Origin of the sequence: Faecalibacterium sp. AF28-13AC, from assembly GCF_003478405.1 — a bacterium.
GTDB classification, from domain to species: Bacteria; Bacillota; Clostridia; order Oscillospirales; family Ruminococcaceae; genus Faecalibacterium; species Faecalibacterium prausnitzii_E.
The window spans coordinates 1-112,459 of record NZ_QUFG01000005.1 but is presented as its reverse complement, the minus strand read 5'-3'; the positions used below and the strand labels follow the sequence as shown (position 1 = coordinate 112,459).

The 112,459-nt window shown below is 53.6% G+C and carries 126 protein-coding genes and 7 tRNA genes (1 of these 133 cut by a window edge); 121 read left to right on the top strand and 12 right to left on the bottom strand.

The annotated features are described in order from the left end of the window. From DWY95_RS08505 to DWY95_RS08090, 85 genes are all read left to right on the top strand, one after another. Positions 1-3, top strand: the end of a protein-coding gene (locus DWY95_RS08505) for a hypothetical protein (protein WP_118553167.1). Its footprint begins 177 nt before the window's first position; 3 of the gene's 180 nt are visible here — the last part of the coding sequence; its start codon lies beyond the left edge, outside the window; it ends in the stop codon at positions 1-3. Between the two features lie 75 nt (positions 4-78). Beyond that, positions 79-645, top strand: coding sequence for a hypothetical protein (locus DWY95_RS08500; RefSeq protein WP_147365947.1), 567 nt, complete (start codon positions 79-81; stop codon positions 643-645). A 125-nt stretch (positions 646-770) separates the two neighbouring features. Continuing rightward, positions 771-1,100 (top strand): hypothetical protein, encoded by a 330-nt coding sequence (locus tag DWY95_RS08495; RefSeq protein ID WP_118553165.1) that lies wholly within the window; start codon positions 771-773, stop codon positions 1,098-1,100. Positions 1,101-1,191: 91 nt separating this feature from the next. Then, the gene (locus DWY95_RS08490; RefSeq protein ID WP_158577544.1) at positions 1,192-1,611 is read left to right on the top strand and encodes a type II toxin-antitoxin system PemK/MazF family toxin; all 420 of its coding nucleotides are present in this window, start codon (positions 1,192-1,194) and stop codon (positions 1,609-1,611) included. 51 nt (positions 1,612-1,662) lie between these two features. After that, positions 1,663-2,589 carry a hypothetical protein gene (locus DWY95_RS08485; protein WP_118553163.1) on the top strand — a complete coding sequence of 309 codons (927 nt, stop codon included), beginning with the start codon at positions 1,663-1,665 and terminating at the stop codon, positions 2,587-2,589. A 77-nt stretch (positions 2,590-2,666) separates the two neighbouring features. Then, complete coding sequence (locus DWY95_RS08480; RefSeq protein ID WP_118553162.1) at positions 2,667-4,877, top strand: RNA ligase; 2,211 nt, start codon at positions 2,667-2,669, stop codon at positions 4,875-4,877. Between the two features lie 155 nt (positions 4,878-5,032). After that, positions 5,033-5,116: transfer RNA gene (locus DWY95_RS08475), tRNA-Leu, on the top strand. A 7-nt stretch (positions 5,117-5,123) separates the two neighbouring features. Continuing rightward, a tRNA-Pro gene (locus DWY95_RS08470) sits at positions 5,124-5,199 on the top strand. A gap of 88 nt (positions 5,200-5,287) precedes the next feature. After that, a tRNA-Gln gene (locus tag DWY95_RS08465) sits at positions 5,288-5,358 on the top strand. A gap of 5 nt (positions 5,359-5,363) precedes the next feature. Further along, positions 5,364-5,445: transfer RNA gene (locus DWY95_RS08460), tRNA-Leu, on the top strand. Between the two features lie 101 nt (positions 5,446-5,546). Beyond that, positions 5,547-5,621 (top strand) — tRNA-Gly (locus tag DWY95_RS08455). A 189-nt stretch (positions 5,622-5,810) separates the two neighbouring features. Next, positions 5,811-5,887 (top strand) — tRNA-Ile (locus tag DWY95_RS08450). Positions 5,888-6,029: 142 nt separating this feature from the next. Continuing rightward, entirely contained in the window at positions 6,030-7,574 is a 1,545-nt protein-coding gene (locus tag DWY95_RS17385) for a DNA cytosine methyltransferase (RefSeq protein ID WP_347562023.1), read from the top strand. Positions 7,575-7,586: 12 nt separating this feature from the next. Then, complete coding sequence (locus tag DWY95_RS08430) at positions 7,587-8,129, top strand: tRNA (adenine-N(6)-)-methyltransferase (protein WP_118553161.1); 543 nt, start codon at positions 7,587-7,589, stop codon at positions 8,127-8,129. Between the two features lie 28 nt (positions 8,130-8,157). After that, positions 8,158-8,364: a hypothetical protein gene (locus DWY95_RS08425; RefSeq protein WP_118553160.1), complete on the top strand. Its 207-nt coding sequence runs from the start codon at positions 8,158-8,160 to the stop codon at positions 8,362-8,364. Further along, complete coding sequence (locus DWY95_RS08420; protein ID WP_118553159.1) at positions 8,361-8,639, top strand: hypothetical protein; 279 nt, start codon at positions 8,361-8,363, stop codon at positions 8,637-8,639. The genes DWY95_RS08425 and DWY95_RS08420 overlap by 4 nt, the downstream gene beginning before the upstream one ends. Before the next feature lie 374 nt (positions 8,640-9,013). After that, the gene (locus tag DWY95_RS08410) at positions 9,014-10,117 is read left to right on the top strand and encodes a hypothetical protein (RefSeq protein ID WP_118553157.1); all 1,104 of its coding nucleotides are present in this window, start codon (positions 9,014-9,016) and stop codon (positions 10,115-10,117) included. 67 nt (positions 10,118-10,184) lie between these two features. Beyond that, on the top strand, positions 10,185-11,333 hold the full coding sequence (locus DWY95_RS08405) for an AAA family ATPase (RefSeq protein WP_118553156.1): 1,149 nt from the start codon (positions 10,185-10,187) through the stop codon (positions 11,331-11,333). Continuing rightward, positions 11,333-12,025, top strand: coding sequence for a hypothetical protein (locus tag DWY95_RS08400; RefSeq protein ID WP_118553155.1), 693 nt, complete (start codon positions 11,333-11,335; stop codon positions 12,023-12,025). The genes DWY95_RS08405 and DWY95_RS08400 overlap by 1 nt, the downstream gene beginning before the upstream one ends. A 21-nt stretch (positions 12,026-12,046) precedes the next feature. Beyond that, on the top strand, positions 12,047-13,570 hold the full coding sequence (locus tag DWY95_RS08395; protein ID WP_118553154.1) for a hypothetical protein: 1,524 nt from the start codon (positions 12,047-12,049) through the stop codon (positions 13,568-13,570). A 9-nt stretch (positions 13,571-13,579) separates the two neighbouring features. Then, positions 13,580-14,602, top strand: coding sequence for a DNA primase (locus tag DWY95_RS08390; RefSeq protein WP_118553153.1), 1,023 nt, complete (start codon positions 13,580-13,582; stop codon positions 14,600-14,602). Continuing rightward, positions 14,599-16,323, top strand: a complete 1,725-nt coding sequence (locus DWY95_RS08385) for a DHH family phosphoesterase (RefSeq protein WP_118553152.1) — start codon at positions 14,599-14,601, stop codon at positions 16,321-16,323. The genes DWY95_RS08390 and DWY95_RS08385 overlap by 4 nt, the downstream gene beginning before the upstream one ends. Position 16,324: 1 nt before the next feature. Then, positions 16,325-16,666 (top strand): hypothetical protein, encoded by a 342-nt coding sequence (locus tag DWY95_RS08380; protein WP_118553151.1) that lies wholly within the window; start codon positions 16,325-16,327, stop codon positions 16,664-16,666. Beyond that, positions 16,659-16,964, top strand: coding sequence for a hypothetical protein (locus DWY95_RS08375; RefSeq protein ID WP_118553150.1), 306 nt, complete (start codon positions 16,659-16,661; stop codon positions 16,962-16,964). Before DWY95_RS08380 ends, DWY95_RS08375 begins: the two co-directional genes overlap by 8 nt. A 3-nt stretch (positions 16,965-16,967) precedes the next feature. Beyond that, positions 16,968-17,216, top strand: a complete 249-nt coding sequence (locus DWY95_RS08370) for a hypothetical protein (RefSeq protein ID WP_118553149.1) — start codon at positions 16,968-16,970, stop codon at positions 17,214-17,216. 9 nt (positions 17,217-17,225) lie between these two features. Next, complete coding sequence (locus DWY95_RS08365) at positions 17,226-17,987, top strand: metallophosphoesterase family protein (protein ID WP_118553148.1); 762 nt, start codon at positions 17,226-17,228, stop codon at positions 17,985-17,987. Then, the gene (locus DWY95_RS08360) at positions 17,980-18,222 is read left to right on the top strand and encodes a hypothetical protein (RefSeq protein WP_118553147.1); all 243 of its coding nucleotides are present in this window, start codon (positions 17,980-17,982) and stop codon (positions 18,220-18,222) included. The genes DWY95_RS08365 and DWY95_RS08360 overlap by 8 nt, the downstream gene beginning before the upstream one ends. Beyond that, complete coding sequence (locus tag DWY95_RS08355; RefSeq protein ID WP_118553146.1) at positions 18,219-18,542, top strand: hypothetical protein; 324 nt, start codon at positions 18,219-18,221, stop codon at positions 18,540-18,542. The genes DWY95_RS08360 and DWY95_RS08355 overlap by 4 nt, the downstream gene beginning before the upstream one ends. A 17-nt stretch (positions 18,543-18,559) precedes the next feature. Beyond that, complete coding sequence (locus DWY95_RS08350; protein WP_118553145.1) at positions 18,560-21,904, top strand: DNA polymerase III subunit alpha; 3,345 nt, start codon at positions 18,560-18,562, stop codon at positions 21,902-21,904. A gap of 12 nt (positions 21,905-21,916) precedes the next feature. Further along, positions 21,917-24,247, top strand: a complete 2,331-nt coding sequence (locus DWY95_RS08345) for an AAA family ATPase (RefSeq protein WP_118553144.1) — start codon at positions 21,917-21,919, stop codon at positions 24,245-24,247. 173 nt (positions 24,248-24,420) lie between these two features. Beyond that, the gene (locus tag DWY95_RS08340; protein ID WP_118553143.1) at positions 24,421-25,734 is read left to right on the top strand and encodes a hypothetical protein; all 1,314 of its coding nucleotides are present in this window, start codon (positions 24,421-24,423) and stop codon (positions 25,732-25,734) included. Positions 25,735-25,743: 9 nt separating this feature from the next. Beyond that, positions 25,744-26,016, top strand: coding sequence for a hypothetical protein (locus tag DWY95_RS16835; protein WP_147365946.1), 273 nt, complete (start codon positions 25,744-25,746; stop codon positions 26,014-26,016). Positions 26,017-26,026: 10 nt separating this feature from the next. Beyond that, positions 26,027-26,242, top strand: a complete 216-nt coding sequence (locus DWY95_RS16830) for a hypothetical protein (protein WP_147365945.1) — start codon at positions 26,027-26,029, stop codon at positions 26,240-26,242. Then, positions 26,243-26,482 carry a hypothetical protein gene (locus DWY95_RS08330; protein ID WP_118553141.1) on the top strand — a complete coding sequence of 80 codons (240 nt, stop codon included), beginning with the start codon at positions 26,243-26,245 and terminating at the stop codon, positions 26,480-26,482. After that, positions 26,475-26,822: a hypothetical protein gene (locus DWY95_RS08325; RefSeq protein ID WP_118553140.1), complete on the top strand. Its 348-nt coding sequence runs from the start codon at positions 26,475-26,477 to the stop codon at positions 26,820-26,822. Before DWY95_RS08330 ends, DWY95_RS08325 begins: the two co-directional genes overlap by 8 nt. A gap of 5 nt (positions 26,823-26,827) precedes the next feature. Beyond that, positions 26,828-27,067, top strand: a complete 240-nt coding sequence (locus tag DWY95_RS08320; protein WP_147365944.1) for a hypothetical protein — start codon at positions 26,828-26,830, stop codon at positions 27,065-27,067. Then, positions 27,064-27,267: a hypothetical protein gene (locus DWY95_RS08315; RefSeq protein WP_118553138.1), complete on the top strand. Its 204-nt coding sequence runs from the start codon at positions 27,064-27,066 to the stop codon at positions 27,265-27,267. The genes DWY95_RS08320 and DWY95_RS08315 overlap by 4 nt, the downstream gene beginning before the upstream one ends. 159 nt (positions 27,268-27,426) lie before the next feature. After that, positions 27,427-27,651, top strand: coding sequence for a hypothetical protein (locus DWY95_RS08310; RefSeq protein ID WP_118553137.1), 225 nt, complete (start codon positions 27,427-27,429; stop codon positions 27,649-27,651). A gap of 10 nt (positions 27,652-27,661) precedes the next feature. Next, positions 27,662-28,378 (top strand): FAD-dependent thymidylate synthase, encoded by a 717-nt coding sequence (gene thyX, locus DWY95_RS08305; RefSeq protein WP_118553136.1) that lies wholly within the window; start codon positions 27,662-27,664, stop codon positions 28,376-28,378. Beyond that, entirely contained in the window at positions 28,365-28,919 is a 555-nt protein-coding gene (locus DWY95_RS08300; RefSeq protein ID WP_158577543.1) for a DUF3310 domain-containing protein, read from the top strand. The genes thyX and DWY95_RS08300 overlap by 14 nt, the downstream gene beginning before the upstream one ends. A 13-nt stretch (positions 28,920-28,932) precedes the next feature. After that, the gene (locus DWY95_RS08295) at positions 28,933-29,490 is read left to right on the top strand and encodes a LemA family protein (protein WP_118553134.1); all 558 of its coding nucleotides are present in this window, start codon (positions 28,933-28,935) and stop codon (positions 29,488-29,490) included. Then, positions 29,423-30,214 (top strand): hypothetical protein, encoded by a 792-nt coding sequence (locus tag DWY95_RS08290; protein WP_158577542.1) that lies wholly within the window; start codon positions 29,423-29,425, stop codon positions 30,212-30,214. The genes DWY95_RS08295 and DWY95_RS08290 overlap by 68 nt, the downstream gene beginning before the upstream one ends. Positions 30,215-30,225: 11 nt before the next feature. Further along, complete coding sequence (gene nrdD, locus DWY95_RS08285; RefSeq protein WP_118553132.1) at positions 30,226-32,421, top strand: anaerobic ribonucleoside-triphosphate reductase; 2,196 nt, start codon at positions 30,226-30,228, stop codon at positions 32,419-32,421. 38 nt (positions 32,422-32,459) lie between these two features. Next, on the top strand, positions 32,460-32,939 hold the full coding sequence (locus tag DWY95_RS08280) for a hypothetical protein (RefSeq protein ID WP_118553131.1): 480 nt from the start codon (positions 32,460-32,462) through the stop codon (positions 32,937-32,939). A gap of 730 nt (positions 32,940-33,669) precedes the next feature. Continuing rightward, positions 33,670-33,801: a hypothetical protein gene (locus tag DWY95_RS17535; protein ID WP_279220019.1), complete on the top strand. Its 132-nt coding sequence runs from the start codon at positions 33,670-33,672 to the stop codon at positions 33,799-33,801. A 13-nt stretch (positions 33,802-33,814) separates the two neighbouring features. Next, a complete protein-coding gene (locus DWY95_RS17025; RefSeq protein WP_158577541.1) occupies positions 33,815-33,991 on the top strand; it encodes a hypothetical protein in 177 nt (58 codons plus the stop codon). Position 33,992: 1 nt separating this feature from the next. Next, positions 33,993-34,334 carry a hypothetical protein gene (locus DWY95_RS08260; RefSeq protein WP_118553127.1) on the top strand — a complete coding sequence of 114 codons (342 nt, stop codon included), beginning with the start codon at positions 33,993-33,995 and terminating at the stop codon, positions 34,332-34,334. A gap of 151 nt (positions 34,335-34,485) precedes the next feature. Beyond that, positions 34,486-34,755 (top strand): hypothetical protein, encoded by a 270-nt coding sequence (locus DWY95_RS08255; RefSeq protein ID WP_118553126.1) that lies wholly within the window; start codon positions 34,486-34,488, stop codon positions 34,753-34,755. A gap of 246 nt (positions 34,756-35,001) precedes the next feature. Then, positions 35,002-35,439 (top strand): hypothetical protein, encoded by a 438-nt coding sequence (locus DWY95_RS08250; RefSeq protein WP_118553125.1) that lies wholly within the window; start codon positions 35,002-35,004, stop codon positions 35,437-35,439. Continuing rightward, a complete protein-coding gene (locus DWY95_RS08245; RefSeq protein WP_118553124.1) occupies positions 35,429-35,767 on the top strand; it encodes a hypothetical protein in 339 nt (112 codons plus the stop codon). Before DWY95_RS08250 ends, DWY95_RS08245 begins: the two co-directional genes overlap by 11 nt. Positions 35,768-36,093: 326 nt before the next feature. After that, a complete protein-coding gene (locus tag DWY95_RS08235) occupies positions 36,094-36,294 on the top strand; it encodes a hypothetical protein (RefSeq protein WP_118553122.1) in 201 nt (66 codons plus the stop codon). 1 nt (position 36,295) lies between these two features. After that, positions 36,296-36,823 carry an anaerobic ribonucleoside-triphosphate reductase activating protein gene (nrdG, locus tag DWY95_RS08230; RefSeq protein WP_118553121.1) on the top strand — a complete coding sequence of 176 codons (528 nt, stop codon included), beginning with the start codon at positions 36,296-36,298 and terminating at the stop codon, positions 36,821-36,823. Between the two features lies 1 nt (position 36,824). After that, positions 36,825-37,358, top strand: a complete 534-nt coding sequence (gene dut, locus DWY95_RS08225) for a dUTP diphosphatase (RefSeq protein ID WP_243082677.1) — start codon at positions 36,825-36,827, stop codon at positions 37,356-37,358. Between the two features lie 11 nt (positions 37,359-37,369). Beyond that, positions 37,370-37,831: a hypothetical protein gene (locus DWY95_RS08220; RefSeq protein ID WP_147365942.1), complete on the top strand. Its 462-nt coding sequence runs from the start codon at positions 37,370-37,372 to the stop codon at positions 37,829-37,831. Positions 37,832-37,834: 3 nt separating this feature from the next. Beyond that, entirely contained in the window at positions 37,835-38,140 is a 306-nt protein-coding gene (locus tag DWY95_RS08215; RefSeq protein ID WP_118553119.1) for a hypothetical protein, read from the top strand. A gap of 12 nt (positions 38,141-38,152) precedes the next feature. Further along, complete coding sequence (locus DWY95_RS08210) at positions 38,153-38,485, top strand: hypothetical protein (RefSeq protein WP_118553118.1); 333 nt, start codon at positions 38,153-38,155, stop codon at positions 38,483-38,485. A gap of 23 nt (positions 38,486-38,508) precedes the next feature. After that, positions 38,509-38,712 carry a hypothetical protein gene (locus DWY95_RS08205; protein WP_118553117.1) on the top strand — a complete coding sequence of 68 codons (204 nt, stop codon included), beginning with the start codon at positions 38,509-38,511 and terminating at the stop codon, positions 38,710-38,712. Positions 38,713-38,747: 35 nt separating this feature from the next. Further along, positions 38,748-38,993 (top strand): hypothetical protein, encoded by a 246-nt coding sequence (locus DWY95_RS16825; protein WP_147365941.1) that lies wholly within the window; start codon positions 38,748-38,750, stop codon positions 38,991-38,993. Positions 38,994-39,006: 13 nt separating this feature from the next. Further along, positions 39,007-39,243, top strand: a complete 237-nt coding sequence (locus tag DWY95_RS08200; protein ID WP_118553116.1) for a hypothetical protein — start codon at positions 39,007-39,009, stop codon at positions 39,241-39,243. Between the two features lie 11 nt (positions 39,244-39,254). Then, a complete protein-coding gene (locus DWY95_RS16820) occupies positions 39,255-39,488 on the top strand; it encodes a hypothetical protein (RefSeq protein WP_147365940.1) in 234 nt (77 codons plus the stop codon). A 9-nt stretch (positions 39,489-39,497) separates the two neighbouring features. Next, complete coding sequence (locus DWY95_RS16815; protein WP_147365939.1) at positions 39,498-39,728, top strand: hypothetical protein; 231 nt, start codon at positions 39,498-39,500, stop codon at positions 39,726-39,728. After that, entirely contained in the window at positions 39,718-39,936 is a 219-nt protein-coding gene (locus DWY95_RS16810; RefSeq protein ID WP_147365938.1) for a hypothetical protein, read from the top strand. The genes DWY95_RS16815 and DWY95_RS16810 overlap by 11 nt, the downstream gene beginning before the upstream one ends. A gap of 17 nt (positions 39,937-39,953) precedes the next feature. Continuing rightward, entirely contained in the window at positions 39,954-40,466 is a 513-nt protein-coding gene (locus DWY95_RS08195; RefSeq protein ID WP_118553115.1) for a hypothetical protein, read from the top strand. 234 nt (positions 40,467-40,700) lie between these two features. Further along, the gene (locus DWY95_RS08190) at positions 40,701-41,162 is read left to right on the top strand and encodes a hypothetical protein (protein ID WP_118553114.1); all 462 of its coding nucleotides are present in this window, start codon (positions 40,701-40,703) and stop codon (positions 41,160-41,162) included. Then, complete coding sequence (locus tag DWY95_RS16805; protein WP_147365937.1) at positions 41,155-41,646, top strand: hypothetical protein; 492 nt, start codon at positions 41,155-41,157, stop codon at positions 41,644-41,646. The genes DWY95_RS08190 and DWY95_RS16805 overlap by 8 nt, the downstream gene beginning before the upstream one ends. Next, complete coding sequence (locus DWY95_RS08180; protein WP_147365936.1) at positions 41,636-42,043, top strand: hypothetical protein; 408 nt, start codon at positions 41,636-41,638, stop codon at positions 42,041-42,043. The genes DWY95_RS16805 and DWY95_RS08180 overlap by 11 nt, the downstream gene beginning before the upstream one ends. 5 nt (positions 42,044-42,048) lie before the next feature. After that, positions 42,049-42,246 (top strand): hypothetical protein, encoded by a 198-nt coding sequence (locus tag DWY95_RS16800; RefSeq protein WP_147365935.1) that lies wholly within the window; start codon positions 42,049-42,051, stop codon positions 42,244-42,246. Then, positions 42,243-43,070, top strand: a complete 828-nt coding sequence (locus DWY95_RS08175) for a bifunctional 5,10-methylenetetrahydrofolate dehydrogenase/5,10-methenyltetrahydrofolate cyclohydrolase (protein WP_118553111.1) — start codon at positions 42,243-42,245, stop codon at positions 43,068-43,070. Before DWY95_RS16800 ends, DWY95_RS08175 begins: the two co-directional genes overlap by 4 nt. Next, complete coding sequence (locus DWY95_RS08170; RefSeq protein WP_118553110.1) at positions 43,067-43,261, top strand: excisionase; 195 nt, start codon at positions 43,067-43,069, stop codon at positions 43,259-43,261. The genes DWY95_RS08175 and DWY95_RS08170 overlap by 4 nt, the downstream gene beginning before the upstream one ends. Before the next feature lie 81 nt (positions 43,262-43,342). Beyond that, positions 43,343-44,503: a site-specific integrase gene (locus DWY95_RS08165; RefSeq protein WP_118553109.1), complete on the top strand. Its 1,161-nt coding sequence runs from the start codon at positions 43,343-43,345 to the stop codon at positions 44,501-44,503. 218 nt (positions 44,504-44,721) lie between these two features. Next, complete coding sequence (locus tag DWY95_RS08160; protein ID WP_097792098.1) at positions 44,722-46,041, top strand: carboxyl transferase domain-containing protein; 1,320 nt, start codon at positions 44,722-44,724, stop codon at positions 46,039-46,041. A 56-nt stretch (positions 46,042-46,097) separates the two neighbouring features. Next, positions 46,098-46,475: a biotin/lipoyl-containing protein gene (locus DWY95_RS08155; RefSeq protein WP_118553108.1), complete on the top strand. Its 378-nt coding sequence runs from the start codon at positions 46,098-46,100 to the stop codon at positions 46,473-46,475. Between the two features lie 23 nt (positions 46,476-46,498). Continuing rightward, positions 46,499-47,902, top strand: a complete 1,404-nt coding sequence (locus DWY95_RS08150; RefSeq protein WP_118553107.1) for an oxaloacetate decarboxylase subunit alpha — start codon at positions 46,499-46,501, stop codon at positions 47,900-47,902. A gap of 241 nt (positions 47,903-48,143) precedes the next feature. After that, a complete protein-coding gene (locus DWY95_RS08145; protein WP_097792101.1) occupies positions 48,144-49,022 on the top strand; it encodes a YicC/YloC family endoribonuclease in 879 nt (292 codons plus the stop codon). 30 nt (positions 49,023-49,052) lie between these two features. Continuing rightward, positions 49,053-49,322 carry a DUF370 domain-containing protein gene (locus tag DWY95_RS08140; RefSeq protein ID WP_055187832.1) on the top strand — a complete coding sequence of 90 codons (270 nt, stop codon included), beginning with the start codon at positions 49,053-49,055 and terminating at the stop codon, positions 49,320-49,322. A gap of 2 nt (positions 49,323-49,324) precedes the next feature. Continuing rightward, a complete protein-coding gene (gene gmk / locus DWY95_RS08135) occupies positions 49,325-49,897 on the top strand; it encodes a guanylate kinase (protein WP_118553106.1) in 573 nt (190 codons plus the stop codon). A 22-nt stretch (positions 49,898-49,919) separates the two neighbouring features. Beyond that, entirely contained in the window at positions 49,920-52,181 is a 2,262-nt protein-coding gene (priA, locus tag DWY95_RS08130; protein WP_118553105.1) for a primosomal protein N', read from the top strand. A 29-nt stretch (positions 52,182-52,210) separates the two neighbouring features. Then, entirely contained in the window at positions 52,211-52,747 is a 537-nt protein-coding gene (gene def, locus DWY95_RS08125) for a peptide deformylase (RefSeq protein ID WP_097792104.1), read from the top strand. Further along, positions 52,747-53,667: a methionyl-tRNA formyltransferase gene (gene fmt, locus DWY95_RS08120; RefSeq protein WP_118553104.1), complete on the top strand. Its 921-nt coding sequence runs from the start codon at positions 52,747-52,749 to the stop codon at positions 53,665-53,667. The genes def and fmt overlap by 1 nt, the downstream gene beginning before the upstream one ends. After that, positions 53,664-54,986 (top strand): 16S rRNA (cytosine(967)-C(5))-methyltransferase RsmB, encoded by a 1,323-nt coding sequence (rsmB, locus tag DWY95_RS08115; protein ID WP_118553103.1) that lies wholly within the window; start codon positions 53,664-53,666, stop codon positions 54,984-54,986. Before fmt ends, rsmB begins: the two co-directional genes overlap by 4 nt. A 35-nt stretch (positions 54,987-55,021) precedes the next feature. Beyond that, positions 55,022-56,062, top strand: a complete 1,041-nt coding sequence (rlmN, locus tag DWY95_RS08110; RefSeq protein ID WP_118553102.1) for a 23S rRNA (adenine(2503)-C(2))-methyltransferase RlmN — start codon at positions 55,022-55,024, stop codon at positions 56,060-56,062. A gap of 15 nt (positions 56,063-56,077) precedes the next feature. Beyond that, complete coding sequence (locus tag DWY95_RS08105; protein WP_118553101.1) at positions 56,078-56,827, top strand: Stp1/IreP family PP2C-type Ser/Thr phosphatase; 750 nt, start codon at positions 56,078-56,080, stop codon at positions 56,825-56,827. Continuing rightward, positions 56,820-58,703: a Stk1 family PASTA domain-containing Ser/Thr kinase gene (gene pknB / locus DWY95_RS08100; protein WP_118553100.1), complete on the top strand. Its 1,884-nt coding sequence runs from the start codon at positions 56,820-56,822 to the stop codon at positions 58,701-58,703. The genes DWY95_RS08105 and pknB overlap by 8 nt, the downstream gene beginning before the upstream one ends. A 10-nt stretch (positions 58,704-58,713) precedes the next feature. Beyond that, on the top strand, positions 58,714-59,592 hold the full coding sequence (gene rsgA / locus DWY95_RS08095) for a ribosome small subunit-dependent GTPase A (protein WP_118553099.1): 879 nt from the start codon (positions 58,714-58,716) through the stop codon (positions 59,590-59,592). Positions 59,593-59,662: 70 nt separating this feature from the next. After that, positions 59,663-60,310, top strand: a complete 648-nt coding sequence (locus DWY95_RS08090; RefSeq protein ID WP_118553098.1) for a thiamine diphosphokinase — start codon at positions 59,663-59,665, stop codon at positions 60,308-60,310. Positions 60,311-60,498: 188 nt separating this feature from the next. Here DWY95_RS08090 and DWY95_RS08085 read toward each other — a convergent pair whose 3' ends face one another. After that, complete coding sequence (locus DWY95_RS08085) at positions 60,499-62,058, bottom strand: peptide ABC transporter substrate-binding protein (RefSeq protein ID WP_243082674.1); 1,560 nt, start codon at positions 62,056-62,058, stop codon at positions 60,499-60,501. Between the two features lie 210 nt (positions 62,059-62,268). On the opposite strand from DWY95_RS08085, the gene murD reads away from it, so the two are divergent. The 4 genes from murD (at position 62,269) to DWY95_RS08065 (ending at position 67,142) form a co-directional block, all read left to right on the top strand. Beyond that, positions 62,269-63,666, top strand: coding sequence for a UDP-N-acetylmuramoyl-L-alanine--D-glutamate ligase (murD, locus tag DWY95_RS08080; protein WP_118553096.1), 1,398 nt, complete (start codon positions 62,269-62,271; stop codon positions 63,664-63,666). Then, positions 63,663-64,427: a GNAT family N-acetyltransferase gene (locus DWY95_RS08075; RefSeq protein ID WP_118553095.1), complete on the top strand. Its 765-nt coding sequence runs from the start codon at positions 63,663-63,665 to the stop codon at positions 64,425-64,427. Before murD ends, DWY95_RS08075 begins: the two co-directional genes overlap by 4 nt. A 60-nt stretch (positions 64,428-64,487) precedes the next feature. Then, complete coding sequence (locus DWY95_RS08070) at positions 64,488-65,753, top strand: methionine gamma-lyase family protein (protein WP_118553094.1); 1,266 nt, start codon at positions 64,488-64,490, stop codon at positions 65,751-65,753. A gap of 72 nt (positions 65,754-65,825) precedes the next feature. Beyond that, positions 65,826-67,142 carry a C1 family peptidase gene (locus DWY95_RS08065; protein ID WP_158577540.1) on the top strand — a complete coding sequence of 439 codons (1,317 nt, stop codon included), beginning with the start codon at positions 65,826-65,828 and terminating at the stop codon, positions 67,140-67,142. A gap of 55 nt (positions 67,143-67,197) precedes the next feature. Here DWY95_RS08065 and DWY95_RS08060 read toward each other — a convergent pair whose 3' ends face one another. Further along, positions 67,198-68,739, bottom strand: coding sequence for a HAMP domain-containing sensor histidine kinase (locus DWY95_RS08060; RefSeq protein WP_118553092.1), 1,542 nt, complete (start codon positions 68,737-68,739; stop codon positions 67,198-67,200). Between the two features lie 117 nt (positions 68,740-68,856). Between DWY95_RS08060 and DWY95_RS08055 the strand changes: the two genes are divergently transcribed. Together DWY95_RS08055 and DWY95_RS08050 are read left to right on the top strand one after the other, a co-directional pair. Beyond that, positions 68,857-69,558 (top strand): response regulator transcription factor, encoded by a 702-nt coding sequence (locus DWY95_RS08055; RefSeq protein ID WP_097792118.1) that lies wholly within the window; start codon positions 68,857-68,859, stop codon positions 69,556-69,558. 295 nt (positions 69,559-69,853) lie between these two features. Beyond that, positions 69,854-71,884 carry an FAD-binding protein gene (locus DWY95_RS08050; protein ID WP_118553091.1) on the top strand — a complete coding sequence of 677 codons (2,031 nt, stop codon included), beginning with the start codon at positions 69,854-69,856 and terminating at the stop codon, positions 71,882-71,884. A gap of 109 nt (positions 71,885-71,993) precedes the next feature. Here the strand turns inward: DWY95_RS08050 and DWY95_RS08045 are convergent, their stop codons facing one another. The 4 genes from DWY95_RS08045 to proC form a co-directional block, all read right to left on the bottom strand. Further along, a complete protein-coding gene (locus DWY95_RS08045; RefSeq protein ID WP_097792120.1) occupies positions 71,994-72,434 on the bottom strand; it encodes a methylglyoxal synthase in 441 nt (146 codons plus the stop codon). 666 nt (positions 72,435-73,100) lie between these two features. Further along, positions 73,101-74,363 (bottom strand): glutamate-5-semialdehyde dehydrogenase, encoded by a 1,263-nt coding sequence (locus tag DWY95_RS08040; protein WP_118553090.1) that lies wholly within the window; start codon positions 74,361-74,363, stop codon positions 73,101-73,103. A gap of 3 nt (positions 74,364-74,366) precedes the next feature. Beyond that, on the bottom strand, positions 74,367-75,143 hold the full coding sequence (proB, locus tag DWY95_RS08035; protein WP_118553089.1) for a glutamate 5-kinase: 777 nt from the start codon (positions 75,141-75,143) through the stop codon (positions 74,367-74,369). 4 nt (positions 75,144-75,147) lie between these two features. Next, positions 75,148-75,954 (bottom strand): pyrroline-5-carboxylate reductase, encoded by an 807-nt coding sequence (proC, locus tag DWY95_RS08030; protein WP_118553088.1) that lies wholly within the window; start codon positions 75,952-75,954, stop codon positions 75,148-75,150. A gap of 356 nt (positions 75,955-76,310) precedes the next feature. Here proC and DWY95_RS08025 point away from each other — a divergent pair, with 356 nt between their 5' ends. From DWY95_RS08025 to DWY95_RS08015, 3 genes are all read left to right on the top strand, one after another. Continuing rightward, positions 76,311-76,892: a TetR-like C-terminal domain-containing protein gene (locus tag DWY95_RS08025; RefSeq protein WP_118553344.1), complete on the top strand. Its 582-nt coding sequence runs from the start codon at positions 76,311-76,313 to the stop codon at positions 76,890-76,892. Positions 76,893-77,036: 144 nt separating this feature from the next. After that, entirely contained in the window at positions 77,037-78,812 is a 1,776-nt protein-coding gene (locus DWY95_RS08020) for an oleate hydratase (protein WP_118553087.1), read from the top strand. Positions 78,813-78,880: 68 nt separating this feature from the next. Further along, positions 78,881-80,305 (top strand): radical SAM protein, encoded by a 1,425-nt coding sequence (locus DWY95_RS08015; protein ID WP_118553086.1) that lies wholly within the window; start codon positions 78,881-78,883, stop codon positions 80,303-80,305. Between the two features lie 167 nt (positions 80,306-80,472). On the opposite strand, the gene DWY95_RS08010 is transcribed toward DWY95_RS08015, so the two are convergent. Continuing rightward, entirely contained in the window at positions 80,473-81,684 is a 1,212-nt protein-coding gene (locus DWY95_RS08010; protein WP_118553085.1) for an AI-2E family transporter, read from the bottom strand. A 53-nt stretch (positions 81,685-81,737) separates the two neighbouring features. Continuing rightward, entirely contained in the window at positions 81,738-83,084 is a 1,347-nt protein-coding gene (locus DWY95_RS08005; RefSeq protein ID WP_118553084.1) for a butyryl-CoA:acetate CoA-transferase, read from the bottom strand. Positions 83,085-83,480: 396 nt separating this feature from the next. Between DWY95_RS08005 and coaD the strand changes: the two genes are divergently transcribed. From coaD to DWY95_RS07960, 9 genes are all read left to right on the top strand, one after another. After that, entirely contained in the window at positions 83,481-83,984 is a 504-nt protein-coding gene (coaD, locus tag DWY95_RS08000) for a pantetheine-phosphate adenylyltransferase (RefSeq protein ID WP_097792128.1), read from the top strand. A 91-nt stretch (positions 83,985-84,075) separates the two neighbouring features. Continuing rightward, positions 84,076-85,293 carry an acetyl-CoA C-acetyltransferase gene (locus DWY95_RS07995; RefSeq protein ID WP_097792129.1) on the top strand — a complete coding sequence of 406 codons (1,218 nt, stop codon included), beginning with the start codon at positions 84,076-84,078 and terminating at the stop codon, positions 85,291-85,293. Positions 85,294-85,397: 104 nt separating this feature from the next. Further along, positions 85,398-86,183 carry an enoyl-CoA hydratase-related protein gene (locus DWY95_RS07990; RefSeq protein WP_118553083.1) on the top strand — a complete coding sequence of 262 codons (786 nt, stop codon included), beginning with the start codon at positions 85,398-85,400 and terminating at the stop codon, positions 86,181-86,183. Positions 86,184-86,283: 100 nt separating this feature from the next. Next, the gene (locus DWY95_RS07985; protein WP_118553082.1) at positions 86,284-87,156 is read left to right on the top strand and encodes a 3-hydroxyacyl-CoA dehydrogenase NAD-binding domain-containing protein; all 873 of its coding nucleotides are present in this window, start codon (positions 86,284-86,286) and stop codon (positions 87,154-87,156) included. Positions 87,157-87,277: 121 nt separating this feature from the next. Then, the gene (locus DWY95_RS07980) at positions 87,278-88,447 is read left to right on the top strand and encodes an acyl-CoA dehydrogenase (protein WP_097792132.1); all 1,170 of its coding nucleotides are present in this window, start codon (positions 87,278-87,280) and stop codon (positions 88,445-88,447) included. Positions 88,448-88,464: 17 nt separating this feature from the next. Then, positions 88,465-89,259, top strand: coding sequence for an acryloyl-CoA reductase electron transfer subunit gamma (gene acrB / locus DWY95_RS07975; protein ID WP_097792133.1), 795 nt, complete (start codon positions 88,465-88,467; stop codon positions 89,257-89,259). Between the two features lie 21 nt (positions 89,260-89,280). Then, the gene (gene acrA, locus DWY95_RS07970; RefSeq protein ID WP_118553081.1) at positions 89,281-90,375 is read left to right on the top strand and encodes an acryloyl-CoA reductase electron transfer subunit beta; all 1,095 of its coding nucleotides are present in this window, start codon (positions 89,281-89,283) and stop codon (positions 90,373-90,375) included. Between the two features lie 144 nt (positions 90,376-90,519). Then, the gene (locus tag DWY95_RS07965; protein WP_118553080.1) at positions 90,520-92,040 is read left to right on the top strand and encodes an SPOCS domain-containing protein; all 1,521 of its coding nucleotides are present in this window, start codon (positions 90,520-90,522) and stop codon (positions 92,038-92,040) included. 169 nt (positions 92,041-92,209) lie between these two features. After that, on the top strand, positions 92,210-93,610 hold the full coding sequence (locus DWY95_RS07960) for a nucleobase:cation symporter-2 family protein (RefSeq protein WP_118553079.1): 1,401 nt from the start codon (positions 92,210-92,212) through the stop codon (positions 93,608-93,610). A 9-nt stretch (positions 93,611-93,619) separates the two neighbouring features. Here the strand turns inward: DWY95_RS07960 and DWY95_RS07955 are convergent, their stop codons facing one another. Further along, the gene (locus DWY95_RS07955; protein WP_243082672.1) at positions 93,620-94,261 is read right to left on the bottom strand and encodes a nucleotidyltransferase family protein; all 642 of its coding nucleotides are present in this window, start codon (positions 94,259-94,261) and stop codon (positions 93,620-93,622) included. 144 nt (positions 94,262-94,405) lie between these two features. On the opposite strand from DWY95_RS07955, the gene DWY95_RS07950 reads away from it, so the two are divergent. The 10 genes from DWY95_RS07950 to yqeB are packed head-to-tail and all read left to right on the top strand — an operon-like array spanning position 94,406 to position 103,550. Then, entirely contained in the window at positions 94,406-95,185 is a 780-nt protein-coding gene (locus DWY95_RS07950) for an FAD binding domain-containing protein (protein ID WP_118553078.1), read from the top strand. A 16-nt stretch (positions 95,186-95,201) separates the two neighbouring features. Then, positions 95,202-95,672, top strand: a complete 471-nt coding sequence (locus DWY95_RS07945; protein ID WP_097792138.1) for a (2Fe-2S)-binding protein — start codon at positions 95,202-95,204, stop codon at positions 95,670-95,672. Next, positions 95,669-97,957, top strand: a complete 2,289-nt coding sequence (locus DWY95_RS07940) for a molybdopterin cofactor-binding domain-containing protein (protein WP_118553077.1) — start codon at positions 95,669-95,671, stop codon at positions 97,955-97,957. Before DWY95_RS07945 ends, DWY95_RS07940 begins: the two co-directional genes overlap by 4 nt. Next, positions 97,958-98,665: a selenium cofactor biosynthesis protein YqeC gene (gene yqeC, locus DWY95_RS07935; RefSeq protein WP_118553076.1), complete on the top strand. Its 708-nt coding sequence runs from the start codon at positions 97,958-97,960 to the stop codon at positions 98,663-98,665. Next, positions 98,662-99,693 (top strand): selenide, water dikinase SelD, encoded by a 1,032-nt coding sequence (gene selD, locus DWY95_RS07930; protein ID WP_118553075.1) that lies wholly within the window; start codon positions 98,662-98,664, stop codon positions 99,691-99,693. Before yqeC ends, selD begins: the two co-directional genes overlap by 4 nt. A gap of 12 nt (positions 99,694-99,705) precedes the next feature. Next, positions 99,706-100,311, top strand: coding sequence for a sulfurtransferase-like selenium metabolism protein YedF (gene yedF, locus DWY95_RS07925; protein WP_337995338.1), 606 nt, complete (start codon positions 99,706-99,708; stop codon positions 100,309-100,311). After that, positions 100,308-101,444 (top strand): aminotransferase class V-fold PLP-dependent enzyme, encoded by a 1,137-nt coding sequence (locus DWY95_RS07920; protein WP_118553073.1) that lies wholly within the window; start codon positions 100,308-100,310, stop codon positions 101,442-101,444. Before yedF ends, DWY95_RS07920 begins: the two co-directional genes overlap by 4 nt. A gap of 1 nt (position 101,445) precedes the next feature. Next, positions 101,446-101,676 (top strand): DUF3343 domain-containing protein, encoded by a 231-nt coding sequence (locus DWY95_RS07915; RefSeq protein ID WP_118553072.1) that lies wholly within the window; start codon positions 101,446-101,448, stop codon positions 101,674-101,676. Positions 101,677-101,699: 23 nt separating this feature from the next. After that, entirely contained in the window at positions 101,700-102,731 is a 1,032-nt protein-coding gene (locus tag DWY95_RS07910; protein WP_118553071.1) for an XdhC/CoxI family protein, read from the top strand. Positions 102,732-102,734: 3 nt separating this feature from the next. Then, positions 102,735-103,550, top strand: a complete 816-nt coding sequence (gene yqeB / locus DWY95_RS07905) for a selenium-dependent molybdenum cofactor biosynthesis protein YqeB (protein WP_118553070.1) — start codon at positions 102,735-102,737, stop codon at positions 103,548-103,550. Positions 103,551-103,623: 73 nt separating this feature from the next. On the opposite strand, the gene DWY95_RS07900 is transcribed toward yqeB, so the two are convergent. Both DWY95_RS07900 and DWY95_RS07895 read right to left on the bottom strand, forming a co-directional pair. Further along, positions 103,624-104,175 (bottom strand): DUF4364 family protein, encoded by a 552-nt coding sequence (locus DWY95_RS07900; RefSeq protein WP_118553069.1) that lies wholly within the window; start codon positions 104,173-104,175, stop codon positions 103,624-103,626. Between the two features lie 67 nt (positions 104,176-104,242). Next, positions 104,243-105,178 (bottom strand): S1 RNA-binding domain-containing protein, encoded by a 936-nt coding sequence (locus tag DWY95_RS07895; protein WP_118553068.1) that lies wholly within the window; start codon positions 105,176-105,178, stop codon positions 104,243-104,245. Positions 105,179-105,377: 199 nt separating this feature from the next. Here DWY95_RS07895 and DWY95_RS07890 point away from each other — a divergent pair, with 199 nt between their 5' ends. The 7 genes from DWY95_RS07890 (at position 105,378) to DWY95_RS07860 (ending at position 111,351) form a co-directional block, all read left to right on the top strand. After that, complete coding sequence (locus tag DWY95_RS07890; RefSeq protein ID WP_097792148.1) at positions 105,378-105,569, top strand: DUF951 domain-containing protein; 192 nt, start codon at positions 105,378-105,380, stop codon at positions 105,567-105,569. A 45-nt stretch (positions 105,570-105,614) separates the two neighbouring features. After that, positions 105,615-106,709: a peptide chain release factor 1 gene (gene prfA / locus DWY95_RS07885; RefSeq protein ID WP_118553067.1), complete on the top strand. Its 1,095-nt coding sequence runs from the start codon at positions 105,615-105,617 to the stop codon at positions 106,707-106,709. A 58-nt stretch (positions 106,710-106,767) separates the two neighbouring features. Next, on the top strand, positions 106,768-107,793 hold the full coding sequence (locus DWY95_RS07880; protein WP_242960661.1) for an L-threonylcarbamoyladenylate synthase: 1,026 nt from the start codon (positions 106,768-106,770) through the stop codon (positions 107,791-107,793). Next, the gene (gene coaE, locus DWY95_RS07875; RefSeq protein WP_118553066.1) at positions 107,790-108,419 is read left to right on the top strand and encodes a dephospho-CoA kinase; all 630 of its coding nucleotides are present in this window, start codon (positions 107,790-107,792) and stop codon (positions 108,417-108,419) included. Before DWY95_RS07880 ends, coaE begins: the two co-directional genes overlap by 4 nt. 14 nt (positions 108,420-108,433) lie before the next feature. After that, on the top strand, positions 108,434-108,985 hold the full coding sequence (locus DWY95_RS07870) for a lytic transglycosylase domain-containing protein (protein WP_242700060.1): 552 nt from the start codon (positions 108,434-108,436) through the stop codon (positions 108,983-108,985). 69 nt (positions 108,986-109,054) lie between these two features. Continuing rightward, positions 109,055-110,455: an aminopeptidase gene (locus tag DWY95_RS07865; protein WP_097792153.1), complete on the top strand. Its 1,401-nt coding sequence runs from the start codon at positions 109,055-109,057 to the stop codon at positions 110,453-110,455. A gap of 125 nt (positions 110,456-110,580) precedes the next feature. Next, the gene (locus tag DWY95_RS07860; protein ID WP_187116970.1) at positions 110,581-111,351 is read left to right on the top strand and encodes a MerR family transcriptional regulator; all 771 of its coding nucleotides are present in this window, start codon (positions 110,581-110,583) and stop codon (positions 111,349-111,351) included. Here DWY95_RS07860 and DWY95_RS07855 read toward each other — a convergent pair. Beyond that, positions 111,311-112,150, bottom strand: a complete 840-nt coding sequence (locus DWY95_RS07855) for a polysaccharide deacetylase family protein (protein ID WP_243082670.1) — start codon at positions 112,148-112,150, stop codon at positions 111,311-111,313. The two genes, DWY95_RS07860 and DWY95_RS07855, sit on opposite strands and share 41 nt — an antisense overlap. 174 nt (positions 112,151-112,324) lie before the next feature. Here DWY95_RS07855 and DWY95_RS07850 point away from each other — a divergent pair. Beyond that, positions 112,325-112,408, top strand: a tRNA-Leu gene (locus tag DWY95_RS07850). Positions 112,409-112,459 lie beyond the last annotated feature (51 nt).

Genomic DNA, 112,459 nt, shown 5'->3' with positions numbered 1-112,459 from the left:
TGAGAGGAGGTTTTATTTATCACTAATAAATTGTTAATAAATCGTGAGCAAAGCGTTGCTATTGTATGTATAATGTGCTTGCTGGCAGGGAATCTAGTAGCGAAAACGTTACCAAATGTTGGAGCTGAAAGCACGTATACATATTATAATGGTCAATTTACTTCAAATGTTGCACAAGCAACAAAAGAGGATGAAAACGATGAACTTACAATTTTTGTAAAGGAAATCGTTGAGACGAAGGTGGTGAACTTTAGCCAGGGTAAACATGAACTCACTGATGATGAGCGTGCCCTTGCAGAGCAGATTGTTGCTTGTGAAGCAGGTGCTGACAGTTTGGAAGGCCAGATGGCCGTTGCTCAATGTCTTTATGATTCCGCTGTACTTGATGGTCTAACCATCCAGCAGGTCTTTAAGAAGTATGGTTATAGTTCCTTATATAATAGAAAGGTTACGGCAGAGAATGAGCTGGCTGTCTCTATGGTGTTTGACTATGGTGCTAAAATTTCAGACAAACCTATTCAATGGTTTGTAACCCCGACTGCAGCTCCCGGCAGTTGGCACGAGCGTGGAGCAACCTTTGCTGGACAATTTGGCGCACATAGGTTCTATTATGATTCGAAGTTGGTTGTGGATGATGCTGAGTAAATGGCGTCATCTAAAATTTTGATAAATAATACAACAAAAAGATGTATAATATATTGACTAAAACAAAAGGCTGTGTATAATATATCTTGAAAGTTGTTTGTGTGAGCGGAAGGCGGTTATTCTTGATGAGCGATAGAAAGGTTTTGAAAGTTATACGGGTTGATGATTTTTTAAAGTACATAAGAAAAAAGCGAGTGTGGGTCTGCTTTGTTTGTAATGGTGTGGATATTCACATGATCTGCAAAAAGATTGACGACATTGGCGTAGAGACGGGGGGGATTGTTAATGGCGTGGGGTTCTTCGGAAATGAGAGTCACATCGAGTTGCGACAAAAATGCCATGAAGTAAGGAGAATTGAACTTAGGTCTGGCTGTGCAGAGAAAGCGTATGAGATGATCTTCGATAATAATATCAGTGTGTTCGTATCAGAGAATCCTGAGTTGTACGGGCACTAAAAATATTTTCAAAAACCTCTTGACTTCTGTGATTGTATCCTGTATAATGTAGCTATGGAACGGAGCTACATCATTGTAGAGGAGAATGACTATGGATAACAATATTGACCCAAAGGTCGGAGAGGTTTGGTTGGTTGATCTATCTAATGCGACAGGTCATCAGCAGCGCGGCATTCGACCGTTCGTTGTGACAAGTAACAACAAGCGTAACCTCTTCAGCCCAACAATCAAGGGGAATCCGTTATCTTCAAGAACATGCAAGCGTTCTCCGGTTCATGTTCTACTTTCAAAGGAAGACTGTGAGTTCCTAGAGGTTGATAGTATCGTTCTCTGCGAAGAGACTGATACACTTAACAAAGGACAGTTCATCAAGAAACTTGGTGTTTTGTCGGAGCGTCAGATGAATATGATTGCAATGGCAAGATGCAAAGATGAACCATTTTTGCTCGCAGCATTTCTGAGCGGCGTACAACATACTATGGAATTTCAGAATTTTGCCGCATTTGCTTGATTTGTTCTCAGGTTTAATGGTACACTACATAATAAGAAGGAGTGTGCCACTATGCTTACTGAAGAAAAAATCAAAGCTTTTGCCGAAAAGTATTCTGATAGAAGCGGTGAGTTTGTTATATCGACGCTTAACCATGTTATGGATTACGAGGCCGAGCGTGGGTATGAGTTGTTTGACTTCACAAAAGATGATTTTGTAAAGATGTTTGCTAAATACAATTGGGTGAACTCAAGTCGGTCGTTCAGAAATGTAAAGTCGATAATTACAGGGTACATCAAAAGTGAGGATCGAGCGAGTATGTATGACTTAGCTGAATTCTCGGAGAGCGATGTGAGTTCAGACAATATGTACGAGGACAAGTATTTTGCGTCAGTTGATGAGTTTGTTGATTTCTTGGACAAGTATGAAGAGCCATATCAGATTCGTATGAATGTGATTGCCGTGCTGTACTGGATTGGCCTTACTTCTGAAGAAGTTTCCAATCTGACGATTAACGATGTTGACTTTGAATCATGTACTGTTTTGAATAAGACCAGTGTTGACGCGAGACTGATGAATATCATCAAGCAGTGTTATGAAATGAAACAATATGATGCCCCCAATATGGGAGGATACAGAACGTTTTATGTCATAAATGGTGATTACATTCTTCGCAAAACAGAGGATAGAACTGGTGCAGACAGTGATTCAAGAATGTCTACGAATACGATTCATAGTTATTTCACGCGCTTGAATGATATTCTCGAAAGAAGATATCATTCAAAGGCTTTAGACCGAAGACATCTGACCAGAAACGGCGAGTATGTAAAGGTTTATAACTACTGCAAAACTCATCCAGAATTTAATCTTACAGAACTTAGTTTCGGAAATGGTAAAGATCCTCTTGCGGACATTATCGGAAGAAAGTGCAGCAAGGTTGCATACATTAGTTTCCGGCAAGGATACAAGGGCTGGATCGAATACTTCCACAAAAATTAAAAACAGGGGGCTTCGGCCCCTTGATTTTAACATTGTAACTATATAACACAGGATACTTATTAGAAAGGGAAATGTAGATGAGAACGCTTTTGCTGTTCCGTGGAGCACCAGGTTGTGGGAAGTCCACCTATATTAAAGAGCATAATCTTGAGCAGTACGTATTGAGTGCTGATACACTTCGCCTTATGTGCCAGAGCGCACAGGAAACACCTGCCGGGAAGATGGAGATTTCTCCGCAGAATGATGATGTTGTATGGGAGATGCTTTTTAAACTGCTTGAGGTGCGCATGAGTCATGGCGAGTTTACCGTGATTGATGCAACGAATTCCAAGACGGTCGAAATGAATCGTTATAAGAATCTTGCAAAACAGTATCGTTATCGAATGTATGTTATTGACATGACGGACCTTCCGATCGAGGAATGCAAACGAAGAAACGCTCAGAGAGAATGGCTGAAGCGAGTTCCTGAAGCGGCCATTGATAAGATGTACGCTCGGTTTGCTACTCAAAAAGTTCCTTCTGGCGTGAATGTCCTTCCTTCTACTACAGATGTGATGTCCGATTTGAACTACTGTCCGAATGACTTCAACCAGTGGAAGAAGATCCATGTCATCGGTGACATTCATGGCTGTTATACTTGTTTAAGTGAATACCTTGGTGAGATGAAGGACGACGAACTTTATATCTTCGTTGGTGATTATCTCGATCGTGGCATCGAGAACGTTGAGGTATTCAAGTTCTTGTGTGATGTTGTAAATAACAACCGCAAGAATGTGATCCTTTTGGAGGGGAATCACGAACGTTGGCTGAACAAGTGGGGGCATGATGAACCGGTTCAGAGTGAAGAGTTTGCAAACTACACTCGTCCGCAGCTCTTTAAAGCCGGTATTGACAAGAACACTGCTCGTAAGATCTATTCCAGAGTTGGCCAATGTGCTTACTTTGAGTATGATGGGAAGCGGTATTTCGTGAGCCACGGTGGTTTGAGTTATCTGCCTTATTTTCTTCCTTTTATATCTGCTGATCAGATGATTAAAGGTGTAGGTCGCTATCCTGATATGCTAACCGTGGCTGAGTCTTGGGAAAAATCGATGCCGGATAGCTACATTCAGATCTTCGGTCATCGAAATGTGCAGGATGTTCCTATTGATATGGGGCATCGGTGCTACAACCTCGAAGGAAAAATCGAGTTTGGTGGATATCTCCGTTGCGTGGAACTTGAACATGGTCAGTCAATCAAATGTGTAGAAACAAAGAATGATGTGTTCCGAAAAGAGGAGCCAAAGACTGAAACTGCCGTTGAAATGAAAACTGAGTTCGATAACGCAGAACTTGTCAGTAAGATGCGTCAAAGCAAATATGTGTTTGAGAAGCGATTCGGAGATATTTCTTCTTTCAACTTCTCTCGTGAAGCATTTTATAAGAAGCACTGGGATGAGGTTTCTACCAAAGCAAGGGGATTGTTCATTAACACAAAGACGAATAAGATTGTAGCTCGAAGCTATGATAAGTTCTTTGCGGTCGATGAGCGGAATGAAACGAGAATTGGAAACCTACAGAACACTTTGAAGTTCCCAGTGACTGCATATCTGAAGGAAAACGGATTTCTTGGAATTGTCTCGTATGATGCAGAACAGGATGGTCTGTTCATTGCAAGTAAATCCACTCCTGAAGGGCCTTTTGCAGATATGTTCCGAAAAATTCTCATGGATACGACTTCTGATGAAGACCGTAAGAATCTGAAGGAAGTTGCAAAAGAGAATGGTTCCATCATTTTTGAGGTGATTGATCCTGTAAATGACCCGCATATCATCGAATACAAGACACCACATATTGTTTTGCTGGATATTATTGCGAATGATATGAACTTCAGTGTGATGGATTACGATGATCTGAAGCGTGTTGCTGAAAAGTGTCATTTGCAGATTAAGGAGAAGGTTAAAATCTTTGAGAGCTGGAGTGAATTCTATCCTTGGTATGAAGAAGTCATGAATGAGAATTATCTGTACAATGGCATCGAGCATATTGAAGGCTTTGTTTTGAGAGATAACAACAATTTTATGTTTAAGCTGAAGCTTCCTTATTATAAGCACTGGAAGTTCTTGCGTGGTGTTATGCAGAGCGTTCAGAAGCGTGGCTATTATGAAAATACCGCAAAGTTGTTTACTGCTGAGGATAACCTGTTCTATGGTTGGATGCGTGAGCAACGAGAGAAAGACCAGGAATCTTTTTGCAAGAAGGGTATTATTCAGTTACGGAATGAATTCTATGAGAATCGGCACGAATAACTAAGATATTTTCTTCCTCCGAAAATGCCCTGTGTGTGGCTGACAGCCGGGAAAGACCGGCGATATAAGCCCAAATGATGGAATGTAGGCAGACATGGAGTTCTCAAACAACTCTGCGAAAGCGTATGGGTTCGAATCCCATTTTGGGCATATAAGCCACCGTGGTGAAATTGGCAGGCACGAGGGACTTAAAATCCCTTTCTGGCAACAGAGTACGGGTTCAAATCCCGTCGGTGGCATTTATATCCGGGTGTAGCTCAGTTGGAAGAGCGCGTGCTTTGGGAGCATGAGGCCGCAGGATCATGACCTGTCACTCGGACCAGCCCGAAAGGGCATGTAGAATTTTTCATTCACATTATTCCCGGCTCTCTGGAAACAGAGCAGTGTGGTGTAGCAAGCTGGGTAGATGATGCGCCATCGCCAAGCGGTAAGGCAGAGGACTTTGACTCCTCCATCACAGGTTCGACCCCTGTTGGCGCAATTTATGCGGATATGGTGGAATGGCAGACACGCCAGATTTAGGATCTGGTGCTTCGGCGTGTGGGTTCGATGCCCACTATCCGCACCACGGTCATGAATCGTTGTTGTTCATGGTTGAACTCCTTTGACCACTATTATTCCCAGCTCGCCAGTGATGGTGCAGTAGTGCTTTGTAAGCTGGGTTCTCATGCAGCGGTCGTACAACGGCTAGTATATCAGCCTTCCAAGCTGAGGATGAGGTTTCGACTACCTTTCGCTGCTCCAATTTCGTACGGGTAGGGATTTTAAGCGGTCAGTCCCGGCTGCGCCTGTGCGAAATACCACCCCAAAAGGGGCGAGATATAGGAAATGTGCATCGCTGTTATTCCTTCCTCGTCTATATGATATAGATGCAATAGTGTTTTATAAGGAAGGTGCCCAGTTGAATAGTTGCAGCTGTTTAACTGGTAATATGGGATAGTAGCTCAGTTGGTCAGAGCTGGCGGCTCATAACCGCTTGGTCGGGAGTTCAAATCTCTCCTGTCCCACCAGCCCGATAGGGTATACATAAAATCCGCTAGAAATTTTGTTTTATAAGCGAATGAATAATATGGCGTTGATACGTCTATTATTTTTCGCTCATTTTTAAAGTTTTAGCTATATAATACAGGATACTAAAAGGAGGAATGGGAACTGAAACATTACGGAGATATCACACAACTCCATGGTGACCAGATTGAACCTGTTGATTGTATCACTGGAGGTTCGCCCTGCCAAGACCTTTCAATTGCCGGTAAAAGAGCCGGTCTCGCAGGAGGTCGGTCTGGTCTGTTTATGGAAATGATTCGTGTGATTCGAGAAATGATGGAGGCTACAAATGGAGAATATCCAAAATTTGTTATCTGGGAGAATGTCAAAGGAGCATTTAGCTCAAATAAGGGAGAAGACTTCCGGTGCGTCTTGGAAGAATTTGCTCACCTTTCAGAGCCAGAAGTTTCAATTCCTCGACCTTCTGGGAAAGACGGAAAATGGTCAAAATCTGGCGCAATTTCCGGTAATGGATGGTCTATCGCGTGGAGATTGTTCAATGCTTGTGGTTGGGGCTTACCCCAGCGTCGAGAGAGAATCGCGCTTGTCATGGATCTTAGAGGGCAACGTGCCGCAGAAATATTATTTGAGCGCACGGGCGTGCCAGGGAATCCTGAACAGAGCATCTCGGCGTGGAAAGGCATTGCCCGACCTCCTGAAGAATGCGCTTCTGGAAATGATCGAGTGGTGGAGAATGAAAGAGCATACACTTTAAAAATCCGTTCAGGATGCGAAGGTGGCGGAAAGGGTGCTCTGGTACAGACCGAAAAGAGTGCAATGCTATCAACGCTACAGGATCAAACCTTAATTTGCTTGGCAGATAATGGATTTGATGGATACAATTCTTGTTTGACGGGATGTATTTCTTCGACTCTTGGAGTTAATTGCGGCACATCAGCAGGAAGAAACGGTGTTATCCAATTACATAATTTAAAACAAAATATTTCCACAGCGGTATTTGAAAGCCATAGTCAGGATGCTCGATACACTCAGCAAGGTAATACAAGCCCAGCTTGTACAGCTCAATGGGGTACTGGTGGTAATAATATGCCGCTTGTCGCTGAAAAGAAAGCCTTTGCTATGCAACGTATTGGTGAATATAAGGAAAGCGAACAGGCCAGCACAATGAAATCTCGTGATTATAAAGATGCAACTGATCTTGTAGTTGAAGAGAAAGAGGTGAAATGTGCTGGATTTCCACTTGGATTTAGACCAGAAAACACTCGTTGTTATGATGAATGTGCGACTACACTTTGTAATGGCACAAGACCAGGATGGACAACTGCGTGTGTTCTCAATTGGATTGTTCGCCGTTTGACTCCTGTTGAATGCGAACGGCTACAGGGTTTTCCTGATGGATGGACTGATATTGGGGAATGGACTGACGAGAATGGGAAGAAGCATAAACCCGCCGATTCTCCTCGGTATAAGGCTCTCGGTAATTCGATTGCACTTCCTCAGTGGTTCTGGATTGCACAGAAAATGAAACCATATCTTGGTGACGGTGCTACGCTTGGCAGTCTTTTCGATGGAATTGGTGGCTTTCCGCTTGTCTTTGAAAGTACGTATGGTGATGGTACTGCTATCTGGGCGAGCGAAGTGGATAGTTTTTGCATCGCAGTTACAAAGAAAAGATTCCCAGAAAATTAAAAGGAGATATTGATGCCAGAAAACAAAGGATATCTTACATCTGACCGATCTACGGCAGGCGACGAGCGATACACTCCGGTTTACGCAGTTGTTCCATTGCTTGAATTTGCCCCCCCATCGAGTAAAGCAGTGATTTGGTGTCCGTTTGATAAAGAATGGTCTGCTTTTGTGCAGGTGTTTAGAAATGCTGGGTACAAAGTAGAGTGTAGCCATATCGATAATGGGCAAGATTTCTTTACATATGAACCAGAACGTTGGGATGTTATGATTTCGAATCCTCCTTTTAGTAAGAAGGATGATGTGCTGCGTAGAGCATATGAACTTGAAAAACCGTTTGCTCTACTGCTTCCTGCAAATAGTATTCAGGGGAAAACACGATTTGACATTTTTAAAAATGATGTACAGATGTTGTGTTTTGATTCTCGAATCGGATTTATGGACCCTGAACACACAGACAGTCCTGTCGAGGGAGTGTCGTTTGGAAGTGCATACTTCTGTAGAAATTTTCTTCCAAGTAAGTTAGAACTGCGGAAGCTTGATAAGAAAATTTCATAAAAGGCTAATTCAAATAAGAGGTGACACGATGAACAGCAAAATTTCTATCAATGCAACCATCGACCCCGGTTCTTTGAGTATTCCGGCAAGTCCTATCTTCCAACAGGAAAAGAATACATATTTTTGTCCGTTTTGTGTGACGAAGCTGGAGAAGTTCGAGCGTGAATGTTCTGATTGTCATCGCAAGATGGATTGGAGTAGGTTCACTGAAAAGAAGGAGGAGGTGTTCACTTGAATATAGATTTCTTCCGACGGCGCAAGACTCAGCTTGAAGATACGCTTCTTTTGAAAAATCAGGCCGTCGATATGCTTGATTATCTAAAGACGCACTGCATCAACAATGACCAGTATTGTGTAATTCGGGATTATATTGAAGAAGCTGCGAAGATTCTGGAGAGCGATCTCGAATATGCAAATAACAAACTGCAGTCTGCATTTAGACCTAAGCATGGTCGGAACAACAGATTGACTCGTGCTCAATCTAAGATGTTCCGTGATAGGGAATATTAAAATGGGGTGATGCCGTATGAACACATGTAAGAAAATATGTAACTGGTGTGGTCGTGAAATCAAGCCGATAGGCAGCGAGCAGGGAATCAGTTTTGAACATCAATACTCTTACGGTAGCCAACTTGATGGTTCGCTTTTGAGTTTTGATCTGTGTCCTGAATGTTCAGAACGGCTCCCGGTAGTGCTCGGCGCGATGTTTTTACATAATCCCTTAAAGGACGATTTCTAACGGTAAAAGCCGTATGAAATATAAGCCATCAATAAGCCAGACGGAGGATAATACATAGAATGAATAGTGCATGAATTGATTTAAGACAGCATAAAGAAACATAAGTGATTGTTAATGAAACAAAATTACATAAAGGAGACTTGATATGGCAGATAGAATTTTTAATCTTCCTCAGACCCGTGGCTCTTTTGAGATGGCTGGTAAGGTCACCGGCACTCAGCGTAGCAACTTCTATAATGAGAAGGAGACAAAGAGTGGTGCTATGCGCCGTGTCTTGAGCTTTGGCGTTCAGACCTCTAACGAGAACACTTTCTATATTGATCTGGCTGGTATGCCTCGTGACAAGGTTTACTTCTTCCGACGTGCCGATAAGGACAAGGGCATTGAGAAGGACAAGAAGGAAGTCGCTTGGAAGGATCGCATGACCTATGTTGCACCGGAAGGCTATGACATGATTGGCGTTAAGGTCGGTGTTACCAAGAAGACGAATGAGTCCGGCAAGGTTGTCAACGATAACAAGACTCTGACTGACTTCGATGCAGCTAAAGAGATTTCTGAGAACCTGCATGACGGCGATAATGTGTATGTCCGTGGTAACATTGAGTACAGCACTTACAATGGTAAGCACCAGATTCGTTTTGTTCCTACTCAGGTGTCGCTGAGTTCTAAGGAAATCGACTTCGATGCAGAGGGTTTTGAGGAACTGGCTCTGTTCACTCAGACCATTGTGTACACTGGTTGCCGCAAGAGCGATGAGGGTGATGAAGTAGTTGTCGATGCGAAGATCGTAAACTATAACACCATCGAGGATGCAGAGTTCTTCATTGATTATAAGGCAAACGCTCAGAATAAGGTCCTGGCTGATTCTATTCGTAAGCGTCTGAAGCCTTATACTAGCTTCGAGTGTTTTGGTCCCATCGTTAATCAGCAGAAGGTTGAGGAAGTTGAGACTGAGAATATCTGGGGTGGCCCCAACAAGATGAAGCGCCAGAGCACCCCGGCGGTTCGCAAGCTGTATATTGAGGGTGTTAATCCTGATTCCTTTGATCCGAATCCTGGTGACAATGATGCGGAGCCCACTTACACTGAGGACAATATTTCCGAGGCACGGGCAAAGATTGTTGCCAACGTTCAGGCCAAGAAGGACTTCGACGGCAAGGCTGCTGAGAACGACACTTCTTGGTGGGGTGGTTCTAACAAGTCTACTGTAACTCCTGTAGACGAGGAAGAGGATGACTGGGGAGTGTAATTTTTAGTCTTAGCTAAGTAACGCAGGATACTAATAAAAGAAAAGATTTGGAGAGGAATTTACATATATGGCTATGATTCGTAAGGCATCTGCTGTTCGTAAGAAGCTTCATATGCTGATTTATGGCGAACAGGGAACTGGTAAGTCTCGTACTGCTATGCAGCTGTGCTATTTGAAAAATGCAGACGGTAAGCCGTTCCGTGTTCTGTATTTGGATACCGAGAATGGTTCTATTGATAATTACACCGAGGAGCTGGAAGCCAATGGTGTGAATCCTGATAATCTGCTGATTGTTTACACACAGTCTCTAGCAGAGGTTCAGGATTATATCAAGATGGTTACCAACGATGAGGATATTGAGGATGAGAATGGAGATGTTTATCTGGATGCAGATGGCAAGCCGTTCCGTGCAGACGCTCTGGTTGTTGACTCCGCTTCCATCCTCAAGATGACTGCTACCCAGGGCCTCACCGCCTTCTCGCAGAAGCGTGCCAAGGTTAAGGCTGCATCTCAGGGTCTGACCGGTGATGAAAAGGCAGTTAAGATTGAGGGTGCTGGCATGGAGCTCAAGGATTTCAATACTCTGAACTTCAAGGGTCAGTCTCTGATTTTGGATCTGAATGCATCTGGTGTGAACTACATCGTTGTTTGCCGAGAGAAGGACGAGAAGCATACTAAGGTTGTGAATGGTTCTATCGTAAGTGAGCCTACTGGTCGTAAGATTCCTGATGGGTTTGCTGGTCAGGAGTACAACGTTGATACTGAGTTCCGCCTGTATTTTCAGGATGGTCAGCAGCTCGCTTTCTTCGATAAGGATCGTACCGGTATGCATAAGGGCGGTGAGGTCGTTGAGGATCTGACCCTGCTTGAGTATCAGGATATTATTTCTAGTAGCGCAAAGAATCGGGAGAACGTCATCAAAAACGGCTTAAACGATGCTGTTAAGACTGAGGTTAAGCTGAGTATGCGTGACCTTGGTATCGAAAACGATGAGCCGGATGATGTTCCGGCAGATAAGAGTTCCGATAGTAAAGAGCCTTCTATGGATGACATCAAGGCAAAGCTGAATGACCTGATTGCTTCCGCTTCTCCTATGAAGAAGAGTGCCGCACAGAAGGCTGTTAAGGCGGCTGGCCTGTCTACCGCATTCCGTTCTATGACTGATATTGAGGAACTGAAGAAGGTTGCCGCAGTCATGGAGAAGGAACTGGCTTAATGGAACTAACCCGTAAATGCAAGATTTGCGGGAAGAATATTTTCATCGAGCGAGACCGTAGCACGTTTTTCTACGACAAGACGGGCTTTTGCCATAAAGATTGTTTTGTAGAAAAAAAGAAAAATCAAAAACGCCCTTGGACAGATGACCTGCTAAGGGCATTTTTTGACAAAGCAAAACCCGCTACGGATAAAAAGGTCGATGATCTTCTTTCCAAAAAGAGAGAACAAGACCACAATCGTGAGCTTGCACATATCAAACAGGAAGAAAAAAAGATTCTTTTCGACCATATTCGAGATACATACGCCCCGGCGGTTGTTCCGGGTAGCTTCTACTCGAAACTTACGCAGTTGATTTCCGGGAATTATTACAAATATAGAGGTTCGATTCCTCCGCTAGAACTTTACGATATGTGGGTTCTAGCGAAACCCCGACTAGATAAAATAATTGCCGAGAAAGAAGCAAAAGGTTTTGATATGAGTCAACGATGGAATTATGACTTGGCTGTTTTGCTGGCACAATATCCGAGTTATCTCGAACAAAAAGAGAGACAAGCTTCGATTCGTAGTGAATGCGAAAGTAAAACGAAGGAAAACCTGACGGAAACGGTACTGAAACGGATGAAAACAGTACCAAAACAGAGCAAAAACGAGAATGAAATTGATATAAATGCAATTCTCGATGAGATATAAAAGCACGAGGGAGGTGGATGAGTGGAACTCATTTCAAATATCCCGAACGAAATTCTATTTGTCGGCGCAATTTACAAGCATCCTGACTATTTGGTCGAGTATGGGCATTATGTCAAGAGCAAGTACGATTTTGCCGATGAAGCAACAAAATTTTTCTACGATGCAGCGTTAATTATTTACGAAACTCGGACTCAAGAATTCAATAAAACATCTGTTTTAACGTTTATGGCTGAAGATGAGTCCAGATTGTCCCAATACAAGCGGCTGAAGGGCTGGTCAACCATTGAATACTACATGAGCCTTGCAAATGACGATGACATCAAGGGATACTTCAATATCCTGAAAAAATATTCGCTACTTCGTGAATATCAGAGAAACGGATTTAACATTGAAGGAATTTTGAAGCATCGACAGTTTGAAATGTTTGGTGCTCAGGACATTTACAAATTGATTCGTGGCAAGGCCGACAAGATCAATACGGTTATCATCACAAACGATGATGCTGAGATCTTAAATAATGGTCTGCTGCCAATGGTTAATGAACGTCTGAGTGTTCCTGATATGGGCTTGCCGTTCCAGTATCCTATCATGAATGATTTGTTCCGAGGATTGAAGCTGGGCACTGTGATGTTCAATGGTATGCCATCTAACGCTGGCAAGACTAGATACATGATGGCGATTGTTGCATACGTCACATTGGTTCAGAAGCAAAAGGCACTTCTGCTGCTAAACGAGATGGATCTTGAATCCGTCCGGTACTGCTTACTGGTCACTGCTATCAATAATCCTGAGTTTCAAGAGCTGCATGGCCATCGTTTTCATAAGGATGAACGAGAAATCACACTTGGAATGTACCGTGATGTAAACGGGAACTTCATCTTCCGAAAACAAAATGAGGATGGAGAGTACATAGAAAGCATTGATGAGTTCACTGCTCGTGTCTACGAGGAGAGCGAAGAGTATCGCAATGTTCTCGATGTTTGCCAGTGGATCGAGAATGAATCACAGGGTTTGATTATCGCAAAGGATGTCTCTGCCGATTACAGTGATAAGTCCCTGCGATTTGAAATTCAGAAAGCAGCTCTCACTCAGGGAGTTAAGTATGTGTTCTACGATACTCTAAAGAACGACATTGCATCTATTGGTGAATGGGCAGCGTTCAAGGTCACGGCCACCGAGCTTGAAGAGATTGCGAAAAATCTGAAGATCTTTATCTACGGTAGCATCCAGTTGGCTGAAAATGCCCATGAGTATCTTCCTGATGAGCTGAATTCAAACAACATTGCTGAGTCAAAAATGATTAAGCATGTTGCTTGGACGATGGTTCTATTCAAGGAGATTCCAAAAGATAAGTTTGTGAAGTATCAATACATTTCTCATGACCCTGAGTGGGGCGGTGACTGTGCCCATCGGCTGAATCCAGATAAGCGGTATTACATTGGAAACATCGACAAGAACCGTTTTGGCGAAAAGAAGAAAATCATGTTTGAAGTGAATTTGAACCAGAATGTCTGGAAAGAGGTCGGTGTCTGCACCAGAAAGTAAGGAACTACAATGGTAAATATCGCAGATCTGAAAAATTACATTCTTGAAGAACAGCAGATTGAACCGATTCTGGAGAAACTTGGTTGTCATCATATTAGTCACAAAGCTGGATATTACCAGTGTGCGAATCCAGATGGCGACAATAGAACGGCACTCTGTATTTACGAGAATGAAAATCTTACTGCGGTAGATTACACACGAGACATTGCCAATGGAAAGACCAGCTATGATTTGATTTCTGTCGTCCAGTTTTTTCTGGAACTGTCTTTCCCAAAAGCCATTAAGCAAATCTGTGAATGGGTTGGGCTTGACTACTATCACAACTTTGAGGAAGACCTTCCTAAAAGTATGTTGATCTTAAAAGAACTCATCGCAATGCAAAATGAAGGTGAAGAACACGAGGACGACCGTCCGATAGTCCCCATCTCTGAAGCTATCCTCGGTTATTATAAGCCTCATGTAAACCAGATTTTTGCTAACGATGGGATATCTTACGAGACACAGCAAGAGTTCGAGATTGGCTTTGATGAGCTGACAAATAGAATCACGATTCCAATCAGAGACGAAATTGGTACTCTGGTTGGTGTAAAAGGAAGATATTTCGGTAAGCCGCCCGAAGGTGAATTGAAGTATCTGTATCTTGAGCCGTGTGCCAGAAACCGTATTCTGTATGGCCTGTACAAAACAGAGCCTTATATCAAGAATAAAGGTCTGGTATATGTTGGTGAGGCTGAAAAGTCTGTTATGCAGATGTGGAATATGGATGTCTTCAACTGTGTGGCGACTGGCGGTAAGAAGGTTTCACAAAATCAAATTGAAATTTTAACACGTCTTTGCGTTGATATTTGTTTTGTCTTTGATAAAGACGTTCAGATTAGTGAGCTTATGGTTCTCGCCAATCGATTTGTCGATGGCGTAAGTGTGTATGCTGTAGTAGATGATAAGGGGATTCTGGATGAAAAGGAAGCCCCGACTGACAATCCTGAAAAATTTAAGGCATTGATTGAGAATTGTGTTAGGAGAATTAAATGAATGTAAAACTCTGGAAGGGGAGTAGGAACGACCTATCAGATCCAATTGGAACGATTATGGAGAATAGAGGAGTCAAGGATTATAAGACCTACATGGATCTGGATGATTCTTGCTTGAATTCTCCGTGGGAACTGGACAACATGGAAGATGCTGTCAGGCTGTTGAACAAACATATCTGGAATAAGTCTATTATCTCTATCCTTGTAGACTGTGATGTGGATGGATTCACAAGTGCTGCAATGATGTTTCAGTATTTGAAGACGATTGGTTATTTTGGAAAAATCAATGTTCTGTATCATAGTGGCAAGGAACATGGACTCTCTAAAGAAATTGAGGTTCCACCTGAAACTACCTTGCTGATTATTCCTGATGCTGGCAGCAACGACGTTGAGCAGTGTAAGGAACTCCGTGAAAAGGGCATTGATATTTTAATTCTTGACCATCATATCTGTGATAGAGAAAACCCTTACGCAGTAATTGTCAACAACCAGAACGGTACATATCCTAATAAGGAATTATCTGGCGCTGGCGTGGTGTATAAGTTTCTTCAGGCTGTTGATGAATATAATTGGACTGATGTTGCAGACCGATATCTTGATCTGGTTGCTGTCGGAAACATTGGTGATGTCATGGATATGCACTCACACGAGACAAAACGTCTTTGCACGAAAGGTCTTGCACGAATTGTAAATCCGATGATTTGCGCTCTGATTGAGGCAAATAGTTTCAATATCAAGGGCGACCCGACTATCAATGATGTTCAGTTCTACATTGTTCCAATGATGAACGCATTGATTCGTGTTGGCGCATCTGAGCAAAAAAAGCGGATGTTCCGTGCGATGGTCGGTGAAGAACAGACATTCCAGTATACTCCGACTCGTGGTAAGAATGCTGGTGTCACGATTGATGAAACTCTGGCGCAGCATGTGGCTCGTGAGTGTTCCTCTTGCAAGTATCAGCAGAATAAAATCAAGGACAAGGCTGTTGGAGAGCTTCAGAAGTTAATTGAAAAGCACGGTGCAGACCAGAATAAGATTCTTTTCTGTAACTCTACAGGTATTCTTGATAACACTCTGACCGGTGTTGTAGCAATCAAGCTGGCTGAAATGTACGCAAAACCGTGTGTGTTGCTTCGTACTTTTACTGATGAACCGGACTATTATGGTGGTTCAATGAGAAATCCTGACGGTTCTCCGATTGAAAGCCTAAAGGAATTCTTGATGAGCACCGGAGATTTTGAATCGGTTCTTGGTCACGACAATGCTGCTGGTGTGAAAATCAAGAAAGAAAACGTGCCAAAGGCTATTGCAGACTGTGATGAACTGCTTAAAGATGTCACTATGAGTAAGGCAATCGTGGTTGACTTTGATTTTGATTACAATAAATTGAACGTTGCATTGCCGAAAACGATGTATGAGATGCACAAAATCTGGGCACAAGGAATTTCCGAGCCGTATTTCTACATTAAAAATATTCCGCTGATTCATAGTGGATGTGCTCCGATGGGCAAGAACGGCAATATGTGGAAGTATTCTGACGAAGAAAAAGGCATTGATTTTGTGTGTTTTAATGACAATGGCCGGATGATTGGCTGGATTAACAATGACTTCTATGGTGGTCAAGAAGAAAAATACATCAATGCTGTATGCCGGTTGTCTTTGAATCAGTATGGAAACAAGGTGACTCCGCAGGCACAGATTGTTGATTTTGAGGTGATTTGATATGGGAAATCTGAAGCGTGCTATTGCCATCGACTTTGATGGCACTCTCTGTGAGAATAATTATCCCGATATTGGTGAGCCAAACTGGAATGTCATTTATCAAGCAATTCAGGAACAGAAGCACGGTGCTGGTCTGATTCTCTGGACTTGCCGTGAAGGAAAGCTTTTGTATGATGCAATGGAGGCTTGCTTTGATTGGGGTATTCAGTTTGATGCAATCAATGAGAGTCTTCCTGAGTGGAAAGAGCATTTTGACACTGCTCCTAGAAAGGTTGGAGCTGATGAATATTGGGACGATAAAGCTAAAGTTGTAAAGAATGGAGAGTTGATTGATAATGAATAAAGTGGATAATTACGATTTGCCATTAAATTTGCTTGACAAAGCACATCAATCACTTGCACATACTATTGCAGATTTAGAACTACTTCGGGAAGGCACAGCATTTAATCAGATTTTAAATGATGGTGCTCATATTATTGAACCGGATGAATTGACTCATATTCTTGATAAATTTGCAGAGCAGCATCCAGATTGGGAGATTTGTATCGAAACTGACCACGGATCGGTTAGTGAGAAATTTAAGATGGATCATGTTTTCTATGAAGGTATGGGAGATATGATTGTTCTTGATTTTGAATGAAAAATGGAAAAACGACGATATAGATATTACAAAATTGATTACCGTACATATAATTATACGCTCAAGAAATATCACAACTTACACAGAGAAATCTACGCTGAAAATGCAAGAGATGCAGTTAAAATGCTAAAAAGCAAAGAGTGTAATCGTGAGTTTGAGATTGTTAAAGTCTACTTTGTTGATATTTTCGGTGATAGAAACGATAGGTTTTATCCACGAACTTATGTGATTGATAAAGAAGATTTTGAGTGAGGTGAGTATATGGTTTACATTACAGGCGATATTCATGGTGACTTTAATCGGTTTTTAGAATTGGAAAAGTTTTGCCATGAACACAATCTTGGAAAGAATGACTGGATTGTCTGCCTTGGCGATGTCGGTTTGAACTATTACGGCAAGGACGACCCTCGCGAATGGAGTATAAAAACTATCGCCGCAGATATTCCTGCAAATCTGTTTTGTATTCATGGCAACCACGAGCGCCGCCCGTCTCGTAAGGATGGTTATAGGACAAAGGAAATCAGTGGAGATATTTGTGGTAATGTGTGGTATGACCCACATTATCCAAATCAGTATTTTGCTATTGATGGCGAAGTCTATCAAATTCTTGCTGATAGGGAAGTATTAAACTGTCTTGTTTGCGGCGGAGCCTATTCTGTAGATAAATATTATCGGTTGGAACGTGGATGGAACTGGTGGCCGGATGAACAGCCTAATGAGAAGACTAAGAAAAAGATTTGGAATATTACACATGACCCTCAAATCGATGATATTGATGTTATGCTCACGCATACCTGTCCATTCCGGTTCATTCCAACTGAATTGTTTATCGGTGGTATTGATCAAAGCACAGTAGACCAGTCAACTGAAATATTCTTTGATAATATATACGAATGCTATCCTAACGATTGTAAACCATTCTGGTACTTCGGCCATTTTCATGGTAATAAATACACTAATGACTATGTGATGCTTTTTGATGACGTTATTAAATTTGGAGATAAGGTGAAGAGTGATGAGTGAATATCATGTGAGCTGTGGTATGTTTGGTATTTACGCAGGAACTATTAAAAAGAATGGAACTGAGTGGAAAGATAAAACTCGTGTCACAGATGAAGCTATCGAGGCAGTTCGTGATTGGCTTCTTTCTGAAGCTCAGTTCAACAATAGAACTTTTGGTGGATACACATGGACAACAAAGGACGGTAAGACTGTAACTTTGAGAGTGTCCATCGAAGATAAGGAGCAGACAGAATGATCAAAGATAAAAATTTACGAGTGCTTGATTATATTGATGGCAAGGAAATCCTCATTCAGATGGGTGAGGAAGGTTCTGAGCTGTCGAAAGCTGCAATAAAGTTTTATCGTGCAATCGATATGAAGAACCCAACGCCTGTAAGCATTAACGAGGCTTATGAAAACCTCGTAGAAGAATTCGGTGATGTGCTGAACTGTATCTACGCATACTATGATGATGACGAGGATTGCATCTTGGCGTTTACATCGAAAGCGAATGAGATTGCTAACGAGAAGCGCAAGCGTTGGATTAAGCGCTTGAAGGAACGCAATCAGTTTTAATGGTGAAAGGAGAATAGATGTCAGATAATTTTGTAAATCTTCATGTACATACAGCGCAGGGTTCGTTACTTGACTCTATTCTTACCGTCAAGGAACTTGTAGACTTTGCCAAAGAGAATGGTCAGAAGGCTATTGCTGTTACGGATCATGGCAAGATGCACTCTTTCGTTGACCAAGTTAAGGCTTGCAAAGCAGAAGGTATTAAGCCTATCATCGGCTGTGAAGTCTATGAAGTAGATAATCAGGCAGAGAAAGCCGATACAAAAGACTATAAACAACCTCGTTACCATCTTGTTTTACTAGCAAAGAACGAGACCGGTTTAAAAAATCTATTTAAGATCGTTTCAAATGCTTGCGTTGATGGTATGTATAAAAAGCCTCGAACTTCTTTGAATATTATTGAACAGAATGAGTGGGGTAAAGGTATCATCTGTCTTACAGCCTGTCAAGTTGGTCGAATGAGTAGATTACTTGTTGATGGCAACGAGACTGAAGCATGGCAGTTATGGAACAAACTGAAATGGATCTTTGATGACGTGTTTATGGAAGTTCAGTCTCATGATACGCCAGATCAGGCTGAAGCTAATGCCAAAATTGCAGCTTTTATCAAAAAGTACAATATTCCGTATACCATTACAACTGATGCTCATATGCTTTCCAAGGAAGATGTTGATGCACATTCAGTTTTTGTAGAAATTGGAGAAGGACGAGAAGTTGGAGAAAGTTATGTTGACTGCTATCTTCAGACCGAAGACGATGTGCTGAGAACACTTTCAAAGCAGTTTGATGAAGACTTCATCCGAGAAGGCTGCTCAATGTCTGTGAAGATTGCAGATATGATTGATAATATTGACATTGGCCTCGGTCAGCCGAATCAGATGCCCGAAGTGAAAATTGAAGGTGAATTTGATTCGCATCTGGATTACCTGCGTTACCTCGTTTATTCTACTTTTGATGAAAAATTCGGATGGATGAGTAAAGAAGAACAGCAAACCCGGCGGGATAGAATTGAGATGGAGCTTGACGTTCTTGAATACGTTGACTACATCGATTACTTCATTATGCTATATATGCTTTGCAAGGTGGCTGATGAACGAGGTATCCCTCGCGGCTATTCTCGTGGTTCTGGTGCAAACTGTCTATGTCTATTTATGTTAAACGTTACGCAGATTGATTCTGTTCGTTGGGATCTTGACTTCTCTCGTTTTGCAAATAAAGGTCGTAAGAGTCTCGCAGACTTCGACTTTGATATTAGCCGTCGTCGTCGCAAAGAACTTGTTTCTATTGCAGAAGAGCTTTTTGGAAAAGAGAGTGTAGCACCAATCGCAACTTTTAATTCTCTGTCTACAAAGGTTGCCATTAAGGATATTGGCAAGGTACTGAACGAAGATCCAGAAAGCCCATATTATATGCAGATTCCGTATGAATTGCGAAATGAAGTTGCTAAGTTGATTCCGACCGTGAAAACATTGGATGATCTCGGAGAAGAAGTTGAGAAGGAAGTTCTATTGAAGGACATTCTTGGAAAAAGCGAGCAGCTTTCTAATGTGTATGATAAGTTTCCTCTGTGGTTTAAGTACGTTATGCGACTTGAAGGTTTACCGAAGAGTATGGGTCGCCATGCTGCAGGAACTTTGATTACGCCTAAGCCTGTTATTGAATATTGTCCTCTCTGTATGGATAGAGAAGGTAATCAGATGTGTCAGCTTGAAATGCACAATGCAATGGACGACTTATCGTTGGTCAAGATGGATTTTCTTGGTCTTGAAAATTTGGACACGATTGATGACACATTAAAGATGGCCGGTCTAACTTGGAAGGATGTTGACATCAACCATCTCGACCTAAACGATAAGGCAGTCTACGACGCAGTTTATAAGTCTGGACACACAATTGGTATTTTTCAGATGGAGTCTGCTGAAGCTCGAAAGATGTGTGTTGAAGCAAAATGTGACAACGCCGAGGATATCATTGTTGTGAATGCAGCAAACCGCCCTGGTACTAAGGACAGCTTCCCGACGTATTGTTCCAATAAGCTTTACCCAGAAACTATCAAACTACTTCATCCTGATATCAAACAGCTTTTTGCCAAGACTCAGTACATTCTTCTTTATCAGGAACAGGCTCTGGCAGTATTTCGTTATGCAGGATTCCCTGAAACTGAGGTTGACAATGCTCGTCGTGCAATTGGTAAGAAAAAGAAAGATGTTATGGCATCCTTGGAGGTCCAGTTTAGAGATGGTCTTCACAAAAAAGGATGGAACGATTATCAGATCTCTGAGATGTGGGCATTGATCTTGAAACAGGCTTCTTATTCCTTCAACCGGGGCCACGCAGTTGCTTATGGACTTCTTTCTTACCTGACAGCATACCTGAAGACTCATTATACTGAGTATTTCATGGCTGCGTGTATGATTACTAAAGAAGATGATTCTGGCAAAATGGGTGTGTTCATCAATGAATGTGACCGTCTACATATTCGGGTCCTTCCTCCAAGTGTTAACAAGTCTGATATGGAATTTAAGGCCGATGCAGAAAAGCACACAATTCTGTTTGGCTTGAAAGCCATTAAAGGAATGGGTGAGAGTGTCGCATCAGGGGTGATTGCAGACCGTCCATATTCTGGATTGGCAGACTTTGTTCAGAGAGCAAACGGTGGCAAGATTGGCACTTCAAACGTTGTCAAGTTGATTAAGGCGGGAGCTATTCCAACAAAAGACAAGAGAAAAATCTTAATCACTTTTGCAAATATGGTTTTTGAGAACGAGTATAAAGAGAAAGGTTTCCACGAAATGGCATCTCTCCCCAAAATCTCTATTCTCAAAGATGAATACGGAATTGACACAGATTCTATTAAAGACAAACCTACCAGACTCGCCTTATATAATAAGGTAAGAAGGGAGCGCTGGGAAGCGGACTCATGGAATCGGAAGAAAGAAAAAGACAAAAAGCGGAATGCCTTTATGCAGGCGTTTGCTGAAAAGTATATGCAAGACGAGCACATGTGGGAATTTGAAACCCTTTCAATGTTCTTGACTAGCAATCCCATTAAGGATGCTTGCACCTATATTGATGCTGGTCTTGATACTGTAGAGGATGGCGGTAAGGCAACTGTTATTTGTGTCATCGTAGATATCCAAAAAAAGAAGGATAAACGTGGCAACCAGTTTGCATACCTACATGTTTACACGACAGGTGGTATTGTCGAAATGATTTGTTGGGCATCTCAGTATGCACGATATTCAAGTCTGATTTCAAAGGGTAGCGATCTTGCAATCCTTTGCAAGAGAAAAGAAAATTCGTACATTGTTGAGAAGATGAAGCCATACAAGCAGTGGCTGCGAGATAGAGAGATAGCGTAAGAGGGTTGTAAAGTGGCAGATAAGAAATTTAATGAAAATATGATCCGTTGTTACATCAGGATAAAACGAGTCTTTTATCCGAAAGATGGGAAGGAGGTTGAGCCCGGCGGCTTCGCCACTTTCTCTGCCGAGGTGGTAAAAATTAAGCAGGGGAACCCTATTATGAGTCGATATGGTGACCTCCGACTGAAAGGCAACGTTCCTAGCCTTGATATGGATAAGACTTATTCGTTCTGTGGTGAGTATGTTCACCATGAAAAGTTTGGGGACCAGTATAAAATCGTCTATATGAACGAGTTCCAAGAGATTACTGACCCAGAAGAACAGAAAAGCTTTCTCAATTTTATCTTGACAGAACATCAGTTTGAGATGCTTTACGAAGCATTTGATAATCCGTATGAGATCATCAAGAACGGTGATATCAAGTCTCTTTGCACTGTTAGTGGCATCACAGAAGGTCGAGCACAGAAAATTATCGATGCCTTTGAAAATAATATTGATAACAGCGAAGCATACACGAAGCTGATTGAATATGGTTTGACTCCCAGTGCTATCGGAAAACTTGTTCATCAATATCATGGCGCAGACACTCTGGTAAGAAAGATTGAAGAGAACCCTTATGTTTTGATTGACGATGTATATGGTATTGGCTGGAAGAAAGCTGACGCTCTTGCTTTGAATATGGGACTGAAGCCAAACTCTCAGTTCCGAATCGAAGCTTACGTCATGCATTTTCTTGCCGACCGTGCCGAAGAAGGCAATTCTATCATCCCGGCAAACCAGACAATCAATAGTTGCATTAAGGAACTTGGTTTGGATGAGGGTGACCAAGAGGTTATCAAGAGAGCACTTTTCCATCTGCACGATGTCCGCGAAACGCTTTGGTGGAGTGATGATCGTCAGGAATTTGCTTTGACAAGAGTGTGGAATCTGGAAAATAAGATTGCAAAGGAAATTAAGCGTCTGGCGGATGCACCTGTCGAGCCGATTGGTCGAAACATGGACGCTGCAATCGACGAAGCAGAACATGCTCTTGGCATCGAGTACACCGAGGAGCAGAGAGATGCTATTAAAAAGGTATGCTCTAGTAATGTCTGTATCTTGACAGGCTACGGAGGAACCGGTAAAAGTACCGTTGTCGCTGGTGTCCTAAAGGTTCTTCGTGGTAAGTCGTTTGCCCAGACTGCACTCTCTGGTCGTGCTGCTGCTCGTATGCAGGAGATTACTGGTCAGGACGGCAAGACAATTCACCGCCTCCTTGGTTACGACATTGAGAATGGTGGTTTTGCCCATAACAAAAACAATCCTTTAGAGGAGGATATCATCATTCTGGATGAAACCTCTATGGTTGGCGCTAAATTATTTTACGATTTGATTCAAGCAATCGAAAATGGTAAGCGATTTATCATGATTGGTGATGACGGCCAGCTTGAGAGTATTGGTATGTGCAACATCTTCAAGGATATGCTTGCCTCCAAGGTTGTTCCGGTTGCTCGCTTGACGAAGATTCACCGTCAGGCTGCTAAGTCAGCGATTATCACAGAGAGCATCAAGGTTCGTAATGCCACGCAGTTGGTTCCTTACGGTTGGGCTGGTAATGAGATTCGTGGCGAGCTGCGTGATTTGGAGCTTGATATCTATAAGGATGCAGGCGAGTCATTTAGCCATATCATCAATCAGTATCGTACCTTATATAATAAGGTAGGGAACGATAGTGCAAAGATTCAAATCGTACTTCCACAGAAGCTCCGTGGCAGCATCTGCACCTACGAGGTCAATAATGCCATTCAGGAAATTGTGAATCCGAGTCGTGGTCAGACCGAAGCGAAGATTTCTATCTATGGTGATGGCAAGGACAGAGTGTACACTCTGCGTGAGGGCGATCAGGTCATTATCAACAAGAATAACTATGAACTTCATACATACAATCTCAAGACAAAGAAAAAAGAAGAGAAGTGTCCGGTGTTTAACGGCAACCGTGGCATAATTCGAAAGATTGAAGGCAGTTTCATTCTGGTTGACTTTGACCAGTGGGGCACAATCTTCATCCCTCATTATTTTGGTGGGAACAACATCTGGGCAACGCTTGAACTCGCTTATGCTTTGAGTTGTCATAAACTGCAGGGCAGCGAAGCTCCGTATGTGATTGTCGGCATGGACAACTCTGCATACTTGATGTTGACGAGAGAATGGCTCTATACGGCCATTACTCGTGCCAAGAAGTATTGTGTGATTTGCGCTGAAACTCACGCTCTTGATCGGGCTGTAAAGACTTCGAGAGTTCCATATAAGCGGACGTTCCTGAAGGAATTTTTACGGAAAGAATTTTCAGAAAAGCATTGACAATTATATGAGTATCCTGTATAATATAGCTATAAAAAGTCTCTATCTCGGAGGCTTAAAATTCTCTCTTTAGCTATATAATACAGGATACGAGAAAGAAATGGCTTGCTCGTAATGGCAAGCCTTTCTTTATTCATTATAACCATATAACACAGGATACGCAAGGAGGCTTTATGACAGATAAAGAGCTCATAGGTAAGCTCGACGCGATGGTAAAGGCATTGCAGAGCACGAAGAAAAAGACAGACAAGACCCGCATTTTGCTGGATGTACGAAAGGATTTTAGGACTGAAGCTGACGAGTTGATGGCATTCTTCAAGTTCCTTCTCGACCCGTCAATCGTAACAGGACTTTCGGATGCAAAAATCAATAAGCAGGTGAATACCAAACCTGAGATTGATATCCAGTATCTCAGTTGTGGATACCTTTATATTATGGGTGCTGGTCACAACACTGGTTCTGACGCATCCATCGCAACAATCCAGAACTATTTACATAAAAATCCCGAGCACGAAGAGTTTCTAAAGCGGCTGTTTACCAAGAATCTTCCGCTTGGCGTTGAGGCAGCTACCATCAACAAGGTATACGGCGAGGAAATTATTCCTGTCTGGGAAGTCCAGCAGGGATATCCGATTGATAAGGTGAAGCTGAAGCCTAACGAAAAAATTTTTGCCTCTCGCAAACTCAATGGATGCCGTGGCACCTACATCAATGGTCAATTGATTTCCAGACAGGCGCAAGCGTTTACCGGGCTTGACCATATCATTAGAGATCTTGAAAATCTTTGGTACCTAGGATATGTATTCGACGGAGAACTGATTCGCAAGAATGTGGATGGACTATCGGATAATCAAAATTTTGTAACTGGCACAGGGATTTTAAACAGCGACACAGCAGATAAGAGTTGCATCAAATTCGTTGTTTTTGACATGGTTCCAGAAAATCAGTTTTTGACTGATAGCTGCACTGAACGATACGAAGTTCGCAAGAAGCGTCTCTTAGATTTAAAGGAAAGGCTTTGGAGAACCGGAACCGACAATATTGAAGTCGTTGAAATGGTTTACGAAGGAACTGACCATTCTAAGATTGATGAGTGGCTTGACTACGCTGTTCAGCATGATTGGGAAGGGCTTGTTATTAACCGAAATGTTCCATACCGCCGTAAACGTCACAATGGTTGCCTAAAAGTTAAGCGTTTCTACACGGTTGACCTTCGCATTACTGCAATCGAGGAAGGACAGAATCGGCTGGCTGGTACGATGGGCGCTCTGGTCGTTGATTATAAAGGTAACGAACTTCGAGTGGGTTCTGGCTTTGATGATTCCACGAGAGCTGCTGTGTGGGCAAATCCTGATGATTACATCGGCAAGATTGTGGAATGTAAGTACAAAGAGGTCACGATGGACAAAAAGACTGGCCTTGAGTCTCTGCAATTCCCGACATTTGTGCGATTCCGAAACGATAAGAATGAAGTGAGTTACGGCTAAGGAGAAGTTATGAATCTTTCCAAGAAGTCAATTAAACACATTCTTCGGATTCTGGATAACAAATGTGTCGAAATTTCTACAAAGGCATCTGCTTATAGTAGTGGTGGACGTAAAATTTTGACTCGTGATTTTGAGCCAAAGAAGTCACATGGAATGAATGGCTGGCAACGAATCATCTATGTACCGTCCGAAGGATATTTCTACGGAATTTATAATGGAAAATCGGAAGAAGATTGGGATATTCCAGATATCTGGTCTCCCGCACAGCTTGCTGATTTGTGAGGTATTTAAAATGCTACTTTTAACGCAAGGCGGAGAAATTATAAATCTTGACCGCATGGCAATCATTGATGCCGCAAACCTTAATGTTTACGCAAGGCAAGGTATGGGTGAACGCGGAATTGTTCTTGGTAGCTATAATACTGCGTCAAGATGCTACGAGATTATCGGAAATATTTTTGACTGCCATCGAATGAATGCCAAGGCGTATTCTATGCCGGAGGAATAAATGAACGACTTCCGAAAACTAGCTATCCAAAAGAAAGAACGACTTGAAGTTCAACTTACCGATGGCACAGAAGAACACAATATATTGTACATAATTACATCTCTAGCCACTATTAAAGGTGCTGAGATTTTTAAAAATTTTCGTTTGTATTCTGTAGGCTCCGCCGGGGAGCTCAACTTATTAGAGAAGCGAGACGGCGATCCCTACTTTGATAAGCTGAAAGGAACAGAATATGAGTAATTCGATGAATCGAGAAGACCGGCGCAGAGAGCAGCGTAAGGCACGAATCCTTGCCCGGAGAATCAAGAAGGCTGGTGGCCCTGACTTTCTGGCTGGAATGCCAGTAGAGGAATGGGAACCCAAGATTGGTGATGAGGTCACCATTAAGGTAAAGAGGATTCAGGGCAAGAAGGATTTCTTTAAGATGAGTCCTCAGTATCAGGACTTTATCAATAGCCTTGAAGACGGAAAACCTTACAAGATTACCAGTACCGGCATGAAGGGTCAGGTTTACGGCATTGACGCACATCCTTATTTCCAGATTTGGAAGGGTGATATGGAACCCTACAAGGAGTCCTAATGAGAATGTACTTCAGGACGGACTATTATGCAGATGTTGGCATAGATGAAGTCGTTCGGCTTCAAAGAGGAACTACATGCGAAGTAGTTTCAGAAACTGAATTTTTTTATTTTATCGTAACTGATAATGAATCATTCAGGAAAATGTTAAACATTGTCATGATTCCCAAAGAAGACCTTGAAGATGATGTATATGTCGTGACTGGTAAGAGCGAAAAACTTGAGGAAGGGGGTGGGGTGATATGATTGGTATTGACCATCGTGAGCAGGGTCGTAAGGAACGAGCCCTTGCAGAGTATTATAGGACCTTAGCTCGATATCCTGTCGAGTGTGGAGAGCCGATTACATATCAGTTGTCAGAAGAGCAGCTTAAACAGGTTCTCTGTGGAGAGGTTACTGTGGATGAGTTGATTGAAAGAGGTGAGGTAAATGAGAGACAGGATTAAGATGTGGATCGCTTTCATTAAGATTTTTAAGGATTATCTTATTGCGGTCGGAATCATGATTGTGTTGTGGCTGCTGTCTTGCCTTATCAAATATGGTATTTCAGTATCCAGTTTTCCAGATTGGTTTAAGTTTGCACTTCTAAAGTAAAGGAGGATTAAATGGTAACCGATATTCTTAACAGAGAAATTCATGTTGGCGACACAGTTCTTAGAGCTAGAACTCGAAAAGGTCGAGGAGTTCTTTGGAGTATTCATAAAGTTGTCGCCATTATGAATGTAATGATTAAAGTTCAAGATGGAAAGTACACTTTAAATGTTGCACCTAAAAATTGTATCGTAATTGGTGAGAATGACATTCCTGAAAACTGGCAGGACGAGTATTAAGGAGAGTTGAATGATTGTTGATTTGATCGCGTACACACAGCGAGTTGTTCCTACAAGTGATAAGAATCCTTTAGATATTGTGGAGGAAGCTGCGAGTATTTGTTACGATTCTTCAATGACTGACGATTATAAGATTGCCAAGGGATGTAAGGCAAGCGGTCACTATTCTGTGCTTGAGCACATCAATTTTACGTTTTACGTCAAAGATGTAAGCCGAGCACTTCTGGCGCAGATTAGTCGTCATCGACATATTAGCATGAGCTGCCGCAGCCAGCGTTATTGCAGTGAGGATGGATTCAAGTATGTGAATCCGTTTACCGGTGAAGATGCTGATATTTTCGATAATATGATGTCGGACATTGACACCGATTATCAGATTCTCAAGAAGTATCACAACGCCAAAAACGAAGACGCCCGTGCAGTTCTGCCAAATGCTTGCTGTACAGAATTCTACATCACGATGAACGCTCGTGCCCTAATTGAAATGAGTCATCTGCGGCTTTGCTCCAGGGCTCAAAAAGAAATCCGCGAGATGTTTACAGAAATGAAGAAGGAAGTTGCACAGGTTTGTCCTGAAGTAGCAAATTGGATGGTTCCTTCCTGCGAGGCTAATCCGAAGTATCCGTTCTGCCCAGAGGGTCGTGGTTGCTGTGGCCGTCACCCGAAGCTGGCAGATGTTTATAAGCCTATTGAAAAGAACAAGGAGGTTATTGATGGAAACACTTGACGAAATTAAGAAGAACGTCGAGCACCCGTCCCATTACGGCGGTGCAGACAATCCCTATGAGGCCATCAAAGTGCTGCGAGAGTGGCAGCTGGATAAAGATGCTTATCTTTGGAATGTTGGTAAATATCTGAGCCGGGCAGGACACAAAGATGGCAATTCTCAGCTTCAAGATTTGACGAAGGCACGTTGGTATTTGGACTATAAAATCCGGCTTTTAGAGGAACAGCAGAAGGTTGCTGAAAGTGTCGTAGATACGCTAAAGAAAGTTCCTAGTGAGGTCGCTGATAAGCTGACTACGATGCCAAAGAAGGACATTAACGATTATTTTTATGATCCAAATCTCGGCGGTGTCTGCCATGATTTGGTTTATCGTCCTGATGATTCATTTAAAGAAAAACTGGCAGAGCCGACGTGCAGTATTGAAACTGCTGTGGTTCCGAGCGCTCATAATGATACTATGTCTCCAAATAACAAAGGAGTTAATAAGGTTGACCATTCGATGCTGAACTCTAAAGTCTATGCCGATGATGTCAAGTTTTAAGAGGTTTACATAAATGAGATACAACTGGAAGTTACCTATTATCGTTATTTGTGTCGTGTTGATTTCCATTCTTGGCATGACCTTTATGGTGCAGGGGCCTAAGAACACGGCCATCTCTTATGAAGAGCAGATTCAGGAAGCTAAGTCTGGCATTGGAAATCAAGAGAAGCGCAGAGCTGATCTGATTCCAAATCTGGTTGAAACCGTCAAGGCTTATGACCAACATGAGTATCAGACTTTGATGGATGTTGTAAATGCTCGTGGCACTTCCGGCCAGACCGCTCAAGAGATTACAACTCAGATTGCAGCTATTGCGGAAGCATATCCTGAACTGAAGTCTAGCGACAACTACAAGGAGCTTATGAATGAGCTATCCGTCACTGAAAATTTGATTGCAAACTATCGTGGCGATTACAATCGTGTCGTGAAGGAATATAAGCAGAGCGTTCGTAAGTTTCCGAACTCCTTTCTGCTGGGTCTGACTGGATATGAGGTTCAGAATTATGAGTATCTGTCCTATGAGGGGAATGAGGCGGCACCGGCAGTCGGTAACCTTTTTGAAAATCGGTAATGCCGAAATTACTTATCGTGAATTGATCGTCAGTGTTGGTATTGTGTTCATTATGCTGATACTTGGTAGCGTTATCGCTGGAAATATCACCAGAGATTCACTTGAGCAGAAAAAAGAATATAATACAGCAATTTCGATTGAGTCCGAAAATATGTTCGATTATGGAATGAGAACCAACGTAGGTAATGCGTTTTGCCAAGGCGCACTAGAAGCAGTAGATACCGTAAGCGATCCACGTATCGACGGTCAGTGGATGTATATATATTGCGAAGAAAAGCATTACACGATGCATACACGAACTGTCACTACTACGGATAGCAAAGGCCATACAAAAACAAGAGTCGAAACGTACTGGACTTGGGATTATTACAGTTCAGAAGAACACAGCTCCAAAAATATAACGTTTCTGGGCAAAGAATTCAAGTATGGTGACATCAAAATGCCATCCAGCAAGTACCTGACAACTGTACAAGTCAGTTCTCATGTGAAATTCGAGTTTTATGTTAAAGATGTTCGTTATGATGGTACATTATACGCGAATTTGAGCGATAAAACTATACATAATGCACGGTTCATTAAAGATAAAAACATTGAAGAAACACGAGATTATATGATTTCTGCAGTTAGTACACGAGTGGTTTGGTTTTATGTATTCTGGATCGCATTGATTGTAGCTGTGGTAGGAGTTTTTTATGTGGCCGAAAATCGTTGGTTGGAAGATTAAGAGGTGATTGCATGGAATGTGTAATTAAACGCGATGGAACGAAAGTTCCTTTTGATAAGAGTAAGATTGTAAATGCGATTGAGAAGGCGATGACCTGTACGCCTGGTGGTATCGACGCTCGTGTATCCAATGCAATCGCTGACTATATTGCTGATATGCCTGACATCCTATCGGTTGAGCAGATTCAGGATATTGTGGTTGACAGTCTGAAAAATAGTCCTTTTGCAGATGTAGCAGAAGCGTATAGTCAGTGGCGTAAATATCGTCAAGAAATCCGAGAAAAGGAAAAGACTAATGCAAGCATTTTGGATATCATCGATATTCGGAACGATGCAATCAATCAGGAGAATAGTAATAAGAACCCTACTGTAAACAGCGTCCAGCGCGATTATATGGCTGGCGAGGTATCCAAAGAATTGACAGAGCGGCTGTTGCTTCCGAAAGATATTCTGGATGCGCATAAGGCTGGTATCATTCATGTACATGACACTGATTATTTCGTTCAGCACATGCATAATTGTGATCTGGTGAACCTTGAGGATATGCTGCAGAACGGTACTGTCATCTCCGGGACTGGAATTGATCGACCGCACAGCTTCTCCACAGCCTGTAATATCGCTACGCAGATCGTTGCTCAGGTGGCTTCTAACCAATACGGTGGACAGAGTATTACTTTATCTCATCTGGCTCCGTTTGTAGATGTTTCTCGTAAGAAAATCGAGAAGGAAGTCCATCAGGAGTTCTACGATATGGTCCAAAACAATGAGATTGATAAGATGCCAGAAAAGGAAACCATCAATCGCATTGTTGAAGAACGTTTACATAAAGAAATCGCTCGTGGTGTTCAAACTATCCAGTATCAGGTGATTACGTTGATGACAACCAATGGTCAGGCTCCTTTCATTACCGTATTCATGTATCTGGATGAAGTTCCTGAAGGACAGACTCGTGATGACTTGGCTGTTATCATTGAAGAAATGCTAAAACAGCGTATTCAGGGCGTTAAAAATGAAACCGGAGCATGGATTACTCCTGCGTTCCCGAAGCTGATTTACGTTCTCGATGAGGATAATATTTATCCTGATTCTAAATACTATTACCTGACGGAGCTGGCTGCTAAGTGTACTGCAAAGCGTATGGTTCCCGATTACATTTCCGCAAAGGTTATGAAGGAACTTAAAGGCGGTGTGTGGGTCAGCATGGGGTGTAGATCATTCCTAACGCCTGACCGGACCACTGAGAATGTGGCTAACGCAAAGAATTGGGTAAAGGGTCATAAATATTATGGTCGCTTCAATCAGGGTGTGGTCACCATCAATCTGGTGGACGTGGCTTGTAGCTCTGAAAAAGACAAAGATAAATTCTGGAAGATTTTTGATGAGCGTCTTGAATTGTGCCATCGAGCACTTCAGATTCGACATAAGCGTTTACTCGGAACTGTTTCTGACATGAGTCCTATTCATTGGCAGTATGGAGCACTAGCTCGTCTAAAGAAGGGCGAAAAGATTGACAAGCTACTCTTTGGCGGCTACTCCACCATCAGCTTGGGTTACGCCGGTCTGTATGAGTGCGTGAAGTATATGACTGGCAAGAGCCACACCGATTCTGAAGCAAAACCGTTCGCTCTTGAAATTATGCAGCACATGAATGATATGTGCGCAGAGTGGAAAAAGGCCGAGAACATGGATTACTCCCTCTACGGCACTCCGCTGGAATCCACCACCTACAAGTTTGCCAAGTGCCTGCAGAAGCGCTTTGGCATTATTCCTGAAGTAACTGATCATGAGTATATTACCAATTCTTACCATGTCAATGTTCGTGAACATATTGATGCATTCACAAAGCTGAAGTTTGAGAGTGAGTTCCAGAAGCTTTCTCCGGGCGGTGCCATTAGCTATGTTGAAGTTCCTAATATGCAGCAGAATATTCCTGCCGTAATTAGCGTTATGAAATTCATCTACGACAACATCATGTACGCCGAGTTAAACACCAAGTCCGACTACTGTCAGGTGTGCGGTTATGACGGCGAGATCAAGATCGTGGAGGACAACGGCAAGCTGGTGTGGGAGTGCCCGAATTGTGGCAATCGAGATCAGAATAAAATGAATGTCGCACGGCGTACTTGTGGGTACGTAGGAAGCCATTTTTGGAATCAGGGGCGCACTCAGGAAATTCGAGATCGAGTAGTTCATCTGAGTGACAACTAAATAAAGTATAAGTGGTGGGTCGGTGGGATTAAATATACATGGACAGACTTAGTAAGAAGTTGCAAGAAGAAAAGAAGAAAGAAACCAAGGTCACAAAATACTATCATTATAAAAACATGGACATTAAAACACCTTATTGGTTTCTATATCCGCTTCTTGTTGCTATATATTGGGGCGAAAAATTTCGCACTAAGGTCGAGAGGTTCCGTCGCAAAAAATTGAATAAGTGGAGCGATAAACGAACTGACCGTATCCTAAGATATGCGTTTCCAAAAGTGTGCAGCGTATGTACTTTGGACAATAGTTTTTATCTTACTTGCCGTGATAATGCATATCTTCTTCACTGGTCGGAATGGAGTAGACCATGGGACTGGTATTATTGCGATTTACACAACCTTGAAATTCTAAATTATCTTGCGTGGAATTTTGAAATGCCCGGATATGTGAAAACAACAAAGGAAGAAGAGGATTATCCAGATAACTGGATTACGGTTATATTCAAGAGGGAGCTGTTATGAATAAATTCGACAAAATGATTCAGAAGGCAAAGAAGGAAAAGAACAAGCCAAAGAAGAAGCCGAAAGGATATCGGTATCGAGATTATTATACTAAGCACCTAATTTTTGTTCCTTTGATGTATATCGTAGCTTGGTATAAAATGGTTAGAAATCAACTAACCAAATGGAGTTTTACGCGAACAGAAAAAATTATAAACCATGCACTTCCAAAAATTCTTCACGTAAACACATCCGATAACAGTCTTTATTTTACAGTAGATAAATACTTTTGGAGGTTCAGTTGGAAATGGTATTGTGGCATTTTTGACAAATACTATTGTTATAAGTACGACAATCGAATTTCGGAATATTTCAAAAACATGTTCGATTTGGATGGGTATACGAAGTCCATCGAGGAAAACGAGTACGATGATGAGATTACGTTCGTATTCAAAAAGGAGCTATAAAATGAAAATTTTTGAAAGAAGGTGATTGGAATAGAAGCGTGGAAGAATTTCTTTAAGGCGCTTGGTTCTTTTCTGGGAATCGTTCTGATTCTGGCAGCTACATATTTTACCTCGTGGATTATCACGATTGGTATTATTTGGCTGATTTTTAAGCTGCTGAATATCACTTTTACCGTTAAAGTGGCGACAGGCATCTGGCTGGCTCTAGTTTTTCTGGAACGATTCATTAAGGGTAGCCGAGGTAAGTAAATAAACAAGCAGGGTGGGTGTGGTGGCATGAAAACATGGATGTGGAACGTATACGTCAGTTGATTCTCGAAATTATTCGAGTCATACAACAAGCGAACAATATTAGTCAAAATGAAATGGAAGATATTATTTCTGATGTTGAGTTTGATTTTTATAACGGTCGATAAAGAAAGGAGTCTTATGGATTATTGGTCTGTTGAAGTAATGTACTACGATGATGGGAATCAGGCATTCAATACATATATGGTAAAGGCACAGGATCAAAATGATGCTATGAACAAGGCGCATCATCGCTTTGAAAAGGCTCATCCTAACATGAGCTGTATGATTCAGAGCATTGAAAAGGCAGGTGGCTGAGATGGACTTCAAATGTAAGTGTGGCAGTGAATCCTTCTTTATCCAGAGTAAAGGTAGCCAGATTGGTCTGTATTGCTCTGCTTGTGGTAAGTGGCAGAAATGGCTCACCAAGAATGAAGTGAAACAGTTTGAGTACGAGACGAATATGTTGGATTCGAAAGAAAACAATCCTGATGATGATTTTTATGAAAAATTCGCCTTAACTCCATGGGGCTGCCTACACTGTGCTTTTAGAGATTTTGGACTAGGTCTTCCTGAAATACATGGTAAGATGGCTGATGCCATTATGGAAGATTTCTTCGAGACTATGGAAAGGGCTGATATTATTGAGAAGAAGGAGTAAAGATGATTAAGTTCTTGAAACGTCTACTCCGTTGGTTCCTTCCAGAATGCAGTAGATGTGGCGGTGTTATGCTTTACGATAACACTCATAGCTGGCATGATAAATGGCACTTTGTATGTGATACATGTGGTAGAGAAAAGTGGGGTACATTATGAATGTTGAATCAAAATGTTACTTCGATATTGACCCCATATTTAACCCATCATATAAGGAAGTGCTTATTATTGAAACCGATAACTGGGCGTCTTGTGAGATTGTAAACGAAAATACTCATTATGAAGTGGAGAGCACAATAAGATACGAATGCTGCAATAATGAGCGGCTTGAAATAAAACATCTTGAGGCAAAGAAGATAAATGGAATTCCGTTGAAGAATCTTTGGATGGAAATGTATTCCAGAGAAGAATGGAGACTGTTATGAATTATGGCCAAACCTGTGTATACGGTGTAAGTCTATCATACATTATGGCTAACGGAGAACGCAATTTCTCATATTATGAGATCCCTGCTGACAGTGAGTATGAAGCAATCCAATATGTGCGCGGCCAATGGCACAGGGAGCATCTATTTGCTCCTTATGAGCCAGATGTAAGCGCTCGACTTTTGTACATTAACTATTGGAGCTATTTAAAGGCTTGATAAAAGTGCCGTTTTAGGAGGTGCCAATATGAAAAAGTGGACTAAAGACTTTCTTGAAGCTAATGGATATGAGCTGAGAAACGCATACATTAAAAATGTATCTTTTGGAATAAAAGATTACGGATTTCTTTCTCTTGCACTCACTTTAGAAGGTGATGGATGGGGAGTAAATTACATAGGCCCTTCTATCGGTAGAAGATTCTACATCAATGGAGAGCTTATTAAAGATGGGAATGCCGCAAATTTTGAAGGTTACGAAGGCGGAGCTGAAGCTATCGTAAGAATTTTAGATGTTGTTGATTGTTCTGAACTTGAATCACTAAAAGGAAAATATATCCGTGCAGCTATCAAAAGAGGAGAGTCTGTGAAAATCATCGGTAACATCATCAAAGATCAGTGGTTTGATTATGGTTCGTTCTTCGATGACTATAAGACAAAACAGGAGTGTGATAGGGATGACTCTTGAGCAAGCAATCGAGATTCTTGACCCAAAAAATCCCTATTACGAAGATTCATATACAGTCCACCGTGCTCGTTACATGGGAATGGAAGCACTTAAAATTCGAATGCCTAAAAAGGTTAAAAATGCACCATTATGTGAAATGGTCTTATGTCCAAGTTGTGGATATAGTTATCTATACAAGAAACTTGAAAAACTAAAACCTCCGTTTGATAATTTTTGTCCAGAATGCGGGCAAGCGTTGGATTGGAGTAGTCTTAACTGGCCGGACGATAAGTACGAATACGAAAAACTGCTCAACAAGATTAAGAAAAACAAGGATTGTAGCAAATAAAATTCCGCTTTTAACAGAAAGGAAAGGTATGTTTAAAACTTTCAAAAATACTGCCGTATGCGTACTTCTAGCAGCTATTATACTGACTGGATGCAGTACAAGCGTGAAAGACTCAGTAGGAAATGTAGCTGTAGAGAATGGCTGGTTCTATCGTATCAGTGATACCCATATGGTATACGATAAGGATACACACATTATGTATTACTTATTCTGTGGAAGTACAGGCAATCAAGGCTACGGCTATATGTCTCCTTATTATAATGAGCACGGTCAGATGTGCTACTACGTTAATGGTCAGGTTGTTCCAATCGAGGAGGTGTTAATCGATGCTGACTGAGATTGTTTGGCTTATGGTCAAGGCTTATATCATTTTGATTTTCACCGCTGCGGTAATTCGCTCTGAGCAGATTCTATATGACACCTCTACATATATTTTCCGAGGTGATAGGAAGAACGGAATGTATGGCTGTGTTGCACTGAATGTTTTTATCATCGTATGTGCAAGTATGTGGATGAGGTTTGTTTAAGATGAACTACGCTAAAATCGTTCCATGTGATATAGCGAATGGTGAAGGGGTGCGTGTCACACTTTTCGTGCAGGGTTGTACGCATCATTGCCCCAGCTGTCAGAACCCTACTACATGGGACCCGAATGGTGGTCAGCCATTCACAGATGAAACGCTTGATAAAATTGTAGATTTACTTCGACCTGATTATATTCAAGGGCTTACGCTCACTGGTGGAGATCCACTACTGCCAGAAAATAGAGAGGTTGTTAAGAAAATCGTCCATCGTGTATGGACTGAATTTTTGAGCAAAAAAGACGTCTGGCTCTGGACTGGATATAAGTGGGAAGAATTATGGGATCAGGATGGGCTCATAGCTGACATTCTTGCTGACATTAACGTCCTTGTAGATGGTCCTTTTATTGAAGCAGAAAAAGATATTTCACTTCCATACATGGGAAGCAAGAACCAACGAGTAATTGATATTAAATGGAGTCTTGGGTATAAAGAGCCAACCCTTTGGTGGACTCCAGAAAAGAAAGGAAAATAATATGGATTTAGGAAATTACGAAAAGTTCCCGGATTGCGATTCTTTTACTACTATTTACCATCCAAATATCAAGATCAATAAACTGCACGAAGATGCTCATCTGCCGACTTATGGTTCTAAAAATGCTGCTTGCGCAGACCTTTATGCCTATATCGGTTTTGATGACGCAACGATGGTAAACAAGAATGGTGATCGCTGCATTATGATTCAGCCGCATGAGACCGTTAAGGTACATACTGGTTTACGGATGGCTCCGCCGGAAGGTTGGTATGTCGCTATCTATGCTCGCAGCGGTTTGGCAACTAAGCTGGGACTTGCTCCTGCAAACAAAACTGGCATTTGCGATCAGGATTACCGTGGAGAGTATATTGTAGCACTACATAATCATTCTAATATCCCTCAAATGATTACTCACGGTGATCGCATTGCTCAGATGGCGATTGTTCCGTTCTGGCAGGCTGATTTTGAAGAAGTTTCTGAATTGGACGGAACTGAGCGCGGAGCCGGTGGGTTTGGAAGTACCGGAAAACAGTAATGGAGGAAACCATGGGAAAGACAATTGATACGTCCGAGCTTCTATATCGGATGGGCAAGTACGCAGAAATCGATGTTGGAAAAGAAGGACATGACGCGTTTATGCATTTCATGCTTCTTCTAACACGCACAATTGAGAAGATGCCGAATGCTGCATTGACTCATAAAAATCCGATTGATGATGAGATTATGGAAAATCAGTACAAGCTTGCGGACGCAATCTCACTGGTAACGGGTCGCACTCGAAACGACGGCTGGTATCCCACTTGGATTGGCATGACCATGAAGATTGTACGTCTGAAGAGCGGAGAATCAGTTGGATTCCGGTACATCAAAGACAACGAGGGACATGATTATCCGGGCGCAATGCACACATCCCATGTTGCCGATTATTATATTTCTGATGACAAAAAGAATTTGATTATTCAAACAGAAAACACTGTCTATAAATTTGAAAAAGTTGAGGAGGACTAAATTATGGCTAAGTATTTTTATGTGTATGACAATGGTGAAGAGACTACCGAATGTATCGTAAAAATGTTCAATGGTGACAACGGTGCTGTAATAGAGAAGGTGCTGTCAAAGGATAAGGCAGAAGGTTTCTGTGAGGGATTGATTCTTAATGATTTTAATCACAGTGATGAACTCGCAAATGCTGACATGAAAGAGGTTATCGCAAAGGCTGAGTTGGTCGAAAAGATGAATGCTTATCATCTGGCAAAAGACGCCTACAACGAGGCAAACAATGCACTGAAGATGGTTAAGGAGAAACTTGGACTGTAAGGAGAATACATAATGAAGTATTACGCTATTGAATCTCATTACGAGAAAGAAGCTCCATTTGGAATTGCATGGCAAGTAAAGCTGTTTAACGAGCACACGCTTTTAGAAGAGTACGACCACATCTTCTATAATGAGATTGTTGGCTACTGCAAATGTCTTGAGAATATGGGATTCACTGAAAAGGCAAAAGTGAAAAATGACATTCAAAAAGAGCCCAGTAAGTCTTGTAACGCTTTTAGTAAGACTACCATGACGAATAAGGAAATCAATGATTTTGTTAGAATGTGTATGGAGCCAATGATTGATGATTTAAGTAAAAACCTATTTGATTCAATTAACTTCTAAAAGGTAAATTTTACGGAGGATTTATGGAAGAAAATAAAATCGGTTTCCTGCAAGCGACAGACGGAATTTACAATGTAGATATTGGCGTAATAGTCTCAAACGGTGCCGTCGAACTTGCATATTATAGTGATGCTCCCGATATGGAATTAAGTTCTGCAACGCTCACAAAAGAGAAGACAAAGACTTTAATTTTGTATTTGATATCTGCACTTGAACAATTAGAGTAAATAGGTTTTATGGGTGGGTGGGTGGAATAAATAATATGAAACGAAACATCACAATAAATCAGACTTGCAACTGTAATGGTGACAACTGTACTCAAATTGGAATCATTCGCAACGATGAAGTATATGTCATGCAAACAAGTTCTCCGAAAAGAGAAGGCCCAGCGGAATTTACATGCAGTATGCCTGAGCCAAAACCTCATTTGAAGGATTTCCTTTATAAAATTGTAGAAAAACTAAATAGTCTTATTGGATGGATTATAGATACGTTTAACGATATTTGATTAAGGTGATTGTATGAAAGCGCATATTCGAAAAGAAAAGAAAACAACTTCATTAAACCTTGGTGAAGGAACGCTATTCACAAAGAAGGATAGCGAATATCATAAGGTCTGCGACACAGTAGAATGTGATGAGACGCATATAGACGATGATGTTATCAAGGTTGCTTTGTCTGAAGAAAATATGATTATTGGGTCGAACTTTTTTAATACACCGTTTGTGTTCAATACACCGTTTGTGTTCACAGATTGAGGTGGAATGCTATGATTATGATTATTCAACACAAAGGAACTCCAAAGAAAAAGAGATACGCTGCAAAATTTTCGTGCCAATGCGGATGTATATTTTGGGCTGATGACAAAGATATTAAATTTCCGAGTTATTCCGTTATACGAGAATACGCACCAGGCGTAAAACTAGCAAAATGTCCAGAATGTGGAGAACAAGTCGTTTCTTGTTTTCCAGCAGTTCCAAGAGAAAAGATTTTTGTGGATTGAGGCGCAGATATGCATAAGACTGATAGTTTGAAAAATCCGGTAATCGTATTTCCATGTAAGAACTGCGGTTGTACAACTAAGATTCGAGTAGCTTCTTTTGAAAATCCTGATTTGGATATTCCTGAGAATAATGTGATTGCGTGCTATAGATGTAGAGCGGAAGTTGCTGGATCTGAGTTTATTTCTTGGAAAGAAGCAACTAAAACTATTTTTACCGTGGAGGTGCCAGATGGCGATTAAAATTATTCAACATAAGCAAACTCCAAAAGAATTTGCATATCATTTTAAATGTGGTTGTGGTTGTGAATTTTGGTCTGATTCGGAAGGTGTTTTGGTTGCGAAGTCATTGGATGTGATTTTATTTTATCAAACACAATGTCCAGAATGCGGCAGTCGTGTAGAGAGCCACGATAAACCGGTTCTGCGAGAAGAAGTTTTTGACGATTAAAATGTATGTTTTAGAGTATGATGATGCTTATAAGAGAATATTTAGCATTTAAAAAAGAATACTGGAAAGCAGTTCATAGAGAGGCCATTCTTGTAGCCAAAGAATTCATCTATGATATCACCCATTGGCAGGATATTTTTTGTGATTGGGCAGAAAAGTTTTGTAAAAAGAGGAACACTATGAGTATTTGTAATCATTGCTTACATAAAGAGATATGTGCCTACCGAAAGAAAACAATCCGAAGTGGAACAAATCTTTGTGAAGATTTCCTTGGATGGATCAAAACTCAGGACGAGCGACCAAACGTGTATGATGATACATTCATGCTTGATCACATCGGACTTCCGTTTGTTGGATATTACACCAATTTCAAAAACAAGGAGAGGTTTACTAATATTGACACGTTACAAACGACTACTGAATATCCATCTTACTGGCTGAAAGGACTTGACTTATATGGACAATCAATGGTGGCTCGCAAAGAAGCGGAGAGCGTACTTCAAGCTGTTTCTGATGCAGACGAGAGTTGATTTCTTTGATGTGATTTGTAAAGCGTGCGAAAAGATTGAAGAGTGGTGTAATAGATGAGAAAGATGTCACTAAAAGAGATGAATAGAATGTACCATCTTCGAGAGCATGGCCGTTCTAAAAAGGTTCGTAAAAAGAATCACCATCGGGCGCAAAAATATCTTAATAGATTTGGTGTCATTCCTTACGATTACGAAAAATACATTTAAGAACTAGACTTTTATGAGGTAGATTGAATGGACGATAGATTTTCAATCGAAAAGAATCACTGGGAAATACAAAATCCAGAATGGGAAAGCTATTCTCATTTCATCTGCACTAAAGACCATTATTGGACTGGTGTACACGGTATCAGCAACTATTTTCTTCAATATAAGAATTTTAGCAGAAGTAAACCAGTCGAACGATTTTCTGTAGAATGGCCGAACTTCGTAGAGCACATGTGGTTTATCCATTGGCGTGGCCCATGGGATTATATTTTTGCTTCATATAAATTATCCGAAATCAAACGATTTTTAGAACTTGATATTGAAGTCATTAAAAAGAACCATTGGCCGGATGGCCGTTGCACTTGCTACAGTATTTATGACTACGTGACGAAAAAATGGTACTATTTTAAAATCGAAAATTTGGGAACATTTTATGGATGCACGTGGCCGTTGGGTGATGATACGTGGGAGGTGATTAGTTGTGACTAAACAAATAGGCTATTATAAATCTGACTGGTATATTATGGGCATTGATGGAAAATATAACAATGCCTGTATCTCGCATACAGAATCGCAGCTTCGATATACAGTTCCAAGGTCGCCAGAATGGACCATCAACGGATTGGGTTTTGCTTACCTTAGAGAACATGGATTTGAAGATTATCCTGAACTCTATGGTATTGTATTCTATGATATGGAGTGGTGGAGACGAAAACGCTATCCTGGTGACTTCTATGTAGAGATACCAATTTGCGATTTGTGTGCGGACACCTTTCATTTAAAATTTCGTTGCAAGGAATTTCGTGTACATCAATGGTCTAACTTGCGTAAAGAAACAAAATGGGTGAAAGGCAAAAGTAACCACACTATTTGTGAGCTCGCCCATAAATTACCGCATGAAGAGTTTATTGAGTATTTGAAAGATAATGGCATCTATATTATAAATGAAAGTGGTGTTGAACTTGGATGGTAATAACAAAAAACTAACTCTTGGAGAAAAGATCTTGTTTTTGACAGTCGGTGTACTCATTACTCTTATTGTTGGATATTTTGTATGGGCGATTGGCGACGGTATCTATCGTCATTATAATCCGATTGAGTGGACTGCCACTATTGAGGAACTGGAACCGGGCATCTACGGATATACATCTACTATGGTATCTAATGTTCCAGCAGAAAATTACGAGATGCTTACGGTTCTTTGCAATGGCACTTATATGAATATCAAAGGACATGTAAAAATTGTATATGATAGCAACGCTCCATATATCGAATATAAGTCAACCAATACTGTCAATGCTGACTCTGTAATAATTCATGTTCAAAAAGGACAGATTAAAAATAATGGAGTTAGTACAGTAACGAGGTGATTCTTATGGAAGAATTAGGGCTTTATAAAGACCAAACAGAATATTATAAAAGATCAATCGAAGATCTACTGTGCCATTATACTGATAGCTGTGGCATGTGTACGGCTAATTTAGATTGCAGTGAATGCGTTGTGAATGATTTTATCAATCAGTTACGAAATATTCTGTATAGTAGTAGTGAGTATAAAGGAGGTTCACAATGATTATTGATTGCAAATCTATTGCACAAGATATCAAGGATAAAATCAAGAATATTATCGCAGAAGCCGACTACGCTCCTATTTTATATATTTATCAAGTAGGGGACAACCCTGCATCCAACGCTTATATTCGCGGTAAACTGCGCGATTGCGAAGAGGTTGGAATCGAAGCGGAGCTTATCAAGCTGCCAGAAAATATTACTGAAGACGAATTAAACAATAAAATACTGGAAGATTATAACTGGGAAGATGTGGACGGTATCATCGTCCAGCTTCCACTGCCAAAACATATCAATCCCAAAAATATCTACATTCCAGACGCAGTTGATGTTGATGGTTTTAATACTACATCTCAATTTCAACCTTGCACTCCGCTGGGCGTTATGAAGATTTTCGACTCCATCGGTTACGATCTGGATGGCAAAAATGTGCTTGTGTGTGGTCAGTCTGATATCGTAGGTCGTCCGCTGGTCGATATGCTGATTAAACGGCACTGTAATGTGATCTCTGTTAATAGTACGGGCTCCGCCATGAAAGCCACTGCTTTCGAATTTGGAATGGTCGATGTGATCATCTCTGCAGTCGGAAAACGCGATTTAATTACACCTCTTGGCCTTAATCGAGTTGAGGTCTGCATCGATGTTGGTATCAACTATGACGAGAATGGTAAGCAGCACGGTGACTGTGCCGACGCTGTTTATGGGATGGAAGATATCAAGGTTACACCTCGTATCGGCGGTGTTGGGCTAATGACCAGGGCGATGCTTCTTTATAATGTATGCGTGGCAAAGTATGGAGAAGAGAAGATGGAGAAGGTGATTGAATGAAGGAAGTTCCCATCTGGGAAAAAGCCGCATTGACGATAGAAGAAGCTGCGGCCTATTCGAATATCGGCCAATGTAAATTGCGCGAACTTATCGCAATGCAAAATTGTCCTTTTGTAATGTTTGTAGGGAAAAAACAATTGGTAAAGCGAAAAGCATTTGAAAAATACATAGATCAAACGTATTCAATTTAAATAAAACTGGAAATTTAAGCCATGGTGTGATATAATCAAGGTGTCACATCGTGGCTCTTTATATAAAGTAAGGAGCCTATTATGGAACGACGCAAAGACAATAAAGGTAAAGTTCTTAAAGAAGGTGAGAGTCAAAGAAAAGACGGTACGTACCAATACCGCTGGACAGATCAACTTGGAAAAAGACACACAATATATGCCAAAGATTTAAAAACACTAAGAGAAAAGAAGAACAATTCAGAACTAAACAAATTTGAGACACAGTGCACAAAAACAGTTTTTGAACTTGTCAAGGATTATCTCAAATTAAAAGAAAGCGCAACGAAAATAAGCACGGCTTATGAATATGAGTCTAGGCTTAGAAAATTAGATACTTGTTTTATTGCCACTGTTAAATATACAGATGTGAAAAGATCGGATGCTATAAAATTAGCAAAAGAACTTTACGATGCAGGAAACTCGTATGGAACAATATCTAATTTCTTGTCAATGTTAAGACAGGCATATCAAATAGAATACGAAGACGGGACAATTGATAACAACCCATTTTGTTTCAAATTAAGCAGTGTTATTCCGAATCAAAAAAGAACAAAATACGCATTATCAGAAGAACAATATTCAAACATTCTGACTCTGTTGAATACATCCGGGAAAGCGTATAAAAAGCACTTGAATGAAATAATTGTTCTTTATGAAACAGGGATAAGAATTAGTGAATTGTGTGGGTTGACAATAACTGATGTTGATTTTAAGAATCGCAAGCTCCATATAAATCATCAGCTTCTTTGGGATAAAAGTAAAGGATATTATATACAAACGCCAAAAAGTCAACAAGGCATAAGAAATATTCCGTTGACAAAACAATGTGCTGAAGCGTTAAAAAATATAATACTCGAACAAAGTAAGCGTCAAACAGAAACTATGATAGATGGACATGTTGGATTCTTATTTCTTAAATCAGACGGTACTCCAAAACGAGGAAAAGACTTTACTTCGTATTTTGAAATAATAAACAAAAAATATCAAACATTGTATGAAGATGACTCATTTCATATCACCCCACACACTTTTAGACACACCTTCTGTTCTCGTATGATAAAATCTGGTCTTGACATTAAATCTGTCCAATATCTAATGGGACACGCAACTTCAAAGATGACGCTGGAGGTATACGCTCATGTGACTTCTGAAGACGCAGAGGAAGCCTTCTGGAAAGCGTTTCCACAGGTCGTGGGAGAATAAGAGATTTACACCAATCACTACACCAATTTTTCGAAAATTATATCAAAAGGCATGAACTTATATTACGATGATGTTTTTTGAAGATCTCAAATGTTTCGATATAACGTGATTTATAAAGATGTATAAAATTATATCAAACGTCTTGAAATCCGACAAAAAATATAGTATAATAAATCTAATTTTGAAAGCTCAAAATAGACAAAGCAGGAGGTCTTACCATGGCTTCAAAGATCAACAAAGGAGAAATCCTCGCCAAGTTTTTCGATGACGGGGAATATACCGCACTGTTTGCGGACGGCGCGGTGAGCGCTGCCTGCGGCTATGCGGCTGGCCAGCAGGCCTACGCCGTCTACCAGAACGGCGAGGCAGTCACCGTGAAGGACGTTGAGAAGAACATCAAGGTCCTCGAAATGGCTGCTCAGACGGGCTGCCCCGTGGTCACGTTCTACAACTCGGTCGGCGCAAAGCTGGCAGAGGGTCTGGACGTTCTGACCGCGACCGCCAAGCTGAACGCTGCCATCGCCAAGGTGTCCGGCGTCGTGCCCCAGGTGGCAGTCGTCACCGGCGTGTGCGGCGGTACCAGCGCCCTGAACGCTGCCAGCGCAGATGTCTGCGTCATGGCAAAGGACGCCGAGCTGTTCTTCACCGCGCCCTTCACCTCTGCCGCCAAGGGCGACAAGGTCGCAGATGCAGGCTCCGCTGAGGCTGCTGCCAAGGCTGGTGTTGCTGCCATCGTGGCCGAGAGCGCTGCCGAGGCTGCCGAGAAGGCTGCCCACATCGTGGGTCTGCTGCCCGCCAACAACCTGACCGGCCCCGCCATCTTCGAGTTCGAGCAGCCCACCGCGGTCCTGGCCGCTGGTGCCGCTCCGGAGAAGGCTGCTGCTGCCCTCATTGATAAGGACAGCGCCGTGGAGCTGTTTGCAGGCTTCGGCAAGAGCGTCTACACCGCATTTGCTACCATCGGCGGCAACGCGGTCGGCGTGGTGGCGACCGGTGAGCAGCTGTGCCACAACTGCGTGTCCAAGGCTTCCCGCTTCGTCCGCCTGTGCGACGCCTTCAGCGTCCCCGTGCTGACCATCGTGGACACCAAGGGCTTCGTTCCCAGCGCGACCGACGACATCGCCGGCGGCATCCGTGAGGCTGCCCGTCTGGCTGCCACCTATGCAGACGCCACCACCGCAAAGGTCGCTCTGCTGGCTGGCAAGGCTGTGGGCCCGGTCTACACCGCTCTGGCCAATGCCGACCTGAAGATCGCCGTCAACGGCTGCGTGGTCAGCGCTCTGGAGCCCAACGCTGCCGTCTCCGTTCTGTACAAGAGCGAGATCGACGCTTCCGACAACATCATCGCTGCGACCAACGCCAAGGCTGCTGCCTACACCGCCGAGGTGTGCAGTGCCGCCAATGCTGTGGCCTGCGGCGCTGCCGATATGACCTGCGACGCTGCCAACGCACGCGCAAGCGTTGTGGCTGCATTTGAGCTGCTGAGCACCAAGCGTGCTGCCCGCCTGCCCAAGAAGCACGGCAACATGGCTCTGTAAGCGTTCCGATCGTAAAACGTACATAGGATAAATGATTGATTCAGGAGGGTCCTTCCATGAAGTATTACAATATTACCGTCAATGGTGTTGCTTACAGCGTCTCCGTTGAGGAGACCGCCGCTGGCGCAGCTCCCGTTGCTGCTGCCGCTCCCGCTGCTCCCAAGGCTCCGGCTGCTCCTGCTGCCGCTCCCAAGGCTGCTGCTCCTGCCGGTGCTGCCGGTGCTGTCACCGTCAAGGCTCCCATGCCCGGCAACATCCTGGATGTCAAGGTCGCAGCCGGTGCATCCGTCAAGGCTGGCGACGTACTGGTCATCCTGGAGGCCATGAAGATGGAGAACGAGATCGTCGCTCCGCAGGACGGCACCGTTGCTTCCGTCAATGTCAACAAGGGCGACACCGTCAACTCCGGTGACGTTCTCGTCTCCATGAACTGAGAACGAAGGGAGAGGTGACAACCATGGCCAAAAAGCCGATCAAGATCACGGAAGTCGTCCTGCGCGATGCGCACCAGTCTCTGCTGGCCACCCGTATGACGATGGACGACATGCGTCCCATCCTGCCCGAAATGGATAAGATCCCGTATTTCTCTGTCGAGTGCTGGGGCGGCGCTACCTTCGATAGCTGCATCCGCTTCCTCGACGAGGACCCCTGGGAACGTCTGCGCATCCTGCGCAAGGAGCTGCCCCACCAGAAGCTGCAGATGCTGTTCCGCGGCCAGAACATGCTGGGCTACCGCCCCTATGCAGATGACGCCGTCGAGTACTTCGTGCAGAAGTCTGTTGCCAACGGCATCGACGTCATCCGCATCTTCGACGCACTGAACGACGCCCGCAACCTGCAGACCGCCATCAAGGCAGCCAACAAGGAAAAGGCACATGTGCAGGGCTGCATCAGCTACACCCTGAGCCCCGTGCACAACAACGAGTACTACGTCAAGTATGCCAAGACCCTGGAAGAGATGGGCGCAGACTCCATCTGCATCAAGGATATGGCTGGCCTGCTGACTCCGTACACCTGCTACGACCTGGTCAAGGAGCTGAAGAACACCCTGTCCATCCCGGTCGATATCCACAGCCACTACACCGCCGGTCTGGCTTCCATGTCCCTGCTGAAGGGCATCGAGGCCGGTGCCGACATCGTCGATACCGCCATGAGCCCCCTGAGCGGCGGCACCAGCCACATGGCGACCGAGAGCCTGGTCGCAGCTCTGCAGGGCACCGATTACGATACCGGTCTGGACCTGAAGCAGCTGAACGTCGTCCGCGCATACTTCGCAAAGCTGCGCGAGAAGTACATCGCCAACGGCCAGATCAGCCCGAAGTCTCTGGGCGTCGATGCCAACACCCTGCTGTATCAGGTGCCGGGCGGCATGTTCTCCAACATGCTCAAGCAGCTGAAGGATGCCGGCAAGGAAGACAAGCTGGACGAAGTGCTGGCTGAGATTCCCCGCGTTCGTGAGGACGCCGGTTATCCTCCGCTGGTCACCCCCACCAGCCAGATCGTTGGCACCCAGGCCGTCTTCAACGTCATCCTGGGCGAGCGCTACAAGATGGTCACCAAGGAGTTCAAGGGCCTGGTCCACGGCGACTACGGCAAGACTCCCGCTCCCATCAGCGCCGAGTTCACCAAGAAGATCCTGGGCGACGAAAAGCCCATCACCTGCCGCTTCGCCGACACCCTTGCTCCTGAGATGGACAAGCTGAAGACCGAAGCCGCCAAGTGGGCAACGCAGGAAGAGGATGTTCTGACCTACGCCATGTTCCCGCAGGTCGCACCCAAGTTCTTCGAGAAGCGCAATGCCAAGAAGCAGGGCGTGGACGCTGACCACGCAGACTACACCAACCAGTCTCATCCTGTCTAATGGAATCTCTCTGGCCCCTCGCAGTTTTGCGGGGGGCTTTTTGTGTCTGCGGAGCAGCGGTGCCGTTTGTGTGACTTTTTCGTGGCAAAAGCTGATTTTTTCGCCGCATTGCTTGCAAAAACGGGGCCAGCAGAGTAAAATGATAGCATATGTATCGTAACATGGGCGGGTGTGCCCAAAAGCGGATACATATACTGGAATTTGTCCGCAGAAAACCTATGTCAGAAGAGGAAATTTGACCATGATTTTAAGTATGACCGGTTTTGGCCGGGGCACAGCGGTGCGCAATGGCCGTGAGATCACGGTGGAGCTGCGCAGCGTCAACTCTCGGTACTTTGAGTATTCGTCCCGGATGCCCCGGACCTGCAGCTATATGGACAGCCGCCTGAAAAAGCAGCTGAACGAGCAGATCACCCGCGGCAAGGTGGAACTGAGCCTGACGGTGCAGAACGTGGACGCCGCCGACACCGTCGTCACCGTGAACCGGGAGCTGGCCAGAAGCTACCAGCAGGCCCTGCGGGACCTGTCCGAGGAGCTTTGCATCAAGAACGACACCTCCGCCAGCCTCATTGCCCGCTTCCCGGACGTCCTCGCCACCCGCCACGCGGATGTGGACGAGGAGCAGCTGTGGGAGGATGTCTCTGCCGTCACGGCGCAGGCGCTGGAAACGTTCGTGCAGATGCGCGCTGCCGAGGGTGCTAAGATGAAAGCCGACGTCGAGAGCCGCCTGTGCTTTCTGGAAGAGTGCGTCGGCAGGGTAGAGACGCTGAGCGCAGGCCGGGTGGAAGCCTACACCAACCGCCTGTATGAGAAGCTCAAGGTCATCCTGGAAGACCGGAACATCGACGATGCCCGCGTCCTGACCGAGGCCGCCATCTTCGGTGACAAGACCGCAGTGGACGAGGAGACCGTCCGCCTGCGCAGCCACATTGCCCAGTACCGCTCCATTCTGGAGCTGGATGAGCCGGTGGGCCGCAAGCTGGATTTCCTGACCCAGGAACTCAACCGCGAGACCAACACCATCGGTTCCAAGTGCCAGGATCTGGACATCACCCGCGTGGTGGTGGATATGAAGGCGGAGATCGAAAAGATCCGCGAACAGATCCAGAATCTGGAGTAACGTATTGATACATTCGGATCGGAGGAGAAGATGAAGCTCATCAACATCGGTTTTGGCAATCTGGTCAGCGCCGGGCGCGTGGTGGCCGTCGTCAGCCCGGACTCTGCGCCGGTCAAGCGTCTGGTCAAGGAAGCGCGGGAACGCGGGATGCTGATCGATGCGTCCTATGGGCGCAGCACCCGCGCGGTGCTCATCATGGACTCCGACCATGTCGTTCTGTCAGCCCTTCAGCCGGAAACGGTGGCCAGCCGCGCCGCCGGGCAGGCTGAGGGCAAAGGCTCAGAGGAGGAACAAAAATAAAGATGGAAAATGAAAAGTATCTGTTTGTGGTATCCGGTGCAGCGGGTACTGGCAAGGACAGCGTGGTCAATGCACTGCGCGCTGCGCACCCGGAGATCGAGAAGACCGTCTCCGCCACCACCCGTTCGCCCCGCCCCGGCGAGCAGGAGGGCGTGGATTACTACTACCGCAGCCAGGAGCAGTTCCAGCAGCTCATCGCAAACGACGAGGTCGTGGAATACAATTTCTACAACGGCAATTACTACGGCACTCTGAAAGAGGAGATCCACAGGCGGTTGGAAGCCGGCAAGCTGGTCGTGCTGGTCATTGATGTCCACGGCGCGGCCAACATCCGCCGGATGTTCCCCGGTGCCACCACCATCTTCCTGCTGCCGCCGTCGGTGGAGGAGCTGGAGCGCCGTCTGCGCGGCCGCGGCACCGAGACCGAGGAAAGCATCCGTGAGCGTCTGGCTACGGCCCGGAACGAGCTGGCCCAGCAGGACGACTTCACCCTGAAGCTGGTCAACAATGAGGTCGCCGCCTGCGCCGACGCGCTCTATCAGGTCATCTGCCAGCGGGCGGGCCTCGCACACTGAAACCAAACCCGGAGGAAGCTGAATGCCAAAAACGGTCGGAGTCGCCGTGAGCAACGCGACGTTCCACTTCGATAAACTGTATACCTACGCAGTCATGCCCGACCAGCAGGATGCCGTCCGGCTGGGCAGCATGGTGCTGGTGCCGTTCGGGCGGGGGAGCCGTGCCCGGATGGGCGTGGTGCTGGCCTGCGACGCCGAACCGGAGAACTCGAAGCTGAAATTCCTCTTCGATGTGGCCCCCGCTTCCGCCTGCCTGACGCCGGAACTGCTGCGGCTGGTGCATTTTTTGAAAGAACGCACCTTCTGCACCTACTATGAGGCCGTCAAGGCCGTCATCCCGTATGGGGCGCAGTACAAGCCCGCCGTGGCGGCGGACGGTGTGACGCCGGTGCTGCAAAAGCAGCTGGTCCGCCATACCGAGAACGCTTACAAGCTGGTGGGCACCCTGCCGCCCAAGCCGAAGCCGACGGCCAAGCAACTGGCGGCAGTGGCCCTGCTGGGCGGGGGAGAACGCACCCAGACCGAACTCGAAGAAAAGGGCATCAGCCGAGCTGTGCTGGACAATCTCTGCACCAAGGGTGTGCTGGAATGCAGCAAGGTGAACAAATCCATCGACCTGTATGCGAGCATCCCGCTGAAAAACGAACCCATCCTTCTGACGAGCGAACAGCAGGCTGCATACGATGCCCTGCTGCCGCACCTCGAAGATGCCGAACCCCATTCGGCGCTGCTCTACGGCGTGACCGGCAGCGGCAAAACGCTGGTCTTCCTCAAGCTCATCGAGCGGTGTTTGCAGCTGGGACGGCGGGCGCTGGTGCTTGTGCCGGAGATCAGCCTGACCCCCCAGATGATCCTGCGGCTGAAGAGCCAGTTCGGCAGGCGGGTGGCCGTGCAGCACTCGGCCCTCAACCACACGGAACGGCTGCTCCAGTGGCAGATGATCCAGGACGGCGGGGCCGACATCGTGGTGGGTACTCGCAGCGCCATCTTTTCGCCACTGGAAAACATCGGCCTCGTCATCATCGACGAGGAGCAGGAGCACACCTACCGTTCCGAATCCGCGCCCCGCTACGCCGCCCACGAGGTGGCCCGGCAGCGCGCGGCCGAGAATGGGGCACTGCTCCTGCTGGCCAGCGCGACCCCCAGCACCGAGAGCTACTTTGCAGCCCAGCATGGACGCACCCAGCTGGTGCGGCTGACCCAGCGGTACGGCGGCAACCCGCTGCCCCATGTCGAGATCGTCGATATGCGGGCCGAGCTGGCCTCCGGCAACCCGCGCGAGATCAGCCTGGCGCTCGAAGACGCCATCCGCCGCAATCTGGAAGCGGAAAAGCAGACCATCCTGCTGCTCAACCGCCGGGGCTACCAGACCATCGCCCAGTGTGAGGACTGCCGCGAGGTGCTCAAATGCGCAAAGTGCAGCGTCCCGATGGTCTACCACAAATCGGCGCACAAGCTGCTCTGCCACTACTGCGGCAGCCAGCTGGACCCGCCCCCGCAAAAATGCCCTGCCTGCGGTGGAACATTGCAGTACCGCGGCTTCGGCACCCAGAAGGCCGAGGAGGAGCTGGCAAAGCTCTTCCCGGAGGCGCGCATCCTGCGGATGGATCAGGACTCCACCGCTGCCAAGGATGCACACGAAAAGCTGCTGGCCCGGTTCGCCCGCCGCGAGTACGACATCATGGTGGGCACCCAGATGGTGGCCAAGGGGCTGGATTTCGAGGATGTGACCCTGGTGGGCGTCCTCGGCATCGACTCGCTCCTGTTCGCCCAGGGCTTCCGGGCGTATGAGACCGTGTTCAGCCTCATCACGCAGGTGGTGGGCCGGAGCGGCCGGGCCAAAGACCCCGGTTTTGCCATCATCCAGACCACCGACCCCGATAACCCGGTGCTCAACCTCGCTGCCGCGCAGGACTACGACGCCTTCTTTGAGCAGGAGATCGCTTACCGGAAGCTGGGGCTGTACCCGCCGTTCTGCGGGCTGTGCGTTGTGGGCTTTTCGGGCCTGAAGGAGAGCGAGGTGGCCCGCGCCGCCGCCCGGTTCGCGGCCCTGCTGGGCCGACAGGCGGCAAAACAGCCGGAGCTGCCTCTCCGGGTGCTCGGCCCCACCCCCGGCAATATCGAAAAGATCAACGGAAACTACCGCTACAAACTCACCGTCAAGTGCCGCAACGACCGCCGCTTCCGCGATCTGATGCGCGAAACGCTGGGCCTTTACGAGCAGGAAAAGCTGCCTGCCAAAGCCACCGTCGTCGTAGACCTGCACTCGGACGGAGATATCTGATACGAACAACTGATTTGGAGGTACCAACTATGGCTATCCGCAACATCGTGAAAGAGGGCGACCCCATCCTGAACAAGGTCTGCCGCCCGGTGACCAATTTTGATGACCGTCTGGCGACTCTGCTGGACGACATGCGCGAGACCATGATCGACGCCGACGGCGTGGGTCTGGCCGGCCCGCAGGTGGGGATGCTGCGCCGCCTGTTCGTCGTGTGGGATACCACCGACGCCCCGGAGGAGATCCCCGCAGATTACGAGTACAAGTTCATCGACTTCGTGAACCCGGAGATCCTCGCGGTGTCCGAGGATGAGGAGACCGCCTATGAGGGCTGCCTGTCCTTCCCCGGCCACAACGGCGCAGTGACCCGCCCGGCTGCTGTCAAAGTCCGCGCACAGGACCGCAACGGCAACTGGTTCGAGCTGGAGGCCGAGGGTCTGCTGGCCCGCTGCATCCAGCATGAGAACGACCATCTGGACGGCATCACCATCATGCAGTCCAGCGAGTATTTCTATGAGGACACCGAAGAGGGCAAAAAGGCTGCCCGCGAAGCGAAAGGAAACAAGTAATGCGCATTCTGTTCATGGGCACACCGGACATTGCCGCCGAGTGCCTGAAGGCTCTGTATGCCGCCGGGCATGACATCTGCGGCGTATACACCCGCCGCGACAAGCCGGTGGGCCGCAAGCAGGTGCTCACCGCACCCCCGGTCAAGGAAGTGGCGCTGGAGCACGGCACACCGGTCTTCCAGCCCCGCACCCTGCGGGACGGCGGCGAGGATGCCAACATCCAGGCGCTGGCCCCGGAGCTGATCGTGGTGGTGGCCTATGGGTGCATCCTGCCCGCCAGTGTGCTCCAGGCCCCCAGGTATGGCTGCATCAACCTGCATGTTTCGCTGCTGCCGAAGTACCGCGGCAGTGCCCCGGTGCAGTGGGCCGTCCTGAACGGCGACACAGAGACGGGCGTTTCCATCATGCAGATGGACGAAGGGCTGGACACCGGCGATGTTCTCGTCTGTGAGAAGATGGCCATCGGTCCCGAAGAGACCAGCGGCGAACTGTTCGACCGGGTGACGGCAGTCGGTGCCCGCGTCCTCTGCGAGACCATCCCGCAGATCGCGGCAGGCACCCTCCGGCCCCAGCCGCAGGATCACGCCCATGCGACCCTCGCGCCCATGCTCGACAAGGAGCTGGCCGAGTTCCGGCTCACCGACTCCGCCGCCCACATCCACGACTGGGTGCGCGGCATGAACCCATGGCCCATGGCCTGGTTCACCACCTCCGGCGGCAAAAAGGTCAAGGTGACCGAGTGCCGCGCGGTGCCTTCCCACGGCGAAGCGCCCGGCACGGTGCTGGCGACCCGGCCCCTGACCGTGGCCTGCGCCGAGGGTGCCATCCAGCTGCTGCATGTGGTGCCGGAGGGCAAGAAGCCCATGGACGGCACCTCGTTTGCAGCAGGTCTGCGGCTCAAAGCGGGGGACTGCCTGTGAGCGGGCCGAATCCCCGCGCGGCGGCAGTCTCGGCGCTGGTGAAGCAGGAGCAGGACGGCTTTTCCAACCTCGTCCTGGATGCCGAACTGAAGCGTCAGCAGCTCGAAGGCCGCGACAAAGCGTTTGCCAGCGCCATTTTTTACACGGTGCTGGAACATCGGGGCACACTGGACTACATGCTCGGCCAGTTCCTGCCCAAGGGCCTTGCCAAGCTGGACGCTCCCGTCCGGGAGATTTTACGCTCCGCTCTGGCCCAGGCCCGGTATATGCAGGTGCCCGCATCGGCGGCCGTCAATGAGGCGGTCAAGCTGACCCGCGCGTTCCGAAAATCCAGCGCAGCGGGGCTGGTCAATGCCGTGCTGCGCCGTGCCTGCACCTACGACCTGAGCACCGCCCGGTTCCGGAATGAGACCGAGCGGCTGATGGTGCTGGGCTCTGCCGGGAAAGATGTGGCGGACTTCCTCCGCATCCATTACCCGGACGAGGCGCTGGGCATCCTGACCTATGCGGCCGACGGCGGCAGGACCAGCCTGCGGGTCAACCCGCTCAAGGCCGATGCCGCCACCCTCTGCGAAAAGCTGGCGGCGCTGGGCGCAGCGGCCGAGCCGGGCCTTGTGCCGGGCAGTGTGCTGGCCGCATTTGAGGGAAGCCCTGCCGAGAACGCGTGGTTCCGGCAGGGGTACTACCACGTCGAAGGGCAGGCCAGCCAGTTGGCGGCGCTCTGCGTGGAGGCAAAGCCCGGCGAAACGGTGCTGGACCTCTGCGCGGCCCCCGGCGGCAAGACGCTCCTGCTGGCCGAGGAAATGCAGGGGACCGGCCGTCTCGTCAGCTGCGATGCAGCCGAGAACCGCGTCCGCCTCATCCGCACGGCAGTGGAGCGGATGGGCTTTGCCAATGTCGAAACCCTCTGCAACGATGCCACCCGGCAGAACCCCAGCCTGCCCCAGGCCGACCGCATCCTGGTGGACGCCCCCTGCAGCGGCCTGGGCATCCTGGCCAAAAAGCCGGATATCCGCTACAAAACGCTGGACAAGGCCCGCCACGATGAATTATTGGCCACCCAGTCGGCCATTCTGGACACAGCGGCCTCTCTGCTCAAGGCGGGCGGGCGGCTGGTCTACTCCACCTGCACCATCGACCCGGCCGAAAACGAAGAGCAGGTGGCGGCATTCCTTGCTCGTCACCCGGAATTTTCCGTCGTGACGTCCGAGGTGCCGTTCCCGGCCGGGATGACGGTGGGGGAGCACGGAGCCCTTTCGGTGCCTACCCGCACCGGGATGGACGGCTTTTTCCTCTGCGCGATGCAAAAAGCGCAATGAGGCGGCCGCCTGAATCGTATCAATAGGAGAACACCATGGAACAAAAACGCTGCATTTCCTCCCTGACGCTGGAACAGCTGGCCGCAGAGCTCAAGGCGCTGGGCCAGCCCGGTTTCCGGGCCAAGCAGATCTTCCACTGGGTCCACCAGAAGCTGGTCACGGAGTTTTCCGCCATGACCGACCAGCCCAAGACCCTGCTGGCGACGCTGGAGGAACATTTCTACATCGCGGCCCCGCAGATCGAGCGCCGCCAGGAGGCCAAGGACGGCACGGTCAAATACCTGCTGCGGATGGCCGACGGCAACTGCATCGAAACGGTCGTCATGCGCTACCACTACGGCAACACGGTCTGCGTCTCCACGCAGGTGGGCTGCCGGATGGGCTGCCGCTTCTGCGCGTCCACTCAGGCGGGCCGCGTCCGCAACCTGGAAGCCGGTGAGATCTGCTCCGAGATCTACACCGCGCAGAAGGACATCGGGGAGCGCATCTCCCACATCGTGCTCATGGGCATCGGCGAGCCGCTGGACAATTTCGACGAAGTGATGCGATTCCTTGAGAATATCACCTCGCCCGAAGGCGTCAACATCGGGATGCGGAACATCAGCCTTTCCACCTGCGGTCTGGTGCCGAAGATCGACCAGCTGGCCGAGAAAAAGCTGCAGCTCACCCTTTCCGTCTCGCTCCATGCGCCCAACAATGAGATCCGCAGCGGCATGATGCCCGTGAACGATGCCTACCCCGTGGAGCAGCTGATGCAGGCGGTCCGCCGCTATCAGGACACCACGGGCCGACGGGTCAGCTTCGAGTATTCGATGGTGCGCGGCGTCAACGATTCCGATGCCTGCGCAAAGCAGCTGGCAAACCTCATCCGGGGCATGGGCGCACATGTCAACCTCATCCCCATCAACCCGGTGGACGGCAGCCCCTACTCCGCCACCGATGCCGCCAACGTCCGCCGGTTCCAGCAGAAGCTGGAGAGCCTCGGCGTCAACGCCACGGTCCGCCGCCGTCTGGGCAGCGAGATCAGCGCCGCCTGCGGCCAGCTGCGCCGCGACGAGATGAACGGCAAAGCCTGACAAAAGGAGAATCCTATGAAACTTGCAGGAAAAACAGATGTCGGCCGCGTCCGTCAGGAGAACCAGGACGATTATCGGGCCGGGGAGCTGCCCGGCGGCGCGGTGTGGGCGCTGGTCTGCGACGGCATGGGCGGCGCGAAGGGCGGCCGCGAAGCCTCACAGGGGGCGTGCAATGTTATCGAGAATTTCTTTCAGGAGCAATACGCCCAGTGCGGGGCAGGGCAGGAGGAGCCGTTTCTGAAAAAAGCGCTCCTCTATGCCAACCGCTTCGTGTTCCAGAAGGCCGCGCATGAAGAAGCGCTGGCCGGCATGGGCACCACGGCAGTCTGCGCGCTGGTGCGCAGCGGCAATGTCTACCTCTGCCATGCGGGCGACTCCCGCGCCTACCTCATCCGGGATGGGAAGCTGACCCAGCTCACCCACGACCACTCCTACGTGCAGGAGCTCGTGGACTGCGGCACCATCACCGAGGAGGAAGCCGAGCATCACCCCCAGAAGAACATCATCACCAAAGCGCTGGGCGTGGATTACCGGCTGGAGCCGGAGTTCACCGCCGCGAAGCTCAAGCGGGAAGACCGGCTGCTGCTCTGCACCGACGGCCTGACCAACATGGTGCCGGTGGAGGAGATGGAAGAGCTGCTGGCGCAGGGTGCGTTCTACGACCTGCCCGACCGCCTCATCGAGGCAGCCAACGCCCACGGCGGCTCGGATAACATCACGGCGCTGCTGCTGGCCGTGGAGCCGACGGAGGTGGAGCATGGATAATCTGATCGGCAAGACCCTCGATGGCCTGTACACCGTCCGGGAGCTGATCGGCACCGGCGGCATGGCCAACGTCTACAAGGCGGTCGTGGGGCCGGGCGGGCCGGTGCCGGAGGGCACGGTCGTAGCCGTCAAGGTGCTGCGGCAGGAGCTCATGCACGACCCCGACCTCGTCCGCCGCTTCAAGAACGAATCCAAGGCCATCTCGCTGCTCAATCACCCCAACATTGTCAAGGTGTACGATGTCTCGGTCAGCGAGAAGCTGCAATATATCGTGATGGAATACGTGGACGGCATGACGCTGCGGGAGTACCTCAACGAGCGCGGCGGCAGGCTGACCAGCCGGGAAACGGTGCATTTCATCTCCCAGATCCTCAAAGCGCTGGACCATGCCCACCGCAACGGCGTGGTGCATCGGGACATCAAGCCCCAGAACATCATGCTGCTGGACAACGGCCAGCTGCGGATGATGGACTTCGGCATTGCCCGCATCTCCCGCGCCGAGAACCAGCTTTCCGGCGGCAAGGCGATGGGCAGCGTCCATTATATCAGCCCGGAACAGGCCAAGGGCGACGAGACCGATTTTACCAGCGACATCTATTCGGTGGGCGTCATGATGTACGAGATGCTTTCGGGGCATCTGCCGTTTGACGCCGACGATGTGGTGGAGGTGGCCATCAAGCAGATCACCGACAAGCCCAAGAGCCTGCAGGAGCTGGCCCCCACCGTGCCCCACGGCCTGGTGGAGATCACCGAACGCGCCATGGCAAAGCGGCCCGAAAACCGCTACGCCAGCGCCGCCGAGATGCTGGGGGCACTGAACGCCTACGTGGAAGACCCGTCCATCGTGTTCAATTACACCTATCTCCCCGATGAAATTCCTGAAAAGGTGGTGGAGCACCCCGTGAAAACCAAAAAAGAAGCCCCGGAACCGAAAAAGACCCGCAAAAGCAAAAAGAAAAAGCCCATCTTCCTGCCGGTGCTGTTCGGCATCACCGTTGCGTTCGCGCTGGCCTGCATGGCGCTGTGCTGGACCATCCTCAACGATTCCAGCACCCTGATGAGCGAAAAGGCCGACATCGTGCTGGCCGATTACAGCGGCATGACCCAGGATGAGGTGAACGCCCAGCCGCAGGTCTCCTCCGGCCAGATCACCGTCAACTGGGAGCAGTCGTACAGCAACGACTACGCGGCCGGTTATGTCTACCGGCAGTCGCCGGTGGCGGGCCGCACTGTCCGCGAGGGCCAGAGCGTGACCCTGACCATCAGCCTCGGCATCCAGTACGTCACCGTGCCGGATGTGACCAACTATCTGCAGGCCGATGGAGAACAGCAGCTCAAGAGCCTCGGCGTCTCGGTGCTGATCACCCAGGCCGTGGACGACACCGTGGCGGCAGGCTCCATCATCCGCACCGACCCTGCCGCCGGCAGCCAGGTGGCGGTGGGCTCCACCGTTGTGGTCTATGTGAGCCGCCCGCAGGTCAGCACCACGGCCAAGGTGCCGTCTCTGGTGGGCCTGTCCAACGTGAACGATGCCCGCACCCTGCTGGTGCAGAACAAGCTGGGCCTGGGCAGCACCACCGAGCAGTACAGCGACAAGCCTGCCGGTACCATCATCGGGCAGAACCCTGCCGCCGGTTCCACCGTCAAGGTGAACAGCCGCGTCAGCGTGACCGTCAGCGCAGGGCCCGAACCTGTGCCGGAGACCCCGGCCGAGGAGCCCGGCAGCACCTCGGAGAGCGGCAGTTCCAGCGCCAGCAGCTCCGGCGGCGACTGGTGGAGCGGCCTTGTGGGCGGTGGCTCTTCCTCCTCCAGCGACTCTTCCGGTTCCAGCTCCGGCACCGGCCTGAGCGACTGGTGGAGCGCGCTGCTGTCGTAACGGAGGAGCCATGAACGGTTATATTGTAAAAGGCATCGGCGGCTTCTACTACGTCCGGACCGAAGCGGGCATCATCGAGTGCAAGCCGCGCGGCATCTTCCGTAAACAGAAGATCACCCCCGTGGCGGGCGACGAGGTGGCGGTGGAGACCGAGAACGGCGCTTCCGTCATCGCGGAGATCGCGCCCCGCAAAAACGTCTTCGTCCGTCCGCCGGTGGCCAATCTGGATGTGCTGTTCCTCGTGGCCAGCACCACCCAGCCCACCCCCAGCACCCTCGTGCTGGATAAGCTGTCGGCCATCGCGGTGGACAAGGGCGTCCAGCCGGTCATCGTCTGCACCAAGGCAGACCTCGGCGAGGCGGAGTTCCTCCGCAAAGCATACGAGCGCTCGACTCTGCCCTTCATCGCCATCCACTACGACACCGGCGAGGGTCTGGACGAGGTAAAGCAGTGGATCGCCGGGCGGCTCTGCGCCTTCTGCGGCAACTCCGGCGTGGGCAAGTCCACGCTGCTGAACGCCCTGCTGCCGGAGGCCGAGCGGGAGACCAGCGCCATCAGCCAGAAGCTGGGCCGCGGCCGCCATACCACCCGCGAGGTGACCATTTTTGAGGCGTTCGGCGGCCGCATTGCCGACACGCCCGGCTTCGCCAGCCTGGAAGCCAACCGCGCCGGGTTCATCCCGAAGGAGAACCTGGAACATGCGTTCCCGGAGTTCGGGCCGTATCTTGGTGAATGCCAGTTCACGGGCTGCTCCCACCGCACGGAAAAGGGCTGCGCCGTCCGCGCGGCACTGGCCGAGGGCCGGCTCTCCCAGACCCGGTACGACAGCTACTGCGCCATGTACGACGAGGTCAAGGACGTCAAGGACTGGCAGCGGCCGAAGTTCTGACCGCTGTATTGCAAACCAGAGAAAGCTCCTCCGGCCGGGGGAGCTTTCTTCGAGTGAAGAGAGGAAACTTATGTCACGCTGTGTGATCGTATCTGCCTGCCCGGTCTCGCCGGAGCTGAAGCACCTGCTGCGGCCCGATGACCTCATCATCGCCTGCGACGCGGGCTACCGCAACTGTGCGCCGCTGGGCTGCAAACCGGACATCATCGTCGGCGACTTCGACACCGCACCCTGCCCGGAGCAGCAGGATGACGTCATCGTCCTGCCCCACGTCAAGGACGACACCGACACCGAATATGCGGCGAAGCTTGCCTCCGAAAAAGGCTGCTCCGAGGTGCTGCTGCTGGGCGCGCTGGGCGGCAGACGGCTGGAACACACCCTTGCGAACCTCTGCACCGGTCTGGGGCTGGAGCAGCGGGGCGTGCGCGCTACGCTGCAAGATGAGCGCAGCCGCATCACCTTCGTCCGCGCCGGCGAGGAGCGCACCTACCCGAAGGCGGAGTTCTTCTACGTTTCTGTCTTCCCACTGGAGGGCCGGGCGGAGGGCGTCTGCGAGCGCGGCTCCTACTATGAGCTGACGGATGCCGTCCTCACGGCAGGGTATCCGCTGGGCGTCAGCAACGAGTACGCTGAAGGCTCGGATTGCATTACCATCTCCACCCGCAAGGGGGCGCTGGTCGTGGTCGAGACCCTGCCGGATACGCCCATCCTGCGCTGAGCGATGCACGTTTTGCGCCGCTGCCGCTTATACTGTGGTATCACACAACGAAAGGCGGGAGTTGGATGCAGGTCGTCGTCATCAAAAGCCCGAAGTGTCTGCGCGGGATCCTGCGCCGGTTGTTCGGCATCAAAACCTGAAGAAACAACAAGACCCTCTGTGCCGTTCGCACAGGGGGCCTTGCGTTTTTATTCCTTTGTGGCATACGTCAGGTCGAGCACCGGGCCGAAGGGGTCAAAGATGAGGTTTTTGACGCCCGAAGCGATCAACAGACGCTTCTGCTGGGAAAAGAGGGGGACCACGACGCAGTCGCTGAGCAGCTGGCGTTCGCAGTCGCCCAGCAGGCGGCAGCGGGTGGAACCGTTGGCGTGGGTGCTGGCTTCCAGCTGGGTGGCATACAGGGCGTTGGAATAGCCGGTCAGCCCGCCGCCTGCGGGGGTAAACTGGGCCAGCGTATTGTACACGCTGCCGCTCTCAGCACTGACGGGGGCCAGCGCGATGGTATAATCTCCCTCGGCCAGGCGCTTGCGGAAGGTCTCCTCGTCCACCTCCTCGATGGAGAAGAAGAGGGAAAGCTCCTTCTGCCAGGCCCCGTTGATGGTCTCGGCGGCCTCGTTCAGGCCGCACCCGGCGGGGAGCATCAGGGTGATCTTATTGAAGTCGGAGTTCGCCATGCCCTGCCGCGCGGCAAGGTAGAGCGCCTTGACATCCACAGGAGCAGGGGAGACATCTCCCACGGTGTCGCGGTAGTTCATGCCGTCTACATTCAGCCCGGCGGGGATGAGGTTGTCCGCTGTGGCAAACAGCTCGGTGGAAGGCACCTCGGCGGCGTCCCGCGCCACTCCGGCCAGCGCCTGCCGCAGCTCGGTGGAGGAAAAGATCGTATTGCAGTTGAACAGCAGGCTCCAGGTGGTGTCGGAGTAGGAGATGGAGGACAGCGAGGTGGTGCTGCCGGTGGCGTCCACCGCTGCCGAGCACTTTTCACTGTTGATGAGTTCAATGGCTGACTGGTCGGCGTTGTTGGTGTTCTGGACCAGGCGCAGGCTGTCGATGCGGGTGCCGGAAGGCTCCCGCCGCAGGAACAGACCGCTGGACGTCCAGTTGTAGAGGTAGAACGGCCCGCTGGAAAGGGTGGTCTTGGCAGTGAGGCCGTAAGTGCCGCGGGTGGAGTTGAAAAACTCTTCGTCGCAGGGCATCGCGCCGGGCAGCGTCAGCTTGGAGAGAAAATTCTCGTCCGGGCTGCTCAGGCGGAACACCAGCGTCAGCGGCCCGCTGGCCGAAACACCGAGGGCGCTTTCCGGCAATTGCCCGGCCAATACTTCGGCGCTGTTCTCAAGGGCCGAAAACTCCACGGCGTAGGGGGAGTTCGTGGCAGCGCGGAACATCCGCCGGAAGGCGAAGACGAAATCCTCCGCCGTGATGGCATAGTCGGAAGCCGTGCCCTTGGCAACCGTGTAGGTCAGGCCGTCCTTCAGATAAAAGGTATAGGTCTTCCGGTCGGCGGAGACCTCCCACCGTTCGCATAGGGCAGGTTCCAGCTGGCCGTCCGGGTCTTTGCGGACAAGGCCGCTGTAAAGGTTCTCGCAGGCGATGACGTCCGACGCAGCCGAAGCCACCTGCGGGTCAAGATTCGCGGGGATGGTGTCCACGAACCAGGTAAAGCTGTTGGAGCCTGAACCGCAGCCGGTCAGGGTCAGGAACAAAAGGGCCGTCAGAACCGCGGCGGCCAGGCGGAAACGGTGTTTCAAAAAAAGCGCTCCTTGCAGATGATGATGGATACGTCCAGTATAACGGAAAGCGTCGAAAAAGACAATTATCTTTTTGTGAATTTCGATGACCTTTCGGTGCATTTTCGCGGTCTGTGCGGGTTGGGCGTTGCGTATTGTGCGGAAAAGGTGTAGAATGAAGAGCAGCAAGAGCTTGTTACAGAAACACTTTATAGAGGAGGTTCTGTTTTTATGCAGAAAGAACAGCAGCAGCTCGCAGAGCTGGTCAAGGGCAAAAAGGTCGCATTCATCGGCGCGGGCGTCAGCCACAAGACCCTGATCGAGGAGTTCGTGGGCCTGGGTGCGCATGTCACCCTCTGCGATAAAAAGAACAGCGTGGACGACTTTGGCAGCTACGCCGAGACCATCCGCCGCCTGGGCATCGACCTGAGCCTGGGCGAGCATTACATGGACGGCTTCCGGGGCCAGGACATCATCCTGCGCACCCCCGGCTTTGAATATTACCAGAAGCCGCTGCAGGACGCCATCGCCGCAGGTACGCTGGTCACGAGCGAGGTCGAGCTTTTCTTTGACTACTGCCCCTGTGAGATCGTGGGCGTGACCGGCTCGGACGGCAAGACCACCACCACCACCCTCATCTCCAAGTTCTACGAGGCTGCGGGCCGCAAGGTGCATCTGGGCGGCAACATCGGTGCAGCTCTGCTGCCCATGCTGCCGGACGTTGCCCCGGAGGATGTGGCGGTCGTGGAACTGTCCAGCTTCCAGCTCATCAGTATGCGCAAGAGCCCGAAGATCGCGGTCGTCACCAACGTGACCCCGAACCATCTGGACCACCACAAGGATATGCAGGAGTACATCGACGCCAAGCGGAACATCCTGCTCCATCAGGTGCCGCCCTGCCGCGAAGTGCTGGGCTATGAGAACGACATCACCCGCAGCATGGTGCCCGACTGCAAGGGCAAACAGGTCTGGTTCACCCGCCTGCACGACACCGACAACGGCGCGTTCCTGCGCGGGGACGGGATGCTCTGCATGGCCGAGGACGGCGTCGTGACCCCGTTCCTGGCCCAGAAGGACATCAAACTGCGCGGCCTGCACAACATCGAGAACCTGCTGGCCGCTGCCGCCGCCGTCTGGGGTGAAGTGCCCGTTGAGGCCATCCAGAAGGTGGGCAGCACCTTCACCGGCGTGGAGCACCGCATCGAGCCGGTCCGTGTGCTGGATGGCGTGACCTACTACAACGACTCCATCGGCACCAGCCCCACCCGCACCATCGCGGGCCTGCGCAGCTTTGACCAGAAGGTCATCCTCATTGCAGGCGGCTACGACAAGCACATCCCCTATGAGCCGCTGGCCCCGGAGGTCATCGCGCACGTCAAGAACCTTGTGCTGATGGGTGCCACCGGCCCCCGCATCGAGAAGGCCGTCTGCGAACATCCGGACTTTGCAGCTTCCGGTCTGACCATCCAGCATGCCGACACCATGCAGCATGCTGTCGAGCTGGCCCGCGCCGCCGCACAGCCCGGCGATATCATCATCCTGTCTCCGGCCAGCGCATCCTTCGACCTGTACCCCAACTTCGAGGTGCGCGGCCGCGAGTTCAAGAAGATCGTCAACGAGCTGAAATGATCCGGCAGGCCACGACACCCCGCGCAAAACTGCGCTTTTACAACGCCTGCCGGGGCAAACTCTGCCTGGGGGCCACGATGCCGCTGGCGCTGGAGCTGCTGGGCAAGAGCCAGCCGGGCCGCTTTTTTGCCGGGCCTACGCTGGCGCTGGACATCGGCGGCAGCACGGCCTGGATGGCAGGCCACGCCAACCCCGAAGAGCTGGCCGGATTCCTGACCTTCTGCGGGTGCGGCGCCGTTGTGCTGGACGAAGCCGAGGCGGCCCCGCCCGCCGGGTGGACCCGTGCAAGACCCCACACCATCTTCGGCCTGACGCCGGGGCGGCAGCTTCCGGAGCCAGAGGCCGACGAAGCGCTCTGGGCCTCGCTGACCTTTGACCGGGACCCTCCGGCCCGCCCGGTGGCAGAGGCGCTTTTTCCGGCCCGGCCTGCCCGGCGGGATGACTTTTACTCTGAGCTGTGCACCAAGCGCAGCCGGGGCAGGGCCCGCGTCTGGGCGCTGTGGCAGGGGGAGACGCTTGCCTGCACCGTCGGGGCCTATGCCCTTGCCAATGGTCAGGCCTACATGGCCTGCGGGGAAACGGCCGAACCGCTGCGGGGCCGGGGCATCGGCGGGCGGCTCATCGTCCGGCTGGCGAACGAACTCTCGGCAGAAGGCTTCCAGCCTGTTTTCCTCTGCGCCCCCGAACGGGTGCACTTCTATACCCGTCTCGGCTTCGAAAAACTGGGCGAGTATGCGCGCTATGAAGCGCCCGCAAAGTAAAATCGGCGGGGATATCTCCACGTAAAAAATAATAAGAAACCCAAAGGATCGAATATGTCAATGTTAAGCCATTTTTTTGATTTCAAACCCGAAGTCCTGGCTCTGGATGAACAGGCCATGGAACTCTGCCAGCCCTATTTCCGGCACATGGAGGAGATCCGCGACTTTAACCAGCTCAAGATGCTGAAAGCCTTTGCGGACACCCAGATGTCCTCCACCGATATGCTGGGCACCACCGGCTACGGCCTGTGGGATACCGGCCGCGCCAAGCTGGAGCAGATCTTTGCGGAAGTGATGGGGGCCGAGGATGCCCTCGTCCGCAGCCAGTTCCAGAGCGGCACCCATACGCTGGCCGTGGCCCTGTTCGGCCTGCTGCGGGCAGGGGACACCCTGCTGGCTGCCACCGGCCGCCCCTACGATACGCTGGAAGGTGTCATCGGTCTGGACGGCAAAGGCAAGGGCACCGGTACTCTGATGGACTACGGCGTGAAGTACGACGAAGCCCCGCTGAAAGCGGACTTCACCCCGGATTATGACCTCATCGCCCAAAAGGCACCGGGGGCCAAGGTCTGCCACATCCAGCGCAGCCGGGGCTATCTGCAGCGGAATGCGTTCGATCTGGCCACCATCCGGAAGATCGCCGACACCGCCCGCGCCGCCAATCCGGAGATCATCGTCTTTGTGGACAACTGCTACGGCGAGTTCACCCAGACGGAAGAACCCTGCCAGGCCGGTGCCGACCTCGTGGTGGGCAGTCTCATCAAGAACCCCGGCGGCGGCATCGCCCCCACCGGCGGCTACATCGCAGGCCGCAAAGACCTCGTGGAACTCTGCGCCTACCGCCTGAACGCACCCGGCCTCGGCAAGGAGCTGGGCTGCACGCTGGATACCCCCCGCGATCTGTATCTGGGCTTCTACTATGCGCCCGGCGTCGTGTGTGAGGCCATCAAGACGGCCATTTATGCGCAGTGCCTGCTGGAACTGGTGGGCAAGACGCCCATCCCGCGCTACTGCGAGGACCACAACGACATCGTGACCTGCTTCGACGCCGGTACGGCGGATGCCCTCATCGGGTTCTGCCGCGGTGTGCAGGCGGCCAGCCCGGTGGACAGCTATGCGGCCCCGGAACCTTCGCCGGAACCGGGCTATACCGATGAGGTCATCATGGCCAGCGGCAGCTTTACCCAGGGCAGCACCATCGAGCTTTCCTGCGACGGCCCGCTGCGGGAGCCCTACACCTGCTATCTGCAAGGCGGCCTGAACTTTGCAGCCAGCCGTGCCGGTGTGCTGCTGGCCGTGCAGAACGCTTACTTTGGAGAACGTTGACGTAACGATCCCAGCCTGCTTCGTTCCATGGGCGCAGCGGGCCGGGCGGTAAAAGAAGAAAGTGTGAAACCAATGAACAAGGTAACTCCCATTGACGCTGAAATGCTGGCACGTTTTGAGCAGGGCTATGCGGCCCGCCCGGAGCTGCAGGTGATGTCCAATGCCATCTCCCGCACGGCTCTGCCGGACGCCGCCTTTGTGCCCGCTGCCGCCGCCAGATTGCAGATGGATTTCTCCGTTCTGGTCCAGACCAGCAACATCACCAACCAGAAGCAGAGCGGCCGCTGCTGGATGTTCTCTACCCTGAACGTCCTGCGCGAGCGGGTCATCCGGCAGTGCAAACTGGAGGATTTCTCCATCTCGCCCACCTATCTGGCCTTCTACGACAAGCTGGAAAAGGCAAACCTCTTCTTTGAGAACATCCTTCACTTTGCCGCGCAGGAGCTGGACGACCGCGAGACCTTCACTCTGCTGGGAAACCCGCTGCCCGATGGCGGCCAGTGGGATATGGCGGTCAGCCTCATCAAAAAGTACGGCGTCGTGCCCTCTTGGGTGATGCCGGAGACGGTGCACTCCACCGGCACGGCCAAGTATCTGCCTATCCTGAACCGCAAGCTGCGCGAGGATGCGCTGGAGCTCCGCGCCCTGGTCCGCGAAGGCAAAGACCCCTCGGCCCGCCGTGAGGAGATGCTGGCAGAGATCTACAACGCTCTGCGCATCCTCTACGGCCAGCCGCCCAAGACCTTCGATTTCGAGTACACCGATACCGACAAGGTCTACCACTGTGACCGCGGCCTGACCCCGAAGCAGTTCCTCGACAAGTACGTCGGCAGCGACTTCGACGACTATGCCGTCATCATCGCTTCGCCCATCCATGCGGTCAACCGCACCTACTGCCAGCCGTTTATGGGGGATGTGGTCGAGGACGGCATGTTCTGGCTCAACCTCTCGCAGGAGGAACTGGAAGACCTGACCATCCGCCAGCTGCAGGCCGGGGAGGGCGTCATGTTCAGCTGTGACTGCCACCCGGACGGCGACCGCGCCAACGGCTACTGGGACCCCGACTGCTTCCAGTACGGAGAGGTGCTGGGCGGGCTGACCTTTGGCATGACCAAGTCGGAGCGTCTGCTCACCCGCGACAGCACCATGAACCACTGCATGATGTTCTGCGGCGTCAATCTGGACGAGAACGGCACCGCCAACCGCTGGAAGATCGAGAACAGCTGGGGTGAGGAGGCCGGCCAGAAGGGCTACTACATCGGCAGCGAGAAGTGGTTCCAGGCCAACGTCTATCAGGTCACCGTCCGCAAGAGCCTGCTGAGCGATGCCCAGCGCGCCCTGCTGGCGCAGGAACCTCTGCCCATGAAGCTGTGGGACCCGCTGGCATAAATCAATCTTTAACCGCAAAAAAATGCTCTGCCGGAAAAGGCAGAGCATTTTTTGTTCAGCCCGCGAGCAGGGGCAGCTTCAGCGTGAAGCAGCTGCCCTTGCCCACTTCGCTTTCCAGCAGGATCTCGCCATGATGTAAGCGGGCCAGCTCCTGCGCAATGGTCAGGCCGAGGCCGGTGGAGTCGTGCTTGGTGTTGGCCGTGGTGTGGAAGTAGCGGTCAAATACGGCGGCCTGGTCTTCCGGGGCAATGCCGCAGCCGGTGTCCTGCACACAGACGAGAGCAGAGCCCTCCGCCTCCCAGCTGTGGACGGTGATGGTGCCGCCCGAAGGGGTGTAGTGGATGGCGTTGGTCACGAGATTCTGCAAGATCTGCTGCAGCCGCACCGCGTCGCCCCAGACGGGCAGTTCGGCGTCGAATTGTGCGCAAAGGGCAACGCCTTTGTTCTCCGCTTCGCTCCGGCAGTTCTCGCAGACTGCCTGCGCGGCCTCGCTCAGGGAAACGCGGTCTTCGTTCAGCAGGACCTGTTTCTGTTCCAGCTTGGCCGCAAGGAAGAGATCTTCGGTCAGCCGCCGCAGAAAGCGCATCCGCTGCTGCAAAGCGGGCAGGAGGGCAGGCAGGGCCTCCGGGGCCGCTTCCAGCGTGTCCAGCCCGCTGGACACCGCGAACAGCGGGCTGCGCAGGTCGTGGAAGATGTTCAGCATCATGCTCTTGCGGGCCTCGGTCTCCTCGGTCAGGGCGCGGGTGCGGTCGGCCACGCGCTGGTCCAGCTCCCGCGCCAGCTGCTCGGTGCGGTCAAATTGCAGGGCGAACCGGCGGCAGACGAAGGTCATGCAGCCCAAGGTGAAGGGGATATCGTAGATGCGGGCACACCGCATCACATAGAAGCGGATGCTCTCCGAGAAAAAGGGAAGCTCCAGCCCCGGCAGAATGACCAGCACCCGCAGGCCGACCGTTGCCGCACAGGGGAAGAGGAGGAGCAGCACCGCGCGGTCTCCCCGCCAGTAGGCCGCGATGAGCAGCCCGATGCAGTAAGCCATGCCGCCCAGCAGCCCGATGGCCCGCACCGGCGGGCAGGTGCTGAGGGAGAGCAGAACATACCCGGCCGTCAGTGCCAGCGAGAGGGACTTCTGCTGTCGGGTCCTGGGGGCCATGCCGGTCAGCGCCGCACTGAGCCAGATGGGGGCCAGCACCGTGAGGGAAAAATACCCCCGCCGCAGAAACAGCACCATACCGCTGCCCCGCTCCGGCAAGCGGATGACCGTAGCCGCCCAGGCGATGAGGATGACGAGATAGAGCAGGAAATATCCCAGCTCCCGCTGCGGCTTGTAGCGGTGCAGTGCCAGCACGGTCGCCGCCAGCGTGCAGAAGACCGTGATGGCCATCCACTGCAAGGTCGTGCGGATGGTGCGCACATCGGAGCCTTCGTCCGGGAAGGCCCCGGCCCATTCCTGAAACAGGACTTCGGCATCCTGTCCGCTGGCGGCGGTGCCCGGTTCCAGCGGCGGAAGCTGGGCGTTGTACCAGATACCGGCCAGCGCGATGCCCAGCGCCAGCACCACCGCGCTCAGTGCAGTGAGAAGATGTTTGGTTTTCATAGTTGACCTCCCCCGAACGAACGGAACTTCCGGAAAAACAGTTGAGAAAGCCCGTAAAATAAGGTATACTAGCCCTAGTATAGCAAAGTTTTTCGAAAAAGGGGAGAGCAAACAGGAATGATCCGTGTGCTTCTGGTGGAGGACGATCCCGTGATCCGGGACACGACCCGTTACTTTTTGAACAGCCAGCAGAATTATGAAGTGGTCTGTGCGGAGACCGGCGGCGAGGCGCTGAGCCATGCCCGCGAGAACTTCGATGTCATCCTGATGGACATCCTTCTGCCGGACACCAACGGCATGGACCTGTGCCAGCGGCTGCGGAGCTGGCATCACTGCCCCATCATCTTTACGTCCTGTCTGGACGATACGGACACGGTGGTCCGGGCGCTGGAACTGGGCGGCGACGACTTTCTGGCCAAGCCTTACAACCACAAGGTGCTGTTGGCCCGCATCATGGCGAACATCCGCCGGGTGCAGATGGACGCCGCCGAGCCCAGCGTCAACGGCTACCACTGCGCGGCCTTTACGCTGGACTCCAACAGCCACTGCGTCGAGAAGGACGGCCGGAGCATCCATCTGGCCGACATGGAGTTCCGCATCCTCTCCCTTTTCGTCCGCTACCCTAACACGTTCTTCACGGCCAACGAGCTGTATCAGAAGATCTGGGGCAAGGAAAGCCTCGGCGACGTGCGCACGGTGCAGGTGCACATCCACAATCTGCGCAGCAAGATCGAGCCGGACCCGGCAAAGCCCATCTACCTGAAAAATGTCTGGGGGAAGGGGTATGTGTTCCGGCCGGATGGCCAGCCGGAGCTTTGACTCGCGCCCAAACCTGAAGGATCGTTAAGCGGAATGCGCCCATTGTTTAAGGAAACTTAAGCGGTGGGCGCATTTTTTTGCCTGAATTTGACCGTTATTTGACAAACGAAGTGCAAAATCGACGTTCCAAAGCAGAGAAACGGCGGAGATGCTTAACAAATCTTAAAAGACAGGGGCGAAACTTTGTGTTAAATTATTATCGAACGAAGTCTGCGCAGGCACACACTGCACAGACCGAAGAAGCATTGGAAGGCAAATGAAGAACACACGAAGAAAAGAAGAAAGGAACCCCGCAATGAACAAGATCTCGCGCAAAGGCTTTTTGAAGATCGCTGCCGCTGCTGCCATGTCCGGCGTCACGGCCGGTGCTCTGGCTGCCTGCAACTCTGCAAGCTCCTCCTCCACCGCCGCTTCTGCCGCATCCGGCACCTACATCCCCGGCACCTATGAGGGTACGGCAGAGGGCATCTCCTCGACCGTCAAGGTCACTATGACCTTCTCCGACAGCGCTGTCACCAACGTGGTCGTCGATACCTCCGGCGAGACCGCTTCCTATGGTGCCGCCGCAGCCGACCAGCTCAAGGAGCAGCTGCTTGCTGCCGGTTCTGCCGAGATCGACGGTGTGTCCGGTTCTACCGTGACCTCCGATGCCGTCATGAAGGCAGCCAAGAGCTGCTTTGCACAGGCCAAGGGCGAAGCCACCGTGTCCAGCGTTCAGCTGCCTACCGGCGACGAGACCGACTGGCTGGGCAAGGAGCCGGACATTGACGAGGCTGCCATCACCGAGACCGTGGACACCGACATCCTCATCGTCGGTGCCGGCAACGGCGGCATGTTTGCTGCTGCTTATGCAGCCGCAAACGGCCTGAACTTCCGCATCATCGAGCAGAATGCGGCCGTGCAGGATACCCGCCACTGGTACGGTGCCATTGATTCCGCTGCCGCCAAGGCTGCCGGTGCCCCTGCGACCGACAAGGCCAAGCTGCTGAGCGAGATCTCCCGCTATGCTTCCGGCAAGTGCGACCAGCGGGTCGTCAGGACCTGGATCAATGAGTCTGCTGCGATGCACGATTTTATGCGCAGCATTCTGGAAGACAAGTTCGGCTGGGAATGCGAGTTCACCTCCGGCGATGAGGCGGAATGGCCTGCCGAGAACGCCGAGCACAACACCGATTACCTCTACCCGGTGCAGGAGCACAACTACCGTGCCAGCGAGTCCGCTTCCGGCCTGCAGCGCAACGAGGCCCTGCAGCAGTACATCGAGGAGCTGGGCTACGGCATCGACTTCAAGACCAGCCTCGCCAAAATTGAAAAGGATTCCTCTGGCCGCATCACCGGCATCATCGCCCAGAGCACCGAGGACGACCATTTCATCCGCTACAACGCCAATCAGGGCGTTCTGCTGGCCTGCGGCGGCTTCCCCGGCAACCCCTACATGATGGAGCAGCTCGACCCGCTGGGCACCTCCGTCACCACCGCCTGCTCCTACTCTCCGTCCGATAAGGGCTACGGCATCCGTGCCGCCGTCTGGGCCGGTGCAAATCTGGACAAGGAAGCTGCCCCCATGCTGTTCGACCGCGGCATCGTGGCTCCCGGCGTGGATGGAGGCTATGTTGACAGTGAGAATGCGTTTGGCGGCAAGGCGTTCCCCGGCAAGATCAAGCAGTACAACCCCGGCACACAGCCGTTCCTGAAGGTCAACCGCAACGGTGAGCGCTTCGCCAACGAAAGCTGCCCCTACAACGACATCGTCTATGCCGCTGCCCACCAGCCGGGCCGTGTGTATGCCCAGATCTGCGACGCCAACATTCTGGAAGACGTCAAGCGCTTCCACACCATCGGCTGCTCCGCACAGACCCGCAACGCAGGCGAGGACTATATCAAGAAGCAGATGGAGAATGCAGAAACGGAAGGCTGCTTCTTCAAGGCCGACACCATCGAGGAGCTGGCCGACAAGCTGGGCTTCACCGGCGACGCCAAGGAGACCTTCCTCGCCACCGTCGAGCGCTACAATGCGCTGTACGATGCCCAGGAGGATACTGATTTCGGCAAGCCTGCATACCGCCTGAGCGCGATCCGCAAGGCTCCGTTCTATGGTTGCTGGCTGGGTGCCTCTCTGCTGACCACCGAGCAGGGCATTGCCATCAACGAGAAGGGTCAGGCTCTGGACAACGACAACCAGCCGATGCCCAGCCTGTACATCACCGGCGATATGTCCGGCAGCTTCTTTGCCAACAACTACCCCTGCCTGATGGCAGGCGTGGCCATGGGCCGCACCCTGACCTTCGCCATGAAGGCCGTCAAGCAGATGGCTGGTCTGGAGTAAGGCGGATTTCCCCGGAAATCAAATTCAAAAAAGCAGCGCCGCAGAAGGTTCGAATCCCTCTGCGGCGCTGTTTTTTCCCTCTATACACAAATCAAAAAGCCGGTCTGCCTCAGCACACGGCGCGGGAAACCGGGACGACCGGCTCCACAAGAGCGGGGTGCATCCCCTCGCGGTAGTCCAGGTCGCCCTGATCCAGACCGCGCAGCAATACTTCGGCGGTTGCAATGTTGGTGGCGATGGGTACACTGTGCATGTCACACAGGCGGAGCAGGTTCTGCTCGATGAAGTTACCGCTGTCCGTCTTGAGCGGGTCGCGGAAGAACAGCACCAGATCGACTTCGTCGCAGGCGACGCGCGCCGTGATCTGCTGGATGCCGCCCAGCCGCCCGGAGAGGTAGCAATGGACTGGCAGGCCAGTGGCCTGGTTCAGCATACGACCGGTGGTGCCGGTGGCGATGACCGTGTTGCGGGAAAGAATGCCGCTGTACGCGGTGCAGAACTGAAGCGCGAGTTCTTTGCGGGAATCATGTGCAAGGATTGCGATGGTCATAATTCACACTCTCCTTTGTCTCAATGTCTGGTTGCGGACGAACACTTTTTTGGATTGGATTCACTGAGCGTACAATTTCAAATTTGAAACATTCAACCCACAACATTTGTTCTAAACTTTCCACTATAATTGTACCGCGCCAAAATGGGCCTTGTCAAGAGAAAAATCGTCTTTTTCTACGATTTTCTACCCGGAAGTACGACTTTTATTTTGTGGAGAACGGCGAAAACTTGGATGCAACCATCGACAAAGACGAAAGACACATTCGGACCATCGAACGAAACTGTTTTTGATAAAAAAACAGTCCATAGAAGAAAACAAATGTATAAATGGGAGTTCAAAGCGGCCGGGAGAGCGTTCTTTTGTACAACCTCTCAGGCGCTTCGCGCCAGCTCCCCTGGTAGGGGAGCCCCTGGCGAGTCGGTGATGGTCGTACTGGACGAGCGAAGTTTTTCGCATTCGTAAACGACCGGGCTCCGCTGTTTCGATTCACGACTGCTTGCCCAGCGCCCTTTGTCAGGGCGCAGTTTCGCAGCTGCTATCAATGAGGACAGGGCCCGCCGCCTTGCGCCCCATTGGGCCCAAGCGAACAGCAGGGCTGACCCGGCCTGCCAAGGGCTCCCCTATCAGGGGAGCTGGCATTGCGAAGCAATGACTGAGAGGTTCTCACCGCACCTGCCCATCTCCATGGATGATGTACTTATAGCTGCACAGCTCCTGCAGCCCCATCGGGCCGCGGGCGTGGAGCTTCTGGGTGGAGATGCCCATTTCACAGCCCAGGCCGAACTCGCCGCCGTCGGTGAAGCGGGTGGAGCAGTTGACATAGACCGCTGCACTGTCCACGGCTGCTGTGAAGAGGGCGGCATGGGCCTCGTTCCGGGTCAGGATGGCCTCGCTGTGGCCGGTGGAGTGCTCGGCAATGTGACCGATGGCTTCTTCCACGCTGTCCACGACCTTGACGGCCAGAATGTAGTCGAGAAATTCGGTATCGAAATCCTTCGGCCCGGCGGGGGTGCCGTCAATGACAGCTGCCGCCCGCTCGTCCAGCCGCAGTTCGACCGGGTGCAGGCCCCGCGCCACGCGGGCCGGGCCAAGACGCCGGGCCAGCTTGGGCAGAAACTCCGCCGCAATGGCGGAATGCACAAGGCAGACTTCCTCGGCGTTGCAGACGCTGGGGCGGCTGGCCTTGGCGTTTTCGATGATGTTCAGCGCCTGAGCCTGGTCGGCGGAGTCATCGACGAAGACGTGGCAGATGCCGGTGCCGGTCTGGATGCAGGGAACTTTGGCATTCTCCACACAGGCCCGAATGAGCCCGGCCCCGCCGCGCGGAATGAGCAGGTCCACAAAACCAACGGCCGTCATCAGTGCGTTGGCGGAGGCGTGGGTGGTGTCCTCGATGAGGGAGACGGCGGCTTCCGGCAGACCGTTTTCCTTCAGGCCGCGGCGCAGGGCCTCCACGATGGCGTGGGCCGAACGCCAGGCCTCCCGGCCGCAGCGCAGGACGCAGACGTTGCCGCTCTTGATGGCGAGGGCGGCGGCGTCGCTGGTCACATTGGGGCGGCTCTCGTAGATGATGGCGATGACGCCCATGGGCACGGCGGTCTTTTCGATGACCAGACCGTTGGGCCGCTCAATGCGCTTGAGCACAGCACCCACCGGGTCGGGCAGGCTGGCCACTTCCAGAATGCCCCGCGCCATGGCACCGATGCGCTCCGGCGTCAGGGCCAGACGGTCGAGCATCACGTCGGAGATGTGCCCTCTGGCGGCGGCCATGTCCTCGGCGTTGGCGGCCAGAATGGCCTGCATCTGGTCGGGGTGGCACAGCCAGTCTGCCATGGCCCAGAGCGCCTGTTTGCGGGTCTGTTCATCCGCCAGTGCCAGTGCAGACTTCGCGGCGCGTGCAGCTTCCAGAATTTCCTGTGTCGTCATGGTTCAGCCCTCCTTCCGGCCTGCAAAGCGGGTGCCAACCGGTCTGCCCTCGGCAATGTCGTACAACAGCTCCGGGTGGGAGCCGTTGGCGATGACCATGTCTGCGCCAAGTTCCGTCACCAGCTGGGCGGCGCGGAGCTTGGTGGACATGCCGCCGGTCCCCAGCGATGAACCGACCCCGTCGGCCAGCGCCAGGATCTCCGGCGTGATGCGCTCCACCAGCGGGAGCAGCCTTGCCTCCGGGTGGGTGTGGGGGTTGGCGGTGTACAGGCCGTCGATGTCGCTCAGCAGCACCAGCAGGTCGGCGTGGATGCAGCGGCAGACGATGGCGGCCAGAGTGTCGTTGTCGCCGATGGAGGTGATCTCATCGGTGGCCACGGTGTCGTTTTCGTTGATGATGGGCAGGGCACCCAGCTCCAGCAGGCGGTTCAGGGTGTTTTCCACGTTCTGCCGCCGGCCGGCATCCTCAACGTCCACACCGGTCAGCAGCACCTGGGCCACGTTGTGGTTGTAAGCCGTGAACAGCCGGTCGTAGGTGTACATCAGCTCACACTGGCCCACGGAAGCGCAGGCCTGCTTGGTGGCCATATCTTTGGGGCGCTGGGGGAGCGAGAGCTTGCCCACGCCCATACCGATGGCACCAGAGGAGACGAGGATGACCTCGTGCCCGGCATTCTTCAGGTCGCTGAGTACCTTGACCAGATCTTCGGTGTGGCGGATGTTCAGCCGCCCGGTGGAGTGCGCCAGCGTGGAAGTGCCGACTTTGACGACGATTCGCATATCCTTAACCCTTTCCCATCTCTTTTGTCCGATCGTAAGCGGCAAGGACGGCGTCCATCACGGCACCGCGGAACCCCTGCTCTTCCAGCACACGGACGCCCTGAATGGTGCTGCCGCCGGGGCTGCACACGGCATCCTTCAGTTCGCCGGGATGTTTGCCGCTCTCCAGAACGAGCTTGGCGCTGCCCAGCACCATCTGGGCGGCATATTCCTGCGCCTTGGCGCGGGGCAGGCCGCAGGCCACGCCGCCGTCGGCCAGCGCCTCAATGAACTGGTACACCCAGGCCGGGCCGCAGCCGGAAACGCAGCTGGCCGCGTCGATCAGGGGTTCCGGCACCGGGTCAAGTCGCCCGGCGGGGGCCATCAGCTTGCAGAATTCAGCCTCTTCTTCGGCGGTGACGTGGCTGGAACAATACTGGATCATCCCTTCGCCCACGGAAGCCGGGGTGTTGGGCATGATGCGGATGACGGGGTAGTCCTCACCGGCCAGCTCCTGAATGCGGGAAATGGGCAGACCCGCCGCCATGCTGCACAGGACGAACCGGCCCGGCCGCTCGGCCAGCGTGAACTTCAGCGGGGTCAGCAGAGCCTCCATCATCTGCGGCTTGACAGCGAGGAAGATGAGGTCGCACCGGCCTGCCACCTCGTCGTTGATCGTGGTATTGCAGCCCAGTTCGGCGGCCAGTTTCTCCGCCTTGGCAGCGGTGCGGTTGGCCAGATACACGTTCTGCGGGTCTGCTGCCTTGCACACCGCGCGGGCAATGGCCCCGCCCATGTTGCCGCAGCCTAAAAATCCAATGGTCTTGAGCATAACAAAAACCTTCTTTCTTAAATTCCACCCGGCCTGCCCCCCGCATTGGGGCAGGGGAGATGCTGTTTCATCTCCGCCTCCATTGTAAGCAGACGGGGGCTGAAAATCAAGAGGGGAAGGGCCTGCTGAAAAAAGAATGTTTCAGAAAATGGGGCGTAAGGGACGCACAAACGGTGCAGAATTTCGCAATACGGAGCCGCAGCAACAGAAAGTTTAACCTGAATTTGGAATTTTTGCTTGCAAATCGTCCTCGGAAAGAGGTATATTATAAAAGGAAGTGTTCTTACTTCTCCGGCTGGGAGGCCGGCCACCACAAACAGCAGTGCGCGCGGCGTTGCTGGGAAAGGATGGAGCTTGTGTCACAGACGACAAAGAGGGCTCTGGAAGCATCGCTGAAAAAGCTGCTGCTCCAGAAACCCCTGAACAAGATCACGATCAACGATATCACGGAGGATTGCGGGGTCAACCGCATGACGTTCTACTACCACTTCAAGGATATCTACGACCTGGTGGACTGGATCATGGTCGAAGACGCCGCAAAGGCGCTGGAAAACAAGCCCACGTTCGATACCTGGACGGAGGCGTTTCTGGACCTCCTGCACCAGGTGCAGGAGAACAAGGTGCTGGTGATGAACGTCTACCGCTCGATCAGCCGGGAGCAGGTGGAACAGTACTTATATAAGCTGCTGGACCCCATGCTGCGGGAGTTCATGGAACGCGGGATGCAGGGGATCACCGTGCAGGATGACGATGTACAGTTCATCGTGGATTTCTACAAGTATGCGCTGGTGGGCATGGCGCTGGAATGGATCCGCAAGGATATGAAGGAGGACCCCGTCCGGATGACGGAACGGCTGAATATCCTGATCCGTGGCGATTTCCAGCGTGCGCTGAACCGGTTCCGCACCGACCGCAGCCTCTCGGAACTGGATGATTGATGAAAATTTAGACAGAAGAAGCATTGTGATGGGTTTTCCATCACGGTGCTTTTTCTGTTTATGGAACCTTTTTTGACAACATGGTACAGTACCATCAGCGCAAACTATAAGACGAAAGAAACCACAACAAACGGAGGGAATAACATGTATTATTCCAGTGGTAACTATGAAGCATTTGCGCGGCCGCGGAAACCAAAGGACGTAGACCGCAAGTCGGCCTACCTCGTCGGCACCGGGCTGGCTGCCCTCACAGCGGCCTGCTATCTGGTGCGGGATGGTCAGATGAAGGGCGAACATGTCCACCTCTTTGAAAAAGGGGCCATCCCCGGCGGCGCATGCGATGGTTATCAATACCCCGGCATCGGCTACGTGATGCGGGGCGGGCGCGAGATGGACGATCATTTCGAGGTCATGTGGGACCTGTTCCGCTCCATTCCGTCGATCGAGACCGAGGGCGTCAGTGTGCTGGATGAGTACTACTGGCTGAACAAAAAAGACCCGAACGTCTCACTCTGCCGTGCGACCGAACAACAGGGCCGGGATGCCCACACCGACGGCCGGTTCGGCCTGTCGGACAGGGGCTGCATGGAGATCCTGAAGCTCTTCTTCACCCCGGACGAGCAGCTGTACGACAAGCGGATCACCGACGTGTTCGACGCAGAAGTCCTCGGCTCGAATTTCTGGCTCTATTGGCGGACAATGTTCGCCTTTGAGAACTGGCACAGCGCATTGGAGATGAAGCTCTACCTCAAGCGCTACGTCCACCATGTGGGCGGACTGCCGGATCTCCGGGCGCTCCGGTTCACGAAGTACAATCAGTATGAGTCGATGATCCTGCCCATGATCCGCTATCTGGAGGGCTACGGGGTCCGGTTCCACTACAACACGAAGGTGACGAACATCGAGTTCGACTGTGCGGACGGCAAAAAGCAGGCCCGCACCATCTGCCTTCTGGTGGACGACCACGAGGAGCGGGTGGACCTGACCGAAAACGATCTGGTCTTCATCACCAACGGCGGCTGTGTCGAGAACAGCTCCATCGGTGCGCAGGACCAGCCCGCTGCGCTGGACACGGTGCTCCACCCCGGCAATGGCTGGGATCTGTGGAAGAAGATCGCCGCGCAGGACCCCGCCTTCGGCCACCCGGAGAAATTCTGCTCCGACCCGGAGCAGACCAACTGGATGAGCGCCACCGTGACCACGCTGGACGAGCGGATCGTGCCCTACATCCAGAACATCTGCAAGCGGGACCCCTTCAGCGGCGGGGTCGTCACCGGCGGCATCGTGACCGTCCGGGACTCCAACTGGCTGCTGAGCTGGACCTTCAACCGCCAGCCGCAGTTCCGGAATCAGCCCAAAGGCCAGCTCGTGGGCTGGCTCTACGGCCTGTTCAGCGACACGCCCGGCAACTACGTGAAGAAGCCCATGCGGGACTGCACCGGCAAGGAGATCTGCATGGAGTGGCTGTATCACCTCGGTGTGCCGGAACCGGAGATCGAAGATCTGGCCGAGCACAGCGCCAACACGGTGCCCGTCATGATGCCGTACATCACGGCCTTCTTCATGCCCCGCGCAGCAGGCGACCGGCCCGCTGTGGTGCCGGAGGGCGCGGTGAACTTCGCGTTTCTGGGGCAGTTCGCAGAGACCCCGCGTGACACCATCTTCACCACCGAATACTCCATGCGCACCGGCATGGAGGCGGTGTATACCCTGCTGGACATCGACCGGGGCGTACCGGAGGTCTGGGGCAGCACCTACGACGTCCGCGATCTGCTGAACGCAGCCGTGCAGCTGCGGGATGGACGCCCGCTGAGCGACCTCAAGATGCGATGGATCGAGCGGTTCGCGCTCGGCAAAGTCATCGACAGGGTGCAGGAGACCGACCTCGGCCGCCTGCTGCAAGAATATAAGATCATCTGAACGCCGGGTCCTGATCCCGGCGGGGGAGGAGGCTCCCCACATCAGACAACGCATGGGAGGAAATTGGAATGAATACCACATTTGATTCTCTGACTCATAAGATGCAGCGCGCCGCACTGGGCAAGACGGCGGATATCGTGCTGTCCCACGTCAACAAGGACCGCGAAAAGGCCATGACCCAGCTGGTGGATGTCGCCAAGACCTTCTATGGCGATTCCTTCAGCGAGGAAACGTATCATCATGCCCGCCAGACTCTCTCGAACCCGGACAGCAAGTGGTCCAGGCTCATCAACTGTATGCTGGACCAGCTGGACCCCAATGTGGCCCGCACCACGGCCCTGAACCTGGGTTACGAGGCCTTCTTCCGCGGCACCAAGACCATCCGCGAGAACCGCGTCAAGTACCAGTGCAACATCCCCTGGCTGATCCTGTTCGACCCCACCTCCGCCTGCAACATGCACTGCGTGGGCTGCTGGGCCGGCGAGTACGGCCACAAGAACAACCTGAGCATTGATGATATGGACAAGATCGTCTCTCAGGGCAAGGAGCTGGGCGTGTACCTCTACATGCTCACCGGCGGCGAGCCGCTGGTCCGCAAGGCCGACATCCTGAAGCTGGCCGAAAAGCACAACGATGTGCAGTTCGCCATCTACACCAACTCCACCTTGATCGACGACGCCTTCTGCAAGGAGGTCGTCCGTCTGGGCAACATCGCCTTCATGCTGTCCATCGAGGGCACCCCGGAGACCAACGATGCCCGCCGCGGCAGCGGCCATTACGCCGCCGTCATGCACGCCATGGACCTGCTCAAGCAGTACGGCATCCTGTTCGGTACCTCCATCTGCTACACCAGCGCCAACATCGAGGCCGTCACCAGCGATGACTTCATGCGCTTCCTGTGCGACAAGGGTGCGCACTTCGGCTTCTATTTCCACTACATGCCCGTCGGCAACGAGGCAGCCCCCGAACTGATGCCCACCCCGGAGCAGCGCAAGTACATGATCGACCGCATCCGCTATCTGCGCAGCGAGGCGTGTGACATCCCGTTCTACCCGATGGACTTCCAGAACGACGGCGAGTTCGTCGGCGGCTGCATTGCAGGCGGCCGCAACTACTTCCACATCAACTCGGCCGGTGATGCGGAACCCTGCGTCTTCATCCACTATTCCAATGCCAACATCCACGACAGCAGCATTCTGGAGATTCTTCAGAGCCCGCTGTTCATGGCATACCACAACGGCCAGCCCTTCAACAAGAACCACCTGCGTCCCTGCCCCATGCTGGAGAACCCCGAACTGCTGCGGAAGATGGTCCACGAGACCGGCGCCCACAGCACCGACCTCCAGAGCCCGGAGACGGTGGATCACCTGTGCGACAAGTGCAAGGCCTACGCTGACAACTGGCAGCCTATGGCCGACGAGATCTGGTCCCACACCAAGATCCGCGAGAGCCGCTACGAGAATTATAAGGACTGGAAGCCCGGCCAGCAGTAAGCACACAGAAGCGCTGGGTCTGCATCGGGTGCAGCCGTCCTGAACCAAAACCTCCCGCTTTCCGGAGCGCTGCGACAGCGCCGGGAAGCGGGAGGTTTTTTGCGCGATAAAATGGCCCCATCTCCCGCAGGAGACAGGGCCGGGACATTCGATATAGAGGACGGAACTTATTCGTCGTCGGGATCGCCGAAGTTGTCGTGGTAGGTCGTGACCAGTTCCATCTCCTCGTTGCGGCGCAGGCCGTGGAAGACGAACTTCTTGAGCACATCGTAGATGACTGCGAAGAGCGGCACACCGATGATCATGCCAACAAAACCCCACAGGCCGCCGAACAGCAGGATGGCGAACAGCACCCAGAAGCTGGAAAGGCCGGTGGTGTTGCCCAGGATCTTCGGCCCGATGATGTTGCCGTCCACCTGCTGCAGGACCAGAACGAACAGGACGAACCAGAGCGCCTTGATGGGGTTCTGGATGAGGATGAGCAAGGTGGCCGGGATGGCACCGATGAAAGGCCCGAAGAAGGGGATAACGTTGGTCACACCGATGATGACCGAGACCAGCAGCGCACTGGGGAACTTGAAGATGAGGCAGGCGATGTAGCACAGCACACCGATGATGGCGGAATCCAGGATCTTGCCGTTGATGAAGCCGCCGAACATCCGGTCAGCGTAACGGATCTCCTCCATGATGAGGTTGGCCCAACGGGGCTTGACCAGACTATAAAGGATGAGCTTGCCCTGCTGCCCGAATTTCTTCCGGCTGGCCAGCAGATACACCGAAACGATGAGGCCGATGATGATGTTCTTCAGGAAGGTCACGAAGCTCATCACGCCCAGCGCTGCACCGCTCAGGAGGCTCTGCATGGAGGGGACCAGCTTCGTCCGGACGATGTTGTCCAGCGTGTCCTGCAGGTTGTCATAGGATGTCTCGATGAAATCCAGCAGCTTCTGGTTGCTGGCGATGATCTCCTGATGGGAAGCCCAGTCCACGAAGTCGTTCAGGTTGTTCCGCGCCGTGTAGTACAGCGTCGTCACGCTGGTGATGAGCTGCGGCACGATCATCATGATCAGCGCATACACCACCAGGATGCCGAACAGCAGCGAAATGGTGACCGCCAGCATGTTGGCCGCAGTTCCCATCTTTTCGGGCAGAAGGCGGCGGAGAAAATTCTCCACGCAGTTGCACACCGGCTTGAGCAGATAGGCGATGACCGCGCCGTAGATGAACGGCATCAGGATGCCCGTCAGCTTCGAGATCGCATCCCCGAAGCCCTGAAAGCGGTAGATCAGGAAGAAGAAGAGGATGCTCAGTGATATGGCACCGAATCCCGCGAGCATCCCATACAGGTAGGGTTTGATGTGTGGCTTTTTGTCCATCATGTTTCCGTAGACTCCATTCCTGCCGCGGGCAGCAGGAACGCCCGCAGCATTGTTTAGCGCTTGTTGCTCCTGCGCCAGATGTGCAGTTTTTCAGCTTCGGCGATCAGTTCATCCCGGAAATCGGGGTGTGCAACGCTGATCAATGCTTCAGCCTTTTCCCAGCTGGTCAGGCCCTTCAGGTTCACACAGCCGTACTCGGTGCACAGATAGTGGATATTGGCACGGGTATCGGTGATGATGCTGCCGGTCTCCAGCGTGGGGCGGATGCGGCTCTCGACCTTGCCGGTCTTCTTATTCATAAAGGTAGAGGACAGGCAGATGAAGCTCTTGCCGCCGTTGGAAAGGTATGCGCCCAGAACGAAGTCCAGCTGACCGCCTGCACCGGAGATGTGCTTGATACCGGCACTCTCGGCGTTGACCTGACCGAACAGGTCGATATCGACAGCATTGTTGATAGAGATGAAGTTGTCGATGGCCGAGATGCTGCGGATGTCGTTGGTGTACTCCACGGGGGCTGCCATGCACTCCGGGTTGTTGTCGAGGTAATCGTACATCTTCTGGGTGCCGGCACCGAAGGCGTAGACCTGACGGCCCTTGTCCAGATTCTTGTGGCGGCCGGTGATCTTGCCGGCTTTGGCGATGTCCACAAAGGCATCGACGTACATTTCAGTATGGACGCCCAGATCCTTCAGGTCGCTCTGCGCGATTAGGTTGCCGATGGCGTTGGGCATTCCGCCGATGCCCAGCTGCAGGCAGGCACCGTTCGGGATCTGCGGGACGATGAGGTTCGCCACGGCGAGGTCCACCTCAGTGGCCGCACCGGGTGCAGCCATCTGACCCATCGGCGGGTTGGTGCCCTCCACGACACCGGCCACCTGAGAGATGTGCACCCAGTTCTCGGTGCCGCCCAGGCAGCGGGGCATGTTGGTGTTGACCTCGACGATGATCTTTTTGGCCTTTTCGCAGACGGCGCCCAGATGAGAAGCACAGGGGCCGAAGTTGAAGTAGCCATGCTCGTCCATGGGCGTGACCTGGAACACTGCCACATCCACGGGGTCCTTGCTGTCGCGGTAGTAACGGGGCAGCTCCGAATAGCGGATGGGGGAGTAGAAGGAGAAGCCCTGCGCAATGGCCTTGCGCTCAATGCCGCCCATGTGCCAGCTGTTCCAGGTCATGTGGGCAGCCGGGTCGTCGATCTGGAAGATCTCCGGCACCCACATCAGGATGCCGCCGCGGAAATTGACGTTCTCCAGCTCCGGCAGACGCTTTGCGATGGCAGCATCGACTGCCACCGGGGTGTTCACAGCCCAGCCGTAGTCCACCCAATCGCCGCTCTTGACCAAAGCAGCGGCCTGATCGGAAGTCATCTTTTTCTGCGCATACAGTTCCGTATAATCCATTATAAACCATCCTCTCCTATAATAACATAAAGGAATTGTAAATTCTTACAACCCGATAACTTAGTTATAACATTAACAAAGGAAGGAATCAATACTTTCGGAGCAAATCGGGGCAAAAAAGTGGCTGGATGGCAATGTGACTAAAATTCTTAGCGATTCAACCGAATTCTTTGGTCTGATAAAAACAAAATTTTTCGAAAAAGGACTTGATAAAATTTTGACGATGTGGTTTACTTATAGCGTAGCAGGGCGGTGTGGAGCAGTGCGTCATGAATCGTTAAAAAAATAGCGATGAGACGCGGCGCCGCAAACAACGTCTTGCAACCCGAACTGGAAAGTGCTATCATGGCAGGACCGAGCGCGCTTTTCATACCAGCGCGCACCAAGGAGGACACGATGGCAACAGCAGTTTATCCCGGATCGTTCGATCCGGTCACCAAAGGGCACCTGGACATCATCAAGCGTGCCGCAAAGATCAACGATCACCTGATCGTCGCCGTGCTCATCAACAGCGCCAAGCACCCTCTGTTCACCGTAGAAGAGCGGGTGGCCCTGCTGCAGGAGTGCTGCAAGGGCATCCCGAACGTCACGGTGGAGAGCTTTGACGGCCTGACCGTGGAGTTCGCCAAAAAGCGCCACGCTTCGGTCATGGTGCGGGGTCTGCGGGCGGTCACGGATTTCGAAAACGAGATCCAGCTGGCGCAGACGAACCATGCACTGATGCCCGGCATCGAGACGATGTTCCTGGCGACCAGCATCAAATGGAGCTACCTTTCCTCGACGATCGTGAAAGAGGCTGCCCGCTACGGCAGCAATATCTCCAAGTTCGTCACGCCCAATGTGGAAGCCGCCGTCGAACAGAAGATGGCCGCGCTCCGGGCGAAAGGGGAGCAGCCCTGAATCCGTTTCTCATGTGCAAACGCCGCAGGCGTTTCTATAAAATTGGTTCCTAAAACCCACCAATATACACACAAATCAGGAGGCTATTAACATGAAGAAAGTTGTTATCGCATCTGCATGCCGTACCGCCATCGGCAAGTTCGGCGGCACTCTTGCCAACGTCCCCGCTGCTGAGCTGGGCTCCATCGTCATCAAGGAGGCACTGGAGCGCGCACACGTCGCACCGGAGCAGGTCGATCATGTTTACATGGGCTGCGTCATTCAGGCTGGTCTGGGCCAGAACGTCGCGCGTCAGGCTTCCCTGAAGGCAGGCCTGCCCATCGAGACCCCCGCTGTCACCGTCAACGTGGTCTGCGGCTCCGGTCTGAACTGCGTCAATATGGCTGCGCAGATGATCGAGGCTGGCGATGCCGACATCGTCGTTGCAGGCGGCATGGAGAACATGGACATGGCTCCCTTCGCTATGATGAAGGGCCGCTACGGCTACCGCATGGGCGCTCCCATGGGCAAGAGCGAGCTGGTCGATACCATGGTCAACGATGCTCTGTGGGATGCCACCGGCTTCAACAAGCACATGGGCATGACTGCTGAGAACGTCTGCACCAACGAGACCTATCAGAAGAAGTACGGCTACAACCCCATCACCCGCGAGCAGCTGGATGAGTTCTCTTACAACAGCCAGGTCAAGGCAGACAAGGCCATCAAGGACGGTGCCTTCAAGGACGAGATCGTTCCCGTTGTCATCAAGGGCAAGAAGGGCGACACCGTGTTCGATACCGATGAAGGCCCCCGTCTGACCCCGGTCGAGAAGCTGGGCACCCTGAAGCCCGCCTTCACCAAGGACGGCATCGTGACCGCCGGCAACTCTTCCGCCATCAACGACGGCGCTGCTGCTCTGGTCGTGATGAGCGAGGAGAAGGCCAAGGAGCTGGGCGTCACCCCGCTGGCAACCTGGGTCGCTGGCGCTCTGGCTGGTGTTGAGCCCGAAGTCATGGGTCTGGGCCCCATCGCTGCAACCAAGAAGGTCATGGCAAAGACCGGCCTGTCCGTTGCCGATATGGACCTGATCGAGGCAAACGAGGCCTTCGCAGCACAGTCTGTGGCCGTCAGCCAGGCTCTGAACTTTGATATGAACAAGGTCAACGTCAACGGCGGCGCAATCGCTCTGGGCCACCCGGTCGGCGCTTCCGGCGCTCGTATCCTGGTCACCCTGCTGTATGCAATGAAGCACCGTGGTGCCCACAAGGGTCTGGCTACCCTGTGCATCGGCGGCGGCATGGGCTGCGCTACCATCGTCGAAATGGACTAAACGCTGGAGGCACTCCAGATATCAGGATCGCCCGCGCAGGCGGACTTCTCCTGCGCGGGGCTGTTCTGAAACGAAGAATAAGACTTTGAATGGAGGTCTTCACAATGGCATTTGTTAAAACCGAAGTGCAGGGTGCTGTCGAGATCATCACCATCGACCGCCCCAAGGCACTGAACGCACTGAACCCTGAAGTTCTGGCAGACCTGAAGGCAGCGTTTGAGGCTGTCGATCAGGACGCCATCCGCTGCATCGTTCTGACCGGCGAAGGCGACAAGAGCTTCGTGGCCGGTGCAGACATCGGTTCCATGAGCACCATGACCAAGGCAGAGGGCGAGGCCTTCGGCAAGCTGGGCAATGATGTCTTCCTGATGATCGAGCATTTCCCCATCCCTGTGATCGCAGCCGTCAACGGCTTCGCACTGGGCGGCGGCAATGAGCTGGCCATGAGCTGCGACATCCGCATCTGCTCGGACAACGCCGTCTTCGGCCAGCCGGAAGTCGGTCTGGGCATCACGCCGGGCTTCGGCGGCACCCAGCGTCTGGCACGTCTCGTCGGCATGGGCATGGCAAAGCAGCTGGTCTATTCGGCCCTGAACATCAAGGCCGATGAGGCTTACCGCATTGGCCTGGTCAACGCCGTGTATCCCCAGGCTGAGCTGATGGAGAACGTCCTGAAGCTGGCCAACAAGATCGCAAAGAACGCCCCCATTGCAGTGCGCAACTGCAAGAAGGCCATCAACGACGGCATCAGCCTTCCCATTGAGAAGGCAGTCGAGGTCGAGGAAAAGCTGTTCGGCGACTGCTTCGAGACCCACGACCAGAAGGAAGGCATGGCCTGCTTCCTGTCCCGTGAGAAACCGAAGCCCAAGGCTGTTTTCACCAACAACTGAGAAGTACATTTGAATTTGTAATCTGAACCCTTCTGCATCCCGGTTCCTACCGGAGAGGGAACCGGGGAGCAGGGGGATATGAATAAAGGAGAGATATCCTATGAAGATCGGTGTTATTGGCGCTGGCACGATGGGCCAGGGCATTGCAAAGGCATTCGCTCAGGTCGAGGGCAACAGCGTTGCTCTGTGCGACATCAAGCAGGAGTGGGCCGAGAAGGGCCTGGCAAAGATCAAGGCTGGCTATGACAAGCTGGTCGCAAAGGGCAAGATCCCCCAGGAGAAGGCGGACGCGATCGTCGCCGCTATCACGCCGGGCCTGAAGGAAGACCTGTGTGCAGACTGCGACCTGGTCGTCGAGGCTGCATTCGAGGACATGAAGGTCAAGCAGACCACCTTTGGTGAGCTGGATAAGATCTGCAAGCCGGAGTGCATCTTTGCTTCCAACACCTCTTCTCTGTCCATCACCGAGATCGGCAAGGGCCTGAGCCGCCCGCTGGTCGGCATGCACTTCTTCAACCCCGCCGACCGCATGAAGCTGATCGAGGTCATCGCAGGCTGCAACACTCCTGCTGAGACCGTTGAGAAGATCAAGGAGATCTCGGTCGCCATCGGCAAGAACCCCGTTCAGGTCAACGAGGCAGCCGGCTTCGTCGTCAACCGCATCCTGATCCCCATGATCAACGAAGCAGCCTTCATCAAGATGGAGGGCGTTTCCGACATCGCTGGCATCGACACTGCCATGAAGCTGGGTGCAAACCACCCCATGGGACCCCTGGAGCTGGGCGACTTCATCGGCCTGGATATCTGCCTGGCCATCATGGACGTCCTGTACCACGAGACCGGCGACAGCAAGTATCGTGCCTGCCCGCTGATCCGTAAGATGGTCCGCGGCGGCAACCTGGGCTGCAAGACTGGCAAGGGCTTCTACGTTTACAACGCAGACCGCACCAAGACCCCGGTCGATCAGCTGTAATTTCTGAAAACATTTCTCCCGGCTGCGGGGAAAGCGGCCGGGAGGAATTTGTTTGCAAACCGGGTTCGCCGCAACAAGCGCCCGGCCTATGAAAAATTAGACCCGTTAGGAGGATATAGCGATGGATTTTACTCTGTCCAAGCAGCAGCAGATGGTGCAGAAAATGTACCGCGAGTTTGCTGAAAACGAAGTCAAGCCTCTGGCTAAGAAAGTTGATGCAGAAGAGTACTTCCCCAAAGAGACCGTCGAAAAGATGGGCAAGCTGGGCATGATGGGTATTTACTTCCCCACCTCTGTCGGCGGTGCAGGCGGCGACGTGCTGTCCTACGTCATGGCAGTGGAAGAGCTGAGCAAGGTCTGCGGCACCACCGGTGTCATCGTCTCTGCTCACACCAGCCTGTGTGCTGCTCCCATTTATGAGAACGGTACCCCGGAGCAGAAGGCAAAGTATCTGCCCAAGCTGTGCAGCGGCGAGTGGCTGGGTGCATTCGGCCTGACCGAGCCGGGTGCCGGCACCGATGCACAGGGCCAGCAGACCATTGCAAAGGAAGAGGATGACTGCTGGGTGCTGAACGGCTCCAAGATCTTCATCACCAATGCAGGGTTCGCCGATGTCTTCATCGTCATCGCAGTCACCGACCATGTGCTGGACAAGAAGGGCCGTCCCACCAAGCTGTGCTCCGCTTTCATCGTCGAGCGCACCGATCCGGGCTTCTCGGTCGGCAAGGCTGAGGATAAGATGGGCATCCGCGGTTCCTCTACCTGCGAGCTGATCTTCGAGGACTGCCGCATCCCGAAGGATCGTATGCTGGGTGTGCGCGGCAAGGGCTTCCAGCTGGCAATGGCCACTCTGGACGGCGGCCGTATCGGCATCGCTTCCCAGGCTCTGGGCATCGCCGAGGGCGCTCTGGATGAGACCGTTGCTTACGTCAAGGAGCGCAAGCAGTTCGGCCGCCCCATCGCTGCATTCCAGAACACCCAGTTCGAGCTGGCTGAGATGAAGGCCCGCGTCGAGGCTGCCAAGTATCTGGTCTATGCCGCTGCTCTGAAGAAGCAGCAGGCTATGGACGGCGCAAAGGTCCGTTACAGCGTGGAAGCTGCTCAGGCCAAGCTGATCGCCGCCCGCACCGCAAGCGACGTGACCCGCCGCTGCCTGCAGCTGTTCGGTGGTTACGGCTACACCCGTGACTATCCCATTGAGCGCATGATGCGTGATGCCAAGATCACCGAGATCTACGAGGGCACCAGCGAAGTGCAGATGATGGTCATTTCCGGCGCGCTGCTGAAGTAAGGGAGGTAAGATTTACAATGAAAGCAATCGTTTGTGTAAAGCAGGTTCCTGATACCTCCGGTAAGGTGTCCGTCAAGCCGGATGGCACCCTGGACCGTGCCTCTATGGCAACCATTACCAACCCCGATGACCTGAACGCTCTGGAGGCTGCTCTGAAGCTCAAGGACGCCACCGGCTGCGAAGTCGTTGTCGTCACCATGGGCCCGCCGCCGGCCGAAGGGATGCTGCGTGAGCTGCTGGCCCGCGGTGCCGATAAGGCTGTTCTGGTCTCCGGCCGTGAGTTCGGCGGTTCCGATACCTTCGCGACCAGCCAGATCCTGGCCGCTGCCGTCAACAAGATCGGCGTTGGCCCGGAGGATGTCGTCTTCTGCGGCCGTCAGGCAATTGATGGTGATACCGCACAGGTCGGCCCCCAGATCGCTGAAAAGCTGCATCTGCCCCAGGTCACCTACGTTGCCGACATCCAGAAGGATGGCAACACCCTGACCGTGAAGCGTATGCTGGAAGACGGCTACATGATGGTCAAGGTCCAGACTCCCTGCCTGCTGACCTGCATCAAGGAGCTGAACGAGCCCCGTTACATGAGCGTCAACGGCATCTTCACCTGCTACGACAAGCCCATGGAAGTGTTTGATTACAACGCTCTGAAGGATGATCCGCTGATCGAGGTCGATACCATCGGCCTGAAGGGTTCTCCGACGAACGTCTTTAAGTCCTTCACTCCTCCGCAGAAGGGCGCAGGCACCATGCTGACGGGCGACGACACCGCCGCACAGCTGGCTGGTATCCTGGCCAAGAAGCACCTGATCTGATGAAAGGAGCATAGGATTACAATGGCTGATTTTAACGATTACAAGGGCGTTTGGGTCTTCTGCGAGCAGCGCCAGGGCAAACTGATGTCCACCGATTTCGAGCTGGTCAGCGAGGCTCGCAAGCTGGCTGACGAGCTGGGCTGCGAGGTCACCGGCCTGCTGCTGGGCGACAACGTGGAAGGCATCGCCAAAGAGCTGGGCGGCTATGGTGCCGATCAGGTCATGGTCTGCGACAGCCCGCTGCTGAAGGACTACACCACCGACGCATACGCCAAGGTCGTCTGCGATATGGTCAATGTGTACAAGCCTGAGGTCCTGCTGATCGGCGCGACCAACATTGGCCGCGACCTGGGCCCCCGCTGCGCAGCCCGCCTGCACACCGGCCTGACCGCAGATGCGACCCATCTGGACATCGACACTGCAAAGTACATCGATTTCCTGAAGGAGAGCTCCACCATCGACCTGTCCAAGCAGAAGTTCGATATGGAAGACCGCAACCTGAAGATGACCCGTCCCGCATTCGGCGGCCATCTGATGGCTACCATCATCTGCCCTCGTTTCCGTCCGCAGATGTCCACCGTCCGTCCCGGCGTCATGAAGAAGGCTCCCTTCGATCAGGCCAAGGCCGATGCCTGCCAGATCGTGAAGCCCGCCTTTGAGCTGGCTGCTTCCGACATCAAGACCGAGGTCCTGAGCGTCGAGAAGGCTGCTGAGAAGCTGGTCGATCTGATCGGTGCCGACGTCATCGTCTCGGTCGGCCGCGGCATCAGCAAGGATGTCAACAAGGGCATCGAGCTGGCCGAGCAGCTGGCAGCTGCACTGGGCGGCGGCGTAGTCGGCGCATCCCGTGCCGTCACCGATGCAGGCTGGATGACCGCTGACCATCAGGTCGGTCAGACCGGAAAGACCGTCCACCCCAAGATCTACGTTGCTCTGGGTATTTCCGGTGCCATCCAGCACACTGCTGGTATGCAGGATTCCGAGTGCATCATCGCCGTCAACAAGAACGAGTCTGCTCCCATCTTCGGTGTGGCAGATTACGGCATCGTCGGCGATCTGTTCAAGGTCGTGCCGGAGCTCATCAAGCAGGTCGAGGCAGCCAAGGCCGCTGAATAATTTGATCTTCTGAGATCCTGATTTGTGGAACACCGCCGCACAGTGGAAACGCTGTGCGGCGGTGTTTTTTGCGCATATCTGCCCGCCGCAGCGCATACAGTCTGGTATGTGCTATGCCAAACGGACAGGAAAGGAGCGCACAGGATGGAACTGAAGGTCTTTCGGGATGCGCTGCCCGCTGCGGGTGCGAACTGCACCGTCAAGGCGGAGCTCCCGCTGGAAACGGAGATCCTGATCTCCGATTATCTTCCGCCGGTGTTCAAGCTGGTCAAATGCTTTGCGAAACCGGTGGTGCTGCAAAAGCAGCTGCAGCCCGGCAAACTGACGCTGGAAGGCTATCTGCGCTGCATCGTGTATTACCAGGGCGAGGATGACGCGGGCCTCTGCCAGACGGAGCAGAAGCTGCCCTTCAACAAGGTGCTGGAACTGCCGGAGTTTGCCTTTACTGCATGGACGGCTCAGGTGGAGGGCCAGACCGAATACCTGAACTGCCGCTCGGTCACGCCCCGCCGCATCGAGGTGCGGGGAGCCTTTGGTCTGGTGGCGTCGGTCTACACCCAGCAGAAGACCGAGGTGCTCACGGCGCTGGCCGACGGCGGCATCGAGCAGCAGCTGACCACACTGGAGGGCGTCCGCCGCGCGGCCGTGCTCGACAAGCTCATCACGGTGGAAGGTGAGCTGGCCTTTCCGTCGCCGCCTGCCGCCATCCTGGACATTGCCGGGACAGCCTCCCTCCACGACCTCAAGGTCCTGAATGCCAAGGCTGTGGCCAAGGGGACCCTGCACGTTCTCTGCGCCTGGCGGGCAGAAGGGGAAAGCGCCCTGCAGAGCCAGAGCCTGGACCTTCCCTTCAATCAGGTGTTGGATGTGGAGGGCCTCAGCGAAGACTGCCGCTGCCTCTGCGTGGCCGAGCCGGTCGGGTTCACGGCCACACAGGGGGAGGGGGAAGCCCCCGGTTCCCTCAGCGCCACCGTGATGCTGCGTCTGCGGGCGTGGCGGCCCTACCAGCTGCAATGTGTGGCCGATGCCTTCTCGACGCAGTTTGAGACGGAGCCTGTGATGCAGAATCTCCGCACCGAAGCGCTACTCTGCGCCCTGAACGAGACGGCCACCCTGACCGGGTCCGGCCCGCTGCCGGATGCCGGGGCAAAGATCCTGGCCTGCTTTGCGGCCATCGGCCCGGCGCAGCTGCTCTGGCAGGAAACTGGCTGGGTGGTGGCGGCGCGGGTTCTTGTGACGGCGTTTGGCGAGAACAGCCTTGCTGAGCTGGAAAGCTACGAAAAGCCGCTGGAGCTGGCCCTGCCCATCCCGGCCGAAGCCGCCGAGACCGCAGCGCTCTATCCGGAGTGCTGGCTCAGCGTCGAAGACCTGCAATGCAGCTGCACGGGCGGTGCGCTGGATGTCTCGGTGACGGTCCGGGTGGAGGGTGCCATCCTCAGCCGCAGGCAGGCTTCCTGCGTGGGCAGCATTGCGCTGGGGGAGAAGCTGGCCCCTGCCGACCCGGAGATCTCCCTCCGCATCTATTACGCACAGGCCGGGGAAGCACTGTTTGCCATTGCAAAACGCTACCATGTTTCGCCGGGGCAGATGCTTGCCGCAAACGACCTCGCTGAGGGCACAGCGGCCATCGAAAAAGCACAGCGGCTTCTGATTCCCGGTGCATGACCATAAAAATGTCCGCACTTGTATCTCATGCGCGGACATTTTTGCTGGTAAAGTATGACTTATGAACAAAAAGTGAACAAAAAGACAACAAGCCCTCTCCCAATTCGACACAGGCTTTGTTATAATAATTTTTGTCGTTTGAAAACCGGTTTGTTCAAAGGAGAAGTTTATGATCAAAAATATTGAGTTGGAGAAGGCGGCTTACGACTTCAAAGCCAAGATGCCCCTTCGCCAGGCGATCCCGCTGGGCCTGCAGCATGTGTTCGCCATGTTCGTCGGCAACCTGACCCCGCTGCTCATCATCACGAGCGCCTGCGGTCTGGCGGGCGGCGAGTTCGCTGACCTGCAGATCAGCCTGCTGCAGAACGCCATGTTCGTGGCCGGCATCGTCACGCTGGTGCAACTGTTTTCCATCGGCCCGGTCGGCGGTCAGGTCCCCATCATCATGGGCACCAGCTCCGGCTTCCTGGGCGTGTTCAACAGCGTCGCGGCTTCCATGGGCGGCGGTGTGCTGGCCTATGGTGCCATCATGGGTGCGTCCATCCTGGGCGGCCTGTTCGAAACCGTGCTGGGCTTCTTCCTCAAGCCCCTGCGCAAGTTCTTCCCCTCGGTGGTCACGGGCACGGTCGTGCTGTCCATCGGTCTGTCGCTGATCTCGGTCGGTGTCAACTCCTTCGGCGGCGGCAACGCAGCCAAGGACTTCGGCTCCATGGAGAACCTGCTGCTGGCCGTCTTCGTGCTGGTGGTCATCCTGTTCTTCAAGCACTGGACCAATGGCTTTTTGAGCTCTTCCTCTATCCTCATCGGTATCGTGGCCGGTTACATTGCCGCCTTCATCATGGGCTTTATCCTGCCCACCACCGGTGTCACCGCCGACGGTGTGGAGTTCACCAAGGCATGGGTCCTGAATTGGAATAAGGTCGCACAGGCCAGCTGGTTCGCCATCCCCAAGCTCGTCCCGGTCAAGATCATCTTCGATATGCGCGCCATCCTGCCGGTGCTCATCATGTTCATCGTCACGGCCGTTGAGACCGTCGGCGACATCTCCGGCGTGATGGAGGGCGGCATGGGCCGCGAGGCGACCGATAAGGAGCTGTCCGGCGGCGTCATCTGCGACGGTCTGGGTTCCTCCTTTGCCGCCTGCTTCGGCGTCCTGCCCAACACTTCCTTCAGCCAGAACGTTGGTCTGGTGGCCATGACCAAGGTCGTCAACCGCGGTGCACTGGCGACCGGTGCCATCTTCCTGATCCTCTGCGGCCTCATCCCCAAGCTGGGCGCACTGGTCTCCATCATGCCCCAGGCCGTTCTGGGCGGTGCAGCCGTCATGATGTTCTCTTCCATCGTGGTGTCTGGCATCCAGCTCATCACCAAGGAAAAGATGACTCCGCGCACCCTGACCATCGTTTCGGTGGCGCTGGGCGTGGGCTACGGCATGGGTGCCAACGCCAGCATTCTGGCCCATACGCCCCAGCTGTTCCAGCTGATCTGCGGCGAGTCCGGCATCGTCCCCGCAGCCTTCGTGGCCATCGTGCTCAACGTTCTGCTGCCCAAGGACGAAGAGAACGCCTGAGCTTCCTCTTCAGATCAAAAACTGTTTTAGTTCCCGCAGGGCCTCCGGCGTGTCCGCGTCCAGAAGCTCTGCACGGTCTGCGGTGAACACATTGCAGACCCGCTCCGGGTAACGCCGGAGCAGCACACTGCCGCCTTTGCCTTCGGGCAGGGTGCGCAGGGCGGAAAAATAACCGCATCCAAACAGAACGGGGCTTCCGACAAGCGGTTCCGGGTCGTTTTCGGCCTGGAACGCCAGCCGGAAGATTGCCCGCTCTGTTTCTTTTTGTGTCCGGGTGTCGGCCACAAAGGCACACACCAGCGCCTCGACCGTCTCCCGCCGCAGCAGGGGCTGGTCGCCGGGCAGGAAGATGCAGCCCGCAAGGCCGGGCTGCAGAGTGAGCAGTGCTTCCAGCCCCAGCCGGACGGTGTCGTTCCGGCCCGGCAGTGCGTGGCGCAGGCAGGCCACCCCCAGCGTTTGGCAGAGCGTTTCCACCTCTGCCGACCGCGTCACGACGATGCGGCAGGCCAGCTGTGGAGTATCGGTGGCGTCCAGTGCCCGGCAGAGCAGCGGCCGCCCGCCGAAATCGGCCAGCAGCTTGTTGGAGCCAAACCGCCGGGCCAGCCCGGACGCCATGATGACACACCCGATCGGGCGAGAAGTTTCAGACATATAGATCCCTCCGCGTTGACGATTCCGCTTCTCCCCTGGGAGCACGGCGGCAGCGCAGGGCGGACGGAACCGATAATTCTAGTGGTATTATAGCGAAAAATGTGTTAAAATAAAAGCAAACAGCAAAAAAGAGAGGTACTGCGTATGATGACGATCCGGGAATACAAACGAGCGGAAAGTCTTGAAGAAGCCTGGCAGCTCAACCAGAAAAAGAACAATCGGGTCATCGGCGGCATGATCTGGCTCAAGATGGAAAAGATCAATGTCGGCACTGCCATTGATCTGTCCGGTCTGGGGCTGGATACCATCGAGGAGACGGAGGAGCAGTTCTCCATCGGAGCCATGGTCACCCTGCGGCAGCTGGAGCTGGACGCCGGGCTGGCCGCATATACGAACGGAGCAGTGCGGGAGTCCGTGCGGCATATCGTGGGTGTGCAGCTGCGCAACCTTGCCACCGTGGGCGGCAGCATTTACAGCCGCTTCGGGTTCTCGGATGTGCTGACCCTGTTCCTGGCACTGAACGCCTCGGTGGAGCTGTACAAGGGCGGCATCGTGCCGCTGGCCGAGTACGCCACCCGCCCCTACGACCGGGACCTCCTCGTGCGGGTGATCGTGCCGAAGGAACCGGCTGCGTTCTGCTACCAGTCGGTGCGGAACAGCCAGACCGATTTCCCGGTGCTGACCTGCGCCGCCGCCAAAACGGCCGAGGGCTATCGCTTCGCCATCGGTGCCCGGCCGGGCAAGGCAGTGCGGTTTGACCTGACGCCCAACGCGGCCGAGACGCCGGAGCTGCTGGCAGACCGCTTTGCCGCAGAAGTGCGGGCAGCGATCAAGACCGAGAGCAATCTGCGCGGCAGCGCCGAATACCGCAACCATCTGGCCGGAGTTCTGGTCAAGCGTGCGGTCTGCCAGCTGGAAGGGTAACGGAAAGGAGACCACGATGCAAATCACCATCATTCTGAACGGAACCAGAGTTTCCGCCGAGGCCGCCCCGGATACTCTGCTCATTGACTTTGTCCGCAGCCACGGCTGCTACAGCGTCAAGCGCGGCTGCGAGACCGCCAACTGCGGCCTGTGCACCGTCTTTCTGGACGACAAGCCGGTGCTGTCCTGCTCGGTGCTGGCAGCCCGTGCCGACGGCCACCGCGTCACCACGCTGGAGGGCCTGCAGGACGAAGCCGCAGAGTTCGGCGCGTTCATCGCGGATCAGGGAGCGGAGCAGTGCGGCTTCTGCAACCCCGGCTTCATCATGAACGCCCTGGCCCTTTTCCGCGAGAAGGAGTACCCCACCGAGGACGAGATCAAAGAATACCTTGCGGGCAATCTCTGCCGCTGTTCCGGCTACGAGGGCCAGCTGCGGGGCATTCAGGCATTTCTCGCATGGAAACGATCGAAGGAGGCCGCCGAATGAAAAACGTCAACAAACCGTTCCGGAAAAAGGACGCGATGCAGCTCGTGACCGGTAAGCCAGTGTACATGGACGATCTCGCTCCTGCCGACTGCCTCATCGTCAAGCTGCTGCGCTCGCCCCACCCCAACGCCATCGTCAAGACCATCAACACCACGGTGGCCAAAAAGGTGCCCGGTATCGAGGCCATCTTTACCTGGGAGGATGTGGACCAGAACGCCCGCCGCTACACCCAGGCCGGCCAGACCTACCCGGAGGCCAGCCCCTACGACCGTCTGGTCATCGACCGGCACGTCCGCTTTGTGGGCGATGTCGTGGCCATCGTGGCCGGTGCAGATGACAAATGCGTCGAGAAGGCGATGAAGCTCATCAAGGTGGAGTATGAGGTGCTGGAACCAGTGCTGGATTTCCACACTGCCAAGGACAACCCCATCCTCGTCCATCCGGAGGACAACTGGGAGAGCCTGTGCCCCGTGGGTGCGGACAACAAGCGCAATCTCTGCGCCCACGATGAGTGCGGCAGCGGCGATATCGACGCCGTGCTGGCCGACTGCGACGTGGTCATCGACCATGTGTATCACACCAAGGCCTGCCAGCAGGCGATGATGGAGACTTTCCGCACCTGCTGCTATATGGACCTCTACGGCCGTCTGAACATCCTCAGCTCGACCCAGATCGTCTTCCATACCCGCCGCAACGTGGCCAACGCGCTCCACATCCCCAAATCCATGATTCGCGTCATCAAGCCCCGCATCGGCGGCGGCTTTGGTGCCAAACAGACGGCGGTCTCGGCCATCTACCCGGCCTTCGTCACCTGGAAGACCAAAAAGCCCAGCAAGCTCATCTTCACCCGCGAGGAGAGCCAGACCGCTTCCTCGCCCCGCCACGAGATGGAGATGCACGTTCGCCTCGGTGCCACCAAAGAGGGCCTTGTGCGCGGCATCGACCTGTACACTCTCTCGAACACAGGCGCTTACGGCGAGCACGGCCCCACGACGGTGGGCCTGTCGGGTCATAAATCCATCCCGCTGTACGGCAAGGCCGAGGCCTTCCGTTTCGTCAGCGATGTGGTGTACACCAACCACATGTCCGCCGGTGCCTACCGCGGCTACGGCGCAACGCAGGGCCTGTTTGCCGTGGAGTCTGCCGTCAACGAGCTGGCGGCAAAACTCCACATGGACCCGTTCAAGATCCGCGAGATGAACATCGTCCGGGAAGGCGATGTCATGCCCGCCTACTACGGCGCAGTGAACACCAGCTGTGCGCTGGACCGCTGCCTGAAAAAAGTCCACGACATGATCGACTGGGACAACAAGTATCCCGTCCGCGACCTCGGCAACGGCAAGGTCCGCGCCGTCGGCATGGGCATGGCGATGCAGGGGTCCGGCATTTCGGGCATGGACGTCGGCAGCGCGACCCTCAAGGTCAACGATGACGGCTTCTATTCGCTGATCATCGGTGCGGCGGATATGGGCACCGGCTGCGACACCACCCTGGCGCAGATCGCCGCCGAAGTGCTGGACTGCGAGCTGGACGACATCATGGTTTTCGGTGCCGACACCGACGTCTCGCCCTACGACTCTGGCTCCTATGCGTCCAGCACTACCTACGTCACCGGCAAGGCCGTCGAAAAGTGTGCGCTGAAGCTGCGGGCACAGATCTGCAAGCTGGGCGCGGAGCTGCTCCACTGCGAGGAGAGCGAAGTGGTCTTTGACGGCAAGACCCTCTCTGTGGACGCCGACCCGACGAAAAAGGTCTCTCTGAGCGAGGTGGCATTCGCCTCTCAGTTCGGCCACATGGTGCCGCTGGAAGTCACCGAGACCCACACGTCGCCCCTGTCGCCTCCGCCGTACATGGTGGGTGCGGCCGAGATCGAGCTGGACAAAGAGACCGGCGAAGTCAAGGTCGTGGATTATGCCGCCTGCGTGGACTGCGGCACCCCCATCAACCCCAATCTGACCCGTGTGCAGGCCGAAGGCGGCCTGCTGCAGGGCATCGGCATGGCGCTGACCGAGAACATCACCTACGACAGCAGAGGCTGGCCGATGGAAAACTCGTTCATGCAGTATAAGATCCCCGCCCGTGTGGACATCGGCCGCATCCGGGTGGAATTTGAGAGCAGCTACGAGCCCAACGGCCCGTTTGGTGCCAAGTCCATCGGTGAGGTGGTCATCAACACGCCGCTGCCTGCCATTGCGGATGCAGTGTACAACGCCATCGGCACCCGCTTCTATGAGCTGCCCATTACCCCGGAACAGATCGCCATGGCCGTGGAGGAAACCCGCTGAATGCTGTCCGAAGCACAGTTCCCATTTCTGGCTGAAAAGGGCCATGTCGTCTCGCTGGTGGGCGGCGGCGGAAAAACGACGCTGCTCTATCAACTGTCGGCCCACTGCGCCCGCAAGGGCTGGCGGGTGCTGGCCGCGACCACGACCCACATCCGGCAGCCGGACCACAACATGGCCCATACAGAAGCCGAATGCAGCGCTCTCTGGGCTGCGGGGGAGTATGCCGTTCTGGGCACACCGGACGGCTGCGGCAAGCTGACCGCCCCGCCGCCGGACCTGCTGCACCGCTGGATGCCGCAGGCCGACGCCGTTTTTCTGGAAGCCGACGGCGCGAAACGGATGCCCTGCAAGGCCCCGGCGTCGCGGGAACCGGTGCTGCTGCCGGAATGTGACACCGTGCTGGCCGTAGCCGGGCTTTTAGCTCTGGGCCGCCCTTTGCGGGAGGTCTGCTTCCGGCTGGACGAAGCCTGCGCACTGCTGCACACCGCACCGGACGCCCCCCTGACGCCGGAGCTTCTGGCCGCACTGCTGGCCAGCGAAGCCGGTGGGCGGAAGCTGGTGGGAGAACGGGCGTTTTATGCAGTGCTCAACCAGGCGGACGACCCCGCCCGGCGGGCGCTGGGTGAGAAGACCCGGACCATCCTGTGGGAACGATATCATGTGCAAAGCGTTTTGACGCATTTTACAAAAGGAGAACGAGCCGAATGAGCGAAGAAAAGATCGTGTTCTGTACAGGCGGCGGCTGCACCGCCAAACTCGGCGCGGGGGTGCTGAGCCGCATTCTGGAAAAACTGCCGCGCGGCGAGCAGGACCCAAACCTGCTGGTCGGCTATGACAGCAAGGACGACGCGGCGGTCTACCGCATCACCGATGACCTTGCGCTGGTGCAGACGGTGGATTTTTTTCCGCCCATGGTCGATGACCCCTATACCTTTGGGCAGATCGCCGCAGCCAACGCCCTCAGCGATGTTTATGCGATGGGCGGCGAGGTGAAGACGGCCCTGAATCTGGTCTGCTTCCCGGAGAGCATGGACCTGAACGTCCTGGGCGAGATCCTGCGCGGCGGTGCCGAAAAGGTGGCCGAAGCGGGGGGCATCCTCGCGGGCGGGCACTCCATCGCGGACACCGGCGTCAAATACGGCCTCTCGGTGACGGGCCTTGTGGACCCGCACCGCCTGACCGCCAACGACACCGGCCGCCCCGGCGATCAGCTCATCCTGACCAAGGCGCTGGGCGTTGGGCTCATCTGCACGGCCAACCGTGTGGGCGAAGCCGCGCCGGAGCAGATGGAAGCCGCCATCCGCTCCATGACGACGCTGAACAAAACAGCGGCAGAGATTGCGCGGAAGTATGAGGTCCACGCTGCAACGGATGTGACGGGCTTCAGCTTCCTCGGCCACCTGCACGAGATGATGGGCGGGCGGCTCTCCTGCGTCGTGGATGCCAGAGCTGTGCCGGTGCTGCCCGGCGCATGGGAGGCGGCGGACGCCTGCCTGTACACCGCTGCAGGGCAGCGCAACCGCAATCATACCGGCCCGTTCGTCCGGTTTGAGAACGTGCCTTTCCCGATGGAAGAGATCCTGTTCGACCCGCAGACGTCCGGCGGGCTGCTGCTGGCGGCGGCCCCGCAGAAGGCGGAGGCGCTGGCGCAGGAACTGTGTGCGGCGGGCCTGCCTGCCGCCATCGTGGGCGAGATCCGGGACGCACAGCCCACGGAGATCACAGTGAAGTATTGAAAGGATAGAACGATGATGTTGAACGTAGATGCACGCGGGGATGCCTGCCCGCTTCCCGTTGTCAAGGCAAAAAAGGCCATCGCTGCGCTGAACGGTGCAGGCGAGGTGGAGGTTTTGGTGGACAATGAGATCGCCGTCCAGAACCTGACCAAGATGGCGCAGCAGAAGGGCTATGGCTCCAGCGCGGAGAAGCTGGCCGAGCGGGAGTACCGCGTCCGGTTCACGGTGGGCGATGCCTCCGCTGCGGCCGAAGAGCCTGCCGTCTGCACACCCGATGCCCGCACCGATACCGTGGTGGCCATCGCAGCGGATACGATGGGCGAGGGGGCCGAGGAGCTGGGCAGGACCCTGCTCAAGGCGTTCGTCTTCTCGCTGACCCAGCAGGAGAAGTTGCCCAGGACCATTTTGTTTTATAACGGCGGCGCGCACCTGACCTGCGAAGGTTCCCCGATGCTGGAAGACCTCAAGGTGCTGGAAGCCGAGGGCGTGGAGATCCTGACCTGCGGCACCTGCCTGAATTTCTACGGTCTGACCGAGAAACTGCGCATCGGCACCGTGACGAATATGTACGTCATTGCGGAAAAAATGCTGAACGCCGGGAACGTGGTCAAGCCGTGATCTACCTCGATCATGCCGCCACCACACTGCAAAAGCCGCCGGTGGTGGGGCAGGCGATGCTTGCGGCTTTGCAAACGGCGGGCAACCCCGGACGCGGGGCGCATGAACCGACCCTTCACGCGGCCCGCATCGTTTACGACACGCGCACGGCGCTGGCAGAGCTCTTCCACGCAGAGGACCCGGCCTGCATCGCTTTTGCGGCCAACGCCACCCAGGCGCTCAACACCGCCATCGGCGGGCTGCTTTCGCCCGGCGACCATGTCATTGCAACGGTCTGCGAGCACAATTCGGTGCTGCGGCCCCTCTACCGCCTGCGGGAACAGGGGGTACAGCTCAGCTTTGTGGGTGTGGACGACCGCGCCGTTCTGCGGTATGAGCAGTTCGAGCAGCTGGTCCGGCCCAACACCAGAGCGATCGTCGTCACCGGGGCATCGAATGTGACCGGCCATGCCACCGATCTGCCCCTTGTGGCGCGGGTGGCAAAAAAGCACGGCCTTCTGTTGATCGTGGACGCTGCCCAGACGGCGGGGAGCCTGCCCATCGACGTGCAGGCCCTCGGCATGGATGTGCTCTGCTTCACCGGGCACAAGGGGCTGATGGGCCCGCAGGGCACCGGCGGGCTGTATGTCCGGCCGGGGCTGCGGGTCGCGCCGCTTGTTGTGGGCGGCAGCGGGGTGCACAGCTTTGCCGAAGCCCACCCTGCAGAGATGCCCACGGCGCTGGAAGCTGGTACGCTGAATGTCCCCGGCCTTGCCGGGCTGGGGGCCGGGGTGCGCTGGCTGCTGGAACAGGGGGTCGAGGCGCTGCATACCAGAGAAATGGCGCTGACCCGGTCGTTCTGGGAGGGCGTCCGGGAGGTCCCCGGTGTCGTTCTGTACGGAACGCTGACAGCCCCCCGTGCGCCGATCGTCTCGCTGAACCTTGCCGGAGAGGACTCCGCCCGTGTGGCGGATGCGCTCTGGGAGGAATACGGCATCTGTGTGCGGGCCGGTGCTCACTGTGCCCCGCAGATGCACCGGGCGCTGGGCACCGTGGAGCAGGGCGTGGTGCGGTTCAGCTTTTCGCACCAGAACACCGAAGCCGAGGTGCGATGCGCCGTAAAGGCGGTCCGTGCGCTGGCATTGGAGGAATAAGATGCGAGCAAAACGACCGTATATCGTGCTTTCGTTCCGCGCTACGGTGGATGCCATGGCGTGGGAAAAGCGCTGCCTTGCCGAGCACATCCCCGGCCGGCTCATTCCGCTGCCGCGGGAGCTTTCCGCTGGGTGCGGTCTGGCGTGGCGGATGCTGCCGGAGGACTGGCAGTGCTGGCGGGAGCGCTTTGACCCTACCGCCTACGATGCCGTTGCGCAGGTGGAACAATGACTTGAAAAAAAGGAGACCCTTGCATGGAACCCCGAACTTTTTGTGATGCTTTGAACCGTGAGGCGGGCGATTACCTATTGGCTACGGTGCTGGAGGGCGCGGCGCAAGGGGCGCAGCTGCTGTTGTGCGGCGGTGTGCCCGTCTGGCCGGAACATCCGGCGGCGTGTCTGGAAGCACAGCTGCCTGCGCTGCAGCAGGTGACTGCCAGCGGAGTGCAGACATTTGGGGCGCTTCGTGTTTTTGCCGAGCGATTCGGTGCAGCCCCGCGTCTGGTGGTCTGCGGCGGCGGTCATGTGGGGGCATCGGTGGTGCGGCTGGCAAAGCTGCTGGGTCTGCCTGTCTGCGCCTTAGAGGACCGCCCGGAATTTGCCGGGCAGCTGCGGCAGGCCGGGGCCGACCCGGTGCTCTGCCTGCCCTTTGAAGAGGGCCTTACAGCAGTCTCCGGCGGAGCAGAGTGCTATTTTGTGGTCGTTACCCGCGCCCACAGCTGCGATGTCCAGTGTCTGACGGCCATTCTGCAAAAGCCCGCCGCCTATGTCGGCATGATGGGCAGCCGGGGCCGCGCGGCTCTGGTGCGCCGTCAGCTGACCGAAGCCGGGCTGGACCCGGCGCGGGTGGAGCAGCTCCGTGCGCCCATCGGTCTGGCCATTGGGGCCAAAACGGCGGAGGAGATCGCGCTTTCCATCCTCGCGCAGATCGTGCAGGTCAAGAGTGCCCGCTCGCTGACCGAGGGCTTCCCGCCCGCCATTCTGGAAGCATTCCGGGCGCTGCAAACGCCTGCAGTGCTGGCGACCATCGTGTCCCGCCACGGCTCCACGCCGCGGGAAGTCGGCTCCAAAATGCTGGTCCTGCCGGAGGGCAGGGCCGTAGGCAGCGTGGGCGGCGGCATCATGGAATACCGCATCCAGCAGCTGGCCGGGAAGATGCTGGCCGGGGCGGCAGCGCCCGCCCAATTGGCCGATCTCACCACCGACGGCACAGGCGATGATGCAGCCATTGCGGCCTGCGGCGGCTCCATGCAGGTCTTTTTACAGCGGATCGAACCGGAGGAATGAACGATGAAACAGGAAAAACGGATCGTGGTGCGGGGCGGCGGAGACCTTGCCACCGGCACCATCCACCGGCTCTGGTCTGCCGGGCTGCGGGTGCTGGTGCTGGAAGCAGAGCACCCCGCCGCCATCCGCCGTCAGGTGTCCCTGTGCGAGGCGGTCTATGAGGGCGAGACCACCGTGGAGGGCCTGCGGGCCGTGCGGGTGGCTTCGCTGGCCGAGGCAGACGCCGTCTGGGCACAGAACGCCGTCCCGGTTTTGGTGGACCCGAAGGGCAGCTGCCTGGCTGCGGCAAAGCCTGCCGTGCTGGTGGATGCCATCATTGCCAAGAAAAATCTCGGAACCACGCGGGATATGGCTCCGCTGACCATTGCCCTCGGCCCCGGCTTTGTGGCCGGGCAGGATGTGGACGTGGTGGTGGAGACCAAGCGCGGCCACAAACTGGGCCGCATCATCCGGGCAGGCTCTGCTGCGCCGAACTCCGGTGTGCCGGGCGTCATCGGCGGCTATGGGGCCGAGCGGGTCATCCATTCGCCCGCCGCCGGTGTGTTCCGGAATCGCCGCGCCATCGCAGATTTTGTGGAGGCTGGCGAGACCATCGCTCTGCTCGAAACGCCGGAAGGGGAGACCGTCCCCGTCACGACGCAGATCTCCGGCATCCTGCGGGGTCTTCTGCGGGATGGCTACCCGGTGCCGAAGGGCTTCAAGGTGGCCGATGTAGACCCTCGCCGCGAGGAGCTGGAAAACTGCTTCCTCATCTCCGACAAGGCCCGCTGCATCGCGGGCAGTGTGCTGGAGCTGGTGGCTGCTGAGCTTTGGAAATAACGAAAGAACGAGCAAAAGAAAAACCGCCGCCTTCCGGTCTTCCCGGAACAGCGGCGGTTTTTGCTTGCAGGGGTCAGTTCGTCTCTTCGGTGAGCTTGGTGATGAGCATCTGGTAGATCTCGTTGCCCTTGAGGATGAACTGCTTTTTCACGAGGTCAGCGCTGAGCCGGTCGGGTGTGCCGATGTTCAGGCAGAACAACTCCTGATCCAGCGCTTTGATGGTACAGCGGATGGAGCAGTGCCCATCCGGCTTTTCGGTGATGCGGGCCGCATACTGTGCCTCCTTGCGGGCCCAGGTCTGGCTGCGCAGCACGGCGGCTACGGCGCGCTCCCGCACACTGCGGGGCAGGTCGTAGGCCAGCTCCTGTGCGACCTTGCGCCCTTTTTCGGTGATGGTGTAGCGCCCATCGGCCAGCGTGACCAGCTTTTGCTGGGTGATGTCATCCAGGCAGGAGCCGATCTCAAAATAATTGACCAGCGCTTCCTCCATCAGGGCGTTTTCAATCTCCGTGCGGGTGATCGGCCCGGCATTCTTCACGAGATAACACAGCAGCAACCGGATCTCGGTGCTGTCGGTCAGCCCGCCGGGGCGGACACCGGCGGTAAAAGCATCGTTAGCGGCCATCGTTCTGCACATCCCCCTCAAGTTTCAGATTGCGGAAAATCATCTTCTTTTTATAGTATAAAGGGTTTTACGCCGGATTGCAAGCCGCAACCGAAAAATCGGTCTCGATCCGCTTGGGGCTGTCGGGCGTGGAGTAGAGCCAGTGGTCCAGGTGGCCTTCGGTGATGAAATAATGCAGCTCGAACCGGTGGCTCTGGCCGAGGCTGTGGTTTACGATGACGAGTTTGATCTTCATTTTTTCCGGCAGGATGTTCTTGATGTAAACACTCACAGCCTGGCCGGGGTGAAGATCCTGGCAGCTCTCGGCCAGCCCGGCCAGATTCGGCGCGATCTCGATGAAGGTTCCGTATTCTTCCACGCTGCGCACGATGCCCACCACCGTTTCGCCCACGGTAAAACCGGCGGCGTTCTCGGCCCAGGTGCCCAGCAGCTCCCGGATGGTCAGGACGAACCGCCCCTGCACATCCCGGCTCTTGATAACGCACAGGATCTGCTGCCCCACGCTGACCCGGTCGGCGGGGGAGGAGATGCGGCTGACCGACATGCAGTCGATGGGGAGCAGGGCGCTGATGCCGCATCCTACGTCGCAGAAAGCTCCGAACGGTTCGATGTGGGTCACGGTGCAGGGCAGGATGTCGCCGGGGCGGAGGGTGTCGAGGTAGTCTGCCTTGCACATCCGCTGCGCCTCGGCGCGGGAGAGCCGGTAGCAGGGCTGGCCGGCCTCATCGGTGCCCAACTCTTCGATGACGAAACAGGTGGGCCGCCCCACCCGCGTGAGCACGGCAATGTCCCGCACACTGCCCGTCTCGGCTCCGTCGGCACACTGCTCAAAGGGCATCACGGCCCGCACCCCGCCCAGTTCGAACCGCAGCTGGCGGGCCGTGTCGAATGCCAGTGCGGTGCTCTGCAAAATTTCGCGGCTGGCCATGGCCGCCCGCAGCTCCGCAGCCGAAAGCCGGTCTGCACTGCGGTAATTTCCTTCGGTACGATAAGTCTGCATCATTCTTCATTCCTCTTTCTGTGCTGTTTTTGTCTTGCGCACCCGCCGTTTTGCCCGGCGGCAGTAAAACCATATGCGCTGACAATTGCATTTTATACGAGTTTGGATTATACTATATCTGTATGCGGCGGCCGATGCAAAATCGGCGCGGGCCGCGATACGGGCCTGTGCCGGAGGGCACAGGCAGGAGGGAGAGCTGTTCATGGATATCGCAGTTGGAGATACCATCCTCACCCGCAAAAAGCACCCCTGCGGAGCGTCCAGCTTCGAGGTGCTGCGGGTGGGCATGGATTTCAAGATCCGCTGCACGGGCTGCGGCCGAGAGGTCATGCTGCCCCGCGCAAAGATCGAAAAAAACATCAAAAAGGTCCAGAAGCCCGGTGCCGCCGAGTGACGAACCGCCACATCCCATGAGAACGATAAGGAGAACTGCACAAGTATGTCAAAACTGTTTTCTCAGATGGATGCGGTCTGCCACCGGTTCGAGGAGCTTTCGGTCCGCCTGAACCAGCCCGAAACAGCGGCGGACCCGGCACTGTTTCGCCGCCTGATGCAGGAATACCATGAGGCCGAGCCAGTGGTGCAGGCCTATCAGGCCCTGACAACGGCGCAGGATCATCTTGCTCAGGCAAAAGCCCTGCTCGAAGGGGAGACCCTCGACCCGGACTTTAAGGAAATGGTACAACAGGAGATCGGCGAAAAAAGTCAGGATGTGGAAAAACTGGAAAATTCTCTCAAAATCCTGCTCCTGCCCAAGGATGTGAACGATGGCAAAAGCGTCATCGTGGAGATCCGCGGCGGGGCAGGCGGCGAGGAAGCTGCCCTGTTTGCCCACAGCCTGATGCGGATGTACACGATGTATGTGCAGAGCCGTGGGTGGGAGCTGGAAGTGCTCAACCTCAACGAGACGGAGCTTGGCGGCGTGAAGGAAGCCATCTTCGCGGTGAACGGCGCAGGGGCATACAACCGCCTCAAGTACGAGAGCGGCGTCCACCGGGTGCAGCGGGTACCGGAAACGGAGACGCAGGGCCGCATCCATACCTCCACGGCCACGGTGGCCGTGATGCCGCAGGCGGAAGAGGTGGACTTTGCGCTGGACCCGAAAGACCTCCGCATCGACACCTTCCGCTCCTCCGGCGCGGGCGGTCAGCACATCAACAAGACGTCCAGCGCCATCCGGGTGACGCACCTGCCCACCGGCATGGTGGTCGAATGCCAGAACGAGCGCAGCCAGTTCCAGAACAAGGATAAGGCGTTGGAGATCCTCCGCAGCCGCCTGTTGGCCCAGAAGCAGAAGGAACAGCAGGATGCCATCAATGCCGATCGTCAGGGCCAGGTGGGCACCGGAGACCGCAGCGAGAAGATCCGCACCTACAACTTCCCGCAGGACCGCTGCACCGACCACCGCATCGGCCTGACCGTGCACAATCTGGATAAGATTTTAGACGGCAATCTGGACGAGATCATTGATGCGCTGGCGACCCATGAGCAGGCCGAAAAGCTCCGCCAGCTCAACACACAAAGCGACAAATAATGCACCTGAAATGGTGTAAAGAATATATACTTTACAGATAGAAAGAACGATGATTCGCATGGAAATGAAAACTGAGATACTACCCGCCAAGGGCGAGGGCATCGCGAAAGCGGCTGCGCTGCTGCGGCGCGGCGAGCTGGTGGCCCTGCCCACGGAGACGGTCTACGGCATCGCAGCCGATGCCCGCAATGGGGAAGCTGTGGCAAAAATCTTTGTGGCCAAGGGCCGCCCGCAGGATAACCCCCTGATCGTCCACATCACCGGCCCGGAGATGCTGCCCGGCCTCGTCAGCGAGGTGCCGGAGCGGGCACAGCTGCTCATGGCGGCGTTCTGCCCCGGCCCGCTGACCATCATCATGCCGCGCGGCCCGGAGGTGGCGGCGGAGTGCTGCGCCGGTTTGGACACCGTCGGCATCCGGATGCCCAGCCACCCCGTGGCCCGTGCGGTCATCGAGGCCAGCGGCTGCGCCTTTGCGGCCCCTTCGGCCAACCTGTCCGGCAAACCCAGCCCAACCAACGCACAGGACGTCTTCACCGATATGAACGGCCGTTTGCCCCTGATTCTGGACGGCGGCGAGTGCGACTGGGGCGTGGAGTCCACGGTCGTGTCGGTCGTGGGCGATAAGCCCACCCTCTTCCGCCCCGGCCACATTACATTGGAAGACCTGGAACGCGCCCTCGGCGAAGAGGTCGAAGTCTCCAAGGCCATCCTCGAAAAGCTCCCGGAGGGCGCGGTCGTCCGCAGCCCCGGCATGAAGTATAAGCACTACGCCCCCAAGGCGGATGTCACCCTGCTGGACGGCACCTTTGAGCAGTTCAAGGCTTACGTGGAGGCCCACATGGACCAGAATCCCAGCTGCCTCTGCTTCACGGGCGAGGCCGAAAAACTCGGTGTGCCCTGTGTGGAGTATGGCCGCGAGGGCGATGGTGCCGACCAGGCAAAGCACATCTTCCGCAGCCTCCGCGCACTGGATGAGCAGGGCGACGGCGTCGTCTATGCTCGCTGCCCGCAGAAAGACGGCCTGTCCATGGCGGTGTACAACCGCCTCATCCGGGCGGCGGCTTTCCGGGTGATCGCGCTATGATCACGCTTGGCATCACGGGCCGCAGCGGCTGCGGAAAATCCACCGTGACCGCGGTATTCTCGGCCCATGGGGTCCCGTTGGCCGACGCAGACCAGATCTCGCGGGAGATGCTGCTGCCGTCTTCGCCGCTGCTGCCGGTGCTGGCCCGGCGGTTCGGGGCAGACATCCTCCGGGCGGACGGCTCGCTGGACCGCCGCCTGCTGGCAGACCGTGCGTTCGCATCGCCGGATGGCAAAGCGGCGCTGGACGCCATCACCCACCCGGAGATCGTCCGCCGCATCCGGCTGGCAAAACACGCTGCCGAAGAGGCGGGGGCTTCGCTCTTTGTGCTGGATGGTGCGGTCATCGTCGGGACAGAGGCCGAAGCCGAGTGCGACCGTCTGGCTGTGGTGACGGCTCCATTTGAAACGAGCGTGGCCCGCATCGCAAAGCGGGACGGCATCGCGCCCGAAATGGCAGCGCGCCGCCTGAACGCCCAAACGCCCGAAGAAGCCCTGCTGGCCCGCGCCGATTACGTTCTGCGCAACGACGCAGACCTTGCCGCACTGGAAGCAGCTGCGAACGCGCTTTGCGAGCAGCTGCTGGCGGAAGGCGGCACGAAAGGTGGTGCGCGACCCTCGGTTTGAATGCGAAGAGATTTTTGAACGGCCTCGTTCTGGTGTTTCTGGTGACGCTGGGCATCCTCTGCCTGCCGCCGGTGCGGACGCGGGTGGAAAAAACGCTCTATCCCTGCAAATATTCCGCCCTTGTGGAGCAGTACGCTGCCGAGTACGACCTCGACCCGCTGCTGGTCTACTCCTTCGTCCGGACGGAGAGCGGCTTTGACCCGGATGCTACATCCAGCGTCGAGGCCCGCGGCCTGATGCAGATGACCGAGGAAACCTTCCTCTGGCTGCGCAGCAAGATCGCGGAAGGGGAAAACGTCACCTTCGGGGATCTGTATGACCCCGCTGTCAGCCTGCGGTTCGGCTGCTACTACCTCCATCTCTGCATGGAGCGCTACGGCGGCGATGTCGCCACAGCGGCTGCGGCCTACCACAGCGGCTGGGGCACGGTGGATGCGCTGCTGCAAAAGGAAGAACACTCCGCCGACGGCATCACGCTGCAGGGCTTTCCCTACAACCAGATGCACCACTACGTGGAAAAGATCACCGCCTGCTATGCAGTGTATCAGAATCTGTATGGCACTTGATCCGCTTGAACCGGGCCTCCCGGTTTGAAATATTTAGGAATATAGAAACAGAAAGGCAGGAGAAATTCTATGGCAGAAAAAACTCCGACCCAGCAGCTGGCCGAAAAGCTGCTCTATAAGCCTGCTTACGTCGCCGACAAGGATGCAGACGTCAAGCAGAAGGCACACGCTTTTGCCGAGGGCTACAAGAAGTTCCTCGACAACGGCAAGACCGAGCGCGAAGTCGCCGCCGAGAGCGAGCAGATGCTCAAGGATGCCGGCTACGTGGAGTTCGACCCCAAAAAGACCTACCAGCCCGGCGATAAGGTCTACTTTGTCCAGTTCAAGAAGGCTGTCGTGGCTTCCACCATCGGCACCCGCAGCTTTGAGGACGGCTTCCGTCTGGTCATCGCGCATACCGACAGCCCCCGTCTGGACCTGCGCCCGACCCCGCTGTATGAGTCCGACCACCTGAGCTACTTCAAGACTCACTACTACGGCGGCATCCGCAAGTATCAGTGGGGCACCATGCCGCTGTCTATCCACGGCGTCTTCACCCGCGACGACGGCACCACCGTCACCGTCCGCGTCGGCGAGGACGAGGGCGATCCCGTCTTCTGCATCACCGACCTGCTGCCCCATCTGAGCGCCGAGCAGAACACCCGCACCCTGAAGGACGGCATCAAGGCTGAGGAGCTGAACATCCTCATCGGTTCCGATGCTGTGGAGGATGAGGACGTCAAGGAAGCCGTCAAGCTGAACACCATGATCCTCCTCCACGAGAAGTACGGCATCACCGAGAAGGAGTTCATGCGGGCCGAGATCGAGATCACCCCGGCTTACAAGTGCCGTGACGTCGGTTTTGACCGCTCCATGGTGGGCGGCTACGGCCACGATGACCGTGTGGACGCTTACCCCGCACTGATGGCTGAGATCGAGACCAAGGCCCCGGCCTACACCACTGTCTGTGTCCTCACCGATAAGGAAGAGATCGGGTCCGACGGTGTGACCGGTATGCAGAGCATGTATGCTTTCCACTTCATGCAGGAGCTGTGCCGCACTGCCGGTCAGGACGACATCCTGGCCTTCCGCAACAGCGTCTGCCTGTCCGCAGACGTCACCGCTGCCTACGACCCGTCTTGGGCCAGCGCCTTCGAGCCGATGAACGGCACCTATGCAGGCCGTGGCGTGGCGATCTTCAAGTACACCGGCGGCGGCAGCAAGGGTTCCGCAAGCGATGCCTGCGCAGAGCTGGTCAGCGATGTTACCCGGATGCTCGACAAGGGCAACGTGGCATGGCAGATCGGTGAGCTGGGCCGTCTGGACCTGGGCGGCGGCGGCACCATTGCCAAGTATGTGGCCAACCGCGGCATCCCCGTGCTGGACATCGGTGTGCCCGTGCTGTCCATGCACTCTCCCTTCGAGGTCATCCACAAGAGTGACCTGTACATGGCATATCGCGCCTTCAGCCTCTTCAACAACGCACAGTAAGCGCCATTGAAAAACCAGTGCCCCGGCAGGTTTTGTGCCCGCCGGGGCATTTTTGCGCTTTTTTGAGGAAAATACTTGACCTTCCACCGACTTTATGGTGTAGTGTAAGGGCGGAGGTGAAGCAAATGAACATCAAACAGGCTTCGGAACAGAGCGGGGTCTCCAGCCCCAACATCCGCTTTTACGAAAAAGAAGGGCTGCTGACGCCTGCCCGCAACCGGAGCAATGCCTACCGGGATTATACCGACGAAGATGTCCGGACTCTGAAACTGATCCGGATGCTTCGGATGCTGGATCTGCCGCTGCCCACCATTCAAAGCGTTCTCCGTGGAGAACAGCCGCTGGCCGAAGCAATCCAGGCACAGCAGGCAGTGCTGGAACAACAGGCCTTCCGGCTGGCGGGTGCGATCCGCTTTTGCGCGGAGCTGACCCGGCAGGCACCCCGGATGGAGCAGCTGGATGTGGACGACTGCCTGAAACGGATGCAGGACCCGCAGGAGCCGGGCGGATTCTTCACCGGCTGGCTCAAGGATTACCGCACGGTGGCAGAAAACGAACAGAAAAAGCGTTTTTATATCGTATCGGAGCAGTCCATCAACACCCCGGAGGACTTTGCAGAAGCGTTGCAGCGCTATGCCGAAGCGCAGGGAAGCCCCCTGCGCATTACAAAAGGCGGGATGTATCCGGAGTTTGAGTGGAACGGCATCCGCTACAAAGCATGGCGGGGGCAGGGCCGCTATTGCGATTCCATCTGCTGCGAAGCGGTCTTCCCGGAGTCGCTTCAAACGGGGCTGCCGCCCAGACGGGAGCGCCTGCTTCGATGGCTTTGGCGGCTGCTCCCTGCGGCGGTGGCCGCTATGGTGTTGGCAGCACTTGCTCTACGCGGCAGAATGTGAACCCCTGATCCCGATACCACTGGATGATGTCCGGCAGGGCCTCGGCGGTGGTGTGGGTGGTGGCGGAATCGTGCATCAGAACGATGCACTGGGTCTGTTCACCGGTCTCCCGTACCACATTGCGGTAGATGGTGGATGCGCTGGGTTTGCCGCCCACAGCATCCTCGGCGCAGACGTTCCAATCCACAGAGGTGAAGCCTTTTTCAGCGGCCTGCGCTTTCAGTTCGCTCATGATGCCTTTGCCGCCGTAGCGTCGGCTGACGGTGTTGGTGCTCCCGCCCGGAAAGCGCAGATAGCGGATGCTCTCGGTATAGACGTAGGGCGCGATGCGCTCCTTCAGCAGGGCAAGGTCCTGCCAGTAGGCGTCCGGGCTCCGGTAGATGTCGCTGTACTCGTGCGAGGCAGAGTGGAATGCGATCTGGTGCCCGGCGGCTTCTGCCTCAGCGAGAAGCGGCAGATACTTCTCGTTGTACCCGGTCGCCACCACAAAAAAGGTGGCCCGGACTCCGGCGGCGTTCAGCGCGGCCAGAACGTCCGGCGTCGTCTTGCTGGGGCCGTCGTCGAAGGTCAGGCAGACCCATTTGTCCGGTGGTGCGGGCGGCGTTTCCGGCACCGACCCGGCCGGCACTTCGCTTGCGGCAGGGGAGATGAAACCTTCGTCCGGGATGGGCGTCAGGTCATTTTCCCGGCACCCGATGACCGGCGCAGAAGCATAGAAACTCCCAAGCCCAAAACCTAAGCCCAGCCCCAGAAATAGAAGGATCGCGCCCTGTAATAAAAACTTTTTCTGCACCTTCACACCAAAAACCTCCTCATGCTGTGAATTTATGAAAAAGCGTCTCCGTACAAGATATGAGAGCCGAAAAATTCTATGAAAAACGCTTGACTTTCCCAGGAGATTATGGTACTATACTTGAGCAGTCCGCACCACGGTTTCACACCTCAGAGATCGGAGATTGCACCAAAACAGTATGCGAAGGTGGCGGAACTGGCAGACGCGCACGTTTGAGGTGCGTGTGGTTTATCCTTGGGGGTTCAAATCCCCTCCTTCGCACCATGACGAATGTTCTTACAGCATTTAGCTGTTAAAGAGCATTCGTCATTTTTT

Coding starts and splice junctions, on each gene's coding strand:
- DWY95_RS08495 (WP_118553165.1), top strand. CDS start 771: ATGAGCGATAGAAAGGTTTTGAAAGTTATACGGGTTGATGATTTTTTA.
- DWY95_RS08490 (WP_158577544.1), top strand. CDS start 1,192: ATGGATAACAATATTGACCCAAAGGTCGGAGAGGTTTGGTTGGTTGAT.
- DWY95_RS08485 (WP_118553163.1), top strand. CDS start 1,663: ATGCTTACTGAAGAAAAAATCAAAGCTTTTGCCGAAAAGTATTCTGAT.
- DWY95_RS08480 (WP_118553162.1), top strand. CDS start 2,667: ATGAGAACGCTTTTGCTGTTCCGTGGAGCACCAGGTTGTGGGAAGTCC.
- DWY95_RS08430 (WP_118553161.1), top strand. CDS start 7,587: ATGCCAGAAAACAAAGGATATCTTACATCTGACCGATCTACGGCAGGC.
- DWY95_RS08425 (WP_118553160.1), top strand. CDS start 8,158: ATGAACAGCAAAATTTCTATCAATGCAACCATCGACCCCGGTTCTTTG.
- DWY95_RS08410 (WP_118553157.1), top strand. CDS start 9,014: ATGGCAGATAGAATTTTTAATCTTCCTCAGACCCGTGGCTCTTTTGAG.
- DWY95_RS08405 (WP_118553156.1), top strand. CDS start 10,185: ATGGCTATGATTCGTAAGGCATCTGCTGTTCGTAAGAAGCTTCATATG.
- DWY95_RS08400 (WP_118553155.1), top strand. CDS start 11,333: ATGGAACTAACCCGTAAATGCAAGATTTGCGGGAAGAATATTTTCATC.
- DWY95_RS08390 (WP_118553153.1), top strand. CDS start 13,580: ATGGTAAATATCGCAGATCTGAAAAATTACATTCTTGAAGAACAGCAG.
- DWY95_RS08385 (WP_118553152.1), top strand. CDS start 14,599: ATGAATGTAAAACTCTGGAAGGGGAGTAGGAACGACCTATCAGATCCA.
- DWY95_RS08380 (WP_118553151.1), top strand. CDS start 16,325: ATGGGAAATCTGAAGCGTGCTATTGCCATCGACTTTGATGGCACTCTC.
- DWY95_RS08375 (WP_118553150.1), top strand. CDS start 16,659: ATGAATAAAGTGGATAATTACGATTTGCCATTAAATTTGCTTGACAAA.
- DWY95_RS08370 (WP_118553149.1), top strand. CDS start 16,968: ATGGAAAAACGACGATATAGATATTACAAAATTGATTACCGTACATAT.
- DWY95_RS08365 (WP_118553148.1), top strand. CDS start 17,226: ATGGTTTACATTACAGGCGATATTCATGGTGACTTTAATCGGTTTTTA.
- DWY95_RS08360 (WP_118553147.1), top strand. CDS start 17,980: ATGAGTGAATATCATGTGAGCTGTGGTATGTTTGGTATTTACGCAGGA.
- DWY95_RS08355 (WP_118553146.1), top strand. CDS start 18,219: ATGATCAAAGATAAAAATTTACGAGTGCTTGATTATATTGATGGCAAG.
- DWY95_RS08350 (WP_118553145.1), top strand. CDS start 18,560: ATGTCAGATAATTTTGTAAATCTTCATGTACATACAGCGCAGGGTTCG.
- DWY95_RS08340 (WP_118553143.1), top strand. CDS start 24,421: ATGACAGATAAAGAGCTCATAGGTAAGCTCGACGCGATGGTAAAGGCA.
- DWY95_RS16835 (WP_147365946.1), top strand. CDS start 25,744: ATGAATCTTTCCAAGAAGTCAATTAAACACATTCTTCGGATTCTGGAT.
- DWY95_RS16830 (WP_147365945.1), top strand. CDS start 26,027: ATGCTACTTTTAACGCAAGGCGGAGAAATTATAAATCTTGACCGCATG.
- DWY95_RS08330 (WP_118553141.1), top strand. CDS start 26,243: ATGAACGACTTCCGAAAACTAGCTATCCAAAAGAAAGAACGACTTGAA.
- DWY95_RS08325 (WP_118553140.1), top strand. CDS start 26,475: ATGAGTAATTCGATGAATCGAGAAGACCGGCGCAGAGAGCAGCGTAAG.
- DWY95_RS08320 (WP_147365944.1), top strand. CDS start 26,828: ATGTACTTCAGGACGGACTATTATGCAGATGTTGGCATAGATGAAGTC.
- DWY95_RS08315 (WP_118553138.1), top strand. CDS start 27,064: ATGATTGGTATTGACCATCGTGAGCAGGGTCGTAAGGAACGAGCCCTT.
- DWY95_RS08310 (WP_118553137.1), top strand. CDS start 27,427: ATGGTAACCGATATTCTTAACAGAGAAATTCATGTTGGCGACACAGTT.
- thyX (WP_118553136.1), top strand. CDS start 27,662: ATGATTGTTGATTTGATCGCGTACACACAGCGAGTTGTTCCTACAAGT.
- DWY95_RS08300 (WP_158577543.1), top strand. CDS start 28,365: ATGGAAACACTTGACGAAATTAAGAAGAACGTCGAGCACCCGTCCCAT.
- DWY95_RS08295 (WP_118553134.1), top strand. CDS start 28,933: ATGAGATACAACTGGAAGTTACCTATTATCGTTATTTGTGTCGTGTTG.
- DWY95_RS08290 (WP_158577542.1), top strand. CDS start 29,423: ATGAGTATCTGTCCTATGAGGGGAATGAGGCGGCACCGGCAGTCGGTA.
- nrdD (WP_118553132.1), top strand. CDS start 30,226: ATGGAATGTGTAATTAAACGCGATGGAACGAAAGTTCCTTTTGATAAG.
- DWY95_RS08280 (WP_118553131.1), top strand. CDS start 32,460: ATGGACAGACTTAGTAAGAAGTTGCAAGAAGAAAAGAAGAAAGAAACC.
- DWY95_RS17535 (WP_279220019.1), top strand. CDS start 33,670: ATGGATGTGGAACGTATACGTCAGTTGATTCTCGAAATTATTCGAGTC.
- DWY95_RS17025 (WP_158577541.1), top strand. CDS start 33,815: ATGGATTATTGGTCTGTTGAAGTAATGTACTACGATGATGGGAATCAG.
- DWY95_RS08260 (WP_118553127.1), top strand. CDS start 33,993: ATGGACTTCAAATGTAAGTGTGGCAGTGAATCCTTCTTTATCCAGAGT.
- DWY95_RS08255 (WP_118553126.1), top strand. CDS start 34,486: ATGAATGTTGAATCAAAATGTTACTTCGATATTGACCCCATATTTAAC.
- DWY95_RS08250 (WP_118553125.1), top strand. CDS start 35,002: ATGAAAAAGTGGACTAAAGACTTTCTTGAAGCTAATGGATATGAGCTG.
- DWY95_RS08245 (WP_118553124.1), top strand. CDS start 35,429: ATGACTCTTGAGCAAGCAATCGAGATTCTTGACCCAAAAAATCCCTAT.
- DWY95_RS08235 (WP_118553122.1), top strand. CDS start 36,094: ATGCTGACTGAGATTGTTTGGCTTATGGTCAAGGCTTATATCATTTTG.
- nrdG (WP_118553121.1), top strand. CDS start 36,296: ATGAACTACGCTAAAATCGTTCCATGTGATATAGCGAATGGTGAAGGG.
- dut (WP_243082677.1), top strand. CDS start 36,825: ATGGATTTAGGAAATTACGAAAAGTTCCCGGATTGCGATTCTTTTACT.
- DWY95_RS08220 (WP_147365942.1), top strand. CDS start 37,370: ATGGGAAAGACAATTGATACGTCCGAGCTTCTATATCGGATGGGCAAG.
- DWY95_RS08215 (WP_118553119.1), top strand. CDS start 37,835: ATGGCTAAGTATTTTTATGTGTATGACAATGGTGAAGAGACTACCGAA.
- DWY95_RS08210 (WP_118553118.1), top strand. CDS start 38,153: ATGAAGTATTACGCTATTGAATCTCATTACGAGAAAGAAGCTCCATTT.
- DWY95_RS08205 (WP_118553117.1), top strand. CDS start 38,509: ATGGAAGAAAATAAAATCGGTTTCCTGCAAGCGACAGACGGAATTTAC.
- DWY95_RS16825 (WP_147365941.1), top strand. CDS start 38,748: ATGAAACGAAACATCACAATAAATCAGACTTGCAACTGTAATGGTGAC.
- DWY95_RS08200 (WP_118553116.1), top strand. CDS start 39,007: ATGAAAGCGCATATTCGAAAAGAAAAGAAAACAACTTCATTAAACCTT.
- DWY95_RS16820 (WP_147365940.1), top strand. CDS start 39,255: ATGATTATGATTATTCAACACAAAGGAACTCCAAAGAAAAAGAGATAC.
- DWY95_RS16815 (WP_147365939.1), top strand. CDS start 39,498: ATGCATAAGACTGATAGTTTGAAAAATCCGGTAATCGTATTTCCATGT.
- DWY95_RS16810 (WP_147365938.1), top strand. CDS start 39,718: ATGGCGATTAAAATTATTCAACATAAGCAAACTCCAAAAGAATTTGCA.
- DWY95_RS08195 (WP_118553115.1), top strand. CDS start 39,954: ATGATGATGCTTATAAGAGAATATTTAGCATTTAAAAAAGAATACTGG.
- DWY95_RS08190 (WP_118553114.1), top strand. CDS start 40,701: ATGGACGATAGATTTTCAATCGAAAAGAATCACTGGGAAATACAAAAT.
- DWY95_RS16800 (WP_147365935.1), top strand. CDS start 42,049: ATGGAAGAATTAGGGCTTTATAAAGACCAAACAGAATATTATAAAAGA.
- DWY95_RS08175 (WP_118553111.1), top strand. CDS start 42,243: ATGATTATTGATTGCAAATCTATTGCACAAGATATCAAGGATAAAATC.
- DWY95_RS08170 (WP_118553110.1), top strand. CDS start 43,067: ATGAAGGAAGTTCCCATCTGGGAAAAAGCCGCATTGACGATAGAAGAA.
- DWY95_RS08165 (WP_118553109.1), top strand. CDS start 43,343: ATGGAACGACGCAAAGACAATAAAGGTAAAGTTCTTAAAGAAGGTGAG.
- DWY95_RS08160 (WP_097792098.1), top strand. CDS start 44,722: ATGGCTTCAAAGATCAACAAAGGAGAAATCCTCGCCAAGTTTTTCGAT.
- DWY95_RS08155 (WP_118553108.1), top strand. CDS start 46,098: ATGAAGTATTACAATATTACCGTCAATGGTGTTGCTTACAGCGTCTCC.
- DWY95_RS08150 (WP_118553107.1), top strand. CDS start 46,499: ATGGCCAAAAAGCCGATCAAGATCACGGAAGTCGTCCTGCGCGATGCG.
- DWY95_RS08145 (WP_097792101.1), top strand. CDS start 48,144: ATGATTTTAAGTATGACCGGTTTTGGCCGGGGCACAGCGGTGCGCAAT.
- DWY95_RS08140 (WP_055187832.1), top strand. CDS start 49,053: ATGAAGCTCATCAACATCGGTTTTGGCAATCTGGTCAGCGCCGGGCGC.
- gmk (WP_118553106.1), top strand. CDS start 49,325: ATGGAAAATGAAAAGTATCTGTTTGTGGTATCCGGTGCAGCGGGTACT.
- priA (WP_118553105.1), top strand. CDS start 49,920: ATGCCAAAAACGGTCGGAGTCGCCGTGAGCAACGCGACGTTCCACTTC.
- def (WP_097792104.1), top strand. CDS start 52,211: ATGGCTATCCGCAACATCGTGAAAGAGGGCGACCCCATCCTGAACAAG.
- fmt (WP_118553104.1), top strand. CDS start 52,747: ATGCGCATTCTGTTCATGGGCACACCGGACATTGCCGCCGAGTGCCTG.
- rlmN (WP_118553102.1), top strand. CDS start 55,022: ATGGAACAAAAACGCTGCATTTCCTCCCTGACGCTGGAACAGCTGGCC.
- DWY95_RS08105 (WP_118553101.1), top strand. CDS start 56,078: ATGAAACTTGCAGGAAAAACAGATGTCGGCCGCGTCCGTCAGGAGAAC.
- pknB (WP_118553100.1), top strand. CDS start 56,820: ATGGATAATCTGATCGGCAAGACCCTCGATGGCCTGTACACCGTCCGG.
- rsgA (WP_118553099.1), top strand. CDS start 58,714: ATGAACGGTTATATTGTAAAAGGCATCGGCGGCTTCTACTACGTCCGG.
- DWY95_RS08090 (WP_118553098.1), top strand. CDS start 59,663: ATGTCACGCTGTGTGATCGTATCTGCCTGCCCGGTCTCGCCGGAGCTG.
- murD (WP_118553096.1), top strand. CDS start 62,269: ATGCAGAAAGAACAGCAGCAGCTCGCAGAGCTGGTCAAGGGCAAAAAG.
- DWY95_RS08075 (WP_118553095.1), top strand. CDS start 63,663: ATGATCCGGCAGGCCACGACACCCCGCGCAAAACTGCGCTTTTACAAC.
- DWY95_RS08070 (WP_118553094.1), top strand. CDS start 64,488: ATGTTAAGCCATTTTTTTGATTTCAAACCCGAAGTCCTGGCTCTGGAT.
- DWY95_RS08065 (WP_158577540.1), top strand. CDS start 65,826: ATGAACAAGGTAACTCCCATTGACGCTGAAATGCTGGCACGTTTTGAG.
- DWY95_RS08060 (WP_118553092.1), bottom strand. CDS start 68,739: ATGAAAACCAAACATCTTCTCACTGCACTGAGCGCGGTGGTGCTGGCG.
- DWY95_RS08055 (WP_097792118.1), top strand. CDS start 68,857: ATGATCCGTGTGCTTCTGGTGGAGGACGATCCCGTGATCCGGGACACG.
- DWY95_RS08050 (WP_118553091.1), top strand. CDS start 69,854: ATGAACAAGATCTCGCGCAAAGGCTTTTTGAAGATCGCTGCCGCTGCT.
- DWY95_RS08045 (WP_097792120.1), bottom strand. CDS start 72,434: ATGACCATCGCAATCCTTGCACATGATTCCCGCAAAGAACTCGCGCTT.
- DWY95_RS08040 (WP_118553090.1), bottom strand. CDS start 74,363: ATGACGACACAGGAAATTCTGGAAGCTGCACGCGCCGCGAAGTCTGCA.
- proB (WP_118553089.1), bottom strand. CDS start 75,143: ATGCGAATCGTCGTCAAAGTCGGCACTTCCACGCTGGCGCACTCCACC.
- proC (WP_118553088.1), bottom strand. CDS start 75,954: ATGCTCAAGACCATTGGATTTTTAGGCTGCGGCAACATGGGCGGGGCC.
- DWY95_RS08020 (WP_118553087.1), top strand. CDS start 77,037: ATGTATTATTCCAGTGGTAACTATGAAGCATTTGCGCGGCCGCGGAAA.
- DWY95_RS08015 (WP_118553086.1), top strand. CDS start 78,881: ATGAATACCACATTTGATTCTCTGACTCATAAGATGCAGCGCGCCGCA.
- DWY95_RS08010 (WP_118553085.1), bottom strand. CDS start 81,684: ATGATGGACAAAAAGCCACACATCAAACCCTACCTGTATGGGATGCTC.
- DWY95_RS08005 (WP_118553084.1), bottom strand. CDS start 83,084: ATGGATTATACGGAACTGTATGCGCAGAAAAAGATGACTTCCGATCAG.
- coaD (WP_097792128.1), top strand. CDS start 83,481: ATGGCAACAGCAGTTTATCCCGGATCGTTCGATCCGGTCACCAAAGGG.
- DWY95_RS07995 (WP_097792129.1), top strand. CDS start 84,076: ATGAAGAAAGTTGTTATCGCATCTGCATGCCGTACCGCCATCGGCAAG.
- DWY95_RS07990 (WP_118553083.1), top strand. CDS start 85,398: ATGGCATTTGTTAAAACCGAAGTGCAGGGTGCTGTCGAGATCATCACC.
- DWY95_RS07985 (WP_118553082.1), top strand. CDS start 86,284: ATGAAGATCGGTGTTATTGGCGCTGGCACGATGGGCCAGGGCATTGCA.
- DWY95_RS07980 (WP_097792132.1), top strand. CDS start 87,278: ATGGATTTTACTCTGTCCAAGCAGCAGCAGATGGTGCAGAAAATGTAC.
- acrB (WP_097792133.1), top strand. CDS start 88,465: ATGAAAGCAATCGTTTGTGTAAAGCAGGTTCCTGATACCTCCGGTAAG.
- acrA (WP_118553081.1), top strand. CDS start 89,281: ATGGCTGATTTTAACGATTACAAGGGCGTTTGGGTCTTCTGCGAGCAG.
- DWY95_RS07965 (WP_118553080.1), top strand. CDS start 90,520: ATGGAACTGAAGGTCTTTCGGGATGCGCTGCCCGCTGCGGGTGCGAAC.
- DWY95_RS07960 (WP_118553079.1), top strand. CDS start 92,210: ATGATCAAAAATATTGAGTTGGAGAAGGCGGCTTACGACTTCAAAGCC.
- DWY95_RS07955 (WP_243082672.1), bottom strand. CDS start 94,261: ATGTCTGAAACTTCTCGCCCGATCGGGTGTGTCATCATGGCGTCCGGG.
- DWY95_RS07950 (WP_118553078.1), top strand. CDS start 94,406: ATGATGACGATCCGGGAATACAAACGAGCGGAAAGTCTTGAAGAAGCC.
- DWY95_RS07945 (WP_097792138.1), top strand. CDS start 95,202: ATGCAAATCACCATCATTCTGAACGGAACCAGAGTTTCCGCCGAGGCC.
- DWY95_RS07940 (WP_118553077.1), top strand. CDS start 95,669: ATGAAAAACGTCAACAAACCGTTCCGGAAAAAGGACGCGATGCAGCTC.
- yqeC (WP_118553076.1), top strand. CDS start 97,958: ATGCTGTCCGAAGCACAGTTCCCATTTCTGGCTGAAAAGGGCCATGTC.
- selD (WP_118553075.1), top strand. CDS start 98,662: ATGAGCGAAGAAAAGATCGTGTTCTGTACAGGCGGCGGCTGCACCGCC.
- yedF (WP_337995338.1), top strand. CDS start 99,706: ATGATGTTGAACGTAGATGCACGCGGGGATGCCTGCCCGCTTCCCGTT.
- DWY95_RS07915 (WP_118553072.1), top strand. CDS start 101,446: ATGCGAGCAAAACGACCGTATATCGTGCTTTCGTTCCGCGCTACGGTG.
- DWY95_RS07910 (WP_118553071.1), top strand. CDS start 101,700: ATGGAACCCCGAACTTTTTGTGATGCTTTGAACCGTGAGGCGGGCGAT.
- yqeB (WP_118553070.1), top strand. CDS start 102,735: ATGAAACAGGAAAAACGGATCGTGGTGCGGGGCGGCGGAGACCTTGCC.
- DWY95_RS07900 (WP_118553069.1), bottom strand. CDS start 104,175: ATGGCCGCTAACGATGCTTTTACCGCCGGTGTCCGCCCCGGCGGGCTG.
- DWY95_RS07895 (WP_118553068.1), bottom strand. CDS start 105,178: ATGATGCAGACTTATCGTACCGAAGGAAATTACCGCAGTGCAGACCGG.
- DWY95_RS07890 (WP_097792148.1), top strand. CDS start 105,378: ATGGATATCGCAGTTGGAGATACCATCCTCACCCGCAAAAAGCACCCC.
- prfA (WP_118553067.1), top strand. CDS start 105,615: ATGTCAAAACTGTTTTCTCAGATGGATGCGGTCTGCCACCGGTTCGAG.
- DWY95_RS07880 (WP_242960661.1), top strand. CDS start 106,768: ATGGAAATGAAAACTGAGATACTACCCGCCAAGGGCGAGGGCATCGCG.
- coaE (WP_118553066.1), top strand. CDS start 107,790: ATGATCACGCTTGGCATCACGGGCCGCAGCGGCTGCGGAAAATCCACC.
- DWY95_RS07865 (WP_097792153.1), top strand. CDS start 109,055: ATGGCAGAAAAAACTCCGACCCAGCAGCTGGCCGAAAAGCTGCTCTAT.
- DWY95_RS07860 (WP_187116970.1), top strand. CDS start 110,581: ATGAACATCAAACAGGCTTCGGAACAGAGCGGGGTCTCCAGCCCCAAC.